Below are 112972 nucleotides of genomic sequence, written 5' to 3'. Positions count from 1 at the left end.
TGTTCAGGAGGACGATGGACTCGTATCACTGTGTCCTCTCGCGCTGTCCGCCGTATGGTGCGGATGTGAAAGAAGTTGTTAGTGTGGCATTTGTGAAACCGGCGGAAGGGGCCGCGTGAACGACAAGGACTCGACGAAGGGTGCTGCTGCGGCGGCATCCGACGACTGCGGCTGCGCGCCGACGCCTGCGGAGAGCCGTGCGTTCTGGAAGGACAGCTCGGTCACCCGTCGCGGCGCCCTCACTCTCGGCGCTCTGAGCGTCGTCGCCCTCAGCGCCTTCGGCGTCTCCAACGGTGTGACCGCCGCGTACGCGGCGACGTATCCCAGCTGGGACGACGTGCAGAACGCCATGAACAACGAGTCCTCCAAGGCTGCCGAGGTCACCCGCATCGAGGGGCTCATCCAGTCGCTCAAGCAGCGGGTGGCAGACGCGCAGGCCAAGGCCGTCCTCGCGGGCGAAGAGTACAACGCCGCTCAGCTGGCGTACTTCGACGCCATCGCCGTGGCGGACGAGCTCCAGTCGAAGGCCGATGAGCAGGCCCTCGTCGCCGACGATGCGACGAAGAAGGCCGCACAGCTCGCCGCGCAGCTGTATCGCAACGGCGGCGACGACACCGCCCTCGAACTCTTCTTCGCCGGATCGGCTGACAACGCCGACCAGCTGCTCTCTCGTCTCGGGACGATGGACAAGGTCTACCAGTACAACCAGACGGTGCACGACAACGCTGTCGCCGCACGCAACTCGGCCCAGGCGCTCACCGATCAGGCCGTCGTCGCCCGGACGGAGCGCGACCGTCTGCAGCAGGTCGCCGAGCAGAAGATGATCGAGGCCCAGGCCGCAGCCGACGCCGCTCAGGCAGCCCTCGACGAGCAGTCGGCCAACCTCGCGACGATGCAGGCACAGCTCGCAGCTCTGAAGGACGCCACGGCGACGACCGTCGCCGGCTACCAGGAGGGCGTGCGCGTCGCGGAAGAGGAGCGCAAGCGCCGCGAAGCGGCCGAGGCTGCTGCTGCTGCCGCAGGCAATGGCGGTGGAGGCGGCGGTGGCGGTGGCGGTGGAGGAGTCGGCGGATCACCCGGGTCCGGCGGCTGGGTCCGACCGCACGGCGGATACCGGAGTGCCGGATTCGGCTCTCGACCCAAGCCCTGTGCGGCCTGCTCGGGTTACCACTACGGCGTCGACCTCGCGAACGGCTGCGGTGCGGCGATCTACGCGGCGCAGTCCGGCACCGTCGACTACGCCGGACCCCGCGGCAACTACGGCAACTACATCCGCATCCAGCACGGCGGCGGAGTCGCTTCCGGTTATGCGCACATCAGGGACGGAGGGTTCGCTGTGCGCAGCGGCTCGTGGGTGAACTCCGGTCAGGTCATCGCATACGCGGGCAACACCGGAGCATCCGTCGGCTGCCACCTGCACTTCGAGGTGTACATCAACGGTGCGTACACCAACCCCATCACCTTCCTCGCAGATCGCGGCGTCTCGGTCTGAGATCCGCGTCGGCAACGACGAAGACCCCCGGCCGCAGTGCGGATCCGGGGGTCTTCGTCGTCGAGACGAGGGGTCAGTGACCCTGCTCGCCGAAGCGGACGATCGCCTCGTCGAGGATGCGCTGCGCCTCGGCGGCGTCGCCCCACGCGTCGACCTTGACCCACTTGTTGGGCTCGAGGTCCTTGTAGTGCTCGAAGAAGTGCTCGATCTCCTTCTTGGTGAACTCGGCGACATCGCCGATGTCCTGGACGTGTGCCCAACGGGGGTCCTTCGACAGCACGGCGACGAGCTTGTCGTCTCCGCCTGCCTCATCGCTCATCTTGAGCACGGCGACCGGGCGCACCTCGACGACGACGCCGGGGTAGATGGCGTGGTCGAGAAGCACGAGTACGTCGAGCGGGTCGCCGTCCTCGCCGAGGGTGTTGTCGAAGTAGCCGTAGTCGGCGGGGTACCCGAAGGTCGTGTAGAGAACGCGGTCGAGGTGCACTCGTCCGGTCTCGTGGTCGACCTCGTACTTCACGCGGCTGCCGCGCGGGATCTCGATGACGGCGTCGTGTGCGCCCATGCGTGTGCTCCTCAGAAATGACGGTTGGATGCCGCGCACTAGCCTACCCGCGGCGGGCGGACGGCCTCGGCGCCCGCCGCGACGCACGGTTCAGCAGTGTCGTCACGACCCCGGTCAGCAGCAGCACCAGGAGCCCGGCATAGCCGATCGCCGGGACGAACACCGCGAGCGCGAGGGCGATCAGGAACAGGATGATCGCGGCGAGGTCGCCGATCACTCCCGCTCGCAGGATGTCGACGGGAGTGGTGGTGAAGTCGGGATGACGCAGCAGATAGAGCCACCCAGCGAGAGTCGTGATCTGCGTGAGGATCAGCGTGCCGATGTAGACCACGGGCTGCAGCGAGTCCGTCTCCATCTGTCCGATCATCGCGGTCGGCACGGGCAGCCAGACGATGGTCGCCATCCAGGCGATGTTGATCCAGAGCAGCGGGCCGGTGATCCAATCCACGTCGCGATACTGACGGTGGTGGCCCATCCAGAACGTCGCGATGAGCACGAAGCTCAGCCCGAAGCTCAGCAGCTGACCCGAGTGTTCGATGAAGAACTCGGCGGTGCTGAGCTTGCCGGAGGCGGCTTCCGACACGGATTCCATGAGCGGCAGGATCAGCAGGGTCATCGCGATCGCGACGACGGCATCGACGAACGCCTTGAACCGCTCGGTCCTGAACCGCACTGGGTGATCCGTCACGGCGCCAGGTTAGGACGCGGAGCGCCTCGAGCGCGAGCGCGGCGCGGCGATCCGTCCTCGTGATCTACCGTTGGTCTGTGCCGTCGCTCTCACCCGCCATCGCCGAGATCCGCCTCGCCGTGCGCTCTGCGCTCGCCGATCTGCCCGAGGGGTCGACCGTCGTCGTCGCTCTCTCCGGGGGAGCGGACTCGCTCGCGCTCGCCGCGGCCACGGCGTTCGAAGCCCCCAAGCTCGGAGTCCGGGTGGGCACGCTCACGGTCGACCACGGTCTTCAGAGCGGATCGGATGCTGTCGCCACCCGCACGGCGAAGACGGCGGCGGCCCTCGGGCTCGACGCTCTCATCGTCAGGGTCGAGGTGGGCGAGGAAGGCGGCCCGGAGGCCGCGGCCCGCGACGCGCGGTACAGGGTGCTGAAAGATGCCGCAGCGGATGCCGGCGCCTCTGCCGTGCTGCTCGGACACACGCTCGACGACCAGGCCGAGACGGTGCTGCTCGGCCTCGCCCGCGGATCCGGTGCGGCGAGCCTGCAGGGGATGGCGCCGGTCCGCGAGGACGATGACGGGCTGCGCTGGGTGCGGCCGCTGCTCGCGGTGCGCCGGGAGACCACACGAGCGTTCTGCACGGCATCCGACCTCGAGGTCTGGGACGACCCGCACAATGCAGAGCAGCGATTCGCCAGGGTGCGTGTGCGCGACCGGGTGCTTCCCGTGCTCGAAGCCGAACTCGGCCCGGGCATCGCCGAGGCATTGGCGCGCACGGCCGAGCAGCTGCGGGAGGACGCCGAGGCGTTCGACGAGATGATCCACGAGACCATCGAGGACATCGTCGAGCACGCCGAGGCAGGGATATCGGTGAGCGTCGCTGCGCTCGCCGCCAACCCGGCGGCTCTGCGCAACCGGATCATCCGACTGGTCGTCGACAGCGAGTTCGGCGTGAGCCTGACGCGGCTGCAGACTCTCGAGGTCGCGCGGCTCGCCACCGACTGGTCGGGTCAGGGACCCATCGACCTGCCCGCGTGCTCGGCAGCCCGGGGGGGCGGACGCATCGTCTTCACCGCCCGCTGAGCGAGGCGAGACGCGCGTCCTACTTCTTGCCGCCGAGCAGGCCGCCGAGCAGGTCTCCGATGCTGCCGCCGCCCGAGGAGCTGCCGCCCCCGAGGATGCCGCCGAGCAGATCGCCGATGCCGCCGCCACCAGACGAGCTGCCGCCCCCGAGCAGACCGCCGATCACATCGCCGATGCCGCCACCCGACTGCGCCTCTGCAGTGCCGGGCTTCGCGGACTTGTCTTTCGTGGCGTTGGCGATCAAGCCCATCACGATCGGAGCGAGGATCGGGAGGAGCTTGCCGAAGTCGATGCCGGCGGTCTCCTTCGACTCGGTGAGCTTCTCGGTGACCTTCTTCTCGTCGTCACCGAGGATGTGCGAGACGATCTTGCCGCCGTCGGCCTGATCGATGTCGTCGACCTTCTTCGCGGCCCCGGTCTTGCCCTGGTGGCGCTTGAGCGCGTTCTCGATAGCGGCGGAGCCTTCGGCCGTTGAGGCGTTCTTGGCGAGGCCGCCCAGCAGCACGGCTCCACCCTGCTCGACCGCCTCCTTGGCGACGTCGGGGGAGACTCCGAGTTTCGCGGCGATGTCGTCGATCGGGACCTGCGTGAGGATGTCGTCGAGTGCCATGGGTGAATCCTTCCGTCTGCGGGCGCGCGCCCGTTCCAGCGCCAGAGTAGTGCCGATGCCGGACGTGCATCCAGAATTCTGGTCGCCGATCTGCGGATCCTGGGCGGGAGCATCGGTGCGCGTCGCCTAAAATCGATCCATGCGCGCCGCGGAGATCCAGGACGACCTTGCTCAGATCCTCGTCACAGAGGAGGAGATCATCGCCAAGCTCGATGAACTCGCGACTCGGGTCGCGGCCGACTACGAGGGCAAGGAGATCATCCTCGTCGGCGTGCTCAAGGGAGCGGTCATGGTGATGGCGGACTTCGCACGCGCTCTTCCGTTCCACGCCCCGATGGATTGGATGGCGGTGTCGAGCTACGGCGCGAGCACCAAATCGAGCGGCGTCGTGCAGATCCGCAAAGACCTCGACACCGACCTGAACGGCAAGCACGTGCTGATCGTCGAGGACATCATCGACTCGGGCCTCACCCTCAGCTGGCTGCTCGAGAACTTCGAGTCGCGCGGTGCGGAGTCGATCGAGGTGCTCGCACTCCTGCGCAAGCCGGAGGCCGCGAAGGTCGTCATCGACTGCAAGTACGTCGGGTTCGACATCCCCACCGACTTCGTGGTCGGCTACGGCCTCGACTACGACGAGCGCTACCGCAACCTGCGCGATGTCGCGGTGCTCGCTCCGCACGTCTACAGCTGATCACCCGTCACCCGATCGCCGAGCCTGTCGAAGGGTACGCCGTGGGTGAACGCACAGCGGCCACCTAGGGCACGCGCGATACGCTGATCCGACCATGGATGTCAAGAAGCTCACTCGGAATCCGCTGATCTACGTCGCTCTGATCGGTCTGCTGCTGTTCGGCGGCTTCCTGCTGATCTCGAACCTCGGCGCGCCCAAGCAGGTCACGACCCAGGAGGGTCTGGAGCTGCTCTCGGGCAAGACGGTCACCGAGGTCGTGAACACCGACGGAGACCAGCGCGTCGACATGACCCTGTCGAAGGCGTTCGAGGGCTCGGAGAACGTGCAGTTCTACTACGTCGATGCGCGTGCTGAAGAGGTCGTCTCGGCGATCAACGCCGCCGAGCCGAAGGACGGCTTCAACGACGCCGTGCCTCGCGCGACCTGGTTCGACGGCATCCTCTCTCTTCTTCTTCCCCTCGTGCTGCTCGGCCTGCTGTTCTGGTGGTTGCTCTCGTCGATGCAGGGCGGCGGCAGCAAGGTCATGCAGTTCGGCAAGTCCAAGGCGAAGCTCGTCAACAAGGAGACCCCGACGGTCACCTTCGCCGACGTCGCCGGCGCCGACGAGGCGATCGAGGAGCTCCACGAGATCAAGGAGTTCCTGCAGGACCCGGCCAAGTTCCAGGCCATCGGCGCCCGCATCCCGAAGGGGGTGCTGCTGTACGGCCCTCCGGGAACCGGAAAGACCCTGCTCGCCCGTGCCGTCGCCGGCGAGGCGGGAGCCCCGTTCTACTCGATCTCGGGCTCGGACTTCGTCGAGATGTTCGTCGGCGTCGGTGCATCGCGTGTCCGTGACCTGTTCAACCAGGCCAAGGAGAACGCTCCCGCGATCATCTTCATCGATGAGATCGACGCCGTCGGTCGCCACCGCGGCGCCGGTATGGGTGGCGGAAACGACGAGCGCGAGCAGACGCTCAACCAGATGCTCGTCGAGATGGACGGCTTCGACCCGAACGCGAACGTCATCGTGATCGCGGCGACCAACCGCCCCGACATCCTCGACCCGGCACTCCTGCGCCCCGGCCGCTTCGACCGTCAGATCGGTGTCGACGCCCCCGACCTGCGCGGGCGCCAGAAAATCCTCGAGGTGCACAGCAAGGGCAAGCCGCTGGCCAAGAGCGTCGACCTCGAGGTCGTCGCGCGCAAGACCCCGGGCTTCACCGGAGCAGATCTCGCGAACGTCCTCAACGAGGCCGCTCTGCTGACCGCACGCTCGAACGCGCAGCTGGTCGACAACCGTGCGCTCGACGAGGCCATCGACCGTGTCATCGCGGGCCCCCAGCGTCGCACCCGTGTGATGAAGGACAAGGAGAAGCTCATCACCGCGTACCACGAGGGCGGTCACGCTCTCGCTGCGGCGGCGATGAACTACACCGATCCTGTGACGAAGATCACGATCCTGCCCCGAGGCAAGGCTCTCGGCTACACGATGGTGCTGCCGCTCGACGACAAGTACTCCATCACCCGCAACGAGCTGCAGGACCAGCTGACCTACGCCATGGGCGGTCGCGTCGCGGAGGAGATCGTGTTCCACGACCCGACCACCGACGCCTCGAACGACATCGAGAAGGCGACCTCGATCGCCCGCAAGATGGTGCTCGAATATGGCATGACCACACAGGTCGGCCCGGTCAAGCTCGGCAGCGAGGGCGGCGAGCCCTTCGCCGGTCGCGACATGGGCAGGGGACGCGAGTACTCCGAGAGGGTTGCCGAGCGGGTGGATGCAGAGGTGCGGGCGCTCATCGAGCAGGCTCACAACGAGGCGTACGAGGTCATCAGCGCCAACCGTGACATCCTCGACCGCCTCGCCCTGTCGCTGCTCGAGGAGGAGACGCTCGATCACAACCAGATCGCCGAGATCTTCACCGAGGTGAAGAAGCTCCCCGAGCGTCCGCTGTGGCTCTCGAGCGAGGACCGCCCCGTGTCGGAGCGGCCCCCGATCGAGGTCCCGAAGAAGGACGTCTCGCTGGTGGCATCGGTCGAAGCGCCGGCCGCGGCTCCGCGCACGCAGCCCGGATCGGCAGGAGCCGGCCAGGCTCGACCTGCGACGGCCTGACCGGTGTCTGTCGACCGCGCGCGTGTCGAGCGGCTCACCAGGGAACTGCTCGAGGCGATCGGCGAGGACCCTGATCGCCCGGGTCTGAAGCAGACGCCGACGCGCATGGGCGATCTCTACGCGGAGTTCTTCGCGGGTGTCGGCGAGGATGCTGCGGCCCCTCTCGCGCACACGATCAGCGTCTCTCGAGGCCCTGCTCCCGACACGCTTCCGTCGGGTGCCGTGCTGCTGAGAGACATCCGTTTCCGGTCGGTGTGCGAGCACCATCTGCTGCCGTTCGCGGGTCACGCGCACATCGCCTATCTGCCGGGCGAGCAGGTCGTCGGACTCGGAGCGCTGGTGCGTGTGGTCGAGATCCTCGCCGGTCGCCCCCAGGTGCAGGAGCGCCTCGGTGAGCAGATCGCCGACACGATCGCCGAGAACCTCGACACACGTGGCGTGCTCGTGGTGCTCGATGCGAGCCACGGCTGCGTGACCATGCGCGGTGGACGACAGCCCGAGGCCTCGACGCTCACGATCGCGGCCCGTGGCGAATACACCGAGCCGATCGCCCGGGCCGAGCTCATCGCGCTGATCGGGTCTTCAGGCTCGGGAATGGTGCACGGATGACGGGCATCTGGGGCATCGTCAACGTCACGCCCGACTCGTTCAGCGACGGCGGTCGTTATCTCGACGTGGATCGGGCCGTCGAGCACGGCCTGCGGCTGCGTGCTGAGGGAGCCACCGTGCTCGACGTCGGCGGCGAGTCGACCAGGCCCGGCGCCGAGCGTGTGGGAGCCGAGGAAGAGCAGCGGCGTGTGCTCCCGGTGATCGAGCGTCTGGTCGCCGCGGGCGCGCCGGTCAGCATCGACACCCTCAACGCTTCGACCGCCGCCGCTGCGGTGCGAGCGGGGGCGCGGGTCGTCAACGACGTGTCCGGCGGTCTGGCCGACCCCGACATGCTCGCGGCGGTCGCCGAATCCGGCGCCGACTATGCGATCGGCCACTGGCGCGGCTTCTCATCCGACATGTACGCGCACGCCGAATACCGTCGCGCGGCACGCGAGGTCGCAGGTGAGCTGCACGAGCGCATGGGTGAGGCTGCCGCATCCGGTATCGCGCCGTCGCGATTGATCGTCGATCCGGGCATCGGGTTCTCGAAGAAGGGCGATCAGAACTGGGGCGTGCTGCGCGGACTCGATGAGATCGTCGCCCTGGGGCCCCGCGTGCTCATCGGCACGTCTCGCAAGAGGTTCCTCGCGGAGACCATCGATGCGGACCCGACGACGGTCTCCGAAGCGCGACGCGACCTCGCCACGGCCGTCACGAGCGCCCTCGCCGCTCGCGCCGGAGTCTGGGCCGTCAGAGTGCACGATGTCGGCGCCACCCGCGACGCTCTGGCCGTCGTGCACGCCTGGGAGGGATAGACCATGGATGTCCTCGACGAGATCGTCCTGACGGGGCTCACCGTCTTCGGCAGGCACGGGGTCTACGACCACGAGCGCGAGAACGGCCAGGAGTTCACCGTCGATCTGCGCCTCAGGATGCCGCTCAGCGACGCGGCGGCGTCAGATGATGTCGCCGACACCGTGCACTACGGAGAGCTCGCCGAGAAGGTCGCCGAGGTGGTCGCGGGCGAGCCGGTGAATCTCATCGAGACGCTCGCAGAGCGCATCGCAGACGTCACGCTCACCGACCCTCGGGTGCACGACGTCACCGTCACGGTGCACAAGCCGCACGCCCCGATCTCGCTCACGTTCTCGGATGTCGCGGTCACGGTGCACCGGGCACGGCAGCGATCCGCTGAGGAGGCATCGCGATGAGTCGCAATCTGGCCAATCCGCCGAGCCTCCCCGGTCCCCGACCCGGGCGGGACGAATCCGTGGCCGTCGTGGCCTTCGGCGCGAACCTCGGCGATCGCGAAGACACGATCCGTGCCGCAGCAGAGCGCATCTCGCGACTGCCGCTGGTCAGCGACGTGCGTCTGTCGTCGCTGTTCGAGACGGTGGCGCTGCGGCTCGACGGGCCGGATCCGGAGGCCCCCGGATACGTGAACGCGGTCGCGCTGGTCACCACTCGCCTGGCCCCGTCGATCCTGCTGGGCATGCTGCACGCGATCGAGGACGAGCACGGTCGCGAGCGCCATGAGCGCTGGGGTGATCGCACCCTCGACCTCGATCTGATCGCCTACGGCGAAGAATCAGCCGACGACGCTGGCCTGCAGCTGCCGCACCCTCGCGCCTTCGAGCGGCTGTTCGTGCTCGAACCGTGGCTCGAGCTCGACGGCGACGCCGTGCTGCCAGGCAGGGGCCGTGTCGCCGGGCTCGTCGCCGACCTGCGCCGCCGGGAGCACTCATGAAGCGCACCTCGCTCGGACTCCTCGCGGTCCTCGCCGTGCTCGCCGCCGCCGGGGGCTTCGTCCTCGATCATGTGCTGACCACGATGGGCCGCACGACGTTCACGCCGTCGCTGCTCCTGCCCGTGCTGCTGCTGCTCATCGCCGCGGCCTCGCTGGGGGTCGCCTGGCCGGTGCGGGCGAGCGTTCGAAACGGCATCCGCATCGATCCGTTCCGCGCGACCCGTGCCGTGACCCTCGCCCGCGCGTCGAGCCTGGTCGGGGCGATCATGGCCGGGTTCGGCGCGGGGCTTCTGGCGTTCCTTCTCTCCAGGCCGATCGATCCCCCGGTAGGGTCGACTGTGGCGATGGTGGCACTGATCGGAAGCGCGATCGTGCTCGCCATCGTCGCGCTCATCGCCGAACAGTTCTGCACCCTGCCGAAGGATCCTGATGACTCAGAACCCAGAGATCGAGCCGGGGACCCCGGCACCGCTTAGTTCGGCGGAGGTCAGCGACCTCGCGGCCCTCGACCAGGGCACGTACTCGCAGCTGCGCACCGCGCGCAACGAGGCGAGGCTGGAGCTCGACGGCACCTGGCACCAGATCTCGCCGCGCTACGTGGTCTCTCAGGTGCTCCAGAATCTGATCTTCGTCGCGGTCGTGCTGGCTGCGGCCCTCGTGCTGGCGCTGGTGCTCGACCAGACCTGGGTGTGGATCCCGGCGGGCGTCATCGTGCTCATCACTCTGATCACGCTGGTGATCCTTCCGCGGCAGGCCAAGGCCATCGGGTACATGCTCCGCGACGACGACATCGTCTTCCGCAAGGGCATCCTCTGGCAGCGTATGATCGCCGTGCCCTACGGCCGTATGCAGCTCGTGGACATCACGCAGGGCCCCCTCGACCGTGCCTTCGGCGTCTCCCAGCTCAAGATGGTCACCGCTGCCGCCACCACGGGAGTGCAGATCCCCGGACTCGCACAGGCCGCCGCCGAGGCGCTGCGCGACACCCTCATTGCCGTCGCCGAGACCCGCCGGACGGGCCTGTGAGCGAGCAGCCTTTCCCGTCGCCCCCGGCGGCGGCCGAATCCCCGGCGCGAGCCGCGACCCTCGCCGACGGCGAGTGGCACCGGATGCACCCGCTCACCCCGCTCTTCAAGGGCGGGCTGGCGCTCATCATCATCGCGGGCATCGCGATCGCCAACCTGCGCGATCGGCTCATCGCCTGGTTCGTCGAGTTCTTCACGCCCGAAGAGGTGAACTACGACGACTACTCGGGTGGCGACCCCGTCGACTGGGTCTTCGAGAACAACCTGCTCATCATCGTGCTGCTCAGCGTGCTGGCGCTCGTCGCCGTGCTCGTGCTCATCTTCTGGTTCGTGTGGCGTTTCCAGCAGTTCCGGATCACCGGCGATCACGTCGAGGTGCGCAAGGGCATCGTCTTCCGCTCGCACCGGCGCGCTCCGCTCGATCGGGTTCAGGGCGTCAACCTCACTCGCCCGTTCCCCGCGCGCATCATCGGACTCGCGAAGCTCGAGGTCGTCGGTGCGGGCACCGACTCCAACGTCGAGCTCGAGTACCTCGCGACACCGCGCGCAGAGGCGGTGCGGACCGACATCCTGCGCCTCGCCTCGGGTGCGCGCGCGGCGAGACTGACCGCCGCGGATGCCGCAGCCGGAGTGCGGCCCTCGGACGCCGCGGGTTCCGTCGCCGGCGGGCCGGGCTCGGCGCGAGCGCAGCTCGTCGGGTCGGTGAACGCCGGGGTCAACGATCTGATCAGCGGCGTCGACCTGGCCGATGTCGAGCCGGAGAGCGTGGTCAAGATCCCGACGGGTCGCCTGGTCGGCTCGCAGCTGATCTCGAGCGTGCTCTGGTTCATCTTCTTCGGCATCATCTTCGGTGTGGCGGTCGGCGGCATCGCGATCGGCTCACTGATCGACGGCGATCCGATCGGCGGGTTCCTCGGTCTCGGCATCACGCTGGGCATCGGGATCCCCATGATCATCGCGATCGTCGGAATCACCTGGGCGCAGATCTCGAAGTCGCTGCGCTACTCGATCGCTCCGACGCCCGATGGCGTGCGCATCACCTACGGTCTGCTGACGACCGTGACCGAGACACTGCCTCCGGGGCGCATCTTCGCCGTCGAGGTCACACAGTCGCTGCTGTGGCGTCCGTTCGGCTGGTGGACCATCAGGATCAACCGCATGAGCGGCAAGAGCGCCGCACAGCAGTCGTCGGGTTCTGCGCAGCAGTTCAACGTCGTGCTGCCGGTGGGCAAGCGCGCGGACGTCGAACGAGTGCTCGCGCTGATCCTGCCGGATGCTCCGGTCGCCGACATCCCGCTCGTCTGGGAGCACGGCATCCTCGGTCCGGTCGAGGGCGATCCCTATCGCACGATGCCGCGGCGCGCATGGTGGCGCAGACCGGTGTCGTGGAAGCGCCACGGCTTCGTGCTGACCGAGTTCGGACTGCTGCTCAGACGAGGAGTCGTCTGGCGCAAGCTGGCCATCTTCCCGCTCGCGCGACTGCAGGGCGTGTCGCTCTCGCAGGGACCCATCGACCGCGCGCAGCGCGTGTCCGGTGCGCAGGTGCACTCCGTGCAGGGGCTCATCACGGGGTACCTGTCCGGTCTCGAGCGCGATGACGCTCTGTATCTTCTCGACGGCGTGAGCTCGGCAGCGGTCGCCGCCGCAGCGCGCGATCACACCCACCGATGGGGCGAGTACGTGACGGATGCCGAGGGTGCACAGGTTCCCGGGTACCCGAGTGCAGGGGCGGACGCCGCTGCGATCGGGCTCGAGGGTTCTGTGCCTCCGCCTGCGCCTCCTGCCACCCCGGTCGGCTCGCCGGCTGAGCCGCCAGTGGCTCCGCCCGCGTCTCCTGTGGCTCCGCCCGCGCAGCCTGTCTCGCCGCCGCCTCCCGCGCCGCCAGTGGCTCCGCCGCCTCCCGCGCCGCCAGTGGCTCCGCCGCCTCCCGCGCCGCCCGTCTCTCCGGCACCTCCCGCGCCGCCGGCTCCGAACGGTGAGTGATCCTTCGCGCCGTGATGGGCGGCTCGGGGTCGGCATCATCGGTGCCGGGCGCGTGGGGCCGGTCATCGGCGCGGCTCTCGCCGGAGCGGGACACGCGATCACGGGGATCACGAGCGGCTCGGACGACGACCGGGCGTCAGCAGTGCTGCCGGACGTGCCGATCCTCGACGCACTCGAAGTCGTGCGCCGCAGCGAGCTCGTCGTGGTCGCCGTGCCGCACGACCAGCTTCCCGCTCTGATCACGGGCATCGCCGAGGTCGGTGGGTGGCAGCTCGGCCAGCTCGTGCTGCACACCGACCCGGGTCACGGCATCGAGGTGCTGCGCCCAGCGGCGGCGAGTGGAGCCATCCCACTCGCCGTGCATCCGGCGATCACCTTCACGGGCACGTCTGTCGATCTGCGTCAGCTGCAGGCGAGCTATGCGGCGGTCACCGCACCCGCGGCAGTGCTGCCCATCGCGCAGGCCCTGGCCGTCGAGATGGGGTGCGAGCCGGTGGTGATCTCCGAGGCGGACCGTGCGGCCTATGCCGACGCGATCCAGACAGTCACGGAGTTCTCGCGCTCGATCATCGCGCAGTCCACCTCCCGTCTGGGCGCACTCGGCATCGAGAATCCCGGCGGATACCTCTCCGCCCTGGTGCAGTCGACCGTCGAGCGGGCGCTCCGAGACGCATCCGGGCCGCCGCCGCTCCTCTGAGGTCAGCGGCCGCCCGAGAAGCCTCCGCCCCCGCCGCCACCCGAGAAGCCGCCGCCGAATGATCCGCCTGCGCTCGACGAGCTGCTGGCGCTCGGCGCCGAGTACGTCGCGGAGGCGTGCGAAGAGGCGGCGAACGCCATGAGCTGACTGTGGACGAACGGCGTGCTGGGGTCACCGATCCACGTCGCCCCACGCTGCTCGAAGGAGTACACGTGCTCAAGCACGGCGCCCCACTCGTTCTCCATGCCGAACAGCATCGCGTAGGGGAGCAGGCGCTCGTAGACGACGATCACGTTCGCGCTGCCGTCCTGCCGCCGCTCGGCACCGGAGTACGACTGCAGCATCTGCAGCCGATCGGCTTCGGCGACGCGGATGAACTCCCGCACACCCATGAGGTACTCGTACTGCCGAGCGCCCTCGGCCGAGAGGACCGTGTGCTTCGAGAAGCCGTAGAAGGATGACAGCAGCACGAGGAGCGCGCCGAAGGCGATCGCCACGAACGCGGGGATCGCCGTGACCCTCCCTGCGATGATCCCCCAAAGGCCCAGGGCGAAGCCGGCCAGCACGATGGCGATCGCGCACCACTGCAGGATCATCGCGCCCCTGCTGCGCGCCTTCGTGGTGAGCCCGCGCGAGACCGCGGCCTCGACGCCATGCTGCGACAGGGTCTTCATGCGTGCGGCGAAGTCCTCGCTCGAGCTGGGCAGCTCGGCGACACCGTCGGAGTCGGCGCCCGCGAACAGAGCGTCCAGCGCCTCGACATCGAGCTGGTCGGGAATCCGGCCACCCGGAAGGCGTCGAAGCCGCGGCCGATCGGCGTCTGTTCCCTCTTCGATGCGGAGCGTGCCGCGCACAGCCAGGTGGACGATTTCCGCGGGGATCGGGTCTTTGGCTCCGGGCACGATCGCGGCGGCCAGCAGCGGCGGCAGGGAGTCCGGCACGTCGTACTGGGCGACGATGATGCCGCTGGCCGTGCGCCGGTTCTTCTTGAAGGACGAGACGGCGAACCAGCTCGCGATGGAGAGTCCCAGCCCGCCGAGCGCCGCGATCGCGGGCACGGTGTCGGTCACGGGGTCGGGCTGCCGAGCCGAGGGCTGCGCTGCGGTGCCCGGCTCGAACCCGACCGCGATCGTGATGCCTTCGCCCGGTGACAGCTCGTTCGCTTCGACGTTGAGCTGCGAGCCGTCGGAGGATGCAGTCAGGTCGCATTCGTCTGTCGACCCCTCGTAGCCGGCATAACAGCGGGCCTCGCCGGTCATCCGATCGGTCATCGTCTCATCGAACGCGACCTCGGCGTGGAAATCCTCGATCGGCTGGGTGCTGTCGAGGGGGAGCAGATCCCAGTAGAACTCGTCGACGCCCGAGTCGGCAGCGAGGATCACGTCGCGCATCTCGTATTCGATGACGTAGGTCGTGAGTCCGCGCACGTAGTCGTCGTCGCCGGTGAGGATCAGCAGCAGTCCATCCTCGGTGTCGGTCTCGTAGGGCACATCGGCCCCGGACTGGTCGGTCACGGACAGCACCCGCGCATCGAGCCAGGCATTCTCATAGCTGGTCGGCAGCCCGCGGACGATCCCCTTGTTCTGGTCGACATCAGGGAACCGCGCAGTGAGCGTCTCCGTGACGTGCATGCGGGCGCGCCCATCGTCGTCGAGCCCCACCTCGTACCGCGCATCCCACGACGCGTAACTGAAGTCGTCGACATCCGCGCGGACCACCGTGGCACCGGTCGCGGGGGATGCGGGCGGCGCTGCGGCGGCGGCGGTCGCTGCTGACGCGAGCACCGCTGCGGCGGCGAGACCGATCGTGACGAGAGCGCGGGCGAGTCTGGTGGCTGCCATGCTTCGAGGCTACCCAGACTCGACCGCGGGGTGAGGGACGCGACCTCGGTAAACTGGACACGACTTTCAAGGAGCCCCGAATGACTGACGCGTCTGCCGCGCCCGACACGACCACCGCCGCGACCGAAGAAGACGTGCACGAGCAGAAGGCCGTGCGCCTGGCCAAGCGCGAGCGTCTGGTCGCGAACCGAGCGGATGCCGGCGGGGGAGCCTTCCCGGTGAGCGTGCCCGTGACTCACCAGATCCCCGCGCTGCGCGCCGAGTACGGCGAGCTGGAGGCCGGTACCGAGACGGGTGTCGTCGTCGGCGTCGCGGGTCGCGTGGTCTTCAGCCGCAACACCGGCAAGCTGTGCTTCGCGACGCTGCAGGCGGGCGACGGCTCGCGCATCCAGGCGATGATCTCGCTCGCCAACGTCGGCGAGGAGTCGCTCGCCGACTGGAAGGAGTACGTCGACCTCGGCGATCACGTGTTCGTGCACGGTGAGGTGATCTCGAGCCGCCGAGGCGAGCTGTCGATCATGGCCGATGCGTGGGCGATCGCCTCGAAGGCCATCCTGCCGCTGCCCAACGCCTACTCGGAGCTCAGCGAGGAGGGGCGTGTGCGCAGCCGCTACCTCGACCTGATCGTCCGTGAGCAGGCGCGCACGACCGTGCGCGCCCGTGCCGCGGTCAACGCGAGCCTCCGAGCGACGTTCGGCAGCCACGACTATCTCGAGGTCGAGACGCCCATGCTGCAGGTGCAGCACGGTGGAGCATCCGCTCGTCCGTTCATCACGCACTCCAACGCCTTCGACACCGAGCTCTACCTGCGCATCGCGCCCGAGCTGTACCTCAAGCGCGCCGTCGTCGGTGGCATCGAGCGTGTCTACGAGATCAACCGCAACTTCCGCAATGAGGGTGCCGACTCGACGCACAGCCCGGAGTTCGCGATGCTCGAGGCCTACCAGGCCTACGGCGACTACAACCAGATGGCCGCTCTGACGCAGGAGCTCGTGCAGCAGGCGGCGATCGCCGTCGCGGGTTCGACCACGGTGACCTGGGCCGACGGCACCGAGTACGATCTCGGCGGCGAGTGGGATCGCATCTCGATGTACGAGTCGCTGTCGGCGGCCTCTGGTCGCACGATCACCCCGAGCGACTCGGTCGAGGATCTGATCGCCTTCGCCGAGGCGAACGACGTCGACCTGCCCGCTCAGGCGACGCACGGCAAGCTCGTCGAAGAACTCTGGGAGCACTTCGTGAAGGGCGACCTCGTGCGCCCCACCTTCGTGATGGACTTCCCCGTCGACACCTCGCCCCTCGTGCGCGAGCACCGCTCGATCGAGGGCGTGGTGGAGAAGTGGGATCTGTACATCCGCGGCTTCGAGCTGGCGACCGGATACTCCGAGCTCGTCGACCCCGTCATCCAGCGCGAGCGGTTCGTCGAACAGGCGAAGCTCGCCGCTCGCGGCGACGTCGAGGCGATGCCCGTCGATGAGGAGTTCCTGCGGGCACTCGAGCACGGCATGCCCCCGTCCGGCGGGATGGGCATGGGGATCGATCGCCTGCTGATGGCGATCACGGGGCTCGGCATTCGCGAGACCATCCTGTTCCCGCTCGTCAAGTAGCGGGTGTCGCGCCGCGTCTGAACGCCCACTCCGGCAGCATCGCCGCGTTGATCATCGTCTCGAGCAGGGCGGCGAGGCCGTAGTCGGGATCGATCGCGCGCACGAGATCGAGGTACTGCGCGGCATGACTCGACCGGCCGAGCGCCCATGAGAGCCACGCCGCAGCAGTGAGCGGCGCGGGTCTCGTGGCCCGAGGCGCGAGCGATGCGGCGGTGCGGACGAGTGAGAGGGCGACCGCGAGCCGCTCCGGATCGGGCGTGGGCCCTCGCCCGAGGAAGACATCACCGAGGTCGTCGGGCACGGTCGACCCTGTATCGGCGAAGCTGAGCTGCGCCTCGAGCGTGCGCTCGCCGCCACGGACATCCGAGGCCCACTGCGTCAGCGCCACATCCCTGAAGAGCGGTCGCTCGAGGCACCAGAGGAGTGCGGCGGTGGCGAAGGGCGGCAGGTCGTCGGGCGATGCGAGTACGGCTTCGAAGAAGGCCGGGATGTCTTCGAGGAGGACGAGCGCAGCGATCGCCTGGGGGTTCTCGGTGCCCGTCGGCCCGGGTTCTCCGCCCCGCGCGAGGAGGTCGGTGACGTCGCGCAGCGCTCGCCCCACCCTCTCGCTGTCTGCGAAGCCGGCCGCCGGCAGGACGGCACCGGACAGCTGATCGCCCGACACATCGCCGACGCCGGGAACCTCGGGGGCCGCGCGATCGAGAGCGCGGAGCTGCGGGTCGCCGTCGAGGTAGCTCGACCAGCCGTCCGAGGTCACGCAGAGCGCGTCGACGATGCGCAGGCCGGCGTCCTCCGCCCGCCCGAGGAGTTCGTCGACCTCGACCGCGAAAGGCAGGACGAGCCCGTCCCGCGTCTGCTGCACCGCGTCATCCGTGTAGACGACGAGGGCGACGGCATCCGTCCGCTCGACTCTCGCGACCAGACCGACCGCGGCATCCGCATAGTCCTCGAGTTCGACGTCGTCACGGGGGAGATCGAGTCTCATCGCACCGTACGTGCGAGTGCCTCGGAACGGCAGCAGGACGAGGCTCTCGGTCGGGGTGAAGCCTGCGAGGGAGGGGACGATGCTGAGGAACTCAGCGGAGCCGGAAGCACGGAGCAGTGTTGTCATCCGGCGAGTCTCATCGGGCGGCCGTCGTCACGGTTCGATTCCACAGCCTGGACGATCGATCCGCGTCAGGCCCCCGAGTGTGGAGGACCAGTGGGTCGCGTACCATGGAGTCATGGAGAACTTCTGGCTCGCAGCCGCATGGTCGATCATCCCGACCATCGGGGTGAGCGTCGTGTTCTTCTTCGTTCTCCGCGGAATCCTGCGGTTCGATCGCACCGAACGCAAGGTGCACGCGCGGATCGAGGCCGAGGAGCGGGCTGCGCGCGGTCTGCCGCCGCGCTCCTGAGCAGCGTCGGCCCCATCGGATACTGTGTAGCCAGCGCACCTTCGTCGGTGCCCACTGACGCGACCGGCGTCGCAGTGCCGACCGGCCGAGAGGACGAGGGATGACGCCCGAGATCTGGGCTTGGTGGACCGCGGCGTTCCTGATCGCCCTCGACCTGACGATCCGCATCACGGCGATCATCGTGATCCCGCGCAACCGGCGACCCACCGCGGCGATGGCGTGGCTGCTCGCGGTCTTCTTCATCCCGTTCATCGGGGTCTTCCTCTTCCTGCTCATCGGAAACCCGCGTCTGCCCCGTGCTCGTCGACGCAAGCAGGATCAGATCAACGAGTACATCGCCGAGACGAGCGAGCACCTGCACTTCGGCACCCTGCGACCGGATGCACCGAGCTGGTTCCCCCCGCTCGTCGAGATGAACCACAGGCCCGGAGCCCTGCCGATCTCGGGAGACAACGGCGCGCACCTGATCGCGGACTATCAGGCTTCGCTCGACGCGATGGCCGACGAGATCCGCAAGGCCGAGGACTACGTCCACATCGAGTTCTACATCCTTCAGGCCGACGCCTCGACGGACAACTTCTTCCGCGCGATGGAAGAGGTCGCAGAGCGCGGCGTGCACGTCCGCGTGCTGCTCGACCACTGGGCGAACAGATGGAAGCCGAAGTATCGGCAGACCGTCAAGCGGCTCAACGACATGGGCGCCAACTGGCATCTGATGCTTCCGGTGCAGCCGCTGAAGGGACGCATGCAGCGGCCCGACCTGCGCAACCACCGCAAGCTCCTCGTCGTCGACGGCAAGGTCGCGTTCCTCGGCTCGCAGAACGTCACGGACTCGACCTACAACCTTCCGAAGAACATCAAGCGCGGTCTGCACTGGGTCGACCTCATGGTCCGCATCGACGGACCCGTCGTGCTGAGCGTGAACGCCATCTTCCTCAGCGACTGGTACAGCGAGACCGACGAGGTGCTGCAGGAGATCGACATCTCTCACGCCGAGACGGGGTCGGGAGACCTCGACTGCCAGGTCGTGCCGTCGGGGCCCGGGTTCGAGGTCGAGAACAACCTGCGTCTCTTCCTCGGGCTGCTCTATGCGGCCAAAGAGAAGATCATGATCGTCAGCCCGTACTTCGTTCCGGATGAAGCGCTGCTGCTCGCCGTCACCGCCGCGGTCGACCGCGGTGTCGCGGTCGAGCTGTTCGTCTCCGAGGAGGGCGACCAGGCGATGGTCTATCACGCGCAGCGCAGCTATTACGAGGCGCTGCTCAAGGCCGGGGTGCGGATCTGGATGTACCGTCGGCCGTACATCCTGCACACCAAGAGCCTCACGATCGACGACCAGGTCGCCGTGATCGGCTCGAGCAACATGGACATGCGCTCGTTCGGTCTGAACCTCGAGGTGTCGATGCTGGTGCGGGGCGAGGAGTTCGTCGCCGAGATGCGCGAGGTCGAAGACGTGTACCGCTCGCTCAGCAGAGAGCTGACGCTCGAGGAGTGGATGCAGCAGCCTCTGCGTTCGACCGTCCTCGACAACCTCGCGCGCCTCACCTCGGCGCTGCAATAGGGGGCAGGACGGGGTGCCCGTGGCGGACCGCGGCCGGTACCCTGTGTGCATGGAATCGCCATCGCGTGTCATCGCCGCACTCTCATCCCTGGCTGCCGTACTGCTGATCGCGGGGTGCACGATCGGCCCAGGGGCCACCGGGTCTCAGGCGACCTCGAACCCCTCGAGCGGACCCGGTCAGAGCACCGACGACTCGGATGACGTCGAGGGCACGCTGCTCGACGACGGCCGCATGTTCGCGGTCGTGACCTGGGGATCCTCCACCTGTGTTCCGCAGGTCGACACGGTGTCGGCCGAAGGTCAGACCGTCTCGGTGACACTCGTCGAGCCAGAGTCCGAGGGAGACGGCGAGAAGGCCTGCACGGCCGACCTGGCGTCCCGAGCGAGCATCGGTGCGCTGCCGGAAGGGGTCGATCCGACGAAGGATGTCACGCTGCAGGTGACCTATGGCGATGTCGTCGACGACGTCGATCTCGACGGCGACCCCTCGTTCACCGGCACCCCCGGCTCGTCGACCGAGTACACCCCGAGCGCCGGGTGGTTCGACGACGGCTCGCTGGTGCTGCTCACCTGGGGCTCGTCGAGCTGCGCCCCCGTGGTCGAGAACCTCGAGGGGTCGGGCGCCTCCGGCACGGCGACCTTCGCGACCGACGACGACCAGGTGTGCACCATGGACATGGCGCCGCGTGCGACGATCCTCGAGTTCGGCGAAGACGCCGTCGATGACGACGCCTTCACCCTCACACTCGTCGGCGGCGGCCTCGACGGCACGGTCGAGGTGCGCGGCTGACGCAGCGGTCGGAGGGTTCCCGAACCGCGGGGATCAGAGTGACGCGACCGGGTGGTCGGCGGGAAGAGCCAGCAGGAGCGCTCCGGGGTCCACACGGCAGGTGACGCGCACGGCCGTCCCGAACTCATCGCCGTCGAGCTCTATCGAGGTGGGTGACGTCACGGCGGCCTCGGCGGCGGCTCCGCGGAAGTAGTGCACCGAGGCATCCCTGCCCCGACGTTCGAGCACCCGGCGGCCCGCGCGCGAGCGTCGCAGCACCGAGTTGTCCCACCAGATCTTGCGCCAGACCCCGAGCCAACCCCACATGCCGGTCGGCTGGATCACCGCGACATCGAGGATGCCGTCCGTGATCGAGGCGTCGGGGATCAGGGAGATGCCCGCCGGCAGCGTGCCGCAGTTCGCGAACAGGATGCTGTGCACCTTGGTCGAATGCAGGCGTCCGTCGTCGATCTGGAACACGGAGCGGAACGGCTCGGCGCCCACGAGCGACCTCGCGGCTCCGTCGACGTAGGCGATCCACCCGACCGATCTCTTGAGGTCGGGGCGGGTGTTGGCGATCATGTCGGCATCCAACCCGACGCCCGCGAGAACGACGTACGCGTGTTCCTCGTGCTCGCCGTTCTCTCGCGTCAGGCGTGCCCAGCCGATGTCGATCGCGTGGCGGAACTCGCCGAGCGCCGCGCGGATCATCTCGTCGGGGTCGGCGAGCGGGAGCCCCAGGTTGCGCGCCAGCAGGTTTCCGGTGCCGCTCGGCAGGATCGCGAGTGGGACCCCGGTGTTCGCGATGGCTTCGGAGACCGCGCGCACCGTGCCGTCTCCGCCGGCCACGAGCACGACATCCACAGCGCGGGCGAGGGCCTGGGCCGTCGCACCCTGACCGGGGTCCTCGATCGTGGTCGGATAGAAGGCCGGGTGCTCCCACCCGGCTTCGCGCGAGAGGACTCGGACCCTGTCCCGCAGATGCTTCTCGTCGACTTTGATCGGGTTGTACACGAGCGCCGCCTGTCGCCTGGCGGGGGCGCTCTTCGTCATGGCGCTACTCTAACCCGGGCGTCGGCAGCGCCCGACCGCGGCTGACGCGCCCGGGACGCACCATAGACTTGGTGGATGATCGACCTCGCACTCCTCCGCGACAATCCGGAGATCGTCCGCCGCTCTCAGGCCGCCCGTGGCAACGACCAGGGCACCGTCGACATCGCACTCGAGGCAGACCGATCGCGTCGGGCGGCGCTCGCCGCGTTCGAAGAGCTGAGGGCCGAGCAGAACGCGTTCGGCAAGCAGGTCGCGAAGGCCCCCAAGGAGGAGAAGGCAGCGCTCGTCGCGCAGGTCAAGGACCTCGCCGAGCGCGTCAAGCAGGCTCAGCAGGCGGCGAACGAAGCCGCCGAGACTCTGGCCGCTGCTCTCGCACGCATCGAGAACGTCGTCATCGACGGCGTTCCCGCCGGTGGCGAGGCCGACTTCGTCGAGCTGCGCCGGGTCGGCGAGGTGCCCGCCTTCGACTTCGAGCCGCGCGATCACCTCGAGCTCGGCGAGATCCTCGGCGCGATCGACATGGAGCGAGGCGCGAAGGTGTCGGGCGCGCGCTTCTACTTCCTCCGAGGCATCGGCGCGCGACTCGAGATCGCGCTCATGAACCTCGCGCTCGACAAGGCGCTGCAGAACGATTTCATCCCGCTGATCACCCCCACCCTGGTGCGGCCGGAGATCATGCAGGGCACCGGATTCCTCGGCGAGCATGCAGACGAGGTCTACCACCTCGACAAGGACGACGATCTGTACCTCGTGGGCACCAGCGAGGTCGCGCTCGCCGGATACCACAAGGACGAGATCCTCGACCTGGGCGAGGGTGCGCTGCGGTACGCCGGCTGGTCGACCTGCTATCGCCGCGAGGCGGGCTCTCATGGCAAGGACACCCGCGGCATCATCCGGGTGCACCAGTTCAACAAGCTCGAGATGTTCGTCTATACGAACCCCGAGGATGCCGAGGCGGAGCACCTGCGCCTCGTCGCGCTGCAGGAGGAGATGCTGACCTCGCTCGGCCTCGCCTACCGCGTGATCGACGTCGCCGCGGGTGACCTCGGTTCGAGCGCAGCGCGCAAGTACGACATCGAGGCGTGGGTGCCCACGCAGGGCGCCTTCCGCGAGCTCACCTCCACCTCGAACTGCACGACGTATCAGGCGCGCCGCCTCGACATCCGGCACCGGCCCGAGGCCCACGAGGGGCAGACCTCGAAGACGCAGCCCGTGGCGACGCTCAACGGCACACTCGCGACGACCCGATGGATCGTCGCGCTGCTCGAGACGCATCAGCAGGCTGACGGCTCTGTGCGCGTTCCCGAGGTGCTGCGGCCGTACCTCGGCGGGCTCGAGGTTCTGGAGCCGACCGCATGACGGCTCCCTGGCTCGTCGGACTCGACGTCGACGGCACGATCATCCTGCAGGACGAGACGATGAGCCCCGGCGTGCCCGAGGCCGTCGCACGGCTGCGGGATGCCGGCCATGAGGTGACGATCGCGACCGGACGCAGCTGGATGGCGACGCGTCGCTGGGTCGAGCAGCTCGAGCTGACCCCGCAGTTCGTGGTGTGCTCGAACGGAGCGGTGACGATGCGTCGAGTGGGCGACGAGTGGGAGCGGTGGCACATCGAGACGTTCGACCCGTCTCCCGTGCTCGCCCTGCTGCGCGAGCGCCTGCCCGAGGCTCGCTACATGGTCGAGCTCGGCTCGGGGCTGCGGCTCTACACCGAGCATCTGGACGACTGGACGCTCGACGGCGGACGGCAGGTCGGTTTCGAGGAGCTGGTCGCCGAGCCGGTCTCCCGTGTCGTCGTCGTGTCGCCGGGGCACGACGAGGAGGACTTCCACCGCCTCGTCGCGGACGCAGGGCTCAACGAGGTCTCGTATGCGATCGGCTGGACGGCATGGCTCGACATCGCGCCGCAGGGCGTCGACAAGGGCACGGCGCTGGAGCGCGTGCGCACCGAGCTGGGCTTCGAGCGCGGTCAGGTCTTCGTGGCCGGCGACGGACGCAACGACATCGGCATGTTCGGCTGGGCACTGGGGCTCGATGGACGTGCCGTCGCGATGGGGCAGGCGCCCGCAGAGGTCAAGGACGCCGCGGGCGAGGTGACCGGCGACGTCGAGGACGGCGGCCTGGCGATGGCCCTCGACACGCTTCCAGCAGCCGCCCAGGTCAGCGGGAGAGAATAGAACTCGGCTAGACTCACGGCTTGTCGGCAGATTCGTCTGTCGGGAGGGTTGTCCGAGTGGCCGATGGAGCTGGTCTTGAAAACCAGTGGGCAGAGATGTCTCGTGGGTTCGAATCCCACACCCTCCGCATTCCAGGGAACGGTGTCCCCCGCACCGCACGCTGAACCGAAAGGTCCCGAGTGAGTCCTCACACCCGACGCCGTCGTACCATCGCACGACACGGGCAGCTCCACTCGCCGGGCCCCGTCAGCCAGCTTCTGACGTTTATCGCGATCGGCCTCGCCGTCGTCCTGGTGAGCGGCTTCGGCGTCGCCTCGTACATCGTCTACGACCTCTCGAGCACGGTGTCGGCCAACGCGGTCGAGCTGGACAGCACCGAGCAGCTGCCGCCTGACATCAGCGAGTACGAGGGCGGTTTCAACATGCTCCTCACCGGTGTCGACACGTGCGAAGAGGCCTACGCGCAGTATTTCGGAGAGCGCTGCACCGGCGCGGACTCCGAAGGCACGCTCAATGACGTGAACCTTCTCCTGCACGTGTCGGAGGAGCCCCGCCGTATCACCGTCGTCAGCCTGCCTCGAGACATGATGGTCCCGATTCCCGAGTGCGAGGACGCCGAGGGCGACGTGCACTCCGCGATGAGCAAGCAGCAGATCAACACCGCGTACACCGACGGCGGACTCAACTGCGTCGCGAAGACCGTGTCAGACCTCACCGGTCAGGAGATCCAGTTCGCGGCGTCGGTCACCTTCGGCGGCGTGATCGAGATCACGAACGCGATCGGCGGCGTCGAGGTCTGCCTCGCCTCTCCGATCAAGGACCGCTACACGGGGCTCGACCTCGCGGCCGGGAATCACGTGATCGAGGGGATCACGGCTCTGCAGTTCCTTCGCACCCGTCACGGTGTCGGTGATGGCAGCGACCTCGGGCGCATCGGCAACCAGCAGCAGTACATGTCGAGTCTCGCTCGCAAGCTCATCAGCGGCGAGACGCTCGGCAACGTCCCGATGATGCTGAAGCTCGCGACCACCGGTCTCGACAATGTCGAGGCGAGCACCTCGCTCGCCGACCCGATGAAGATCGTCCAGATCGCGCTCGCGGTGAAGTCGGTTCCGTTCGAGGACATCGTCTTCCTGCAGTACCCGACGTTCGCCGACCCGGCCGACCCCAACCGCGTCGTGCCGGACAAGGAGTCCGCCGAGGCCATGTGGACCGCGATCAACGAGAACGCCCAGCTGCAGGTCACGCATCAGAACACCGAGAACGACGGTGTCGTGGTGACGGATCCGGGCACGCAGGCTCCTGCGGAAGCCGGCGGTGAGGCGGCGACGCCGGACACCACGGCGACCCCGGAGAACGTGGTGGCGCTGCCCGACACGATCAAGGGCAACTCGGCCGCGCAGCAGACCTGCTCGAACGGCAACGTGCGCTGACGTTCTCGCGCTGAGCGCACGAGCGATCCCGAGGAGCCGCCCCTCCTGCCAGCCGGGGTGAGGGCGGTTCTTCGCGTTCAGCGCGGGGGTGTCTCCGGCTGATCGGTCGTCGGGTAGAGCACGTCCATGAGGGCGCCGATGATGCCCGGCATGTCGACCGAGCGGTCGATCATCCACTGCAGCTGCAACCCGTCGGCGACCGCCTGGATCACCCGCGCCATGGTGTCCGGGTCGAGCGTCGCTCGGTGGGCGGCATCCTGGGCGAAGGAGTGGGTGATGCTCTCGCGGAGTCGTTCGCTGCGCTCGAGGAAGTACTGATGAGCCGGGTGCGCGGGGTCGACGGCGTCGACCGAGAGGCGGGAGAACAACTCGACGACGCCGGGCACCTCGGTGTTGTGGCGGATGACGTCGATGAACGCGGACTTGCCGTCGGCCGGGTCCGGCGTCTGCGGCATCATGCCGTCGTGTTCGTCGCGCTTGCGCAGCACCTCGGTGAAGAGCTCCTCCTTGCTGCCGAAGTAGTGCAGGAGCGCGGCGGGGGTGACGCCGACGAGTTCGGCGATCTGCTTGAGCGAGGCGTTCTGATAGCCCTTTCGGCCGATCACGTCGAGAGCGCTCTCGAGGATCTCCTCGCGTCTGGCGACGCCCTTCGCGTATGAACCTCGTCGTGCCATCCCTCGAGAGTAATCCTGAACAACGTTTGAGATCCAATACTTACTGGCATATAGTTTTCGCAAGACACCGCCGTCGCCGCGAAAGGAACACCATGACCGATACATCGGCATCCGATCTCACCCTCGAGGAGAAGGCTTCGCTCACCAGCGGTGCCGACTTCTGGACGACGAAAGCCATCGATCGCGTCGGCCTGCCGTCGATCATGATGACCGACGGCCCGCACGGCCTGCGCAAGCAGGCAGGTGGCACCGATCACCTCGGTCTCTCGAGCAGCGTGCCGGCGACCTGCTTCCCGCCCGCTGTCGGCATCGGCTCGTCGTTCGACCCCGAGATCATCGAGCGGGTCGGCGCGGCCATCGGCGTCGAGGCGGCCATCGAAGACGTCGCGATCGTGCTGGGCCCGGGCATCAACATCAAGCGGTCGCCGCTGTGCGGGCGCAACTTCGAGTACTTCTCCGAAGACCCGATCGTCTCGGGCGTGCTCGGCGCGGCCTCGGTGCGCGGCGTGCAGTCTCAGGGCGTCGGGACCTCGCTCAAGCACTTCGCCGCCAACAACCAGGAGTTCGATCGCATGCGCGCGAGCTCCGACGTCGACCCGCGGCCGCTGCACGAGATCTACCTGCGCGGCTTCGAGCGCGTCGTCGAGGACGCCGAGCCGTGGACCGTCATGTGCTCGTACAACCGCATCAACGGGGTCTACGCCTCGGAGGACCCGTGGCTGCTCACGCAGGTGCTGCGCGACGACTGGGGCTTCGACGGACTGGTCGTGTCGGACTGGGGTGCGGTGAACGACCGCGTGGCGGGCGTCGCCGCCGGTCTCGACCTGGAGATGCCGTCGTCGGGCGGGCGGACGGATGCTCAGCTCGTCGCCGCCGTGCGCGCGGGAGAGCTCGACGAGAGCGTGCTCGACACCGCGGCCGACCGCGCGATCGACCTCGTGCGCAAGGCGCAGCAGCGCCCGGCCGTCGCAGGACCCCTCGACGTCGATGCGCACCATGCACTCGCGAGAGAAGCGGCCGGACGCTCGATCGTGCTGCTGAAGAACGACGGCGACGTGCTGCCGCTCGCCGCCGAGCAGCGGATCGCCGTGATCGGAGCCTTCGCGACCGAGCCCCGCTTCCAGGGAGCCGGATCCTCGCTGATCAACCCCACCCGCGTCGACAGGGCGCTGGACGAGCTGCGTGCCGTCGGCGGAGACAACGTCACCTACGCGGCCGGCTTCGCGGTCGAGGGCGGCGACATCGCGGCGTCTGGTCGCTCGGCCGACGACCTGCGCGCCGAGGCCGTCGCCGCCGCGTCTGCCGCGGATGTCGCCGTCGTGTTCCTCGGCCTCCCCGCCGCCGAGGAGTCCGAGGGCTTCGACCGCGAGCACATCGATCTGCCGGCCGCCCAGCTGGCGGTGCTCGATGCCGTGATCGCGGCGAACCCCGCCACGGTGGTCGTGCTCTCGAACGGCGGCGTCGTCGCGCTGCCGTTCGCCGACCGAGTGCCGGCGATCGTCGAGACCTGGCTGCTCGGGCAGGCCGGCGGCGGCGCGGTCGCCGACGTGCTCTACGGCGCGGTCAACCCGTCGGGCAAACTCACTGAGACGGTGCCGGTGCGGCTGGAGGACAACCCCTCGTTCGGCAGCTTCCCCGGCGAGTTCGGTCACGTCCGCTACGGCGAGGGCGTGTTGGTCGGCTACCGGTGGTACGACGCGAAGGGCCTCGACGTCACCTTCCCCTTCGGGCACGGCCTCTCGTACACGACGTTCGCGTACGGCGAGGCCGCGGTCGAGGCGAGCGCGAACGGCGACATCGTCGTGCGGGTCGATGTGACCAACACCGGAGCCCGCGACGGCCGCGAGATCGTGCAGGTGTACGCGGCCCCGGTCGTCTCCGTCGTGCAGCGCGCACCTCGTGAGCTCAAGGCCTTCGCCTCGGTGGCTCTCGCCGCTGGCGAGACGCGCACCGTCGAGCTCGTCGTCCGCCGAGAGGACCTCGCGTACTGGGACGTGCGCGTCGACCGCTGGATCGTCGAGAGCGGCGAGTACACGGTCGAGGTCGCGGCATCGAGCCGTGACATCCGCTCTTCCGCGACCGTCGAGGTCGAGGGCGATGTCGTCTCGCTGCCCCTGACCATGAACTCCTCGATCGGCGATGTCCTCGCCCACCCCGCGGCGGGCCCGATCGTCATGGGCGCCCTCGGCGGATTCCTGGGAGAGCTGAGCGGGGCCGACTCGTCGGCCGCCTCGATGATGCCGAACGACGAGGCGATGCAGAAGATGATGGCGTCGTTCCCGATCGGTCGGCTGGTCGGCTTCCCCGGGGTCGACGTCACGCACGAGCAGGTCGAGCAGCTGCTCGAGGGCGCGAACGCGGGAGTGCTGACGACGGCCTGATCGCAGGCCGTCTGAACGCCGAAAGCGCCCTCTCCGTCGTGCGACGGGGAGGGCGCTTCGTCTGCGGCGATCGATCGTGCCGCGTGCTGCAGGCTCTCAGGCCGGAAGCGCGAGCCCGCCGTTGCGCCGGTGGGGCAGGCCCGCGAGCGCCGCATCGCGGAGGACCTCCGGCAGCAGGGCCTCCGGGGCATCCTGGAACGTCAACGGGCGCAGGAAGCGACGGATCGCGGACGCGCCGACCGAGGTGTGCAGCGAGGTCGTCGCCGGCCACGGGCCGCCGTGCTGCTGCGACCACGTCACAGCGACGCCCGTCGGCCACCCCCCGAACAGCACTCGCCCGGCGCGTTCCTGCAGCAGCTCGAGCGTCTCGGTCGGATCCTCGCCGGGCTCGGCATGCAGGGTCGCGGTGAGGCTGCCGGGCACGGTCTCGAGCGCCGCGTGCAGATCGGCCTCCGAGTCGTACCTGACGATGAGCGTCACGGGTCCGAAGCACTCCTCGAGCAGGACTTCGGGCCGCTGGGCGACCGCGCGGGCATCCGTGACCAGCGCGACCGGTCGCACGCCGTCGACCTCGATGCCCTGGGCGATGACCGAGACGGACGGGTCGTTCTCGAGGTGGGCGAGACCCGACGGGAAGGCCGCGGTGATGCGATCGGTGAGCAGTGGTCCGCCCGATGCCGAGGGGACGGCAGCTGCCACGGCATCCTCGAAGCCGGTGCCGCCGGGCACGAAGACAACGCCCGGCTTGGTGCAGAACTGACCGACCCCGAGGGTGAAGGATCCGACCAGCCCCTGGGCGAGCGACTCGGCGCGAGCGGCGGCAGCGGCTTCGGTGATCACGACCGGGTTGATGCTGCCGAGTTCGCCGTAGAACGGAATCGGGTCGGGGCGCCCGGAGGCGAGATCGAACAGCGCACGCCCGCCCGACACCGACCCGGTGAATCCGGCGGCGCGGATGAGCGGATGCTGCACGAGCGCGTTACCGGCCTCTCTGCCCGTGACGAGCGCGAGGGATCCTGCGGGGGCGCCCGCCTCCTCGAGCGCCGCGGCGACCAGCTCGGCCGTGCGGATCGACAGACGAGGGTGCCCCGAATGCGCCTTCACGACGACGGGATTGCCGGCGGCCAGCGCCGACGCCGTGTCGCCGCCGGCGACCGAGAACGCGAACGGGAAGTTCGAGGCCGAGAAGACGGCGACGGGGCCGAGGGCGGTGAGCATGCGTCGCAGCTCGGGGCGAGGGGGAGCGGCCGTCGCGTCGGCATCGTCGATCGTGAGTTCGAGGTACGACCCCTCTTCGACGACCGTCGCGAAGAGCCGCAGCTGGCCGCTGGTGCGGGCGACCTCGCCCGTGAGGCGGGTCGCGCCCAGCCGCGTCTCCTCGTCGGCGATCGCGACGAGCTCTGTGACGTGGGAGTCGAGCACATCGGCCGCGGCGCGCAGCCAGCCCGCCCGGTCTGCGGATGAGGAGCGACGCCAGACCGGGGCTGCAGCGGCGGCGGCGCGGACGATCGCGTCGAGATCTTCGGAGGAGGTGGTCACGGGTGATCCTTTCCAGCGGGGAGAGAGGAGGCGGCCTCGAGAACGGGGGAGAAGCGGATGCCGAGACCCTGGTGCTCGTTCTCGGTGAGGAAGCCGTCGGAGACGGTCACGGGCGAGGGATCGGCCAGAGCGCCGATCGCGCCGAATCCGGCATCCTCCACATCCTCGACCAGAGGTTCGGACACGGTATCGGGCAGCGTCAGGGCGAGCTGTCCGGAGAGCTCGGGCAGCAGATGAGGATGCAGGGGCGTGCCGTGCGCGGCGGCGAGCTCGGCGATGCGGAGGAAGGGGGTGATTCCGCCGACGCGCACGATGTTGGGCTGCACGATCTGCGCGGCGCCTGCGCGGAGGAAGTCCTCGAACCGATACGCGGTGTGCAGGTTCTCGCCGACCGCGATCGGCACGGCGATGCGACGGGCGAGCTCGGTGTGGCCGGCGAGGTCGTCGGCCCGCAGCGGCTCCTCTATCCAGGCGAGGTCGAAGCGCGAGAGCGCATCGATCGACGTCGTCGCGCGGTCGAGATCCCAGCGCTGGTTCGCGTCGATCATCAGTCCGCGATCGGGCCCGAGCAGGGCGCGCACAGCGGACACGCGCTCGATGTCTTCCGTGAGATCGGGCGTGCCCACCTTGATCTTCACGGCGTCGAACCCCGCGTCGATCCAGCGCTGCACCTGGGCGAGCAGCTCATCGAGCGGGTAGTGCAGGTTCACACCCGAGCCGTAGGCGCGCACGCGCTCGCGGCGTCGGCCGATCAGGCGCGACACCGAGGTGGCGGACGCGCGCGCTTCGGCATCCCACAGGGCGAGGTCGAGTCCCGCCAGCGCGATCGTCGTGATGCCGCCGCCGCCCGCTTCGTGCAGGTGCTCCCACAGGCCCTGCCAGGCCTCGCCGGGAACGGCGGAGCGACCCACGGCGGCGAGGGCGATGTCGTGCTCGAGCAGGGCATGCACTGCGGGTGCGCCGATCTGCGGGCTCCAGGAGAATCCCCATCCCTCGGCTCCGTCGGAGCGCACGACATGGGTTGCGATCACGCCGACGGAGGTCACGTCGGCAGCCCACGGACGCGTCAGCGGCACCCGCTGCAGACGCGTCGTCAGACTCCGGATCGTGGTCACAGCAGCGCGCGTCCCGCCGCGAGGATCTCGGCGAGCCGCGCCTCCTGCGCCGGCGTCGGGTCGACGAGCGGGGCGCGGACGGACCCGACCGCGAGGCCGGAGAGTCGCAGCCCCGCCTTGATGAGGGAGACGCCGAAGCCAGGGGTCTCGTCGCGCAACTCGACGAGGGGGCGATAGAAGCCGTCGAGCAGCGCCAGACGGCGTGCGTCATCGCCGTCGGCGTAGGCGCGGTAATAGGCGTTGGCGATGTCGGGTGCCATGGCGAAGGCCGCCGAGGAGTAGAGGGGAACGCCGATGCCGCGGTAGGCGCCCTGGGTGAGTTCGGCGGTCAGCAGCCCGTTGAAGAAGGCGAAGTCCTCGCGCCCCTCCTCGGCGACCGCGCGCACGATCAGCTGCATCGTGCCGACGTCGCCGGTGCCGTCCTTGAAGCCGACGACCCGCGGATTCGCGACGAGACGACGGACGGTCTCGACGGAGTACTGCGCGCTGCCGCGATGGTAGACGATCACCGGCAGACCGGCGGCCTCGGCGATCTGCTCGACGTATGCCGCGAGGCCCGTCTGCGTGCCGCCGACGAGGTACGGGGGCAGCACGAGCAGTCCGTCGGCGCCGGCGTCCGCGGCGGCCCTCGCGACCTCGATCGCGTGCCCGAGCGGGCCGCCGGCTCCGGCGATCACCGGCACCCGACCGGCGACTGCGGCGACCGCGGTGCGGGTGACCGCTGCGGCCTCGCCCGCCGACAGCGCATGGAACTCTCCTGTGCCGCAGGCAGGGAAGACCCCGCCCGCGCCGGCCTCGACGCCGGTCGAGACGTGCGTCGCGAGCAGGGTGTGGTCGATCGTGCCGTCGGCGGTGAACGGGGTCACGGGGAAGAACAGGATTCCATCGAAGTCCATGTCGAGCCTTTCAGGAGATGGATGCTGCGGCGGATGCTGCGGCGAGTTCGGTGCGCCAGGCGCGGGTGGGTCGCCAGCCGAGCAGTCGAGCGGCTTTCGCGGAGGAGAACGCGGGCGCATCGCCCGTGAGCTCGGCCGCCGCCCGCTCGGTGCCGGGGTGGAACTGCGGCAGCAGCTCGCTCAGGGGGCGGCGGGAGAGCGTGTCGTCGGCGCCGACGAAGAACCGCTCGCCGTTCGGGATGTCGTCAAGGGCGACGAGCAGGGCGTCGGCGAAGGCTGCGACGTCGCGGGCATCGATGTAGTTGAAGAGCGCCGGGGCCGACAGTGCCGGGTCGTCGAGGCGTTCGAGCACGGTGTGCCCCTGCTGGGTGGGTGCGCCGGCCCATTCCTCGGGGGCGATCACATAGCAGGGGCGGAAGGACGCGAACCGCACGTCGTCGCCCGTCTGGCGCCTCAGCATGTCGATCGTCTGCTCGATCAAGAGCTTCGACAGGGCGTAGGCGTTCCAGGGTTCGGTGGGTGACGTCTCGTCGAGGGGGAGGCGCTCGGGAGTCCAGCCGCGTGGTGCGCCGTAGCCGATCACGGTCGGGCTCGACGCCGCGACGATGCGGTGGATGCCTGCGCGCACCGCTCCACCGAGCACCGACTGCGCGAGTGCGGCGTTCGTGCGCAGGATCACGTCTTCGGGCGCGCTGAAGGGCACAGCGATCGCCGCGAGATGGATCAGCGCATCGGCCCCCGTGCCCGTGAGTGCCGATGCCGTTGCGTCGGCATCCGTCAGATCGAGGGAGAACTGCGTGATCCCCGGACGGTCGAGGTGTGCAGTGGGCTCGCGATCGACCGAGACGAGTTCGTGCCCGGCATCCGCGAGTCCCGTCACGAGCGTGCGGCCGAGGCGCCCGGACCCGCCGGTGACGACGATCCTCATCGGCGTGCGAGCAGCGCGATGCCGAGCTCGTCGACCTTCACGGGGAGCCCGGTCTCGAGCGAGCGGTTGCCCGCGATGCCGACCGCGATGGAGCGGATGCCGTCGGTCCAGTCGGCGGGGCGCGCGAGCGGATCGTCGCCCGGGCCCTCGAACACATCGGACAGCAGCAGCGCGTCGCCGCCGCCGTGACCGCCGTCGCCGCCCTCGATCGGCACCTCGTATGCGGCTTCCCAGTGCCGCTGCACGATCAGCCGTTCGCCCTCGGGGCGCAGCGCAGTGGCGCCGTCGCCGCCCGAGAGGCTGGGGTCGATGTGCGGGTGCAGTCCCTCGCCGGCCAGCACGGCACCGCGTTCGACGACCTCGAGCTCGACCCGGCCGAGCGTGCCGTTGACCGCGACGCGGTAGCCCTCCCACGGCGAATGCGCGTTCAGCGAGTACGACATCGTCGCGCCAGACGCGTAGTCGACCACGAGGGCCAGATTGTCTTCGATCGTGATGCCCTCGCTGAACACGTCGAGGTCGCGCTGGTACCCGTCATGCTGCTCGGCGTCGAGGTAGAGCGCGGTGAGGCGCTCGTCGGTGCGGAGGTCGAGTTCGAACAGGTCGCCGTCGTCGTGCGTGCCGCGCGCCGGTCGCTCGCCGAGGCCGCGGCTCGCGGCGTTGTCCGCCCCGTAGAAGCGCAGTCCGCCCGAGGCGAAGACGCGGGTCGGCTGCGAGCGGATCCACCAGTTGACCAGATCGAAGTGGTGGCTCGACTTGTGCACGAGCAGTCCACCCGAATTCTTCTTCTCGCGGTGCCAGCGACGGAAGTAGTCGGCGCCGTGGTTCGTGTCGAGCATCCACGAGAAGTCCACCGAGGTGACCTGCCCGATCGTGCCGTCCTGGATCACCTGACGCAGCGCGCTGTTGCGGGGGGAGTAGCGGTAGTTGAACGTCAGCACGACCTGGCGGCCCGTGCGCTCGACGGCGTCTTCGATGCGGGCGGCGCTCGCCGCGTCGATCGTCAGCGGCTTCTCGACCACGACATCGGCACCGGCCTCGAGCGACCGGACGATCAGCTCGGCATGCAGGTCGTCGCGGGAGCAGATAATGACCCGGTCGACGCGCTCGTCGCGGATCACCTGTTCGAGCTCGTCGGGGGTCGCGAGGCGGGGTGCGGGGGCGCCTGCCTCGACGGCGCGTGCCGAGTGGTAGGCCGCGCGCACGGGATTCGGTTCGATGATCGCGACCAGTTCGGCGCGACTCTGGTGGGCTCCGGTGATCGCCTCGACGTACATCTGTGCACGGACTCCGGCACCGGCGAGGGCATAACGGGTCTTCGTCATCGTGATCCTTCTTTGATCTCGAACTCAGGAAACGTTTTCTCGACGATAGCACAGCGCGGATGCCGAGCAATCGGGAGGCGGCGGCTCAGTCCCCGTGCGGGGCTGAGGTGCTTCCGCGCACGACCAGAGTCGGCGTCAGCGTGAGCGCCGGGGTGGGATCGCCACCGGTGAGCTGAGCATGCATGGCGGCCCAGGCTGCTGCGCCGATCTCGACCGCGGGTACGGCGGCCGTCGTGAGTGGCGGTGAGGTGTAGGCGGCGAAGGGGATGTCGTCGAACCCCGTGATCGACAGCCGGCCGGGGACCTCGACCCGCCGCACGGTCAGCGCCGAGAGCAGCCCCATCGCGACGAGGTCGTTGTAGGCGATCACCGCCGTGGCTCCACTCGCGAGAACCCGATCGGCGACGGCTGTGCCGCTGTCGAAGTCGACCCCCGCGGTGATCTCCTCGACCTCGAGTCCGTCGCCCCTGGAGACCGCCGCGGCGATCGCATCCTGCCGCGCCTTGTGCGTGACGCTGCGGGTGGCTCCGGCGAGATAGACCAGCCGACGGTGACCGAGAGCGGTGAGATGGTCGACGAGATCGCGCATGCCGGACCCGTAGTCTGCACCGACGACCGGAGCGCTGGCCTGCGGCCCACGGTTGATCACCACGGCGGGGGAGAGCGCGGGGAGCAGCTGCCGGAGCTCGTCCTCGGGCATTCGCGGCGCGCAGAGGATCACGCCATCCGTGCGCAGCCGTGTGGCTCGGGCGAGGGCGTGCTCCTCGTCGAGATCCTCGCGGGAGTCGGCGACCAGCACGTGGTACCCGTCGGCAGTCGCCGCGCGACTGAGTCCGCGGAGGATCGCCTGGAAGGTCGGGTTCTCGAGATCCGGGATGACGACCGCGACGGTCTGCGTGCGGCCCAGAACCAGGCTCCGAGCCACCGGGTTCGCGGTGTAGCCGAGTTCTGCGGCGGCTGCCTGCACGCGCTCTGCGAGAGCGGGGTCGACCGTCGGGTTGCCGTTCATCGCCCGCGACACGGTCGACAGCGAGACGCCGGCGAGCTTCGCGACGTCGGTGATGCCAGGGCGAGTGGATTCGCGTGCCATCAGCATCCCTCCGTTCCGCGATCGGTCGCGGCTGTCGTCATACTACGAGAAAACGTTCTACAGGGAGAGTCGCATGGCCGGAGCATCCGATGACCGCATCGAGAAGCAGGATCGCCTCGCACGCGTGCGCCACGAGGTCGGCGCTGACGCCCTCGTGCTCGCGTCGCACGAGGCGGTGTCGTGGTACCTCGAGGGGGTGCGCACCCATGTGTCTCTCGCGGGTCCACCGGTGCTCGCGGTGCGGGCGGAGGCGCACGGAGATGTGCTTTTCGTCGCCGACAACGAGGCCGATCGACTGATCGCCGAGGAGCTGCTGCCGGAGGATGCCGAGCGCGTGGTGCGGGTGCCGTGGTGGATCCCCCCGGCCGTCGTCGCCGCAGAACAGCCGGGCGTGGTCGAGGCGGCGGTCGCTTCTCAGCTGCGCGCTGCCAGGGCGCCGATGATGCCGGCGGAACGCGCGAGATACCGATCGCTGGGGCACGAGACGGCGGAGACTCTGACCGATGTGCTCGGTCGAGTCGACCCGGCCCAGACCGAGAGAGCGGTCGCGGCCGTCATCGCCGCTGAGCTCATCGCGCGGGGGATCGACCCGCTCGTGGTGCTCGTCGCCGGCGCGCAGCGCGGCGGCTTCCGGCATCCGCTTCCGACCGCCGGCGTGCTCGGAGATCGGGCCATGGTCGTGGTGTGCGGTCGCCGCGACGGGCTGATCGCCAACGCCACGAGGTGGATCGGGGCGTCGGTCGACGAGGAGCCGCTGCTCGGCGTGGAGCGGGCGTTCCTCGACGCGTCGGCGCCCGGTGCGCGGCTGGACGCGGCGTTCGAGGCCGGCACCGCGGCGTACGCGCGCTTCGGCTTCGACGTCGACGAGTGGCAGCGGCACCACCAGGGTGGACCGACCGGCTACGCCGGGCGCGATCCGCGAGCGACGGCATCCACGACTGACCTGCTCGTCGAGAACCAGGCCTTCGCCTGGAACCCGACCGCGCCGGGCGTGAAGGTCGAAGACACGATGTTGCGCACTGCCGAGGGGTGGGAGGTGCTGACGATCGACGAGCGCTGGCCCTCGGTCGAGTACGAGGGCCAGCGGCGTCCGGTCGCGAGGGCCTACGGGGCGAGCTGAGGGTGGGACCTGCGCCGGGGCGAGTGTCGGACGGGTGCTGGGACGAATGGCTGAAGAAAGTACGGATGGATGCTGAGAACGGGTGTTTTCGGCATCCATCCGGGGATCGGCCAGCCATCCGTGCGGCTCGGGTCAGCGCGGCTCGAAGCGCTCGGGCTCGTGGGTCGCGGCGACCAGGGCTCGCAACTCCTCGAGCGACGCAGGGGCTGCGCCGAGGGCCCGCGCCTGCACGAGCACGTTGCCGAGGGCGGTCGCCTCGACGGGGCCCGCAAGCACCGGAAGGCCGGTGCGGTCGGCCGTCGCCTGGCACAGCAGGCGGTTCAGCGAACCACCACCGACCAGATGGATGCTGTCGAGTTCGCGCCCCGACAGGTCGGATGCCGTCTGCACCGCATCCGCGAACGCCGTCGCGATCGACTCGACGATCGACCGGGCGAACGCCGGCCGTGACGAAGGAACCTCCGAGCCGAGCAGCGCTGCGATGCGCGCAGGCATGTCGCCCGGTGGGCTGAGCGTCGGGTCGTTCGCGTCGAAGATCCGCACGTCGCCTGTGACCGCGGACGCCGCGGCCAGCAGCTCCGGCAGGTCGATCGACGAGCCGTCCTCCGCCTCCCACGCGCGCACGGTCTCGCTGAGCAGCCACAGGCCCGTCACGTTGTGCAGGAACCGGTAGCGCCGATCGACGCCGAGCTCGTGCGTGAAGTTGGCCTCGCGCGCGGCATCGGTCAGTACCGGCTCGGTCAGCTCGACGCCGACCAGGCCCCACGTGCCGCACGAGATGTAGGCGGAATGCGGGGTCGACAGAGGGGTAGCGACGACGGCGGATGCCGTGTCGTGCGACCCGACCGCAATGACGGGCAGGTCCTTGCCGATGCGCGTGGCGAGGTCAGGACGCAGCGTGCCGATGGTCTCGCCCGGGTCGACGAGCGAGGGCAGGATGCTCGAGGGGATGCCGAGACGGTCGGCCAGCTCGGTGTCCCACTCGCTTGACGTCACCCCGAGCAGTCCGGTGGTCGAGGCATTGGTGCGCTCGGCCACGGCCTCCCCGGTGAGCAGGAAGGCGATGAGGTCGGGGATCAGCAGAGCGGTGTCGGCCTCGGCGAGGCGCGCGTCGACGCGGTACTGGTACAGCGTGTTGAACGGCAGGAACTGCAGTCCGTTGCGCCCGTACAGCTCAGCGAAGGGCGCGATCGCGTGCACCTCGTCGACTCCGCGCGCCGTGCGATCGTCGCGATAGTGGAACGGCTCGGCGAGAAGCTCGCCGCCCTGCAGCAGTCCGTAGTCGACGGCCCACGAGTCGATGCCGATGCTCTCGATGCCCGGCTCTCGGCGCACGGCCTCGGCGAGACCTGCGACGACGTGCTCGTAGAGAGCGCCGAAGTCCCAGTGCAGGCCGCCCTCGCGCTCGACGGGCCCGTTCGGGAACCGCGAGACGAGCTCGAGATCGAGCCGACCGTCGCCGATCCGCCCGATCATGACGCGACCGCTGGTCGCCCCGAGGTCGACGGCGGCGACGGACCGCACCGTCATCGCAGGAACGCCGCGGCGACGCCGGAGTCGACGGGGATGTGCAAACCCGTGGTGCGGCTGAGCTCGGGTCCGGTCAGCACGTAGACGGCATCCGCCACGTTCTCGGGCACGACCTCGCGCTTGAGGATCGTGCGGTTGGCGTAGAACTGGCCGAGGTCCTCTTCGGCGACGCCGTAGGTCGCGGCACGGTTCGCACCCCAGCCCGAGGCGAAGATGCCCGAGCCGCGCACGACGCCGTCGGGGTTGATGCCGTTGACGCGGATGCCGAACTCGCCGAGTTCGACGGCCAGCAGTCGCACCTGGTGCGCCTGGTCGGCCTTGGTCGCCGAGTAGGCGATGTTGTTCGGGCCGGCGAACACGGAGTTCTTCGACGAGATGTAGATGATGTCGCCGCCGAGCTTCTGGTCGATCAGCACACGGGCCGCCGCCTTCGACACCAAGAACGAGCCCTTGGCCATGACGTCGTGCTGCAGGTCCCAGTCCTTCTCGGTGGTCTCGAGCAGCGGCTTCGACAGCGAGAGCCCGGCGTTGTTGACGACGAGGTCGACGCCACCGAACGCGAGCACGGCGTCGTTCAGAGCGGCCTGGATCGCCGCGGCATCGGCGACGTTCGCCGCGACGCCGATCGCCACGTCGGTGTTCCCGAGCTCGGCAGCGGCAGCCTGGGCCTTCTCCAGATCGAGGTCGGCGATGACGACGCACGCGCCCTCAGCCGCGAGACGGGTGGCGATGGCCTTGCCGATGCCGGATGCGGCGCCGGTGACGAACGCGATGCGTCCCTGGTGCGACTTGGGCTTCGGCATCCGCTGCAGCTTGGCCTCTTCGAGCGCCCAGTATTCGATGTTGAACTTCTCGGCGTCGGAGATGGGGGAGTACGTCGACAGCGCCTCGGCTCCGCGCATGACGTTGATCGCGTTGACATAGAACTCGCCGGCGACGCGGGCCGTCTGCTTGTTCGCGCCGTACGAGAACATGCCGATGCCGGGCACGAGCACGATGAGCGGGTCGGCACCGCGGATCGCGGGCGACTCGCTTGTCGCGTGCGCATCGTAGTAGGCCTGGTAATCGGCGCGATACTCGGTGTGCAGCTCGTGCAGCCGGGCGATCTGCTCGTCGACGGATGCCGTGACGGGCAGGTCGAGGATCAGCGGCTTGACCTTGGTGCGCAAGAAGTGGTCGGGGCAGCTGGTGCCGAGAGCAGCGAGCTCAGGGGCGCGGTCCGAGGCGAGGAAGTCGAGCACGACGTCGGAGTCGGTGAAGTGGCCGACCATCGGCTTGTCGGTCGACGCGATGCCGCGGATGGTTCCGGCGAGGGCGGCAGCGCGCTCACGGCGCTCTTGCTCGGGAAGCGCCTCGAAGCCGGCACGGACGCCGCCGAACGGGTCGGCCTTGCCGTTCGCCTCGATGTAGGCGGCGGCGGTGTCGATGATCCACAGCGAGTTCGCCTCGGCCTCCTCCGACGTGTCGCCCCAGGCCGTGATGCCGTGGCCGCCGAGGATCGTGCCGATCGCCTGCGGGTTCTTCGCCTTGATCGCGGCGATGTCGAGTCCGAGCTGGAAGCCCGGGCGACGCCACGGCACCCAGACGACCCTGTCGCCGAAGATCTTCGCGGTCAGCGCTTCGCCGTCGGCGGCGGTCGCGATCGCGATGCCGGAGTCGGGGTGCAGGTGGTCGACGTGCGCGGCGTCGACGAGTCCGTGCATCGCGGTGTCGATCGACGGGGCCGCACCGCCCTTGCCGTGCAGGCAGTAGTCGAACGCGGCGACCATCTCGTCTTCGCGCTCGAGGCCGGGGTAGACGTCGACGAGCGCGCGCATGCGGTCGAGGCGCAGCACCGCGAGGCCCTGCTCCTTCAGCGTTCCCAGATCGCCGCCCGATCCCTTGACCCACATCAGCTCGACCGGCTGCCCGGTGACGGGATCGGTCTCGGTGCCCTTCGCCGACGTGTTGCCGCCGGCGTAGTTGGTGTTCTTGGGGTCGGCGCCCAGTCGGTTCGACCGCTCGATGAGGGCGGCGGCGGTGGGGTTGGTCATGGCTGTTCCTTGTGCTCGGGAGATGTGGCGAGGATGCGGGCGGCGAAGCGGTCGATCGATGCTGTCGCTGCTGCGAGTTCCGGATGGTTGAGGTGGCCGTGGCGGGTGCCCGGCTCGGTGGAGATGTCGAGGTCGATGCCGGCGTCGCGCAGCGAGGTGCCGAAGGCCTCACCCGAGACGCGCAGCTCGTCGACCTCGCCGTTGATCATGATCGTCGCGGGGAAGTGCGAGAGCTGGGCGGGGGATGCCGTGCCGGGCACGGCGTAGACGTCCCCGCCCTCCGCGCGCCCTCCCAGATAGTTCTCGTACATGACGCGCACAGAGTCGGGGCCGAAGGTGTCGGCCTCGGGGTCGGCGTCGAGCGCGGCGCGCAGCGCGGCATCCGGCGTGCCCTGCACAGCGTGCAGGGTCGGATAGGCGAGCACGGCGAGCGAGGGGAAGGGGCCGGGCCCATGACTCAGCCGGAGAGCTGCACCTGCCGCGAGGTTTCCGCCGGCGCTGGCTCCACCGATGGCCCACGGACCCTGTGCGAGCCCGGAGTCGATCGCCCAGCGGAACGCCGCTTCGACCTCGTCGGAGGCGACGGGGTAGTGCACGCCGTCTCGCTCGGGCGCGCCGGACGCCGCAGCCCACACTCGGGGAAACGGTGCGAGCGCATAGTCGACAGACACCACGACGATGCCTCGGTCTGCGAAGCTCTGTGCGACCCAGTGGGCTTCGGGCATGTCGATCTCGCCCGCGGCGAATCCGCCGCCGTGCACCCAGACGAGTCCGGGCCCCGCGGGGCTCTCCGGCTCGTACACCCGCACGCGCAGCGGGCCATGCGGTCCGTCGAGCACCTGGTCTCTCACAGCGTCATCCGTTCTGTCGATGGGACGTCGGGGTGCGGGGATCGGCTCCCGCACCCCGACGAGTCAGGGGTGCGCGCTCAGGCGCCCCAGCCGGCCTGGACGCCGCCGACGCGCTCCGCGGCGATCTTCTGCTGGTAGCCCGACTCGGCGTAGGCAGCCATCGGGTCGGCGGCGAGACCGCGCGACTCGCGCCACTCGGCGAGGGCCGGGCGCACGTCGGTGTAGAACGCGTCCATGAAGACGGCATTCGCAGCGAGCACATCGCCGGACTTCTGCGCGGAGGTCAGCGCGTCGCGGTCGACGATCAGCGCGCGGGCCGTCATCTCCTGCACGTTGAGCACCGAGCGGATCTGGCCGGGGATCTTGTCTTCGACGTTGTGGCACTGATCGAGCATGAACGCCACATCGGGGTTGTTCAGCCCGCCGCCGCGCACGACCTCGAACAGGATGCGGAACAGCTGGAACGGGTCGGCTGCGCCCACGATCAGGTCGTCGTCGGCGTAGAAGCGCGAGTTGAAGTCGAACGAGCCGAGCTTGCCGAGGCGCAGCAACTGCATGACGATGAATTCGATGTTGGTGCCGGGGGCGTGGTGTCCTGTGTCGAGGCACACCATGGCCTTGTCTCCGAGCGAGGAGACCTGGGCGTACGAGGTGCCCCAGTCGGGAACATCGGTGTGGTAGAACGCCGGCTCGAAGAACTTGTACTCCAGCACGAGGCGCTGGTCATCGCCGAGGCGTGCGTAGATCTGCTGCAGCGATTCCTGCAGGCGGTCCTGTCGACCGCGGAGGTCGGCCTGCCCAGGATAGTTCGAGCCTTCGGCGAGCCAGATCTTCAGGTCGCGGCTGCCCGTGGCGTCCATCACGTCGATGCAGGCGAGGTGGTGGTCGATCGCCTTCTGACGGATCGTCGGATCCTCATGAGTCAGGGCGCCGAACTTGTAGTCGTCGTCCTGGAAGGTGTTCGAGTTGATGGTGCCCAGGGTCACGCCGAGGTCTTCGGCGTGCTTGCGCAGGTCGGAGAACGAGTCGACGAGGTCCCACGGGATGTGCAGGGCGACCGAGGGGGCCAGCGCGGTGTACTTGTTGACCTGCGCGGCATCCGCGATCTTCTCCCACGGGTCGCGGGGCGTGCCCGGCGTGCCGAACACCTTGAAACGGGTGCCGGAGTTGCCGAACGCCCAGCTGGGGAGCTCGATGCCCTGCTGCTCGAGAGCGGCGAGGTTGTCGGACGAGAGGATGCTCATGAGGCGCTGCCTTCGGTGTCGTTGCGGTTGTCGTTGTCGGATGCGGGGGAGCTGCCGGTATCGGCGAGCTGGTCTTCGAGGTGGAAGACCTCGGTGAGTGGCGTGGCGGCCTGGTCGGGGCGCCCGTCGAGATCGACGAAGAAGCGGCTCATCTCGGCCTCCCAGCGTGCGGCGACCGAGGATGCGGCGAGGTAGGCCTGCGCCGCGGCGTCATCATCGGTCTCGTAGTAGCCGACGAGCGTGCCGCCCTCGGCCAGGAACAGCGAGTAGTTGCGACGACCGGCGGCCGCGATCTCGGCCAGCATCTCGGGCCAGACGGGTGAGTGACGGGCGAGGTATTCGTCGAGCAGTTCAGGACGCACCTGCAGCTGGAACGCGACGCGGGTCATGGTGGTTCTCTCTCCATCGAGGTTTTGAATCGTTTCATTCAATGTCTCAACACTAGCATGGCCGGTCGCTCTGTCAAGCGACCGGCCATGCCTCGGATGGATCGGCTGATCACCGCACCGTCACGGTCACGCTCTTCGAGGCCGTGGTGCCCGCAGCGTTCGAGAACTCGGCGACATAGGCGTAGGTGCCGGGGTCGCGTCCGGTGATCGCCGTCTTCGCGCGCTGCGCCGAGGGCGAGGCGGCCACGAGGGTCTGAGTGTCGATCAGAGCCCCGTTCTCGTACAGCCGGTACTCGGTGCCGTTCGTGCCCCACCAGAGGTCGGTGGTCACGGTGTAGCTGCCGTCGCGATCCCAGTTGTCGTGACTGACCACCGGGACCCCTGGTGCGGCATCCTTCACCTTGACCGTGACGGATGTCGTGGCCGTCGTGCCCTTCGCGTTGACCAGCTCGCCCGTGTACACGTACGTGCCGTCGGTGCGGCCGCTCACCGAGACCGTGGTGAGCTGGGCTTTCGGCGAGTCGGCATCGAGGAGCTTCGTCGCGATGAGCGCGCCGTTCTCGTAGAGCCGGAACACCGCGCCGTTCACGCCGTGCCAGAGGTTCATCGACACCGTGAACTCACCGTCGTGCAGACCGGTGTCCCAGCCCGAGTCCGTCGACAGTGTGCCACGGGCGGGCTTCGCCGCCGGCCGCTCATCGTCGTAGACCAGGATCTGAGCCTCCGCACGGGTGACGAGGCCGTCGTGGTTGACGGCGTTGACCGTCACCGTGTGGCTGCCGACGAGGTCGGCCAGCTCGATGGTCTGGCCGGGGGCGACGGGTTCTCCGTCGAAGGCGATGTCGAGAGTGCGCACCCCCGACTCGGGGTCGGCAGCCGTCACGTCGACCGTGAAGCTCGACGTGCTCGGGAACAGGGCGCCGTCCGCGGGCATCCCCGACACGACAGGAGCCGTCTGGTCGACCGCACCCGACGGGTCGCCCGTCACCGCGATGCGCGGCGCCGGCGGCTGTTCCATGCCGTCGCCGAGGAAGAAGCTGGTGTGCGGCGGCTGGTTGTATCCGGTGTTCTGCCACGCGACCGAGAGCCGGTACACCGGGTCGTGCATGAGGGTCCGCAGGCGCAGGTCCGTCTCGTCGGTGGTGGAGTAGACCCGCAGTTCGGTCGAGTCGTCGGAGCGCCAGGCGATCTCCTCGCGCCAGTCGCCGAACAGATCAGCCTGCAGGTTCGGCGTTCCCTTGGTGCTGTTGTTGGAGAGCGCGCCCGCAGTCTTCAGGATCACGTCGCTGGACTCGGTCTCCCAGTTCCACTTCGACACCGTCGGCACGCCTGTGGACGTCTCGGCGTTCCAGTCATGGTCGACGATCTCCCGCAGGGGGTCTCCGTCGCACCAGGCGAGGAAGTTCGCCGCAGGAATGCGCTCGCCGATGAGCTCGCCCGTGGACGACCTCAGCTGGCCGACGGGGGAGTCCCACGCGGCGTCCCCGCCGATCGCCCATCCCTCGGCGCCCTCATGCCGGGGATCGATGTCGCCGGATGCGGCACGACCGGTGTCCCTGGCGGCGGGGATGGACCAGAGGACCGCGCCAGTGCGGGCGTCGCGCATCGTCGCGCCGACGTTGCCCGAGGCGTTCATGTCCTCGTGTGCCGCGAACACCTCGAGGCCGGGGTTCGAGGGCACGAGGTCCGAGACATGGATCGCGTCGCCATGGCCGAGCTCGGTCGAATAGAGCACCGTGCCGTCATCGTCGACCGTGGCTGAGCCGAAGACGATCTCGTCCTTCTGGTCTCCGTCGACGTCGGCCACAGACAGATTGTGGTTGCCCTCGCCGTAGAGGCCCTCGTTGCCCGCGTCGTTCGAGTCGAGCACCCACCGCTGCGTCAGCGTCGTGCCGTCGAAGTCGTACGCCGCCATCACGGCGCGGGTGTAGTACCCGCGGCTGAAGATCGCGCTGGGGTGCTCGCCGTCGAGGTACGCGGTCGCCGCCAGGAAGCGGTCGACCCGGTTGCCGTAGGCGTCGCCCCACGAGCCGACGTCGCCACGGGCCGGCACGTAGTCCACGGTGTCGACCGCGGCCCCCGTCAGTCCGTTGAAGACGCTGAGGTACTCGGGCCCGGTGAGCACGTACCCCGTGCTGTTGCGGTGGTCGGCGCTGGCGTTGCCGATGGGCTGCCCCACGCCGTCGATCGTGCCGTCGGCGGTCTTCATCATCACCTCGGCGCGTCCGTCCCCGTCGTAGTCGAACACCTGGAACTGCGTGTAGTGCGCGCCCGCCCGGATGTTGACCCCCAGGTCGATGCGCCACAGACGTGTGCCGTCGAGACGGTAGGCGTCGAGGTACACGTTGCCGGTGTATCCCGCCTGCGAGTTGTCCTTCGAGTTCGAGGGGTCCCACTTGACGAGGATCTCGTACTGTCCGTCGCCGTCGAGGTCTCCGACGCTCGCGTCGTTGGCGCGGTACGAGTACGGCTGTCCGTCTTTCGTGTACGCGTCGGCAGGCTTGTCGAGAGGGATCGAGAGGTGGTCTCCGTCCTGCACTCCGAACTCGTCGGTCACCGTGACCTCGCGATCGTCGAGGAGGCTCGTGACGAAGTACGTCGAGTCGCCCGAGCCGTCGGCGTCGAGCAGGTTGGTCGAGTCGGTGATCGGCTCGTCGGTGATGCGAGTGCCGTCACGGTAGACGTGGAAGGCGATCGCGTCGGGGTCGGTCCCGAGCATGCGCCAGCTGACCAGCACGCCGTCGTCCGTCTGCACCGCTGCGGGCGCGCGGTCCAGATACTCGGCCTGCCGCTGCAGCACGGTGGCCGCCTCGGTGCTCAGCTGTGCCGAGTCGGGCCCCGCACCGCCGGCATTCACCGCGACAGCGGTGTAGTGGTACGGGATCGTGGTCAGCACGGCCGTGTCGACGAAACGGTTCGTGGTGGCGAAGCCGGCGAGTTCACCGCGCTCCCCCTCGATCTCGGAGCGGAAGACCATCGTGTAGACGGCTGTGCTCGGCTGCGCCCACGAGATCTCGACCTCGCGCTTCTCGAGGCGGTCGACCGCGAGCGCGGTCGGTGCCGCCGGCGCATCGACAGCCGAGTCGACCAGAGACACGTCGACGGATGCCGAGGGCACCGATTCGAGTCCGGTCTGGTCGACCGCGGTCACGTGATACGCGTAATCGAGCCCCAGGCGGGCGCTCGAATCGATGAACGAGGCCGTCGCGGTCTCACCGACCAGGGTCGACGACTTCTCGAACGCCGAGGTGCGGTACACCTTCCAGGTCATCCCCGGCTCGGCGGTCCAGGCGAGGGAGACGGTCGGCGCCGCGGGATCCGCGTTCACGTCGGTCACCTCGAGGCCGGCCGGGCCGAGCAGGATCGGAGTCACCTCGATGCCGTTGAGGCGTGTTCCCGCGGCGGCGCCGTGCACACGCACGGTGAGCTGACCGTCGGTGACGAGCACAGGGCCGCGGACCGAAGCGTTCACGGCGCCGGAGCCGGCGTTGCCTGTTCCGAAAGCCTTCCCTTCGATGTCGAAGTTCGTCCGGGTGGAGCCGATCCAGTCGCCCGAGTAGGTCTTGACCGAGTAGGTGCCGTTCGGCACGTCCAGCAGGAACTCGCTCGAGTCGCCGGGCAGGACGAAATCGCGCTCGAGGTCGCTCGCGCCACCCGCAGTGCCGCGGTCGCGCCCGGCGTTCGCGGCCAAGGGGGTCGCGAAGCCGAATCCGCCGTCAACCGTGTACCCGTCGTCGGGGTTCACCTCGGTGTAGCCGGGCATCACGACCCCGCCGGTGAGCTGGAAGTCGAACTTCCATCTCGCCTGCTTGGTCGAGAAGCTCACGGTGTTCGACGCCTCCGAGACGCCTCGGCCGTTCACCGCGAACACGCGGTACCGGTATCCCGCGCCCTCGGCGAGGCCCTGCACGATGGCGCTCGTCTGGGTGGTCGTGGTCACCAGCGACCAGACCTGCTCGGGGTCGGCGGTGGCCTGGCGTTCGATGCGGTAGATGTCTGCGCCCGACGATGCGCTCCACTGCAGCACGGCACCCGCATTCGAGATGGATCCCGCCGCGAGGTTCGCCGGTGCGGCCGGCACCGCGGCGGGTGGCTCGACGTCGACGACCTTCGCGGCGAGGGGGTCGTCGAGAGCGGCGACGTCTTGGGCGATGAGGCGAGCCATCTGGATCGCGCCGTAGTCCTGGAAGTGCGTGTCGTCCTGGGTGCCGGCCGGACGCCCGGGGAAGATGCCCGGATCGACCCAGAGGAACACCGACTTCGCGGCCTCGGGACCGATCTCGTCGAGGTAGGCGCGGCTCGATGCCGAGAGGTCGACGAGCGGGACGCCCTCCTCCTGCGCGAGCTCGATCATCTTCGCCACGTACTCGGGGAAGCTCACGTTGGCCGCACCCGTGGTGGCGTCGAAGCTGCGGCGCGAGACGGGGGTGACGAGCACCGGGGTCGCGCCGCGCTGGCGGGCGCCCTGCACGTAGCTGCGCAGATACTCCTTGTAATCGGCGGGAGACGCGTAACGATCGTCGACGCCCTGAGTCGCGTCGTTGTGGCCGAACTGCACGAACAGATAGTCGCCGGGGCGGATTCCGCGGAGGATCTCGTCGAGGCGCCCCTGCGTGATGAAGTTCTTCGACGACCGACCGCCGATCGCGTGGTTCGCGAACGCGACATCATCGGCGAAGAAGCGGTCGATCATCTGACCCCAACCCGCCTGCGGTGCGAACGTGTCGGTGTAGGTCTGGACGGTCGAGTCGCCGGCGAGGTAGACCGTCGGCAGCGCTCCGGGTGCCCGGCTCGTCTGGCGCGTGATGGTGAGCGCGTCGAGTGCCGCCGCCGACCCGCCGACCTGCAGGGTCAGGCGCCCGTCGACGAGCGCGATCGGGAACGCCATCTCGAGATACTCCCCGGCGGGCTTCGCGGTCGTCTGCACCTTGGCGATGCCCTCCGCGGTGATCGCGATCTCGCTGGCGGCGGTCCGGTCGCCCGCGATCACGTTCACGATGTAGTCGCCCGAGCCGAGCTGCACCTCGAAGGTGCCGCCGTGCGCGGCGACGTGGTCTCCCCGCAGCGGGTCGTCGCCGCCGCGGTCGACGTCGGGCTCGGGGGAGGTCGGGGCGGTGCTGAAGCCGTATCCCCACTCATCGGAGAACCCGACGGTGGAGGTCACGCCGACGGCGCCGTCGGCGAGGGCGCCGGGGCCGAAGTCGAAGACGATCCGGTCGCCGGCCGGCAGGGGAGCGGGAGCCGCGTAGACCGTCGAGTCGACGGCGGCGGAGGCATCGGAGGCGCCCGCCGCGTTGCGCGCGGTCACCCGGTACGACCACTCCTGCGACGTGTCGACCGTATCGGTGAACGCGGGGGCAGTGACGGTGGTGACGGCGGAGAAGCGCCCATCGGCACCGGCCCGCTCGACGACGTACTCATCGGCGTTCGGCGTCGCGGTCCAGGCCAGTGCGACGGCATCCTTCGTCACCTGCGCGACCGCGAGCCCCTCAGGAGTCGCCGGCACGGCGAGAGCAGGGATCGCTCCGCTGCGCACCTCGGCGGTGCGGGCGGATACGAGCCCGTAAGAGTTGACGGCCTCGACCGCGTAGGCGAACGAGTCGCCTTCCGCGACGTCGGTGTCGGAGAACGTCGTCTTCTCGATCTCGGCGATCTGACTGAACTCGGCGACCGCATCGCCATCGACGTCGGCTCGCAGCACGCGGTACGCCGTGGCGCCGTCCGAGGGCCCCCAGGAGAGATCGACCGTGTTCCAGGCGACCTTGGCGACCGCGAGGTCGGCGGGCGCTGCGGGAAGAACCGGTGCGACGACGAGTCCGTTGACGTAGGCCCCGAGGCCGCTTCCCGTGAAGCTCACGGTCAGTTGTCCGTCTTCGACCTTCGTGCGGAATGTCTCAGTGGTGGAGCCGCCCTTGGTGGTCGTGAGCCGTGTCTGCGCGACGCCCTCGAGCGTCAGCGTCGCGTTGGTGCTCGACGCCGTCGTCAGCGCATCGCCGATGGTCACGGTCACGTCGTACTCGCCCGCGGGAACGCTGTCGAGCAGGAAGCCCCACGAGGTACCGGCGACGAAGTCCTCGGCGACCGGATCCGCCGGTGTGCGGTTGCCGGTGCGGTCACGGTCGAACAGCGCGACGCCGTCGGGAACCGTCACTCCCCACCCTGACGCGGCGGAGTAGAGCGAGGTCGTGAGCACCGGCTCGTACCCCTCGGCGACCGGGCTCGTCGCTGTGCCGAAGTCGAACCGCCAGGCGCCGTCTGCGGCCGGTTCGAGTGCGGCGGCGGCCGGAACGGCGGTCATGGTCGCTCCGATCACGGCCGCGATCGTGACGGCGGCGAACCCGGCGCGCAGGCGCGGGAACGGGCGGGGGCTACGTGCAGAACGGGTGGAATGCTCCACGGTTCCTCCTTGGACATCACTGGCTAAGGGGTACGGCTGAGAGACCCGCGTCGGTGCGGATATCACGTGGGGGAGCCGAGGCGAAGAGACCACCGCGTCTCGGCCGGTCGATGGATCCGGAACTGCCGGAAAACGCATTCCCGAGAGTTGGCACCGATCCTTGCACGCTGCCGCACGCGGTGGCAAGAACTTTCTTGAGACGTTTCAGCGCGCCATGCCGCGGCAGGCGGCGCGAGTCGTGGCGTGCCGCGTGTCGGGTGGTCGGGGTGCGCTAGAGAGCGCTGACCACGGCGTTGTCGAGCTCGTCGGCGTCGACGCCGGGCCGGACTGCGGCGTTGGTGAGCAGCACCCAGGCCACCCCCGCGTTCGGATGCACCCAGAACTCGGTGCCGGCCCACCCGCCGTGACCGAAGACGTCGCGGTCGACGAGTCCGGGTGCCCGGGAGCGCAGATTGAACGTGAAGCCCCAGTCCTGGCCCCGCTCGTCGGGGTATGGATCGAGGCGCGGGATGTCTCCCGTCAGTGGGCGCCGCATCATCGCGAGGCCGGCCGGAGACAGGATGCCGTCCTTTCGGCCCTGAGTGATGCGCAGCAGCTCGGTGCCGAGGTGCAGCAGATCCTCGGCGCGCCCCAGCAGCCCTGCGCCGGGTGCTCGCGTGGCATGGAACCGGTCGAGGTCGAGCCCGCCGGCCGCCGCATCCGGCACGCCGACCGACTGTGCGGTGTCGAGGGTCAGGCCGATCGCGCCGATGCTCTGCGCCCACTCGAAGGTGCCGGCATCCCACGTCGTGTCGGTCGCGTGCTCGATCAGCGCGGCGATGCCTTCGAAGGCCAGCGTGGAGTATCGAGACGCGGTGCCCGCCGCGAAGTCCCGGCCCTGGCTGAGCAGTTCGTGACGGAGCGGAAGCGGGGTGTCGAGGGCGGGCTCGGAGATCCCGGAGGTGTGCGACGCGAGATGCCAGAGCCGCACGATGTCATCGCGAGACGACCCGAAGTCGGGCAGTGCCTCTGTGAGGGGGGTGTTCGGGGTGAGCAGACCTCGCTCGATGGCCCTGGTCGCGGTGATGCCCGTGAGCACCTTCGTGATCGAGAACAGCGGGTACACGGCATCGGTCGCGGCTCCGAACCCTTCGAGGTCGACGATCCCGTCTGCGGTGGCCATGCCGACCACGGCGGTCGGCAGGCGCTCCGCCTGCACGTGACGGCGCGCCCAGTCGAATGCTGCGTCGAAGGTCATGTGTGCTCCTGCCGATTCGGGTGGTCGCGCTTCCGTGAAGGGTGCGGTGACTCTACGATAGGACCATGGCACAGAAAGCGCTTTCCCACCCGGCCGCGCTCATCGACGGTCAGCATCCGACGCGCTCTGTGCTGCGCCTCGTCGCCCGCCGCCCCTGGCGACTGACCTTCGCGATCACCGCTTTCGCGATCAAGGAGATCCCGCTCTGGTTCCTGCCGGTGATCACCGCGGCGATCATCGATGTGGTGGCGAGCGACGGCGATGTGACCGAGGTGCTGTGGTGGTTCGCGCTCGCCGCGGTGCTTCTGCTGCAGAACTATCCCAACCACATCATCTACACGCGCAACTTCATGACCGTCGTGCGCGACCTCGGCGCCGACCTGCGCAACGCCCTCACCGCGCGGCTGCAGAGTCTCTCGATCGGGTATCACACGCGGATGAGCTCGTCGATCGTGCAGACGAAGGTCGTGCGCGACGTCGAGAACGTCGAGCTGATGCTGCAGCAGGTCACGCATCCGCTGCTGTCGTCGACCATGGTGATGCTCGGAGCGCTCGGGATGACGGCGATCACCGTGCCGCAGTTCCTGCCCGTCTACGCCCTCGCCGTGCCCATCGCGATCGGCATCCGCTACGGCATGCGCAATCGTTCGCAGCGCCGCAACGAGGTCTTCCGACGCGAGATCGAGACGCTGTCGGCCCGCGTCGGGGAGATGGCGTCGCTGATTCCGGTGACGCGCGCTCACGGACTCGAGGAGACGGCGATCAGCCGTGTCGCAGGCGGTGCAGACGGAGTGCGCAGGGCCGGCCTCGACCTCGACCTGCTGAACGGCAGAGTGGCGTCGATCTCGTGGGTCGCGATGCAGCTGCTCGGTGTCGCCTGCCTCATGCTCGCCGCCGTGTGTGCCCTCACCGGCTTCCTGCCGATCACCCCCGGCGAGGTCGTGATGCTCTCGAGCTACTTCACCCTGTTGACCGGCGGGCTCACCCAGCTGCTGATGCTCATCCCGGTCGGCGCCCGCGGGCTCGAGTCGGTGCGCTCGATCGCCGAAGTCCTGCAGGAGCCCGATGTCGAGCAGAACTCCGGCAAGCGCGTCGTCTCGGCGGTCGCCGGCGAGATCGTGCTCGACTCGGCGACGCATCGCTACTCGGATGCCGACGAGGACGCCCTGTTCGAGATCGATCTGCGCATCGCGCCCGGCGAGACCGTCGCGTTCGTCGGTTCGTCGGGATCGGGCAAATCGACGCTCCTGAACCTCGTGCTGGGGTTCGTCAGGCCCACGAGCGGCCGCATCGTGCTCGACGGAGCCGACATGCAGGAGCTCGACCTGCGCACCGTGCGTCGGTCGATCTCGGTGGTGCCGCAGGAGTCCGTGCTGTTCGAGGGGTCGGTGTTCGACAACATCGCCTACGGCATGCCCGATGTCACGCCCGCACGTGTCGAACAGGCCCTGCGAGACGCCAACGCGTGGGAGTTCGTGAGCGAGCAGCCGCAGGGGTGGCACACCGTGGTCGGCGAGCGAGGCGCGCGCCTCTCGGGTGGTCAGCGTCAGCGCCTCGCCATCGCCCGCGCGCTCGTCCGCGACCCGCGGATCCTGCTGCTCGACGAGGCGACCAGTGCACTCGACCCCGAATCGGAGAGCCTCGTGAAAGAGGCGCTCGAGCGGCTGATGCGGGGGCGCACCACTCTCGTCGTCGCGCACCGGCTGTCGACGATCAGGCAGGCCGATCGCATCGTCGTGCTCGAGCGTGGACGCATCGTCGAGCAGGGATCGCACGACGATCTGCTCGCCGCAGACGGGCGATACGCTCGGTTGCACCTGGTGCAGAACGGCATGAGATGACCCCGACTCACCGTCCTGAGGAGGACCGATGACTTCTGTCAAGACACTTCGCGCTGCCCTGGTGGGCACCGGAGCCGTGGCGAACGCGCACGCGCGCGCCGTCGCTGCGTACCCGCGCGCAGAGCTCGTCGCGGTCGCCGATCTCAGCCCGGAGAAGGCCCAGGAGTTCGCCGAGAGATACGGCATCGCCGCCGCCTACGGCGACCTCGACGAGATGCTCGCAGCCGAGCATCCTGACGTCGTGCTCATCTGCACGCCGCCGGGGCCGCACCGGTCGCAGTCGCTCGCCACCTTCGCCGCCGGCGCACACGTGGTCGTCGAGAAGCCGCCGGCGCCGTCGCTCGACGAGCTCGACGACATGCGGGCCGGGGCCGAGGCCGCGGGAAGACAGCTCGCGGTCGTCTTCCAGCAGCGCACCGGAACGGCCGCGGCGCACGTGCGCTCGCTGCTGCAGAGCGGTGCGCTCGGCCGCCCGCTGGTGGCCGTGTGCCAGACGCTCTGGTTCCGCGACGCCGACTACTTCGCCGTGCCGTGGCGCGGCAAGTGGCAGACCGAGGGCGGTGGCACGACGCTCGGGCACGGCATCCATCAGATCGACCTGCTCGCGCACCTGCTGGGCGACTGGTCGTCGGTGCAGGGCAGGCTCTGGCGGCTCGACCGCGAGACCGAGACCGAGGACGTCTCGACCGCGACGATCGTCTTCGAGCAGGGCGTGGTCGCTCAGCTCATCACGAGTGCGGTGTCGCCCCGAGAGGCGAGCTCGATCCGCATCGACACGCAGAAGGCCACGATCACGGTCGATCACGTCTATGGGCACGGCCACGAGAACTGGCGGATCACCCCGGCTCCGGGCTTCGAAGCGGAGGCCGAGGGATGGCAGTTCCCGGATGCCGAGGAGCGCAGCGACCACGAGCCGCTGCTGCGTGATGTGTTCGACGCCCTGCTCGACGGCGGCCCGCTTCCGGCGACCGCGGATGCGCCGGCCCGTTCGCTCGAGATCGTGGCGGGGATCTACGCCTCGGCCGCGGCTGACGGCGCCGTGATCACTCCGGAGATCCTGGCCGCGCACCCGACCCACCGCGCCGGCTTCGCGAGCCCGGTCACCGATCTGCGCCGATGAGAGAGCTCTACCGCGACCCCGTCTACGACGGCGCGACCGATCCGAGGGTCGTGATCGACGCCGACGGACTGTGGTGGATGTTCTACACACAGCGCCGCGCGAGCGTCGCGGACCCGGGGCCGGGCGTGTCATGGATCCACGGAAGCCGGATCGGCGTCGCGACGTCTCGCGACGGAGTGGACTGGCGCTACGACGGAACGCTCGAACCCGCGGCATCCGATCTCGTCCTCGAGTCCGGCCCACCGCCCGCTGAGGTCGATCGCACCCACTGGGCCCCCGAGGTCGTGTGGGACGGCGAGAGGTGGCGCATGTATCTCACCGAGATCGACGGCATCCCCGACCGCTGGCCCGGGTTCGTGCGCTCGATCGTCGAGTACGTCTCGGACGATCTCCGCCACTGGTCGAGGCGCGGCCCGCTCGCGCTGAGCAGCGATCGCGTGATCGATGCGGCCGTGGCGCGCACACCCGACGGGCTGTGGCGTCTCTGGTACAAGGACGAGGCGGCGGACTCGGTCACCATGGTCGCCTCATCGCGTGATCTCGATGTCTGGAGTCTCGACGGCGTGGCGATCGGCGGGAGGCCGCACGAGGGGCCGACGGCGTTCGAGCTCGGCGGGTTCTGGTGGCTGATCGTCGACGAGTGGCGGGGGATGGGCGTCTATCGCTCCCGCGACGGCATCGACTGGGAGCGTCAGGGCGACGGCGATGCCGTGATCCTCGCGGATCTGCGGGCAGGGGGCCATGGCAATCACGGGGCGCACGTGCGCGACGGCGACGACCTGTGGTTCTACTTCTTCGGTGCGGCGGAGGGGGCTCCGGTGCACGCGGCCACGGGGGAGCAGAGACGGGCGGCTGTCTTTCGGGTGCGCCTCGACGTCGAGGCGGAGAACCTGGTCGTGAGAGGATCGAAGTTCCCGCGGTAATCGATGTAATTCCCGCCGCGAATTGCCGGTTGCGAAACGTTTCAATCTGGATTAGCGTGCAGGTAAGCGTTTTCCCCGCACTTCGGAGATCGCCCCCCGCACCACATGGACACAGACGTTCCGCGGCATTGCCGAACGAGGACGTTCACCAGAGAGGACAACGATGTTCAGCAAGAAGCGTCTGGCGGCCGCAGCGGCCGTCGCCACCAGCGCAGCGCTGGTACTCGCCGGCTGCGCCAGCGGCGGCAGCCCTGAGGGCGAACCCACCTACGACCCCGACGAGAAGGTCACCCTCGACCTCGCGTTCTGGGGCAACGACGTCCGCGCCGATCTCTACAACCAGGCGATCGAGGCGTTCAACGAGGAGTACCCGAACATCACGGTCAACGCGACGTTCCTCGGATTCCCGGAGTTCTGGGAGAAGCGTCAGACCGAGGCCGCCGGTGGCGGACTCCCCGATGTCATGCAGTTCGACTACTCGTACCTGCGCCAGTACTCCGAGAACGGCCTGCTGCTCGACCTCGAGCCCTATCTCGGATCCGTCATCGAGACCGACCCGCTGCCCGAGAACATCCTCAGCATCGGCGTGGTCGACGACACGACCTACGGCATCGCGACCTCCACCAACGCGTGGGGCCTCTTCACGAACCCGGCGCTGCTCGAGACGGCAGGCGTCGAGGAGTTCGCCGGCGGCGACTGGGCCGACTACTCCGACTGGGTCTCCGAGGTCACCGAAGCGAGCGGCGGCGCGTTCTGGGGCGGATCCGACTTCTCGGGCCGTATCCAGAACCTCGAGCTGCAGCTGCGCAGCGAGGGCAAGAACCTCTTCGACGAGGACGGCACCCCCGGATTCGACGAGGAGCGGCTCAAGGAGTTCTGGGAGTCCGGAGCCGACATCCGTGACGGAGCCGGCGTGCCCCAGCAGGTCGTCGAGGAGCTGACCCCCCTCGGTGCGTTCGACTCCGCGAAGACCGCCAGCGAGCTCACGTGGGACAACTTCGGTGCGGGCTACCTCGCCAACCTCGGTGAGAGCTACACCGAACTCGGCCTCGTGGCCCCGCCGGTGACGGAGGAGGGTGCGAAGGACCTCTACCTGAAGCCGTCGATGCTGCACACGATCTCGTCCAAGACCGAGCACCCCGAGGCTGCGGCGACCCTCGTCAACTTCCTGGTCAACTCGCCCGAGTCGGGCGAGATCTTCGGCACCAACCGCGGCCTGCCCGCCTCCGAGACCGCGCTCGAAGCCGCAGAGCTCGACCCGCTGAGCCAGCAGGTCAAGGACTACGAGGAGTCCATCGCCGACCGCCTCGGCGACGCACCTCCCGTGCCGATCGTCGGATACGGCACGCTCGAGGAGAAGTTTCGCGTGCTGGGCACCGAACTGAACTTCGGCACCACGACCGTCGATGACGCCGTGGAGCAGTTCTTCGCCGAGATGGACGTCGTCCTCAACCAGTGATTCCGTCGGTGGGCCGGGTGACGACCACCCGGCCCACCGCACCCCACCCACTTCGGAAGGAGCTGTCATGAGCACGACGGCGACGAGGACGATCGTCACGGACGAGAAGTCCGGACGAGGGCGAACGCTGCGCAGCGGCCGACGCCCCGAGAAGGAACTGGCACGGCCCGGTCAGCGCGCACGTCTGCGCCGCGAGACCGCGACCGGGTATGCGTTCCTCACCCCCTGGCTCATCGGCTTCTTCGGCCTGACCGCTGTGCCGATGGTCTACTCCCTGTACCTCTCCTTCACGAAGTACAACATCTTCCAGCCGCCCAAGTGGATCGGGCTCGACAACTACATCCGCCTCTTCACGAGCGACCCGAACTTCATCCAGTCGGCGCAGATCACGCTCGTCTACGTGTTCATCGGAACACCGATCACACTGGCCGCGGCGCTCGGCGTCGCGATGCTCCTCAACTACCGCGACAAGGGCGCCGGCTTCTTCCGCTCGGCGTTCTACGCCCCGTCGCTCATCGGCGGGTCGGTGTCGGTCGCGATCGTATGGCGGGCGATGTTCTCGTCCGACGGTCCGGTCGACAGCGGCCTGCAGATCTTCGGCGTCGATCTCGGCGGATGGATCGGAAACCCGAGCCTCATCCTCCCGATGATGATCCTGCTTGCGGTATGGCAGTTCGGGGCCACGATGGTGATCTTCCTCGCCGGTCTCAAGCAGATCCCCAAGGAGCTGTATGAGGCGGCCGAGATGGACGGGGCGAACGCCTACCGTCGCTTCCGCGCCGTCACCATCCCGATGCTCTCTCCGGTGATGTTCTTCAACCTGCTGCTCGGCCTGATCGGCGCCTTCCAGGTGTTCGCCTCGGCCTACATCATCTCCAACGGCACCGGCGGACCCGCCGGCATGACGAACTTCATCACCGTGTACCTGTACAAGCGCGGGTTCTCCGACGGGCAGATGGGCTATGCGGCGGCGATCGCCTGGGTCCTGCTGGTCGTCGTCGCGATCATCGCCTTCATCCTGTTCCGCACCCAGCGGTCGTGGGTGCACTACTCGGGAGACGACAAATGAGTGTCACAGAAGCCGTCGTCACGGCATCCGCCCCTTCGCCCCGTCGGCGCGTGAAGCGCAAGACGTGGCAGACCGTCATCTGGTTCATCGGCCTCTTCGCGCTCACCCTGGTGGTGCTCTACCCGCTGCTGTGGCTGTTCCTGTCGACGTTCAAGCCGAACTCCGAGTTCGGTCAGAACCCCGGCCTGTTCCCGCAGGCGCCGACGATCGACAACTACGGCAAGGTCATGGAGGGCATCGCCGGAGTGCCGATGTGGCGCTTCTTCCTGAACTCGCTGATCCTCGCGGCATCCGCCGTGGTCGGCACCGTGCTCTCGTCGGCTCTCGCCGCCTACGCGTTCGCCCGGGTGCAGTTCAAGGGCCTCGCGGTGCTGTTCGCCGCGATGATCGGCACGCTGCTGCTGCCGTTCCACGTCGTGATCATCCCGCAGTACATCATCTTCAATCAGCTCGGCTGGGTCGACACCTTCATCCCGCTGATCCTGCCGAAGTTCCTCGCCACCGAGGCGTTCTTCGTGTTCCTGCTCGTGCAGTTCATCCGCCAGATGCCGCGTGACATGGACGAGGCGGCACGCATCGACGGTGCAGGTCACTTCCGCATCTTCTGGGCGATCATCCTGCCGCTGATCAAGCCTGCGCTGATCACCTGCGCGATCTTCTCGTTCATCTGGGCGTGGAACGACTTCCTCGGGCCGCTGCTCTACCTGACGAGCCCCGAGAACTACCCGCTGCCGATCGCGCTGCGTCTCTACAACGACCAGACGTCGTCGTCGGACTACGGCGCGACGGTCACGGCCTCGTTCGTGGCCCTGGTGCCCGTGCTGCTGTTCTTCGTCGTCTTCCAGCGCTTCCTCGTCGACGGCGTGGCCACGCAGGGATTGAAGGGCTAGGAATGTCGGTCATCAGCGCAGAACGCCGGGAGCACCGGGCGGCCAAGCGTGAGGCGCGTTCTGGCGCGGGCCCAACGGTCGCCGGCGTCGAACCGGGGGTCAACCCCGGAGCGACCGCGAAGTTCGGTCTGTTCGGCGAGGTGCTCACGATCGGTCTGATGATGACCGTCGTGGCCCTCGGCGTCGTCACCCTGCCGATCGCGCTCGCCGCCGGCATCCGCCATCTGCGCCGATTCGTCGCCGCGGAGGACTCGCGGGCAGGTCTCTTCTGGGACGACGTGCGTGCCGGCATCCTGCCGTCGCTCATCGTGGGCGTTCCGGCCGTGCTGATCGCGGGCGTGCTCGCACTCGACGTCGTGCTCGCCGGGTCGGGAGCGCTGCCCGGCGGTGAGGTCATCGCGGTCGTCGGCTGGGCGGGGCTGCTCGTTCTCTCCGTCGCGATCCTCTTCACCGCAGGTGCGTGGTCGCCGTCGCTCGGGTGGAAGGCGGCGGCGCGCACGGTGCCTGCGGCCATCCGAGCGGATGTCGCGGGAGCCGCATACATCGCCGCCGCGGCCATCTTCACCGGGGTCGTGACCTGGGCGCTCGCGCCGCTGTTCATCGCGGGGATCGGCTGTGCGGCGCTCGCCGTCGTCGCCGTGCCCGCGCGTCGCAGGCGCGGAGTGCACAGCGCGGAATGAGAAGGTAGTCGTTGGCGCACGCGCGGACAGACGGAGGCATGCCATGGCGGTAGGAGTGAAGGACGTCGCGGCTGCGGCCGGCGTCTCGGTCGGCACCGTCTCGAATGTCCTCAATCAGCCGGAGCGAGTGTCGGCCAAGACGGTCGAGCGCGTGCAGCGGGTGATCCAGGAGCTCGGATTCGTGCGCAACGATGCGGCCAGGCAGCTTCGGGCCGGACGCAGTCGCAGCATCGGACTCGTTGTGCCAGACATCGGCAACCCGTTCTTCGCCGAAGTGGTCAGGGGAGCGGAAGACCGAGCAGCGGATGCCGGCATGACCGTGCTGCTGGGCAACAGCGACGAACGAGACGAGCGCCAGCTGGCGCATCTCGAGCTCTTCCAGGAGCAGCGGGTCAATGGAGTGCTGCTCACCCCGGCCACGGACGACCTCACCGCCGTGCACCGTTTCGCCGCCGGAGGGATGCCGGTGGTCCTCGTCGACCGCGAGGTGGAGGAGGGCGTGCTGCCCTCGGTCTCGGTCGATGACGTCGAGGGTGGCCGGCTCGCGGCCGAGCACCTGCTGTCTTCGGGGCGCCGCCGCCTGGCCTTCGTCGGGGGACCGCAGTCGGTGCAGCAGGTCGCCGATCGTCTTCGCGGAGTGCGGCTCGCCGTCGCGGCGCATCCCGATGCGTCGCTCGAGGTGTTCGAGCAGTCGGCGCTCACGGTTCTGCAGGGGAGGGCAGCAGGCGAAGAGATCGCGGCGCGTCCCGAGGGCTCGCGCCCGGATGCCGTCTTCGCCGCCAACGACCTGCTCGCCGTCGGACTGCTGCAGGCGTTCAGCTTCGGCTCCGGCATCCGCGTGCCCGAGGACATCGCGATGGTCGGATACGACGACATCGACTTCGCCTCCGCCACCGTCGTGCCGCTGAGCTCGGTGCGTCAGCCGGCCAGGCTGCTCGGCTGGACCGGCGTCGACCTGCTGCTGAAGGAGCTCGACGGCGTCGAACACGACCGTCGCGTGCGGTTCCAGCCCGAACTCGTCGTGCGGGAGTCGAGCTCGGTGAGCATCCCCGGTCGTTGAGCCGGACGCCGAAGCCGCCCCCGGTCGTTGAGCGAAGCCGACGAAGTAGCCCCCGGTCGTTGAGCGAAGACGACGAAGTCGACTGAGACGAAACGTCACGACCCCTTCAGCGGAACCTGCCACGTTTCGTCTCGGGCCGCTTCGCGGGCCTCGCTCAACGAGTCGGTACGGCGATTCGTGACTGCCGCGGTAACCCGTTATGCTTGCAAGGTGCATCCGGTCTTCACGGAGCGGATGCCTGGAGACGTCGCATAGTCCGGCCGAGTGCACCACCCTGCTAAGGTGGAGTCCCCTCACGGGGACCAGGGGTTCAAATCCCCTCGTCTCCGCAGTACCAACACCCGATGAGGATCGGTTTCTCGGGTCTGTGTCTATCCGCCGTACGAGCCATCGAGAACTTCGACAGTGCTCTGCGAATCGGGATACTCCACTCGGGTCGAGACCTCGTTCTGACCGAGATCGACGCAGATCGACGAGATGCTGTCGAGATGCTCATTGAACGCGGTCAGGTCCTCGGGAAGGATGACGGTCGGCGTCTCACGTTCGGGCGCGGCATCTCCGGCGGCTGCGATGGCGTTCTTCAGGTCGCCGTCGGGCAGCGAGATGCCTTCGCGGAGGTGATCGCCGGCTGTCGCCAGAGCCGTCGGATCTGCGGAGATCATGCTCGCGTTGGCCTGCTCCGCCACCGTGTCGACCCACGAGCATGCTGAGTCGTTGAGCGTCGTCGTCGTCTCATCGTCCATCTGTGGCGTGCACGCCGAGAGTGCGAGAGGCAGGAGGGCGAAAGGAACAACCGAGGTGAGTCGACGCATGGCGACGAGGCTAGCAAACGTGTGATCAGTTCTTGCCTTCTGCAGGCGGTAGCCGATGTGATCGAAGACGATGACCGCGGTGCCCGACGCCTCAGCGGCGCTGACGGTCTCACATCGGCGTTATCCGGATGTGAGCAGAACGTTCGCTCGGCGTAACAGCGACTCGTCTCTCCGCGAAACACCGCTTCTCTACGTTCGGACTACGGACAGAGGAGGGCTCGTGATCGCTCGAAGCAGCACATCGGCAGATGTCGTGGTGGTCGGTGCAGGCATGGTCGCGCATCGTTTCGTCGAGAGTCTGCTCCGGTCCGAGGGCGATACGCGCTCCGTCACCCTGATCGGTGAGGAAGCACGAGCGCCCTACGACCGCGTCGGGCTGTCCTCATACTTCGCGGGTGCCAGCGCCGATGACCTCGAGCTCGATGCCGGCGTCCTCGCCGACGACCGAGTGCGCTTCATCCGAGACGACCGGGTCATGAGCATCGATCGCAGCGCGCGGTCGGTGCGCACGCGGTCAGGCGCGATCCATGCGTACGGCACGCTCGTGCTCGCGACGGGTTCGTATGCACTGCGGCCGGCGATCGACGGGGCGAAACTCCCCGGATGCTTCGTGTATCGGACGATCGACGACCTCGCTGCGATCCGTGATTTCGTCGCACGCCGAGAGGCGCAGCTCGGGCGCCCGCTTCGCGGCACGGTCATCGGCGGTGGTCTGCTCGGGCTCGAAGCAGCGGGTGCGCTGCAGGGGCTCGACGTCGGATGCACCGTCGTACAGTCCTCCGACCGGCTCATGTCCGCGCAGCTTGACCTGGCGGGCGGAACGGTGCTCCGGCGCCTCATCGAATCGAAGGGGATCGCGGTCCGAACCGGGACGCGGACGACACGCCTGGACCCGGATGCATCCGGGGCGGTCGCGACGCTGCAGTTCCAGGACGGCACCATGCACGACACCGACATCGTGATCTTCACGGTCGGCGTTCGTCCGCAGGATTCGCTCGCGAGGCTCGCTCAGCTCGATGTGCATCCGTCCGGCGGTGTGCTGATCGATTCCCGGTGCCGCACAGCCGACGAGCACATCCTCGCGATCGGTGAGGTCGCCAACTACGACGGGCGCTCGGTCGGGCTCGTCGCCCCGGGGTACGCGATGGCAGAGGTGGCGGCGACCCGGCTGCTCGGGGGCGACGCGACGTTCCCCGGGTACGACGAATCGGCCAAGCTCAAGCTCTCGGGCGTCGACGTCGCGAGTTTCGGCGACGCGATGGCCGTCACCCCGAATGCCCTCGACGTGGTGTACACCGACCCGGTGAGCGGCGTCTACAAGAAGCTCGTCCTCTCCGACGACGCGAAGACGCTGCTCGGTGGCATTCTCGTCGGCGACGCCTCGGCCTACGGGTCCCTGCGCCCGCTGGTGGGCGCGCCGCTGGGTGCCGACCCCGCCGCCTATCTGCTGCCCGAGGCCGGTGCCGCCCTCCCCGACAACGAACTCTCAGACGACGCGGTCGTCTGCTCCTGCTCGAATGTGACCGCCGGGCGTATCCGCGACGCCGTCCATGCGGAGGGTTGCACGGACGCCGCAGCAGTGAAGGCATGTACCAAGGCGGGCGCCACGTGCGGATCGTGCATCTTCGCCGTGAAGAAGATCGTCGGGCAGGAGATGACCAAGCTCGGGCAGACGACCTCCGATGCATTGTGCGAGCACTTCGCGATGTCACGCCGGCAGCTCTTCGACGCTGTGCGAGTGTCGGAGCTCTCAACTTTCAGCGCGATCATCGGGCGCTTCGGCACCGGGCGTGGCTGCGACATCTGCAAGCCAGCGCTCGCCAGCATCCTGGCCGTGCTGGTCGGAGCGCATGTCCTCGACGGTGAGAACGCTTCGCTGCAGGACACCAACGATCACGTGATGGCCAACATGCAGAAGGACGGCACCTATTCGGTGGTGCCGAGGATGCCGGGTGGCGAGGTCACGCCGGCGGGGCTCATCGCGATCGGCAACATCGCCGAGTCGTACGGCCTCTACACCAAGATCACGGGCGGACAGCGCATCGACATGTTCGGCGCCCGTCTCGAGCAGTTGCCGCAGATCTGGCAGCGACTGGTCGACGCCGGCTTCGAGTCGGGACAGGCGTACGGCAAGGCGCTGCGAACGGTGAAGTCATGCGTCGGCTCGACCTGGTGTCGGTACGGAGTCCTGGACGCGGTGGGGATGGCGGTGCGGCTGGAGTTGCGCTACCGCGGGCTGCGGGCGCCGCACAAGCTCAAAGTGGGCGTCTCCGGGTGCGCACGAGAATGCGCGGAGGCTCGTTCGAAGGACGTCGGGGTGATCGCGACCGAGACGGGCTGGAACATGTACGTCGGCGGCAACGGCGGGTTCTCGCCGAGGCACGCAGAGCTTCTCGCGTCTGGTCTCGACGACGAAGGGCTGATCCGTGCGATCGACCGCTTCTTCATGTACTACATCCGCACGGCGGATCGTCTGCAGCGCACCGCCGGGTGGTGCGCAGAGCTCGACGGCGGGCTGGACGGACTGCGGTCGGTGATCTTCGACGACGAACTCGGCATCTGCGATGACCTCGACACGGCGATGTCCGTGCACGTCGATCGGTACGAGGACGAATGGGCCGCGACCCTGCGGGACCCGGTGAAGCTCCGGCGGTTCGAGTCGTTCGTGAACGCCACGGACACCCCCGACCCCTCCCTCGCCTATGTCCCGGAACGTGGCCAGGTGCGCCCGGCCACGGCGGAGGAGCGCAGCGACCGGTCGGTGTTGATCGCGGGCACGACGCTGGAGGTGCGGCGGTGACCACCACCGGAAGTCGGGTTCGAGTGTGCGCCGTCGGCGATCTGGAGATCGAGCGCGGCAGGGCTGCGCTCTTCGGGACGGTCCAGGTCGCACTCTTCCTGCTGGCGGACGCCTCGGTGCACGCCGTGTCGAATCTCGACCCGTACAGCGGTGCGCACGTCATGTCGCGCGGCATCGTCGGCAGCCGGGGCGAGGCGGCGACCCTTGCGTCGCCGATGCACAAGCAGGTGTTCGATCTGCGCACGGGCGAATGCCTCGAGACGCAGGGCAGGGAACCCGCTTCGCTGCGGGTGTGGAGCGTGACCGTCGTCGACGGCCACGTCGAGCTCGACATCGAGGAGATGCGATGACCGTGATGCTGGGTGTCAATCTGACGGGACGCGACGTGCTGCTCGTGGGAGGAGGTGCGGTGGCCGCGAAGCGGCTCCGTCGCTTCCTCGCCGAGGGCGCGACTGTGCGGATCGTCGCACCGGCGCTGCACGACGACACTCTGCGGCTCGTCGAGAGTCACGGAGTCGCCTGGCAGGGTCGGGAGTTCCGCGCGGCGGACCTCGCGGGCGCGTGGCTGGTGCACACCGCGACCGGCGACGCCCATGTGGATCGCGCGGTCGGCGAGCAGTGCGAGCTGCAGCGGGTCCTCTGCATCAACGCCTCGGACGGCGCACACGGATCGGCCAGGTTGACTGCCCAGGCGGAAGTCGGCGACGTGACGGTCGCGGTCACCAGCACCGTCGGCGCGGATCCTCGCCGCTCCATGGCCGTGCGCGATGCGATCATCGCTCTGGTCGGTGATGGCCGACTGCCGCTCCGGCGCCGGCGGGGCGCGCGCAGCGGCCGGGTCGACCTGGTCGGCGGCGGTCCTGGTCCCGCGGATCTGATGACCGTGCGCGCGCGGAGACTGATCGCGGAGGCCGATGTGCTCGTCACCGATCGACTCGGACCGGCAGCCGAGATCGTGCAGGGACTCGACCCCGATGTCGAGGTGATCGACGTGGGCAAGCAGCCGGGGCGACACCCGGTCCCGCAGGAGGAGATCAATCGGATCATCGTCGAGCGCGCCGCTGCCGGTCTGCGGGTGGTGCGTCTCAAGGGCGGCGACCCGTTCGTCTTCGGGCGCGGGGGCGAAGAGATGCTCGCGTGCCTCGTTGCAGGTATCCCGGTCGACGTCACCCCGGGGATCACGAGCGCGATCGCGGTGCCGCAGTCGGCCGGCATCCCGGTCACGCATCGCGGCACGGCAGCCGCCTTCCACGTCGTGAACGGGCAGGGCGGGCTCGGGCCGGGTACGTTGGGGGCCATGGCTGATGCGACGGTGACGACGGTCGTCCTGATGGGCGTCGCAGCTCTCGGACGTCTGGTGGAATCCGCGATCGCGCACGGCATTCCGAAGGACCGTCCGGTCGCATTCGTGGAGAGCGGGCACACACCGCAGCAGCGCACGACGCGCACGACCCTCGGACGTGCCGTCGACGACGCCCTCGCCGTCGGGCTCCGCAATCCCGCCGTGATCGTGATCGGCGAGGTCGCGAGCGAGCGCCTGCTGCTGCCCTCGCCGTCGACCATCGGGGCTGCTCTGGCGTGACGACCCGTGCCCCCCTCTCGCCGGCTCTGGCCGGATGCACGATCGTCGTGGCCGCAGACAGGCGCGCGGGCGACCTCGTCACCGCGCTCGAACGCCGAGGGGGGCAGGTCTACCGTGCGCCGGCGCTGAGCATCATCCCGAACGAAGACGATGAGGATCTGCTCGCCTGCACCCGTGATCTGATCGCGGATCCGCCGGACATCGTGATCGTGACGACGGGTGTCGGGTTCCGCGGCTGGATCGACGCAGCGCACGAGAACGATCTGGCAGAAGAGCTGTCGACCGCGCTCACAGATGCCCAGTTCGTCGCTCGGGGGCCGAAGGCGCACGGCGCGATCCAGCAGGCGGGGTTCGCAGCCGACTGGGTTGCGGAGTCCGAGACCTCGGCGGAGGTGGGGGAGTACCTCACGGCTGAAGGCGTCGCCGGGCGTCGCATCGCGATCCAGCACCACGGTGCGGGTGCCGACGGACTCGACGCGTTGCTCGCCGACCTCGGCGCCGATGTCGTGAGCATCACGGTCTACCGCTGGGGGCCGCCGCCCGACCCGCAGATCGTGCACCGTTCCGTGGTGCAGGCCGGCTCCGGCGAGGTCGACGCCGTGCTCTTCACCTCCGCGCCGGGTGCAGCCGAGTGGGTCCGGGCCGCGATCCGCGCTGACACGCTCGACGCGATCCGCCGACGCGCGGAGGCGGGACGTCTGCTGCTCGCAGCCGTCGGCCCTATCACGGCGACACCATTGCGCAGTGCTGGGCTGCACACCACTCTCGCCACGCGCGGAAGGCTCGGTTCGCTGGTTCGCTGCGTCGTCGACCACTACGCCTCCGGAGCAGCCCCGCAGCGGCGAACGGCTGCGGGCATCATGGAGATGCGCAGCCGCGGCGTGCTGCTCGATGGGCGCTTCGTGCCGCTCTCGCGTGCCGGCGCCAGCATCCTCAGCGAACTCTTCGATGCTGCGGGCCGGGTGGTCTCGAGGGAACAGCTCGGGCTCGTGTTGCCGCGGGGCGGCGAGAACGCGCATGCCGTCGAGATGGCGGTCGCGCGGCTCCGCGAGGCGCTCGGTGGAGCGACCGCCATCCAGACAGTCGTGAAACGCGGGTACCGGCTCACCATGGAGGACGCCGAATGACCACGCTCGTCGCCTGCTCTCACGGCACGGACTCACCGGCGGGCCGGCGCACGGTCGAGGCGCTCGTCGACCTCGTGCGGCAGCGGATACCGGACTCGCGGGTCGTGCAGGCGTTCGTCGACGTGCAGGAGCCCACTGTGCTCGATGTGATCGATCAGGAGCGGGTGCTCGACGACGTCGTCGTGGTGCCGCTGCTGCTGTCGGTCGGCTTCCACACGGCCGTCGACATCGCTGACGCCGTGCGGCCGCACGACAACGTCCGGCAGGGAGAGCCGTTGGGCACCCACCCGCTGATCGCCCAGGTGCTGGCCACCCGACTGCGTGCGGCCGTCGAGGGCATGTGGCTCCCGGGCGACCACGTCGTGCTCGCTGCCGCCGGTTCGAGCAATCCGGCAGCCGTCGCCGATGTCGCTGCGGCGTCGGAGCACCTCGCTCGCCTCATCCCCGCCCCGATCACGATCGGATACGCCTCGGCGATCGATCCGAAGATCGGGGAGGCCGTCGCCGCAGCACGGCGAGACGGGGCGACACGGGTGATCGCGGCGAGCCACGTCCTGGCTCCCGGATACTTCGCCGGACTCGTGGAGAGGTCCGGCGCGGATCGGGTATCCGCGCCGCTCGGCGCCGACGCACGGATAGCGGACGTCATCATCGATCGATTCCGCTCCGCCTGACACGTTTGCGAAGCGCCCGGCACGGCGCGCGCAGGAGAAGAGGGCGGATGCCGCAGCATCCGCCCTCTTCTCCTCGGTGTCAGACGCGCGAGGGCTCGAGCTCCGAGCCGGCCTCCTGGTGGGTCACCGAGGTGGTGTCGGCGGGTGCTTCGGCCACGACGGAGCGCGCCCGGCGCAGAGCAGCGCGTGCTTCGCGGGCCTTCCGAGCCTTCGGGCGTCCGTGCGTGAAGTAGATCGGGAGCCCGACGAACACGAGACCCCCGACGAGGTTGCCGACGACGGTGGGCAGCTCGTTCCAGACGATGTAGTCCCACACCGTGAAGTCGGCGCCCATCAGCAGGCCGGACGGGAACAGGAACATGTTGACGATGGAGTGCTCGAAGCCCATGTAGAAGAACAGCATGATCGGCAGCCACATCGCGACGATCTTGCCGATCGTGCTGTCCGAGACCATGGCCAGCACGACGCCCGTCGACACCATCCAGTTGCAGAGCACGCCACGGATGAACAGAGTCAGCATCCCGGCTGCGCCATGGTCGGCGTACCCGACCGTGCGACCGTGTCCGATCTCGCTGATCGCGTCGCCGACGGCGCTCGGCGCGGTCGAGAACCCGTAGGTGAAGTAGATCGCCATCAGGATGGCCACCAGGAAGGCGCCGCCGAAGTTGCCGAGGAAGACGAGGCCCCAGTTGCGCATGAGCGACCCGAACGTCGCTCCGGGGCGGCGGTCGAGCACCGCGAGCGGCCCGAGAGTGAAGACTCCGGTGAGCAGGTCGTACCCGAGCAGATAGAGCATCACGAACCCGACCGGGAAGAGCACTGCGCCCAAGAGCGGCTGACCGGTCTGCGTCGAGACCGTGACGGCGAAGGCCGCGGCGATCGTCAGCAGGGCGGCGCCCATGAAGGCGCGGATGAGGGTGTCGCGAGTGGACAGCTGCAGTTTGTATGCGCCGGCGTCGACCATGCGGGTGGCGAGCTCGGCGGGCTTGATGTATGACACATGACCTCCACGGGACGGGAGCACGGATGCTCAGCTGAGTCGAGCATGGACGAGCAGCGTTTCCGGCGACCACACGCGACGTTACGTCTGTGGAGCGAACGCCTCACTTCACCGATCCGACGGTGTGAGATGTGCAGCCTCAGGTGATCCGGCCCGTAGTAGATGTCCTGGTCAGAGGATTATTCTGAGTTCTGCGCGTCGAGGGCCGTCGCAAGGTACGACGCCGTCGTGCTGCCGCTTGCCGAGGCGACGGAGCGCGGGGTCCCCTGCGCCACGACCGTCCCCCCGAGGTCTCCGGCGCCGGGACCCATGTCGATCACCCAGTCGGCCTGCGCGACCACGCGCATGTCGTGCTCGACCATCACGACCGTGTTGCCGGCGTCGACCAGATGCTGCAGATGGACGAGCAGCCGATCGGTGTCGGACGGATGCAGCCCCGAGGTGGGCTCGTCGAGCAGGTAGAGGGTGTCGCCGTGCTGGGCGCGCCGGAGCTCGGAGGCCAGCTTCACGCGCTGCGCCTCGCCGCCGGAGAGCTCGGTCGCCGACTGGCCCAGCGGCAGATACCCGAGTCCCACGTCGAGGAGGGCATCGAGGTGTCGCGCGACATCGGCATCGTCGGCGAAGAGAACCCGCGCGTCGTTCACACTCAGGGCGAGCACGTCGGCGATCGTGTGCCCGTGGAGCTCGATCTCGAGGGTCTCCGGGTTGTAGCGGGTGCCGCCGCACGTGCTGCAGGGGGCGTGGACGGTGGGGAGGAAGAGCAGCTCTACCTCGACCGTCCCCTCGCCCTTGCAGGTGGGGCATCGTCCGCTCGCCAGGTTGAACGAGAACCGGCTCGCGGCATACCGTCGCCGGCGTGCTTCCGGCGTCGCGGCGAACAGAGCGCGGACGCGGTCGAAGAGCCCCGTGTATGTCGCCACGTTGGATCGCGACGTCCGGCCGATCGGCTTCTGGCTGACCTGGACGACGCGGCGCACGCGGCCGGCGGGACCGGACGCGCGCCCGGTCGTCTCAGCCATCGGCGAGGAGAACAGCGGATCCGCGGTCGTGCTGCCCTGCTCGTCTCCCGACGCGTCGAGCGTCGAGCTGTCCACCTGGCTGGAGAGGCTCCTCTGCAGCAGATCGGGCAGGGCCTGGGTGACGAGAGAGGATTTGCCCGAGCCGGAGACGCCTGTGACGGCGGTGAGGCAGCCGAGGGGGATCGACACCGAGACGCTGCGGAGGTTGTTTCTTGAGACATCGGTGAGCACGAGCTCGCCGTCACCCTCGCGAGGGGTGGGTGCAACTGGCAAGGGCCGTTCGGCGCGCACCTCGTCGGCGAACAGGTAGCGCCGGGTCTGGGAGTGCTCCGCCTCTCGGAGCCCGTCGATCGGACCGGAGTACACGATCTCGCCGCCGGTGGCTCCCGCGCCGGGGCCGATGTCGACGATCCAGTCCGCATGCCGGATCACGTCGAGGGAGTGCTCGACGAAGAAGACCGTGTTGCCCGAGTCCCTGAGCGAGCGGAGGATGCGCACGAGCGCTTCACCGTCGGCGGGATGCAGCCCGGCAGACGGCTCGTCGAGCACGAACATCACCCCGAACAGCTGCGAGAGCACCTGGGTCGCGAGCCGCATGCGCTGCAGCTCCCCCGACGAGAGTGTGGGGGTCGAACGATCGAGCGAGAGATAGCCCAGACCGAGCTCGATGATGGGCGAGACCCGATCGCGCAGCTCGTCGACCAGCCGGTGCGCCGCGAGTTGCTTCTCGGGTGAGAGTGCCTCGCGGTCGGATTCGGCGCCCGAACCGCCGTCGGACGTGTCGAGGGCGGTCTCGAGCAGAGCCTCGAGGTCGGCCAGCGGCAGCGCGGCCATCTCTGTGATGTCGAGACCGGCGAACGTCACGGCGAGCGCTTCGGGCTTCAGTCGGCGTCCGTGGCACATCGGGCAGCGCACGCTGACCATGAAGCTCGCCGCCTTCTCGCGCATCTTCGCGCTCTTCGAGTGGGCGAAGGTGTTGAGCACGTACTGCTTCACGCCGACGAACGTGCTCATGTACGACGGTTCGATGCCGGCGGCGACGGCCTTGCGCACCTGCGCCGGACCGCGGTCGGTGAACACCGGAACCTGCGGGGACTCCTCGGTGTACAGCACCCACTGCCGCTGTTCCTCGGGCACATCGCGCCACGGGATGTCTATGTCGTAGCCGAGGGAGATCAGGCTGTCGATGAGCTGCTTGCCATGCCACGCCCGCGGCCAGGCGTCGAGAGCTCGGTCGCGGATCGTCAGCGACTCGTCGGGGACCATGAGGTGCTCGGGCACGTCGTACACCTGCCCGATCCCGTGGCACTGCGGGCAGGCGCCCTGCACGGTGTTCGCGGAGAAGTCCTCGGCGAACAGCGGCTCCGCCCCGGGCGGGTAGGTGCCGACTCGCGAGAACAGCATGCGCACGACGTTGCCGATCGACGTGGCGCTCCCGACGGTAGACCGGGCGCTGCCGGCGGTGCGCTGCTGGGGGAGGGCGACAGCAGGGGGCAGCCCCTCGATGGCATCGACGTCGGGGATGTCGACCTGGCTCATCAGGCGCCGCGCATAGGGCGCCACAGATTCGAAGTACCGACGCTGGGCTTCGGCGTACAGCGTGCCGAACGCCAGCGAGCTCTTGCCTGAGCCCGAGACGCCCGTGAAGGCGACGAGGGCGTCACGAGGGATCGCGACGTCGACATCGCGAAGGTTGTGCACACGTGCGCCGGTCACGACGATGGAGTTCGACGTGCCCGAGCGCTTCGACGGTGGGGTCCTGCCCATCATGGACCTCTTCTCGTCTCCCGCGAAGAGCGGGGGTGGATGCGGCGATCGCCGTCTCTGCGCCACGCTACCCCGCCCGTCGACTTCGCGGGGGTGCTTGACAGCGGTCGGTCGATCGGGAAGGCGGGCCGATCAGCCGAGTCCCACGAAGGCATCCCGGATGGCGCCGGCGACCGCAGTCCATGCCCTCGGTCGACCGCCAGAAAACGCTATCCTGGAGACCTTCCCCCGCCTGCAGAGGAGCATCGTTCATGCCCATCGCCGCTGATGACCCCCGCCTGACGCACGCCTACGAGGCCGCGTCCACCCGCTACACCGACGTGCCGTTCCAGCGCGCGGGCGCGAGCGGCGTCCAGCTGCCGAAGGTGTCGCTGGGCCTCTGGCAGAACTTCGGACGCGATCGCTCGTTCGACGGTCAGCGCGAGATCGTGCTGCACGCGTTCGACCGCGGGGTCGTGCACATCGACCTCGCCAACAACTACGGTCCGCCGTACGGATCGGCCGAGTCGACGTTCGGCGCGGTGCTCGACAGCGGCCTGGCGCGCTACCGCGACGAGCTGTTCGTCACGACCAAGGCGGGCTACGACATGTGGCCGGGGCCGTTCGGCGACGGCGGCTCGCGCAAGTACCTCACGCGCTCGCTCGAGCAGAGCCTGCAGCGCATGAACACCGACTACGTCGACGTGTTCTATTCGCATCGCCCCGATCCTGAGACGCCGCTCGAGGAGACGGTGACGGCGCTCGTCGACATCGTGCGCAGCGGAAAGGCGCTCTACGTCGGCATCTCGAACTACCCGGCGGAGCTCGCGCGTCAGGCCTATGAGCTGCTGGCAGACCAGGGAGTGAGACTGCTGCTGCACCAGCCCCGGTACTCGCTGTTCGACCGCACTCCCGAGGCCGAGCTGTTCCCGGCGCTGCGCGGGCTGAAGGTCGGCAGCGCAGTGTTCTCTCCGCTCGCTCAAGGGCTGCTCACCGGCAAGTACATCGACGGCGACGTCCCCGCCGACTCGCGCGCGGCGAACAGCCATTTCCTCAACGGATCGGCACTCACCGACAGCTACCTCGAGCGCATTCGCGGCATCGACGGCGTGGCGAAGGAAGCGGGTCTGTCGATCCCGCAGCTCGCCGTCGCGTGGGTGCTGCGCGACCCGGTGGTGACGACCGCGATCATCGGAGCCTCGCGCACCGGCCAGATCGACGACGCCGTGGCTGCGAGCCAGGTCGAGCTGTCGGATGACGTCATCGCCGCTCTCGAGGAGTTCGCCGCCGCACCCGGCACCAGCGTGGTCTGAGCACGCTCCGCGATCGGGTTCCGCGCCGAGGTCCTGCCCTGCACGCGCTGTCGGGCGGGGCTCCTCGGACTTTTCTGAGGCCGTCGCGTAATATTCCGGGCGCCAGCGGGTCTGGTCAGTGGAAGCCCCTGCGAACGGGAGCATCCGCAACGGATCCCGAGGAGCTTCAGATGACCATCGCCCACGCCGAGCTACGGACGCACCAGTGGAGTCATCGCAGCCCCGTTCCGCTGCCCGAACTCGCCTTCCAGCACATCCTTGCCGCGATCCTGCGGGGTGAGTACGTGTCTGGCGACCGGCTCGACACTGCGCGCTTCGCTCAGGAACTGCACATGTCGCTGAACCCGATCCGCGAAGCGATCATCCGGCTCAGGGACATCGGATTGGTGGAGGTCACGCCGGCCCGGTACACCAAGGTCGCCGACTTCAGCACCGCCGATTCCTGCGCTGCCCTCAGCTATGCCGGCGTGCTCGCCGGCACGGCGCTCCGCAGGGCCCTGCCGACGACCGGCGAGGGGGTGCGCTCAGAACTCGCAGCCCATGCCGAACAGATCGGCGACGCTGACGGCGCCGTCAGCCGCAACGCCGCGGTGCTCGGGTTCCTCACTGCCGTGACCGACCTCATCGAGCATCCTCGGCAGGCGATCCACCTCGTCGAGGCCACGATCCTGGTGCAGTGCGCCCTGCAGTTCTCGGGGATCACCCGCGGTGACGGTGTGACGCAGGTGCGATCCGCCGCGACCGAAGCCGTCGCGCACGCGATACGCACAGCAGACCCGGACGCGGCTGAGTCAGCCGTTCGCGCACTCTTCGAGCACCTGGTCTAGTCCGCGGTCTCTCCTTTTCGACATCAGGTCGCTCCGACCCCGCGATTCGGAGCCCGCTGACCGACCCGTCGATAGAGTCGATGCATGGCTGCGACGAAGGTGTTGTTCATCGGTGGAACCGGAATCATCTCCTCGGCGGCGAGTGCGCTCGCCGCATCTCGAGGCATGGAGGTGACGCTGCTGAACCGCGGGCACTCGCGGCGGGAACCCGCGGAGGACGTCGAGGTGCTGACGGCCGATATCACGGATGCTGCCGCGGTCGATGCCGCGCTCGCCGGGCGCGAGTTCGACGTCGTCGCCGACATGATCGCATTCACGCCAGATCAGGTGCAGCGCGACATCGACCGCTTCGAGGGCCGCACGGGGCAGTACGTCTTCATCAGCTCAGCATCCGCGTACCAGAAGCCGGTCGCGCGCCTGCCGATCACCGAGTCGACGCCCCTGCGCAACCCGCACTGGCAGTACTCGCGAGACAAGATCGCATGTGAGGATCTGCTCACCGCTGCCTATCGCGATCGCGGATTCCCGGTCACGGTGCTGCGTCCCTCGCACACCTACGACAAGTGGACGATCCCCGCCTTCGGCGGGTGGACGGCGATCGACCGCATCCGCCGCGGCGAGGAGATCATCGTCCACGGAGACGGCACGTCGCTGTGGACCCTCACCCACTCGAGCGACTTCGCAGTCGGGTTCGCCGGCCTGCTCGGAAATCCGCTCGCCTACGGCGACACCTTCCAGATCACCAGCGACTTCGTCTACACCTGGAACGAGATCTACTCGATCCTCGGGCGTGCTGCTGGTGCGGAGCCGAAGATCCGGTACGCGACGAGCGCGGCGATCGAGGATGCTGCTCCCGACCGCGCCGGCCAGCTCACGGGCGACATGGCGCACTCGGTCGTGTTCGACAACACGAAGATCCGCCGGGTCGTGCCCGACTTCAACCCGGTGGTTCCTCTGCACACGGCGGCGCGAGAGATCATCGAGTGGCACGACGCGCACACCGACCTGCAGCGCGTGGACCCCGCCGTGAACGCCCTGTTCGACCGTCTGCTCGCCTGACGCAGGATCAGCCGGCGGCGAGCACGGCGAGCACGTTGCCTGCCGGGTCTCTGAACCAGGCGATGTCGGGCCCGCGATCGGGGCCGCCCCGAAGGATGCCTTTGTCGTCGGTGTCGAACTCCGAGTCGTCGTAGATCTTCGTCACGACTCCGCGCCCGTTGAGTTCATCGACGGCGGCGTCGACGTCGTCCACCGGGAAGTTGAGGATCGTGAAGCTCGCGGGCTCATGATTCGGCTTGGCGTAGACGAGGATCGACCCGCCGTCGGGCAGGCTGATGTCGAGAAACCCCATGGCATTCGTGGTGACATCCATGCCGAGGGTGTCGCCGTAGAAGGAGCGGGCGGCGTCGATGTCGTCGACGCTGAATCCGCTGAACGCGTGTGCTGTCTGAAAGGCGGTCATGCGTTCAGCATGCGCCGCTCCCGGCGAGGTGTCCAGACCCTATGGGCGCACCTGGTTCACGAGACCGTCGCCGGCGAGCAGGCGGGTGACGTTGTCATCGACCAGGCGCGCCGCTCCCACCGGCCGGTTGCCGGCGATGTGCGGGGTGATGAGCAGGTTCGGTGCGTCCCACAGCGGATCGGATGCCGGGAGCGGCTCGGACTTCGCGACGTCGATCGCCGCGGCGCGCAACTGCCCTGACTCGAGCGCAGCGATCAAGGCACCCTCGTCGACCGTCGCACCCCGGCCGACGTTCACGAACACGGCGCCGGGCCTGAGCGCTGCGAAAACCTCGGCGTCGAACAGGTCGGCGGTCTCGTCGGTGGCGGGCAGGATCGACACCAGCACGTCGGTGTCTGACAGCACGTCGGCCGCATCGGCATCCGCGTGCACCTCGAAGCCCGACCGCTCGCCGGCGGTGCGGGCTATGCCCTGCACCTCGGCGCCGAGAGCGGTGAGCGATGGTGCGAGCGTCGACGCGATCGACCCGAAGCCCCAGATGGTCACGTGAGCACCGGAGAGCGTGTGCAGCGCGCGGGTCTCGGCAGCGCTCTGCTCGTCGTTGAACTCCTCGTCCCAGCGGTGCTCGCGCTGGGCATCGCGCAACCGGGCGAGTCGGCGCACCGCGCTCAGGATCAGCGCCAGGGCGTGCTCGGCGACGGGAGCGTCGTGCAGCGAACGGCCCGAGCAGATGCGCACGTCCGCCGCGAACCCGGCGTTCAGCACGGCATCGGCTCCCGAGGCGAGCGCCTGCACCAGCTGCAGCCGGGGGAGTGCTCGGGCTGCGTCCTGCAGCCACGACGACGAGTTGTGCCAGACGACCAGCACCTCGGCGTCGCGGTGCTCATCGGGGATGTCCGCGTCGATGTCGTAGACGACGGTCTCGACGTCTGCTGTCAGCGGCAGCTCGATGGTGTTCGGGATCAGGATCTTCATATGCGTCTCCAGTTCACGGCGGTCAGCGGGGGGAATCGGTCGACTCGCGCCAGATCACGGTGAGCAGACCGTCGGGTTTGGTCGGCGGCTCTCCACCGCGCACGGCGGCGATGAGGCGGTGCATCGAGTAGGCCCCCAGTCTCTCGCGGTCCTGCGAGACGCTCGTGAGCGAGGGCACGAGGAACGCGCTCTGGGGGTGGTCGTCCCACCCGGTCACGGCGACGTCGTCTGGCAGCTTCCATCCGCGCCTGGTCGCCGCGCGGATGGCGCCCGTCGCGACGACGTCGTTCGCCGCGATCACCGCCAGGGGCGGTGCGTCCGAGGGGAGCCCCTCGATGGCGGCCTCACCCGAGCGACCGCTCCAGTCGCCGTCGATCACGCCGATCGACTCCAGGCCGAGTCGCGCCACGGCATCGACGTATGCCCGCCGACGAGACTGCGCGGAGGGGAAATCCTGCGGGCCGGCGATATGCAGGAACCGCCGGTGGCCCTGCGCCGCGAGGCGTTCGATCATCTCGGCGACGGGCCGCGCGTCGGTCAACGCCCCGGCCATGTGCATCGCGTCGTCGAACTCGCCGACCGAGACGACGACGGTGCCGAGCGTGGGATCGTCAGCAGTGTCGCCTGTGGCTCTGCCCGCGGTCGCGGCGCCCGGGAGCGGAGTGAACGACAGGATGCCCTCGTACTGCCCCGAGCCCCTGACTTCGGCGAAGCGCGCCTCCCGCTCGTCCGGTTCCTGCGGCAGGCTCACCACCTCGACGACGTACCCCTCGTCTCGTGCGGCCGAGATCGCCCCCGACAGCAGGGTGAGCGGGTTCATCGTCGCGACCGGCACCACGACCGCGAGTCGCCCGGTGCGGTGGGTGCGCATGGATCGGGCGGCGAGATTCGGTCGGTAGTTCAGCTCGGCCGCGGCCCGCAGCACCTTCTCGCGGGTGGCCTCCGAGATTCCGGCGCGCCCCGTGAAGACGAAGGACACGGTCGACTGCGACACCCCAGCGAGGTGTGCGACGTCATGGCTCGTGGGCCGTTTCTCCATGGCATCCGTCCTCTCGGGGCTTGACGTGACCGGTGTGCCCCTCGATAGTATCTACTACGTCTTAGTAATACGTAGTAACACCTCATCGAGGAGGCAACGAATGCTCAGGATCGGCATCATCGGCACCGGCGGGATCGCCGATGCGCACATCAGCGGATACCTCGCGTTCCCGGACGAGTGCGAGGTGGTGGCGCTCGCAGACGTGATTCCGGGCCGAGCGGCGCAGAAGGCCGAGGCCTTCGGGCTCACGGATGCGGCGGCATTCGATGATCCGCTCGAGATGATCGCCCGCGGCGGCCTCGACATCGTGAGCATCGCGACCCCTCCGTCGACGCACGCGTCGCTGGCGATCGCCGCCCTCGACGCGGGGATCCACGTGCTCGTCGAGAAGCCGATGGCACCCTCGCTCGAAGAGTGCGATGCGATGCTCGCTGCCCAGGAGCGCTCGGGCAGAGTGCTCTCAGTCGTCGCACAGAACCGATTCCGCGACGACCTCGCCGCTCTGAAGGACGTCGTCGACTCAGGTCTGCTCGGCTCGATCTCGCACGTGCGCGTCGACTCGGCCTGGTGGCGCGGACTGCCGTACTACGACCTCTGGTGGCGCGGCACGTGGGAGAAGGAGGGAGGCGGATGCACGCTGAATCACGCCATCCACCACATCGACCTGCTGCTGTGGCTGCTGGGGAGTCCGACCGAGATAGCCGCCATGCTCGCCAACGCGCAGCACGACAACGCCGAGGTCGAGGATCTCTCGGTCGCGATCTTCCGGTACGACCGCGGGCTCGCCCAGCTGACCAGCTCCGTGGTGCACCACGGCGAGGAGCAGGCGATCGTGGTCCAGGGCGCCAATGCGCGGGTGTCGCAGCCGTTCTCCGTCGTCGCAGAGCAGTCCCGGCGCGACGGATTCCCTGAAGACGGGGGAGCTCCCGACGTCGTGGCGCGCATCGAGGCTCTCGTCGCCGGCCGCACACCGCTCGCGCACCTCGGCCACGAGGGTCAGATCGGCGATCTGATCGGCGCGATCCGCGACAGCCGCCCGCCGATCGCCGGAGGTCAGGACGGCCGCAACGCGGTCGAGGTGGTCACCGCCATCTACAAGGCGGGGTTCGAGCGCCAGCTCGTATCCCTGCCGATCGCGGCGTCCGACCCGTACTACCGCGCCGGGCAGCTCGTGGCGCACGCGCCGCACTTCTTCGAGAAGACCGCGTCGCTCGTGGAGGCGGCATCGTGACCGCATCCTCGTTTCCGGGCGGCACTTCGCTGTCGCATCTCGACGTCTACACGGACGCCGCGCCCGACGGCATCTGCGGCGGCAGCCCCCACATGCACCTCGTCTCGACCGAGGCCTACGTCGTGATCTCGGGTGAGGGCGCCCTGCAGACGATCGACGCCGACGGATTCCGTGAGACGCCGCTGTCTGCCGGGTCGGTCGTGTGGTTCACCCCCGGCACCATCCACCGCGCCGTGAACCGCGGCGAGCTGCGAGTCGTCGTGCTGATGAGCAATGCCGGGCTCCCAGAGGCGGGCGACGCGGTGCTGACCTTCCCTGCCGAGGTCGTCAACGACCCTGGCTCGTATGCCGCAGCGGTGTCCCTCGGAGACGACCCCGCCGCACGTGCTGCACGAGCAAGTCGGCGACGCGACCTCGCGGTGATGGGGTTCGAGGCATTGCGGGATGCCGTGGCCGCCGGCGATCGCGCCGCGCTCGCCGATTTCCACACCGCTGCCGCAGCGCTCGTGCGTGACCGTGCCCAGACATGGCCCGACCTGGTGCGGGAGCGACCGCTGGCGCAGGCCGAGCACTCTCTCGCGCTCGCCGAAGCCGTCGCATCCGGCTCTGTGACCCACCTGGCCGAGGCCCGCGTGCACCGGGCCGTACCCTCGGAGGGAGAGCGCGGATTCGGCATGTGCGGACGCCTGCGCACCTACGACGTGAACGATGATGACGTGAACGATGAGGAGACCTCGCGATGACCCGCACCTACACCTTCGATCCGCTGCCGGAGCCGGTTGTCGGCCCCGATGAATTCGTGTTTGCCGCGGTGGGGCTCGACCATGGCCACATCTTCGGAATGGTCGAGCAGCTCATCGACGCGGGCGCCACTCTGTCGCTCGTCTACGACCCCGACCCGGCGAAGCTCGCCGACTTCGTCGAGCGGTTCCCGCAGGCGCGGGCGGCCGCCGGCGAGCAGGAGGTGCTCGACGACCCGCATGTGCGACTCGTCGCGAGCGCGTCGATCGCCAACCAGCGGGCTCGGCTCGGTGTCCGCGTGCTCGACGCAGGCAAGGACTTCTTCGCCGACAAGCCCGCGATCACGACGATGGACGACCTCGCCGCGGCCCGCGAGGCCGTCGCTCGCACGGGGCAGAAGTTCGCCGTCTACTACGGCGAGCGGGTGCACTCCGAGGCGGCGATCCTCGCCGGCCAGCTGATCGATCAGGGCGCGATCGGAACCGTGCTGCAGGTCGCATCGTTCGGCCCTCATCGCATCGGCACCGGGCGCCCCGACTGGTTCTACGACCCCGAGCAGTACGGCGGGATCATCTGCGACATCGGCAGCCATAACTTCGAGCAGATGCTCTATTACACCGGTGCGACCGCCGGGGAGGTCGTCAGCTCGACGGTCGCGAACTACGCGCACCGCGACACCCCGGGGCTGCAGGACTTCGGCGACGCCCACGTCGTGCTCGACAACGGCACGACCGGCTACGTGCGCGTGGACTGGTTCACCCCGGCAGGGCTCGACGTCTTCGGCGACGGGCGCACCGTGCTGCTCGGCACCGACGGCTACATCGAGCTGCGCAAGTACACCGACATCACGACCGACAACGGCGGCGGTCAGGTGCTGCTCGTCAACCAGCACGGGCAGTTCCGGTTCGACGCGACGGGCAAGACGGGGTTCCCGTTCTTCGGTCAGCTGATCCGCGACTGCCTCGACCGCACCGAGCACGCGATGACGCAGCAGCACGCCTTCACCGCGGCCGAGCTGAGCATCATCGCGCAGCGCGACGCCCGAGTTCTCGCCTGCTGACGGCATCCGCCTTCGGCATCCGCATCCGCCTCGCTCATCACCTCTTCGGGAGGAGGACTGCGCTTCGGGAGGACGGATGCCGTGCATCGCTCCTCCCGAAGCGCAGATCTCTTCCCGAGGGCGTGTGTGTCCGAAAGGCGCGCAGGATCAGCCGACGATCAGGGCAGCCTGGCGCGCAGCGCCCAGTGCGACGTACTCGCCGGGCTCCGGCACCTCGACGGGAAGGCCGAGGATCTCGGGCGCGATGCGGCGCACGGCCTCCGACTGCGCGCCGCCTCCGATCAGCAGGGCTCGCTCGAGAGGGATGCCGAGGTCGCGCAGCGCATCGAGACCCGCGCCGAGTCCGCGCAGCATCCCTTCGACGGCAGCGCGGGCCAGGTTCTCCCTGGTCGTGGATGCCAGTGTCATGCCCGAGAGGGATGCCGTGGCATCCGGCAGGTTGGGTGTGCGCTCTCCCTCGAAGTAGGGGAGCAGAGTGAGGCCGTCGGCGCCCGGCGATGCCTGCAGGGCGAGATCGCTGAACTCGCCGTGCGTGACTCCGAGCAGCGCCGCCGTCACATCGACGACCCGAGCTGCGTTGAGCGTCGCCACGAGGGGGAGGAAGTTGCCCGAGGCATCGGCGAACCCGGCAACGGTGCCGCTCTCATCGCTCAGCGGGGTGGTGCTGATCGCACACACCGTGCCGGACGTGCCGATCGACACGACCACGTCGCCGGGTACGGCACCGAGGCCGAGCGCCGCGGCGGCGTTGTCTCCGGCTCCGGCTCCGACGCGTCGGCCGCCGGCATCCGTCGTCCATTCGTCGTGTGCGAGCACCCGCGGCAGGATCGCATCGTGCCCGAGGGCCGCGACCAGCAGGTCACGGTCGTACTCGCCCGTCGACGGGTTCCAGTAGCCCGTGCCCGATGCATCCGACCGATCGGTCACGAGCTCGTCGAGCACCGGGTTCTCGGGGCCGAAACCGCGCAGGCGCCACGTCAGCCAGTCGTGGGGCAGGGCGACCGCAGCGACCCGTGTCGCGTGCTCGGGCTCGTGATCGCGCAGCCAGCGCAGCTTCGTGATCGTGAACGAGGCCACGGGAACGAGCCCCGTGCGCGCGGCCAGCTCGGATGCTCCGAACTCGGCGATGAGATCCTGCGCGGCGCCCGCCGAACGTGTGTCGTTCCACAGCAGCGCATCGCGGATGACCCGACCGGACTCATCGAGCGCGACGAGTCCGTGCTGCTGGCCGCCGATCGACCACGCGGCGATGTCGTCGAGCGACCCCGCCTCGGTGATCGCGGTGTTCAGGGCGCGCCACCAGGCTTCGGGGTCGACCGACGTCCCGTCGGGGTGCGACGCGCGACCGGAGCGGACGACCGCGCCGGTCGCGCTGTCGACGACGACGACCTTGCACGACTGGGTCGACGAGTCGACCCCGAGAACCAGCGGCATGTCGATCAGCGAGCGCCGAGCAGGTGCTCGGTCGCGAGCTGCTGCAGTCGGACGAAGCCGAAGCCCTTGCCGCTGAAGTAGGAGTTCGCGTCGAAGTCCTCGTAGGCCGAGCGGTCGGCGAGGAAGTCGTCGTAGCTCTCTCCGGGGTTCAGGGTCGGCGTCGAGAGCTCGTCGACGCGAGCTGCCGCGAGAGCCTCCTGCACCTCGGGGTCGGCGCGGAATGCCGCTGCGCGTTCCTTGAGCAGCAGGTACGTGCGCATGTTGGCTGCGGCCGACTCCCAGACGCCCTTCTCGTCTTCCGTGCGGCTCGGCTTGTAGTCGAAGTGACGGGGCCCGTCGTAGGCCGGAACTCCACCAGGGCCACCGTTCTCGAGCAGGTCGACGAGCGAGAAGGCGTTGTGCAGGTCGCCGTGGCCGAAGACGAGGTCCTGGTCGTACTTGATGCCGCGCTGACCGTTGAGGTCGATGTGGAAGAGCTTGCCGTGGAACAGTGCCTGCGCGATGCCCGCGGTGAAGTTGAGCCCTGCCATCTGCTCGTGACCCACCTCGGGGTTCACGCCGACGAGTTCGGGGCGCTCGAGAGAGTCGATGAACGCGATCGCGTGGCCGAGCGTCGGCAGCAGGATGTCGCCGCGCGGCTCGTTGGGCTTCGGCTCGATCGCGAAGCGGATGTCGTAGCCCTTGTCGGTCACGTAGTCGCCGAGCAGGTTGACGGCCTCGCGGTAGCGCTCGAGCGCCTGGCGGATGTCCTTCGCGGAGTCGTACTCGGCGCCCTCGCGGCCGCCCCACATGACGAAGGTCTTGGCGCCGAGTTCCGCGCCGAGGTCGAGCTGACGGAAGACCTTGCGCAGCGCGTAGCGGCGCACGTCGCGGTCGTTCGAGGTGAAGCCGCCGTCCTTGAAGATCGGCGCGCTGAAGAGGTTGGTGGTGACCATCGGCACGACCAGGCCGGTGTCGGCGAGTGCGCCCTTCAGGCGGTCGATCTGCGTCTGGCGCTCTGCGTCGGTCGAACCGAAGGCGAACAGGTCGTCGTCGTGGAAGGTCAGGCCGTAGGCACCGAGCTCGGCGAGCTTCTCGACGGCGTGCACCACGTCGAGGGCCGGTCGGGTCGGGCCGCCGAACGGGTCGGCTCCGTTGTAGCCGACGGTCCACAGGCCGAAGGAGAACTTGTCGTCACGGGTGGGAGTGGGCATGTCTGCTCCTGTGCAGGTCAGCGAATAAGTTGTGCTTCACAACATATCTCATGACAGGAGGCGCGTCCACCCCCTACAGTGAAGGGATGCCGTCGCAGTCGAGCCCCGCGTTGGGCACCCGCCCACACAATCTCTCGCTCATCCTGCGGCTCGTGCACGAGAACGGCGCGCAATCGAGAGCAGCTCTCACCGAGCAGACGGGGCTCAACCGCTCGACGATCGCCGACCTCGTCGCAGAGCTCGTCAGACGGGGTCTGGTCGACGAACGGGTGCCCGACGTCCCCGGCCGCGTGGGTCGACCCTCGCCGGTCGTGACGGCCTCGCCCCGCGTCGTCGCGATCGCGGTGAACCCCGAGGTCGATGCGATCGAGATCGCTGCGGTCGGTCTCGACCGCGGCATCCTCGTGCGCGAACGCCTGCCGAACGAGACCGTGCCGACACCTGCAGTCGTCGTGGCGACGATCGCCGAGCGCATCGCCGCGTGGCGCGAGGGCGCGCTCGCGGACGTGCGGATCGCGGCAGTCGGCGTCGCGGTGCCCGGTCTTGTGCGTACCTCCGACGGAGTCGTGCGCAACGCGCCCCATCTGGGCTGGACCGACGTGCCGCTCGCCGAACTCATCGGCACGGCCACGTCGTCTGCGGCATTCGTCGACAATGACGCGACGCTCGGTGCGATCGCGGAGCATCGCTACGGCGCCGGCCGGGGGATCGACGACATCGTCTACCTGAACGGAGGCGCGTCGGGTATCGGCGGCGGCCTGATCGTCAACGGAAAGCCGGTCGCCGGCGCGGGCGGATACGCGGGGGAGTTCGGTCAGAACAGGCCGCGGATCTCCGCAGACACCGATCGACGCACCGCGGATGGCGTGCTCGAGGCCGAGGTGAGTCGCCGCCTGCTGCTCGACGCGGTGGGCCTCGACGCGGCCGACGACGAGACGCTCGACACCGAGCTCTCGGAGTCGCAATCGGCTGTGGTGGCCGACGAGATCACGCGTCAGGCGCGTGTGCTCGCGGGGGCACTGGCCAACGCCGTCAACGTGCTCAACCCCGCACTCGTCGTGCTCGGCGGGTTCCTGGCGACGATCGCCGACCTGAGGGCGACTCAGATCGCCGACGACGTGCATGCGCTGGCGATGTCGGAGAGCGCGGAGGCCCTGGAGATCCGTCCTGCCGCTCTCGGCGCCGACCGGCTGCTGATCGGCGCGGCCGAGCTGGCCTTCGCAGATCTGCTCGCGGATCCGGGGGAGCGCAGCTGACCTCGCGGGGTGACTGATCGGATCCGACCCGCAAAGTCGGGTCGCGGGACACCCTCGGATCGCACGATGGTGAGGAAAGGAGGACCTCATGATCGGAACGCTCAACGCACTGGTCGATCTCGTCGATGCCGACGCCGCAGCCGATATCGACGTCGCCGGGTTCGCGCGCGTCCACGGGACGACGGAGTACCACCTGCGGCGGATGTTCTCGGCTCTGGCCGGAATGCCGCTGTCGGAGTACGTCCGCCGCCGCCGGATGACGCTCGCCGGTGCGGAGCTCGCCGCAGGCGCCCCGAACGTGCTCGATGTCGCGGTGCGACACGGATACGGCTCGATCGAGGCGTTCGGTCGCGCGTTCCGCGCCGTGCACGGGATCAGCCCGGTAGACGCGCGCCGAGACGGGGGTCCTCTCCGCACACAACCCACGCTCCGGTTCCGCCTGAGCGTCGAAGGGAGCACCCAGATGGACGTCACCATCACCACCACGCCCGAGCTCGTGCTCGTCGGCCACGCCGCGCGAGTGCCGCTCATCCATGAGGGGGTCAATCCGCACATCCAAGCCCACATCGCCTCGATCGCACCGCAGGAGCACGCAAGGCTGAAGGCGCTGAGCGATGCCGAGCCCGGCGGAATCCTCGCCGTCACCGGCGATGTCGCACCGGATGCGCCGGAGGGCACGGAGCTCACCTATCTGCATGGCGTCTCCGTGTCTGAGTCGACTCCTGTGCCCGACGACCTCGACGTCATGAGGGTGGAGGCGGGGGCGTGGGCGGTCTTCGCCGCGTCGGGGCCGTTCCCCGAGACCCTGCAGACCCTGTGGGCCGCGACGGCGACCGAGTGGTTCCCGTCGAACCCCTGGCAGCTGCGTCCCGGCCCGTCGATCGTGCGATACCTGGAGTTCACCGGCAGCCATGCCTCGTGCGAGCTCTGGTTGGCGGTCGAGCAGGCGTGAGGCGTCTCGGGTGGGCGGGGCGGGCACAGCCGCACCACCCACCCGATGTCCGCCACCCGTGCGACACTGTGGCGACGGTCGGATGCCGATGCCGCCGTGAGAGGACCCGCGATGGCGATCGACCCCAAGAAGTCCCTCGACGCCTACCGGGCGAAGCACGGTGAGTTCCGCATCCTCGAGGTACCCCCGATGCAGTACCTGATGGTCGACGGCGCGGGTGACCCCAACAGTGCCCAGGCCTATCAGGATGCGGTGTCGGCGCTCTTCCCGCTCGCCTACACGCTCAAGTTCGCGAGCAGGGAGCAGCTCGGGATCGACACGGTCGTGATGCCTCTCGAGGGGCAATGGCACGCGCCCGACATGGAGTCGTTCACCTCACGCCGCGACAAGTCGGCCTGGCAGTGGACACTCATGATCATGGTGCCGGAGCACGTCACCCCCGAGATGTTCGACCGCGCGGTCGACACGGTCGAGGAGAAGCTCGCGAAGAAGAAGCAAGCTGCGCCCGCGCTGCGGTCGGTGCGGCTCGAGACCCTCGACGAAGGACTGTGCGTGCAGACCCTGCACGTCGGGTCGTACGACGACGAGGCCCCGGTGCTCGACGAGCTGCACAACCGGTTCATCCCCGAGCACGATCTGGCCATGACCGGGCTTCACCATGAGGTCTACCTCAGCGATGTCCGGCGGGTCGAGCCCGCGAAACTCCGCACCATCCTGCGTCAACCGGTGGCGCGCATCGGCTGAGACCGGTGATGGAGGCCGGACCGCGCCGACGCGCGATCCGGCTGTCCACTCAGGCCTCGGCCCAGAAGGCATCCTCCGCGATCTGGTCTTCGCTGATCAGCCAGACCTCTGCAATCCGGCCGTCCACGACTCGGAACACATCGACTCCGTGCTGATCGAGATCCGTGCGCCCCTCGCGCGCCGCGCGGAAGTGCACCGTCGCCGCGACGAGATCGCCGCTCTCGGTCGCCGACTCGGTCTCCAGAGTGAACGTCCCGCCGCTCAGCTCCATGAAGCGTCCGAGATGCGCGATGATCGCGTCGGGGCCGATCTTGTCGCCCGACACCTGACTAGAACCCGGCTGGTGCCAGACGGCGTCGGTGGCGAAAGTCGCTGCCAGCGCCTGCATGTCTCCGGCGGCCATGGCCGCCCCATACTGCCCCACGATGTCGATAGCCGACATGATGTTCCTCCTCGATGGATCGGTATTCTGATGGTCCAGCGTCTCGACCCGTGCGTGGTCACTTCAACGTCACCGAAACGGAGGCCCCTCGCATGAGTCCCGAATGGACGGTGTTCTCGTCGAGCTGCCCGTCGCGCGCATCCTTGGCACGAGTGGCCAACAAGTGGACGGCGATGATCGTCGTCCTTCTCCACGAGGAGCCCCTGCGGTTCAGCGAGCTTCATCGCGGGGTCGACGGCATCACGAAGAAGGTCCTCGTCGACACGCTCCGCGCGCTCGAGCGCGACGGCATGCTCGTGCGAGCCCTGCACGATGACGGTCATGCGCGCTATCAGCTGACGCCACTCGGTCGCACGCTGCACGAGCCCCTGCAGGCACTGCAGATCTGGGCCGAGTCGCATGTCGAGGAGGTCTTGAGCGCTCAGGAGCGCTACGACGACGAGATCGACCAGCGTCTGCTCGGCGAGGATCCGGCTGCTCTGCCTGTCTCCAGGCGCTCAGGTGACACGGGTCCGGGCGATATCCTGCTCGGATGAGCTCAGCAAAGGATGCCGCGCGCACGGCGCAGCGATCCGATGCATTCCGACGCGTGGCGCGGGCGGGCTTCGTCGTGGTCGGCCTCGTGCACATCATCATCGGGGCGATCGCCGTCTCCATCGCCTCCGGCGGCGGCGGGGATGCCGACCAGGACGGTGCGATGGAGCAGATCCGCTCGACGCCCGTCGGCGGGCTGGTTCTCGGGCTGGTCGCGGTGGCGCTGGTCGCTCTTGCTGTGTGGCAGATCGCCAGCGGTCTCCTCGCCAGAGGCAAGGAGACCCGCAAGTGGGGGATGAGGATCAAGCTGATCGGCATCGCGGGCGCGTACCTCGTGATCGCAGGCCTGGCGCTGATCTTCGCTTTCGGAGGACACGTCGAGTCCGAGACGACGCTGCGCGCCCTCAGCGCGGTGATCCTCGGCGCTCCCGGCGGAATCGTGCTGCTGATCATCCTCGGTCTGACTGTGGCGGGTGTGGGGGTCGGGTTCATCGTCATCGGGTTCACCAGAGGCTTCGAGAAGACGATGGATGTTCCGGACGGGCCGTCGCGGCCTGGGATCATCGCCCTCGGCGTCGCGGGCTACATCGCCAAGGGCATCGCGATCACGGTGACTGGCCTGTTGTTCGTCGTGGCGGCGTGGACGCAAGACCCTGAGAAGGCTGCGGGCCTGGACGGGGCACTGCGGAGTCTGGTCGACCTGCCCCAGGGGCGCGCGATCCTCTGGCTCGTCGGGGTGGGACTCGCCATCTACGGCCTCTTCTCGATGGTCCGCGCGCGCTTCGCCCGGATGTGACGTTCGGCCTCAGCCGTTCGCGGGCTTCTCGCTCCACAGCATCAGGAACGCGCCGAGCCCATTCACGATCGTGACGAGCACGATCGACTGAGCCACCACCGTGCCCGCCCCCGGCGCAATGCGCGCGACGAGCAGGATCGGCCCGGGCGCTGTGACCGGGATGCTGCGGAACCCGCCGTCTGACCGAAAAGTTTTTTCACGGCCCGTCATAAAACCTCGCCGCCGAGGTCTGGGTATGTGACGGGCAGCCTCTGCTTCCTGTTCGCACTGGGAACACACACGACTTTTCGGGGACAGGCATTCGCCTCTCTCGCCGCGCCATGCCTGGCAGGCGGGAAGCGGCGCGCCGGGATTGGGACATTCATGAGCATTCGCTCACACCACCGCACGACGGAGCGTTCATCACGCTCCGGCGGCGCGCCTCGCCGACGGGCGATGACGCGGCTGCTCGGCGTGCTCGCCATCGCCGGCGTGCTCGTCGCCGGAGCGACACTGGCCCCCCACGGCGGCATCACTGCCGCGGCGACGGTGCCAGGCACTCCGGGGACACCTCAGCCGGGTACGCCGGTGTACACCGAGAACTTCTCGAACCAGAACGCGTCGCTCCTGCCGATCAGCATCCTGAACTACACGGGTGGAGCGGCCGCCGCGAACTCGACGTACACGGCGTCGACGCAGTACACACCGGCCGGCAACCAGTGCAACGGCTGGATCATGAGCAGCGTCACGCCCACCGCCCCCCTCACCGACCTGGGCTGCACCAACAACGTCACGACGACGTGGCCGACGCTGCAGCAGATGGCCGCGGCACTCGGAACCGCGCAGGGGCAGACGGCGGCTCAGGCTGCGACGAACCAGGTGCTCACCTCTTACACCAACGCGACGAACGGCACCATCGCCGCCGGCACGCAGTTCCGCACGGTCAACACGATCCCCGCGGTCGCCGGGCACTACTACGCCGTGTCGGCGTACTTCGCCGCGGTCAACTGCCCCGCGGCCGGTGGTGCGAATCAGCCGAAGGAGACCTTCAGCCTGCTCGTGAACGGCAGCCCGATCGTGCTCAGCACCGGGCTGAACCCCTGCACGAACAACACCTTCTGGGGAACTCAGACCGCGAAGCTGCAGTCGGCGGCCTACCAGGTGCCCGTCGGCACCACGGCGAACCTCGGCCTGACGCTGTACAACGCCACCGCCACGGGTTCGGGCAACGACGTCGCCTTCGACCTGCCGCAGATCGTCGACGTGACCCCTCAGCTCGACAAGGCATTCAGCCCGACGGTGATCACGAACGGATCGACGTCGACCATGACGCTCACCGTCACGAACACGAGCGACCTCATGGCCAAGAACGACTGGTTCATCACCGACGCTCTGCCGACGAACCTCAGGATCGCAGCGGCGCCGAACGTCGGCGGCACCTGCGTCCAGCGCACCGGTGCGGCCTACGTGGTCACGGCGCCCGCAGGCGGGACGTCGGTGTCGGTCACCGGCGGCGACCTCGCCCTGGGTCAGGCATCGTGCACGATCACGGTCGACGTCACCTCGACGGTCAACGGCACCTACATCAACGGGCCTGCCAACATCACGACCAACCTGAACCCGCCGGCCAATGCGTCGCTCGAGGTCATCCAGCCGTCGATCGACATCGTCAAGCGCATCACCGCGGTGAACGGGGTCGCAGTGACCAGCGACACCGACCCCGACAAGGTCTACACAGCGGTCGGCGACGTGATCACCTACAGCTTCGTGGCGACCAACACGACGCCCAAGGCGCCGACCAACACGACGCTCAACACCAACCTCACGAACGTGAACATCACCGAGGATTCGTTCTCGGGTGTCGGTGACATGAGCACCCTGTCGTGCGTCCCGCCGCAGGGCTCGACGCTCGCGAGCGGAGCCCAGATGACCTGCACGGCCACCTATGTGGTGCAGCAGGCCGACCTCGACAACGCTCCTCTCACGAACATCGCACGCGCCACCGGAACCCCGGCGGTCGGTCCGAATGTGACCGACACCGACGACGAGATCATCCCGGCCGTGTGGACACCCGAGATCGTGCTCGACAAGACGGCCTCGGTCGTCGACGTCGACCAGGACGGCGTGACCGGACTCGGCGACCACATCATGTACGAGTTCGACGTCACCAACACCGGCAACGTCACGGTCGCGAACGTGACCGTGGTCGACGATCGGCTCACCGATCGCAGCATCACCGTCACCTGCACGCCGACGACGATCGCACCGACCCAGATCGCGCACTGCGTCGCGAACGCGCCGTACGTCATCGATCAGGACGACGTCGACGCGAAGATCGTCATCAACACGGCCTACTCCACGGGTACCGACCCGGATGGCGGTCCGGTGCGCTCGAACGACGACAGCACGGAGACTCCCATCGAGCCGTTCCGCATTCCGTTGCAGATCGAGAAGGTCGGCGAAGCGGCCGCGAACACCTGGGTGCGTATGGACGGATCCTCGTTCGCGATCCTCGAGGACGCGAACGGCGAGCCCGGTGTGGCCCTGCCCTTCAGCATCGGCGGCGTCGAGACCGGACTGTTCCAGATCGACAGCATCCCTGCCGGCACCTACTGGCTGAGCGAGTTGACCGCACCCGACGGCTTCAGCCTGCTCGCTGCTCCCGTGCAGTTCACCATCAACCCCGACCGCACCGTGAGCGTGACCGCGGGCGGCGACGAGGCGGTGACCGCCGCCGGTCAGCTCATCACGGTACGCGACGTACCCGCGATGACCCTTCCGACCACCGGGGGGACGGGAGCACTGCCCTACATCCTCGCCGGTTCCCTGACCGTGCTCGGCGCGGGCGGGCTGGCCCTCTGGGTCCGCCGACGCGATGCACGTGCCGACACCACTGACCCGCAGATCTGATCTGCACTTCTCACCCACCACCACCTGTAACCCACCAGGGCGACCTGGCCACCTAGAGAGAGACACAGTGAACACTCCCACCAACGGACGCGGATCCCGCGTCGCGGCAGGTCTGCTCGTCGCAGGCGTCGCCGCGCTCACCCTCGCAGCGCCCGCAAGCGCCGCGACCCCGAACCTCGTCGACCCGGATGCTGTCGGTTCGCTGACGATCCACAAGTTCGAGGCTCCCGAGACGCCCACCGGACTGCCGAACGACGGCACCGAGCAGAACGTCGCACTGGCACCGCTGCCGGGCGTGGGCTTCACGGTCTACAAGGTCGACACGATCGACCTGACGAGCAACCAGGGATGGATCGACGCGAACGACCTCGCCGACCTCGACCCCGACAGCGTCGCCGACATCACCGCTGCCGGATACACGGCCAGCGCAGTCGGTGGCCAGACGCTGACGGACGCGAACGGCGAGATCGCCCTGGCGAACCTCGACCTCGGCCTCTACTTCGTCGTCGAGACCGCACCGCTGGCCGGTTCGACCGGTGTGGCGCCGTTCCTGGTGACCGTGCCGCTGACCGACCCCGCCGATGACAGCACCTGGCTGTACGACGTGCACGTCTACCCGAAGAACGCCCTGACCGAGGCGACGAAGACCGTCGAGGACTCGGAAGACGTCAAGCTCGGCGACGAGATCGACTTCACGATCACGGGTGACATCCCCAACGTCGCCGTCATCGACGCTTACAAGATCGTCGACACGCTCGACGACAAGCTCGACTACGTCGGCGCCGCCGTCTCGCTCGTCGACGGAACCCCGCTCGCCGCGGGCGACTACACGATCGTCCACGATGCCGCGACCAACGCGGTCACGGTCGAGTTCACCGCCTCGGGTCTCGCAGTGCTCGCGGCCAACCCCGCCACGCAGGTGCAGGTCATCGTCACGACCGAGGTCAACACGGTCGGCGAGATCGCCAACACGGCAGTGCTCTACCCGAACGCCGGGTCGTACACCGTCGAGCCGGGCGAGCCCGGCGGCCCCACCGTCACCCCCGAGGTCATCACCAAGTGGGGCGACATCACGGTCGAGAAGACCGACAAGGCCGGCGCACCGCTCACCGGTGCCGTGTTCTCGGTGTACCCGACCCAGCAGGACGCGATCGACGGCACCAACGCCATCGCACTCGCCGGTTCGACCGAGTTCGCGGTCGCCGCTGACGGCACCGTGACCATCTCGGGTCTGCGCTACTCCGACTGGGCGGACAACGCCGCCGTCGCCGTGGGCGAAGAGGGCTACCAGTCGTACTGGCTCGCCGAGATCGTCGCACCCGACGGATACGAGCTGCTCGCAGCTCCGATCGAGTTCACCGTCACCGCAGCCACCACGGCCGTCGGCGTCGACCTCGAGGTCGTCAACGTTCCCTCGAACGCCGGCTTCACCCTGCCGTTGACCGGTGGCGCAGGCACGACCCTGTTCCTCGCCGGTGGCGTGATGCTGCTCGGCGGAGCGGTCCTGCTCGCCATCCGCAGCCGCCGCAAGGCAGCCGCACAGGCATAACGCGAAGACCGGCCGTGCGGGGGAGGTGAAGAGATCCCTTCCCCCGCACGGCCCATTCTTTTCCACCTCTTCCTCACCTTGTCCGACCAGAGAGTGCAGCATGACCCTCATCGACGCGTCCACACCGGATTCTCCGGCGCGACCCCCCACGCGTGCCACTGCGCGAAGGGCGCGATGGGGATGGAACCAGTCGATCGTCATGCTCATCGCGACCGTCGGCATCGCAGTGCTCGTCTATCCGACCGCCGCGTCGTGGTTCTCGGCGTGGAGCCACGACACCGACGTCGACGGCTACGTCCAGTCCGTCGAGCAGATCCCGGATGAGGCGGTCGCCGAGATGCTCGCCACGGCCGAGGCCTATAACGAGAACCTCCCGACCGGGCCGCTGCGCGACCCGTACGCGCTCGGCGCCGACGGCCAGCAGACGGCGATCGGTGAGGGCGCCGCGGCGTACTTCGACACGCTCAGCGCCGACGGAACCGATGCCATGGCCCGGGTCCGCATCCCCCGCATCCACGTCGACCTGCCGATCTTCCACGGCACAGACGAAGAGACACTGTCTCGCGGCATAGGTCACCTCTACGGCTCGTCGCTCCCCGTGGGCGGCCCGGGGACCCACTCGGTGCTCACCGGCCACAACGGCTTCGTGCAGGCGACGCTCTTCGACGACATCGACGAGCTCGTAGCGGGCGACGTCATCGTCGTCACCGCCCTGGGCGAAGATCTCTACTACGAGGTCGATCAGACCACGACCGTTCTGCCCGACGAGGCCGACGAGCTCCGCCAGGTCGCAGGCAAGGACTATCTCACGCTCGTCACCTGCACGCCGACCGGCGTCAACACCCACCGCCTCCTGGTCCGCGCCGAGCGCGTCGATGCCCCGACCGAAGGCTCCTCCGTCACGACGATCGACGACACCACTGACCCTGCAGGGTTCCCGTGGTGGGCACTGCTCGTCGTCGGGGTGCCGGCACTCACGTTCGTCGTCGTCATGCCTCGTCGGACGAGCACGAATCGCAGCAGCAGGCGAGCGACGCACCTTCCTGCTGACTCAGGCTCATGACGATCGGGGTCGCAGTGGACCGCACCGACTCCCGCCACGAGCAATCCGCTGAGACCGCCCGGGCTCAGCGACCGCGGCGACGGGGTGGTCTGCTGTTCGCGAGCATCGTGCTCGTCGGACTCGGGCTGTCGTTCCTCTCGGCGTCCGTGGTCGCCCCCGACCTCGTCGACAAGGTGACCGGTGACGTCAAGGTCTCGGTGCTGAAGCAGTTCCATCAGGTCTTCGCGCCCGACGAGCTCCCCGTGATCAGGCTCGGGGCCGAAGGCGGGATGGTCGAGCTCGACCGGTGCGACGGCACCTTCACAGAGATGGTCAGCTATCGGATCGACGACGTGCTTCCGCTCTTCGCCGCGCACAACAACTGCGGGGGCGACGTGATTCTCGGGTGGGAGCTCGGCCAACGCGTCATGGTCGAGGGTTCCGACGTCGTCTACGAGGTCGTCGAGGAGAGACACACTCCCAAGTGGTCGAATGTCGAGAAGCTCACCGGCATGACGGGCGAGTTCATGGTGCAGACCTGCTTCTACGGCGAGAACAAGATGCGCTTCCTGTCTCTTGCGCCCGTCGACCCGGCGGCGAGCGTCGGCTGATGCGCCTCGCGGCGAAAAACTCAGGCGGGCGACGTCATGTTTTCCAGTCATATCGGTCTTGTAGGTATGGCCATCGGCCGCGCGTCTGGTTCCCGGCCGACGCCCGCACAGCAGAGATCGACCGCTCCCCGGCCGAACCCTCTCGCAGCGGAATCGACTCTCACGAGAGTCGGAGGGACGAGGCATCCCCGCTGCCTCGTCCCTCATTCATCTCCGGCGCATCGATCGCGACGTCGGTCCTGACAGCATCCGGAGCAGCATGAACCTCGGCAGTGACATCGACGGCGACGACGACGTCCCGGGTGAGCCGTCCGATGCCCAGATCATCGACGCCGTGCGGGGTGGCGACATCGGTGACTTCGCCCTCCTCTGGCGTCGGCACGTCGACTCCGCCCGACGCGCTGCCAGGGCGATCTCGCCGTCATCGGATCCCGACGATCTCGTGAGCGAGGCCTTCGCGTCGATCCTCCGGGTGACGAAGGCGGGCGGCGGTCCGAGCGACGCCTTCCGGCCCTACCTTCTCGCCACGCTGCGCAACACCGCCGCGCGGTGGGCGCGGAACGGCAGCGCGCTCTCGCTCGACATGGTGTCGGAGCGCGACCTGTCGCCGGAAGACGGCGATGCCTTCGAGCGCATCGCCGAGCGATCCAGCATCGCCGCGGTGTTCGGCACGCTGTCGGCGCGGCACCGCACCCTGCTCTGGTATCTCGAGGTCGAGGGGATGAAGCCCAGAGAGCTCGCGCCGCTCATGGGAATGACATCGAACGCGGTCTCCGCGCTGGCCGCGCGTGCACGCGACAGCTTTCGTCGAGCCTGGCTGGAGGCGCACATCCACGACCCCTCCCGGTCGGAGGACTGCCGGTGGTTCTGCGAGCGCGTGGTGGCCAGACGAGGTCGCTGGGTGGGCGGCGACGACGCCGGTCGCTTCAGCGAGCACATGAGCACGTGCGGCGGATGCCGGATCGTCGCGGCAGAGATCGACACCGTTTCGCAGCGGCTGCGTTCGATCCTGCCCGCGGCACTGCTCGGCGGCGCGGCGGCGGCGATCTACGCGGCCGACGCGTCCGCCGAGGCGCATGTCATGGGGCCTGACCTGTCGCCGGGGTCAGCCGGGGCGTTCGTGTCGCGCGACGGCGCGACGGCATCGTTCGGCGCCGGGGCGCCTGTCGCAGCGCACGGGGCGGCGTCGGCGGTTCCGGTCGGCGGCCTGACGGCGCTGGCGGCCACCGCTGTCGTCGTCGTCGGAGCTGTCATCTTCACGGGCAGCGCGCTGAGTCTGTCAGCCGCGGACTCCGATCGCGCCGAGATCGCTCGGTCCTTCCCTGAGGCGTCGATCTCCGGTGAGGCCGGCCCGGTTGTCGAAGGTCTGCCCGGGCTTCCGATCCGGACTCCCGCGTCCGAGCCGACTCCCGAGCCGCAGCCGGCACCTGAGCCGGCACCTGAGCCGGCACCTGAGCCGGCACCTGAGCCTGATCCGGCCCAGGCGCCGGATCAGGCGCCTGCGCCGGACTCGACCGAGAGCATCCCACGAGTGACCCCGGCACCCGTCGCCGACGGTGAACATCAGCAGGCTCCGAGCAGCGACGACAGTCCTGCTCCCTCTGCGGTCGTGCCGGGAACGACGCCGACGATCGACGACTCAGCCAAGACGCCTCCTCCCATGGGCGCATCGGAGTTCCGCATCACGCAGTCGATCGCGCAGAACTCTCTCGTCCCGGATCCGCTGGCGGGCACTGGCGCTCCGGGAGCGCTCGTCACCGTGGTCGACGAGAACGGCGTCGTGCTCGACTCGGCTCTCGTCGATGACGACGGGGTGTTCGTGGTCGACGTCTCGGGCGAATCGACGCACCAGGGCATGACGCTCAGTGTGAGTCATCACGACGACGCCGGAGTCACCGAATGGGCGCCGGACATCGGACCGCTCACCTTCGCGACCCCGACCATCGCGCGCGCCGATCAGGACGCCTGCCCCGATGCATCGCTCGTCGCGGTGAGCTGCCTGCATCTGCGCGCCGAGCCGGATGCCTGGGTCGCCCTGCTCGACGAGCAGGGCAGATCGCGCGCTGTCCGGCTTCCGGCCAGTGGTGTCGACGGGCTCGTCATCCGTTCCGGAGCGGATGAGCCGTTCGACGCGGCTCGGTACATCGACCCGACGACGAAGCGCGCCGGCGTCACCGTCCTCCTGCCGGCGGCTATCGGATGAGTGCTCAGACCGCGTTGTTCGACGCGACCGACAGCCGAAGCCAGAGCCAGAGTCGGGTGTCGGGCGCATCGAGATCGATCCCCAGCTCGGTGCGCACGACGTCGAGCCGATATCGGACGGTGTTCTGGTGAACGTGCAGCGCATTCGCCGTCTCGCGCACGCTGCCGAGCTGGTCGAGATAGACCCGCACGGTGCGCATCAGTTCGGTGCCCTGAGCGGCGTCGTGTGCGGCGAGGATGCTCGCGGAGTCGCCGACGACGGCGTCGAGGCCCTCGATCAGATCGCCGACCTGCAGGATCGCGAGGCGATCGCGCATCTCGTCGAACGTCGCGACGTGGATGCGCCGGTCGCCGTCATGGCGCGACGAACCCACGAGCACGCCGGCGACGGCTCCGGCCTCGCGGTACGAGCGGGTGATGCCGTTGATGTCATGCGCGCGCGTGCCGATGCCTGCGATCAACGCGTTGTCGATGCGGACCATCGCCTGCGTGAAGGTCTCGACCGCTGCCGCGTGAGGGCCCGGGATGAGCGTCACGACCTGGGAGCCGACGATCGCGCTGTGCGAGCCCGGAAATGCGGCGCTCGACACACTGATCGCCAGATGGAGCACGCGGTGCAATCCGCGTACGGCCTCGACCTCGTCGAACGTGTCGACTCGGAAGCACACGATGGTGCAACCGGCTTCGGGCCGGATGAGCAGCTGCGAGGCCGCGCCGCGGGCATGTCGACGGTCCTCGAGAAGCGTGCGCAGAAGCCCCGAGGTGCGCTGGTCGCGGTCGCCCGCGTCCTCTCGGGCACGAAGCAGATGCTGGGCCACGATCGGCTCCATCTCCTGCAGCAGCGATCGAGTGCGAGCAGCCTGCGAGGGGTCGATCTGGATCACCCAGAGCGACCCGAGCAGTTCTCCGGACGCTCTGACGGCGATCCCCACGCGTCCGAACTGGTCGGTGTCCGAGGGGAAGTGCCGCGCCTCGGTGGCTCGGAGCAGCGATCGGTAGCGGGAGTCGGACGTGATCGAGAGGTCCTCCTGCAGCAGGAGAGTGGTGCGTCGTCGGGCGTCGTCGATCGGCTGCTCGCTGTGCGTGGAATACCCCACGACCTGGCCCGTGGAGTCGACGATGCTGGCCGCTCCGTCTGCCAGTGTGGCGATGGCATTGGCGAGTACGAAGAGATCTCCCATCCGCACGCCAGTGACCTGCCCGATCGAGTGAGCACCGAGCAGCGATCGCAGGACGTCCGCGACCTGTGCCCAGTCTCCGTCGCCGAGGCGGAGCACGGCGAGGGTGGGGTGCTGATCGGTCGACGTCCACTCGCGAGGACTGCTGTCTTCGGGGGCGCGCAGCACGAGCGCGGCCGCCCCGGCATCGATCAGCTCGGCCATGAGCCCCGCGACGTGCATCGGTGCGAGGCCGGCACCGAGCACGATGCGGTCGACGTATTCGGAGGACGGCGTCAACGGATCGTAGAACTCCACTCCGGTGAACGTCCTCGAATCGAAGCGGGTGCTTCGGGCGGCGGCAAAGAGTCGCCCGTCGCTGACCCGAACCGCGTCTCGCAGGGTCGGCGCTTCGGGATGGATCTCGGGGACCGTCATGGAACCTTCTCTATTCAGTACGGAGAACTCTCATACGAATCTACATACCGGTCAGATCGCTTGGTCGCAAGGCTGGTAGTGAGAAATCGAAAGGGAACCCAGTGAACAACCCGCCCGTGGCTTCTGACTCGATGCGCGCTACCCGGGTCACGCCGTGAGCGCCGCGGCTGTGCGCGAGCTGCGCACCCGGACCGACTCCGAGGTGAGCGACGATGAGCTCGTGCTCGCCACCCGCGCGGGGGACAGCAAGGCCTTCGGTGTGCTCTGGGATCGACATTCGCCGGCCGCACTTCGCGCCGCGCGTTCGATCACGAGCTCGATCGATCCGGAGGACCTCGTCAGCGAGGCCTTTGCCAAGACCTTCAGTGCGATCCGCAACGGCGGCGGTCCGACCGACGCCTTCCGGCCCTACATCTTCGCTGCCGTGCGCAGTGCCGCGGCCACCTGGGGCGGCAAGCAGAAGGACGTCGTCGCCCTCGAGTACATCGATGAGCTGCCGGTCGAGCACACCGACGATTCGCTCGATCTGCTGTCAGACAAAGCGCTGCTGACGACAGCGTTCAAGGATCTTCCCGAGCGGTGGCGCACCCTGCTCTGGTACCTCGAGGTCGAGGGCATGAAGCCGCGAGAGATCGCGCCGCTCATGGGCATGACCCCGAACGCCGTCTCGGTGCTGGCAGCGCGGGCCAGGGAAGGGTTCAAGCTCGCGTGGCTGCAGGCGCACATCAAAGAACCGGGACGCGACCCCGAATGCCGGTGGACCTGTGAGCGCATCGTGGCGCAGGGCCGCAAGCGCCATGTGGCGCGCGCCGACCGCGCGCGCTTCGATGCGCACCTCGAACGCTGCACCCGATGCACGATGGCGAGTGCCGAGATCGAGCGGGCGTCGTCGAAGCTGCGAGCCGTGCTGTTGCCCGTGATCTTCGGCGGGCCTGCGGCGGCAGCCTATTCGGCCGGATCTCCGGCGCCCGCCGCAGCCGCCGCTGTGAGCTGGCTGCCTCGGGGCAGGTCGCAGTGGCTCGTCGCGGGTGGGTCTGTCGCGGCGGCGACGGCGGTCGTCGCGGTCGCGGCGGTCGCCGCGCAGCTGGCGCCGGTGGGAACCCCGGATGCCGACGACTCGTCGGCGCTCGTCGTCGCATCGCCCGCTCCGATCGAATCGCCCGGATCCGCAGGGTTGCCGACGCTGACCGAACCCCCGGCGCCGACAGAGCCCCCGGCTGAATCTCCGGTGGAGTCAGAGACACCTGTCGAACCGCAACCGCCTGCGACCGTCCGTGAGACTCAGCCCGATCTCGAGGTCGTGGACGCCCCGATCATCGTGCCCAGGGCGCCCACCGATGTCACCGAGCCTGCACCACCGGGCGATGCGCGGACACAACCGCCGGTGCGCCCGCCGTCGGCCCCGGCGCAGCAGCCGCCGGTGGTGGACCCTCCGCCGAAGGTTCCCCCGGTGGAGGTTCCCCCGGTCGTCGACCCTCCCGTCGATGTGCCGGTGACGATCTCCTGGACCATCCTGCCGACCGAGGCCGCACTGCCGACGATCACCGGCACCGGGACTCCGGGCGCAGCAGTCGAGATCGTCGACGAGACAGGCCGCGTCGTCGCCGCGGCGATCGTCGGCGCGGACGGCACCTTCTCGGTGCGCCCCGACGCCGACACACTCCACCAGGGAATCTCGATCTCGATGCGACACACCTCGCCCACCACGGGCGAGCAGACGGTGAGTGAGCCGACCGGGCGCACCTACTTCCCCGTGCCGGGGCTCGCCGAAGACTCGGACGGCATCATCTCCTGCACGGATGCCGATGGCGACGGCAGGCGCGACGACCTCACGCTCGATGTGCGGGGCGTCGCCGGCTCCACAGCATCCGTGTCCGTCGACGGAGATCCCGCGTCGACCGTGCTGCTCACGGGCGACTCGACGTTCGTGTCGTTCGTCGACATCCGCCCCGGACTCCATCGGGTCACCCTGCGCTATGTCGACCCGGCGACGGGAGCCCTCGGGATTGCAGACACGGATCACATCCTCGTCGTGCCCTGACCGTCTCAGGCCGAGCTGAGGGCGCCCCGCGGGGTGCGCCAGATGAGAAGCTAGAAGGATGAGCATCTCTCGCGAATCCGACGTGATCGCCCGACCAGGGGGTGGCGCTCTGACCGATGCCGAGGTGCGACGCCTCCGTGAGGACTTCCCGATCCTGCGCGCCGAGGTCAACGGGCATCCCCTGATGTATCTGGACTCGGGTGCCACCTCGCAGCGTCCGTTCGCCGTGCTCGATGCCGAACGCGAGTTCGCTTCGACTCTGAATGCCGCCGTGCACCGCGGAGCGCACACTCTCGCCGCCGAGGCCACCGAGGTGTTCGAGGACGCCCGCGCCACTGTCGCCCGATTCGTGGGAGCCGACGAGGGCGAGATCGTCTGGACGTCGAACGCCACCGAGGCCCTCAACCTCATCGCGTATTCGCTCTCGAACGCGTCGCTCGGACGCGGGGGAGCGGCCGCCGAGCGTCTTCGTCTGCGCGAGGGCGACGAGATCGTCACCACCGAGATGGAGCACCACGCGAACCTCATCCCGTGGCAGGAGCTCGCGGCTCGCACGGGCGCGACCCTGCGGGTGATACCGCTCGACGACGACGGCGCCCTCCGACTCGATGCCGCCGCCGACCTCATCACCGAGCGCACGAAGCTCGTCGCATTCACCCATGTGTCCAACGTGCTCGGAGTGATCAACCCCGTCGAGCAGCTCGTCGCGCTGGCCCGCGCGGTCGACGCGATGGTCGTGCTCGACGCCTGCCAGTCGGCACCTCACCTTCCGCTCGACGTGCGCGCGCTCGACGTCGACTTCGCCGTGCTGTCGGGGCACAAGATGCTCGGCCCCACCGGCATCGGCGCTCTCTACGGGCGACGTGAACTGCTCGAGGCCATGCCGCCGTTCCTCACGGGCGGTTCGATGATCACGACGGTCACCACGACGGAGGCCGCCTACCTGCCGCCGCCGCAGCGGTTCGAGGCCGGCACTCAGCGGGTCTCCCAGGCGATCGCGCTCGCCGCGGCGATCGACTATCTGACCGCGGTGGGCATGCCGCGCATCGCCGCGCATGAGGCCGCCTTCGGCAGGCGTCTCGTCGAGGGGCTCACGGCCATCGACGGGGTGCGCGTGCTCGGTGCCGGCATCGACCTGCCGCGCGTCGGGCTCGCGAGCTTCGACGTCGACGGCATCCACTCGCACGACGTGGGGCAGTTCCTCGACGACAGGGGCATTGCGGTGCGCGTGGGACACCACTGCGCGCAGCCGCTCCATCGTCGTCTCGGCATCACCTCGTCGACCAGGGCGAGCACGTATCTGTACACGACCGACGCCGAGGTGGATGCCGTGATCGACGGCGTCCAGGGTGCGATCGAATTCTTCCGGAGGGGCGCATGAGCGACCTGCAGAACCTTTATCAGGAACTCATCCTCGACCACTCCCGCACCCCGCACGGGTTCGGGCTGCGCGGCGAGATCGCGGCGCAGTCGCATCAGGTGAACCCGACGTGCGGCGACGAGGTCACGCTGCAGGTGCACCGCGACGCCGACGGCGGCATCGAGGCGATCGCGTGGGAGGGTCACGGATGCGCCATCTCGCAGGCATCCGCGTCGCTGCTCGCCGAACTCGCCGAGGGGCTGACGGTCGATGAGCTCGAGATCCGCATCGCCGCGTTCCGTGAGGCGATGCGCTCGCGCGGCAAGATCGAGCCGGATGAAGAGCTGCTCGGCGACGCAGCCGCGCTCGGGGGCGTCTCGCGCTACGTGGCTCGCGTGAAGTGCGCCATGCTGGCGTGGGTCGCGGCGGAGGACGCACTCCACAAGGCATGAGCGTCGGCGCCATGCGGTGCAGGATGGAATCATGCCTCTTGATCTGAAGCCGCTCAGCGCCGACAACTTCGACGACTGGCGCGAAGCCACCCGGGCACGCCTGGTGACCCTGCGACAGCAGTCGGGGATGCACATCGGCGAGGACGCCGTCTCGGATGTCGACGCGGTTCTTGACGACCTGCTCCCCGCCGGCCACGAGACCCAGACCTCGCTCATTCTCACGATCGATGACGGCGGCACCCGCGTCGGCACGGTCTGGCTCGCAGCGAACAACGGGGTGCTGATCATCGTCGATCTTGCGTTCGCGATCGAGCCGACCGAGCGACAGCTCGACGACCTGCTCGACGAGCTCCGGTCGTTGGCACGCAGGCAGCAGGTCGGTCGCCTCAGCATCGCGCTGCATTCCTCCGACACCGCGGGCAGAGCCTTCGTCGAGGGGCGAGGGTTCGATGTCGCGTCGATCCGGATGCTTCTCGAACCGCCGCCGTCTCGCGAGTCTCGCGTTTCCGGTGGCCTCGTCGTGACGCCGATGACTCCCGAGCGCTTCACGAGCTTCGCCTCGGCATCCGAAGCGGCGTTCGCCGAGGACCTCGTGGCATCCGGCCGGTATTCGGCGGAGGATGCGGCGGTCGAGTCGCACCGGCAGATGGAGCTCGAGCTCCCCGACGGCATCGATTCGGAGGGGCAGGAGCTGTTCACCGCCCATGTCGACGGCGCTGAGGTCGGGGTGCTGTGGATCGGCATCCGCAACCGAGGCGGACGCCCGCACGCGTTCATCCTCGACATCGAGATCGCGGCTGATCAGCGCCGCAAGGGCTATGGTCGCGACCTCATGCTCGCGGCCGAGCGCGAGGCGGCGCGGCTCGGTGCCGACTCGATGGGGCTGCATGTCTTCGGCTTCAACACCTCGGCGATCAACCTCTACGAGAGCCTCGGCTACGACCGGATCGAAGAGCGCTTCCTGCTCACGGTGTGAGCGCGACACGCGGAGTCATGCGGGAATAGCAGCGACCGGCACACGTTGGTCCGAGCATGACTACTCTCGGAATCATCGGTGCAGGACACATCGGCAGCCAGGTCGCACGGGTCGCCGTGGCCAACGGCTATGACGTCGTGATCGCGAACTCGCGCGGACCGGAGACCCTCGCAGGCCTCGTCGCGGAGCTCGGAGATCGCGCGTCGGCCGCGACTGCCGCCGACGCCGCTGCCGCGGGCGACGTCGTGGTCGTCACGGTGCCGCTCGGCAAGATCGACCAGCTGCCCGTCGAACAGCTCGCGGGCAAGATCGTGCTCGACACGAACAACTACTACTTCGAGCGTGACGGACACATCGACGCCCTCGACCGCGGTGAGACCACCACGTCGGAGCTTCTGCAGGAGCAGCTGCCGACCTCGCGCATCGCGAAGGCGTTCAACCACATCTTCGCGGCCGACATCACGACCGACGGTTCGCCGGCGGGCACGCCTGATCGACGCGCGCTCGCCACGGCCGGCGACGACGCAGAGGCCGTCGCCTTCGTCACCCGCTTCTACGACGAGGCCGGCTTCGACACGGTCAACGTCGGCCCGCTCAGCGAGTCCTGGCGGGTCGAGCGTGACCGGCCGGCGTATGTCGTGCGCCAGAACGCCGACGAGCTGAAGGCGAACCTCGCGATCGCGAACCGGCTGCCCTGACGCAGACGAGGGAGGAGCGGATGCCGACGCATCCGCTCCTTCCTCATCTCCGCCGTTCGACGAAGCGCCGGAGCCGTGACATGTGCGCTCGGTTGGGATACCAAACTTGTCGGACAGGCCACCGAGTGACATAATTCCGGCATGGCGGGGGCGGGGACTACCGGCGAACTCGAGTCGGTGCGAGTGACGCGCGTTCTTCGAGATGACATCGTGCTCGGTCGGCGCGCCCCGGGATCACGTCTCATCGAACGGGACATCGCGGCCGAGCTCAACGTGTCGCGGCTGCCCGTGCGCGAGGCGATCCGCACTCTCGTCAGTGAGGGAGTGGTCGTCGCCCGCCCGCGGACCTGGGCCGTGGTGCGGGAGTTCACGCATCGTGACATCCGAGATTTCGGAGAGGTCCGCGAGGCGATCGAGACTCTGATCTTCGTCTTCGCCGCCGAACGCCACACCGAAGCGGGCATCGCGCGTCTTCGCGCTGCCTACGAGCGCGAGCTCGCCGCAGCATCGGCAGGCCAGGCCGAAGCCGCCCGTATCGCGGCGGGCGAGTTCCACGAGATCTCCGCCGAGCTGGCTGGCAACGACATGCTCAGTGAACTCATCGGGGTGTTCGTCACGCGCCTGCGCTGGCTCTTCGGGCAGCACGACGATCTGCTCGCGATGGCCGAGGAGCATCGCCTGATTCTCGAAGCGGTCGAGGCTCGCGACACCGACACCCTCCGCTGGATGATTCCCCGCCACCTCGCCAGCGGCCAGCAAGCAGCGGAACGTCGCCTCAGCGATCAGGCCTACTCGATCTGAGCATCCGGCCTGTCCCGCCCTGCCGCGGACGCGCACCGGTCTGGAGAGTGATCTCCAGCGAGGATATATTGGCCCTACGGAATCGTTCCGGAAGTCGTCGTGTCCTGGGGAGCGATATGAGAGCCGTCGCCGTGGTCGCCGGGGGTCTGCTGCTGCTCGGTGGAACGGTGCTCATCGCCGTTGCCGATCAGCAACGCGTGGAGGCGCTTGACGAGGCGAAGGCGGCCGTGGTCGAGGCCGAAGAGCGGCTCGACGCCGCGCGAGACGCGAACCTCCGACTCGCTGAGAAGCTGACCGCCCTGCGCACGGTCATCGCCGACCAGGAGACGCTGCTCTCCGACACGACAGGGCTCCTGCCATGAGGCGGTCCCGGTGATCCGGCGGGTCCTCTCCGTCGCCATGGTCGCCGCACTGATGCTGGCTGCGGGCGTGGTCGCTCGTGCTGTCGCTCTCGACGAGGACAGGGCGGCTGCGATCGCCGAACTGCGGTCGCTCGCGCAGTCGACCCGCACGGCGGAGATGCGCACAGATCACCTAGAAGGGTCGATCGCGATCGCCGAGAGGGACACCGCTGCACGCGCGGCTGTCCTCGAGGTGCGCCCCGCGTTCGTCGTGGAGATCACCGCGCTGCGCGAGGCGATGGAGGGAGCCGACGGCAAGATCGACACGTCGGCGCACCGGGCAGCGGCGATGTCGGCTCAGGCGTCCGTGCTCGCCGAGCGGAAGGACCCGGCCACGGTCATCGCCGCCACCGCCACGGTGCACTCGCTCATCGACAGGGTCGGGCAAGACGTCGGCAGCTGGGAGGCGGCGCAGTACGCGGCGCCGTCGGGCCCTGCCTGGTCGTCGAGCGGGCCGGATGGATTCGCGCGGGTGCGCGCCGCCCTCGACCGGGTCGGCGGCGGGGGAGTGGGCCTCTACGAATCGGCCTCGTGTGCGGGAGGGACCGCGCCGGCGTGCGCGAACAGCAGCGGCTACATCAAGTACCGTGCCGACATCGTCGACTGGAGCGTAGAGCAGCTGAACTGGGCGATGGCGCACGAGCTGGCCCACATCTACCAGTTCCGGGTCTGGGGTGCGCTGACTTCGTCGGACGTCTACCGCTCGTCTTTCGGGGGAGATCCCGAGTTCCTCGCGAACTGCATGGCGGTCGTGCGCGGCTACCCGGGGTCGATCGGGTGCGACAGCGAGCAGCAGGCGTGGGCGTCGGGGATCTGGGTCGGCGCGGTCCGCTGATTCAGACGATCGGGGTGGTCGTGTCGATGGCCTCGCGCAGGGGGCGGCGCATGACCCGCCAGTAGCCCGTCGGTGCGAGGCGAGCGAGCACATCGATCAGACGCGCCTCCTGCCCGACCATGGTGCGCGCGCGGCGACGCTCCGTCGCCCGCACGATCAGCGCCGCGGCATCCGCTGGCTCGGTGTGGTACATCGCTGCCTGCGCCGTTGCGGCGCGTGCGGCGACCGCCGGGTCGATCGCCGCGGCATAGCGTCCGTGCAGGATGATCCCCGTGCGCACTCCGGCGGGGTACACCGCGCCGACCGTCACTGACGTGCCCTCGAGCTCGTGCCGCAGTGCCTCGGAGAACCCGCGCACCGCGAACTTGCTCAGGGAGTAGGGGATGCGTCCTGCGGGCGCGGCCAGCGCGTACACGCTTGCGAGGTGGGTGATGTGCGCGGCGTGAGCCGAACGCAGGGCGGGCAGCAGCGCCTTCGTGATCGACACGGTTCCCCAGAGGTTGACGTCGGTCAGCCAGCGCATCTCCTCCATGGTCAGCTGATCGAGATCGCCGAGCATCGACGACCCCGCGCACGTGATCAGGGCGTTCACGCGCCGGTGCGCTGCAGTGATCTCGTCGGCCGCAGCGAAGACGGCGTCGTCGTCGCGCAGGTCGACGACGTGCGTGGTGACGGTGGTGCCCTCGAGTTCGGCCGCCAGGGCTGCGAGTCCGTCGGCGTTGTGGTCGATGAGCGCCAGATGCACGCGTCGGCGGGCGAGCAGCCGGGCGATGTCGGCGCCCATCCCGCTCGCAGCGCCGGTGATGACCGTCGTGCTTCCGGTGAGCGTGAGACGCTTCATCGCATCCCTCCTGGCGGCGATCGGGAGTGCAGCCGGTCGTGGAGCAGGTCTCGCGACCCGATTCCGATCCATTCTGGCCCACTGCAACCGAGAGCGATACCGGTACGCTCGAAGCAAGGAGGTAGCGGTGGGACGAACTGCAGATGCCATCGCAGAAGGCGTCGCGATCGCGACCGCTGCCGCGCGCCTCGCCGTGAAGAACCACATCCTCATCGGCACGATCGCCGAGAACGGGGTCTTCGACACGGACAAGTACATCGCCGACGCGCGCGAAGCGCTGCGGGCGATGGCCGAGGAGTCCGAAGAAGTCGAGCGCAACCTGACCGAGCTGCGCAAGCGCGCTCGCGGGCGTCACTCCGACCCCTCGGGCACCCACGACTACCGCGACCGCGACGTGCGCAACCTGCGTCGGCGGGCCAAGCAGTCGCACGGGGTCGCGACCAAGCTGCGCGACATGATGGAGGACGAGGCCGCGCTGCGTGTCATCGTCGAAGAGGCCCGTGAGGGCGCTTGGGCCGACGTGCGGCACAACCTCGATCGCCGGCTGCGCGTCGAAGGCATGCGGCCCGATCAGGACCCCGATTACGAGCGCATGCGCGAGGCGCGGATGCAGGCGCTGCGGCTCGTCGATCTGCAGGCTCTGTCGTCTCTGCAGCGCGCGAAAGCCAAGCGCAAGAAGAAGCAGAACACGCCCGACGGTGACGAGTGAGCCCTCGTTTCGCTTTCGCGTCGCGTCTGTTGTAGGCTGTTCTACGGCCCGCTGAGCGGTCCAGGAGCGCCCGTAGCTCAATGGATAGAGCATCTGACTACGGATCAGAAGGTTAGGGGTTCGAGTCCCTTCGGGCGCACATCAGCTGAAACCCCCGTCGCGAAAGCGGCGGGGGTTTTGCGTTGTCCTACTCGGTAGGCTCGTGCGCATGACGCTTCCCGAGCAGGCCCAGAACAACCGCGTGTGGCACGTGATCGGGCTCGTGTGCGGCGTGCTGGCGATCGCGTCGCTCTTCGTGGTGCCGAGCGGCATCGTCGGGTATCTCGTCGCGATCGCGATCGCCTCCGTGGCTGTGATGGTCGGTCACCTGGCCGTGCGGCGTCACGGTGCATTCCGAGCCGCCGCCATCGTCGGGCTCATCCTCGCCTATCTGGGGTTGATCGCGCCTGTCGGACTGTTGGTGGTCCGGCTCACCCGCATGTTCGCCGGTTGAGAGGCCTCAGTCGAGCAGGCTCGTGATGGCCGGGTCGCGGCGGGCTACCTCTGCCGCTGTGCCGACGATCACGTGCCGCATCGCGGCGACCGCGACGGCGGGCGTGACGTCGGCGCGGTGCGCCAGGCTCACGGTGCGCCTCATCATCGGGTGCGAGATCCTGACCGATCGCAGCGCCGGCTGATCGAGCAGCACCATCGCCGGAACCACGGCCACGCCGACCCCGCGTTCGACGAAGCGGAGCAGCGCATCCATCTCTGCGCCCTCGAGGACTACGGTCGGGGTCAGCCCTGACGAGCGGAACGCCGCGTCGGTGGTCGCCCGCAGCTCATAGGTCTCGTCGAGGGCGATCAACGGAAGAGTGGCGAGGTGATGGAGGGTCATCGACGACGAGCTCGACACCGGAGGCTCGGACGCCGCAGACACCACCACGAGTTCCTCGGTCAGCAACGGCATCCGGGTCAGACTGAAACCCGAAGGCGGGGGTCCCTCCGACTCCGTGATGAGCGCGATGTCGACGGCCCCGACGGCCATCTGGTCGACGAGCAGCCTCGACCCGCTCTCGGTCAGGTGCAGGTCGACGCCGGGATGCGCCGCATGGAAGGTGCTGATGGCTTCGGCGACGAGGCTGATGCAGAGGGTGGGCGGTGCTCCGAGGCGCACGCGTCCGCGGCGGAGCCCTGCGAGCTCGGCCATCTCCTCACGGATCGCGTCGGACTCCGCGAGCATCCGCTGAGCGTGGGGGAGCAGAGCCTCTCCGGCCGCGGTGAGGCCGATGTGCCCGCGAGCCCGGTGGAAGAGCTCGGCGCCGAGTTCGCGCTCGAGGGTCGAGATCTGTCGGCTCAGCGAGGGCTGGGCCAGGTGCAGATGCTCGGAGGCGCGGGTGAAGTGACCGAGGCGGGCGACCTCGACGAACCCGCGGAGCTGCTCGAGGTTCATGTCTTCAGTGTATCGATACCAGTAGAACAATGCATTGGAGTTATTAGGACACCCTACCTAGCGTGGAGACCATGAGTACTCGCGAACGTCAGATCTCCACCACGGTCCTCGTCATCGGCACCGGCGGCTCCGGGCTGCGGGCGGCGATCGAGGTCGCCGAGCACGGCATCGACGTCCTCGCCGTCGGCAAGCGCCCCCGACAGGATGCCCATACATCCCTCGCCGCCGGCGGCATCAACGCCGCACTCGGCACCATGGACGAGGACGACAGCTGGCAGCAGCACGCTGCCGACACCATCAAGGAGAGCTACCTGCTCGCCAACCCCCACACGGTCGAGATCGTGACGCAGGGCGCCGAACGCGGCATCCGCGACCTCGAGCGCTGGGGTATGGACTTCGCTCGCGAGGACGACGGGCGCATCTCGCAGCGGTTCTTCGGAGCCCACACCTTCCGTCGCACCGCGTTCGCCGGCGACTACACCGGGCTCGAGATCCAGCGAACGCTCGTCGCCAAGGCCGAGCAGCTCGAGGTACCGATCCTCGACCACGTCTACATCACGCGTCTGCTCGTGCGCGACAACGTCGTGTTCGGCGCCTACGGCTTCGACCAGTCCGACGGCACGCGCTACCTGATCCACGCGGATGCCGTGATCCTCGCCGCCGGCGGCCACAACCGAATCTGGCGCCGCACCTCGTCGCGTCGCGACGAGAACACGGGTGACTCGTTCCGGCTCGCGGTCGACGCCGGCGCCCGGCTGCGCGACCCGGAGCTCGTGCAGTTCCACCCGTCCGGAATCATCGAACCCGAGAACGCGGCCGGCACGCTGATCTCCGAGGCCGCCCGTGGCGAGGGCGGCATCCTGCGCAACGCGCTCGGCGAGCGGTTCATGTCGAAGTACGACCCAGAGCGCATGGAGCTCTCTACCCGCGATCGTGTCGCGCTCGCCGCGTACACCGAGATCGCCGAGGGGCGCGGAACCGAGAACGGCGGCGTCTGGCTCGATGTGTCGCACCTGCCGCGCGAGACGATCATGACCCGTCTGCCGCGCGTGTACCAGACGATGATGGAGCTGCAGATGCTCGACATCACCACCGAGCCGATCGAGATCGCGCCCACCGCGCACTACTCGATGGGCGGCGTGTGGGTGCGTCCTGACGACCACCAGACCGACGTCGACGGACTCTATGCGATCGGCGAGGCGTCGAGCGGGCTGCACGGAGCGAACCGCCTCGGCGGCAACTCCCTCATCGAGTTGCTCGTCTACGGCCGCATCGTCGGTCAGGCGGCCATGGCACACGCGGCAGGGCTCGACGCCCAGCGTCGATCAGCGGATGCGGTGGCGCAGGCCCGTGCCGAGATCGACGACCTCCTCGTCGCCGACGGCCGCGAGAACGTGCGGGCGCTGCAGCGCGCGATCCGCAACACCATGACGCAGCACGCAGGTGTCGTCCGCTCGGAGGAGGGGCTGCGGGCAGGCCTCGCCGAACTCGACATGATCGAGGGGCGCATGGAGGACATCGGCATACACCCCGACATCGCCGGGTTCCAGGACCTCGCGCACGCGTTCGATCTGAAGGCGTCGGCGCTCGCCGCACGGGCCACGCTCGAGGCGGCGCTGGAGCGCCGGGAGACCCGCGGATGCCACAACCGCAGCGACTACCCCGACACCGACCCGACGCTGCAGGTCAACCTCGTCTGGTCGCCCACGGGCGGTGTGACGCACGAGTCGATCCCCGAGATCCCCGCCGAGATCGCCGAGCTCATGCGCGAGGTCGACACCGAGGGCAAGCTCGTCGAATAGCCCCTCCCGAACTCGCTCCCGTCGCAGGGTGCATCGAGACGGGAGCGGCCGGGTGGCCGAGCGAGGTAGGAGTCGCTCAGTCGCCCTCGTCGGTCTCCGGACCGTCGATGACCCCGATCCCGACCGCTTCATGGTCGGGCTCGGGGTCGTTGCGCGTCGGGGCCTTGGGCTCTTCGGAGGGCTCCTTCTCGGTGCTCGGCTCTTCGAGCTCGTCGTTGCTCGGAACCTCGGAGGGGTCCGCGTCTTCGGGGGAGTCGGCCTCTGCCGGCTTCTCGGCGGTGCTCCCCGTGTCCTTGAACTCGCCGGCGTCGCCGGAGGACGGCGTCGGGGTCGGCGTCTGCGCCTCAGGGGTGAGGTCGGAGGTCGCGTCCTGCTCAGGCGTGCTGTTCGTCATGGTCGTCCTTTTCACATCGGATGCACGACCAGGATCGATCTCCGATTCCGCGGCGAGAAGGGCCTTGACGGCGATGCCCCGACCCGTCTTCCTGACCACGACGTAGGCTGAGGAGGTGACAGCGTACGTCTCGGCCTTCGATCTCTTCTCCATCGGAGTGGGCCCCTCGAGTTCCCACACGGTCGGGCCGATGCGGGCGGCGCTCGAGTTCGCGCACCGGCTCCGCGCGACAGGAGCGCTCGATCGCGTCGCGCGCATCGGATGCACCCTCTACGGCTCTCTCGGTGCCACCGGAATCGGACACGGCACACCCGATGCGGTCGTCGCCGGGCTGCGCGGTCTGGCACCGGAGACCTGTGATCCGGCCGATGTGCGGGCGGCGTGGACAGATCTCCGCGACGGTGCGACGGTGCGGATCGACGGAGTGCATGAGATCGCGTTCTCCAAGACCGACATCGTGTTCGAGCCCCGCACGCGTCTGCCCGGTCACCCGAACGCCATGACGATCACCGCGTGGGATGCCGACGGACAGGTCGTGGCAGAGGAGACGTACTACTCGGTCGGCGGCGGGTTCATCCGTCGGGACGGCGAGGAGGCGAAGATCTCCACTGCTCCGCTTCCGTACTCGTATGCCGATGCCGCGTCACTGCTCGCGCTCTGCGACGAGCACGGACTCTCCATCGCCGAGGTCGCGCGACTGAACGAGACCGCGCAGCGCTCGGAGGAGGACGTCGCCGCAGGGCTCGACGCGATCTGGGATGCCATGGGCGCGTGCGTCGACAACGGACTGCACTCTGACGGCGTGCTGCCCGGCATGCTCAAGGTCAAGCGTCGCGCGAGTGCGATCCGTGGGCAGCTCGAAGAGGCCGAGGCCGACGGGCATCGGGAGCTGCCGGGCGAGTGGTTGGGTGCTTTCGCGCTCGCTGTCAACGAGGAGAACGCGGCGGGCGGTCGGGTCGTCACCGCTCCGACGAACGGTGCCGCCGGCATCCTCCCCGCCGTCGCCATGTACTGGTGGCGGTTCCTCGCCGACTCGGGTCTCGGCGTCGGCAACGCGGTGACGCCGTATGGCGAGCTCGTCGGCAGCGCATTGCTCGGCTTCGGTGCGGAGGCGTCGCTCGTCGCGGTCGGAGCGATCGACGACCCCGACGCGGTCGCCGAGGCGAACCGCCGCCGCGGCATCCGACGCTTCCTGCTCACTGCTACTGCTCTCGGATCGTTGTTCAAGGCGAACGCGTCGATCTCGGGGGCCGAGGGCGGATGCCAGGCCGAGGTCGGCTCCGCGTGCGCGATGGCCGCAGGCGGCCTCACTGCCGTGATGGGTGGCACGAACCGACAGATCGAGAACGCCGCCGAGATCGCCATGGAGCATCACCTCGGGCTCACCTGCGATCCGATCGGCGGCCTCGTGCAGATCCCGTGCATCGAGCGCAACGCGATCGCCGCCTCGACCGCGGTCACGGCAGCCCGGCTCGCGTTGCGCGGCGACGGGAGCCATTACGTCTCGCTCGATGCGGTCGTCGAGACGATGCGGCAGACCGGCATCGACATGTCGACGAAGTACAAGGAGACCAGCGAGGGCGGCCTCGCGGTCAACGTCATCGAGTGCTGATGCGCGCCCGTCGCCGTGTCGGTGGCGGCCGGTAGTCTCGCGGAGATGGAATCGATCTGGACACCCGGCAGTCGCCGTCGGCGCGAGCAGCCGGTGGTGGCGGTGCGAGCGCACGATGACGCACCCGAGCCCGGACACGACTGGCCCACCAGCATCCCCGCGGTCGCCCAGGTGCTCAGGGAGGGGATCGACCTCGCGCCCGGGGTGACCTTTCTCGTCGGCGAGAACGGCAGCGGCAAGTCGACGGTCGTCGAGGGCATTGCGATCGCCTACGGCCTCTCGCCCGAGGGAGGCTCGAAGTTCGCCACGCACAGCACCCGCCCGACGGAGTCGCCGCTGTCGGAATGGCTGGAACTGCAGCGCGGTGTCGGTGCGAACCGCTGGGGGTTCTTCTTGCGGGCAGAGACGATGCACTCGTTCTACACGTACCTCGAACAGAACCCCTCGCCGCGGGGCGACGTGCCTTTCCACGAGATGAGTCACGGCGAATCGTTCCTCGCCCTGCTCGAGAGCAGGTTCGACGAGCCGGGGTTCTACTGTCTCGACGAACCGGAGGCGGCGCTGTCTTTCCAGTCGACACTCACCCTCATCGCGGTGCTGCAGCGCATCGTCGACGAGGGTGGTCAGGTGCTCTGCGCCACGCACTCGCCGGTGCTCGCCGCGCTGCCGGGGGCGCGGATCCTCGAGGTCGGTGACTGGGGCATCCGGCCCGCCGAGTGGGGCGATCTCGAGATCGTGAACCACTGGCGCTCGTTCCTGCAGAACCCGCCGCGATACCTCCGACACCTGCTCGACTAGCGCGCCGAGCGGTTCTTGGTGTGCTTCGTGGGCACGGCAGCCCAGGGATCCTCCGGCCAGGGATGCCGGGGGTATCGTCCCCGCATCTCGGCGCGCACCTGGCCATACGGACCTGACCAGAACGAGGCGAGGTCATCGGTGACCGCGAGCGGACGCCCCGCGGGTGACAGCAGATGGAACAGCACCGGCACGCGCCCGTCGACCAGCCGAGGGGTCTCCGCCCAGCCGAAGCACTCCTGCAGCTTCACTGCGACGACCGGGCGTGCGGTGGCGTCGTCGGGGTCGGGATAGTCGATGCGGACGCGGGATCCGCTGGGTACCTCGAGGCGCTCCGGGGTCAGCTCGTCGAGGCGCGCCGCCTCGGGCCACGGCAGCAGTCGGCGAAGTGCCGACGACAGAGAGATCCGCCCCGCCGGCGTGCCACCGGCCAGCGCGTCGAGCTCGGGCGCCAGCCACTCATCGAGAGCCTCGAGCAGCCCGGCATCCGACACATCGGGCCAGGGTGCGCCCAGCTCGCGTCGCAGCAGTCCCAACCGACGGCGCAGCGCGGCGGCCGTGTCAGACCAGGTGAACATGCCGAGTCCCTCACGCCGGATCGCGCGGCGCACGGCATCGCGCCCCTCCTGCGCCGGCGCCCGCACCGGCGAGGAGGAACGCAGGATCGCACCGACGCGGCGCTCGCGTCGTGCCTGGAGGCGGCCCGATGTGAACTCCGCCTCGACACGGTCGGTCATCAGGTGATTCGCCGCGCGTTCCACCTGCGCCTCGGTGAGCACGGCCGCCGACCGGATGATCGCGCCGGAGCCTGCAGCCGCCCGTGCCGAGGCGCGGGCGACGTCGGCGACGGCGAGCCATTCGACGGCCGAGAGCGGACCACGGACCCCCGCCCGGGTGCCGGATGCCAGCAGGAACGTCGCTCCCTCGGCGGTGCGCTCGACGCGATGGGCGATCCGCTCGGGAAACGCCAGCGCGATCACGAGGCCGACGCCGTCGAGGCCCGATCTCGCGTCCGGTGCCCGTCGGACCATGCGCTCGAGGCGGTTCGCATCGTCGCGCCACCGACGCGCATCCGGTGTGCGTCCGCCCCGCAGGGCGATGAGGGCCTGGGCGACGTCGGCCTCGGCGATACGCAGGTCGCCGCCGAGCACCGCGACGACCTCGGCCGCAAGACGGCTGCCGACGATCGGGCTGCCGTCGCGGAGAGCGCGGGCGAGCCGAGGATCGACAGGAACCTGAGCGAGAGCGCGACCCTCAGCAGTGGCGCGTCCTTCGTCGTCGATCGCGCCGAGACCGCGAAGCACCGAGACGGCATCGGCCAGGTTGTCTGCGGGCAGCGGATCGATCATGCGCAGACCCGCGCCGCCCGGAGCACCCCAGCAGGCGAGCAGCAGAGCGGCATCCGCGAGGTCGGTCACCGCGATCTCGGGAGCCGGGCGTGCGGGAGCCGCCGCATAGGAGCGCTCGTCGACGCAGCGGATGACGGTGCCGGGGCCCTGTCGTGTCGCTCGACCAGCGCGCTGCACGCACGACGAACGCGACGCGGCGGTCGTGACCAGGCCCGTCATGCCGCGGGTGGCATCGCGCTGCGGATGCCGCGACAGACAGCTGTCGACCACCAGACGCACACCCGGCACCGTGAGAGAGGACTCTGCGAGCGATGTCGTGACGATGATGCGCGGGCGGTCGTTCGGGGCGCGGCCGCGGATCACGGCATCCTGTTCCGCCGCGGGGATCTGGCCATGCAGCTCCCGCACGTCGAATGCGCCGCTCTCATCGCGGATGCGGCGGGCGATCTCCGACACCTCGCGCGCGCCCGGTGCGAAGACCAGCACGTCTGCGTCGGGGTTCTCGCGGACCATGTCCAGAGCCGCTGCGGCGGTTGTGCCGGCGACGTGGTCGAGGAACCCCCAGGTGACCCCGCGCTCATCGAGGCGCGGCGTCGGGCTCGGAGCCCAGCGCTCGACGAGCGGGAAAGCCGGGACGTCGTGGTCGACGACCGGAGCCGGAAGGTCATCCGTGCCGAGCACTGCGGAGATACGCGCGGCGTCGAGCGTCGCCGACATGGCGACGACCACGAGGTCGTCCCGCAGCTCGCGCACCTCCGAGAGCAGGCCGATCAGCAGATCGGTCTCGAGCGCGCGCTCGTGCACCTCGTCGATGATCACGGCATCGACGCCGTCGAGTCCTGGATCGTCGAGCATGCGTCGCAGCAGCACCCCGGCGGTCACGAACTCGACCCGGGTTTGCGGTCCCGCTGAGCGCTCGCCGCGCACGGTGAAGCCGACGCGGGTGCCCA

Annotated in this window: 98 protein-coding genes and 3 tRNA genes (1 of these 101 running past the window's edge); 66 read left to right on the top strand and 35 right to left on the bottom strand. The window is 68.8% G+C overall.

The genetic code is table 11. The features are described from left to right. The first annotated feature begins 115 nt into the window (after positions 1-115). The gene (locus ACLKOY_RS08560) at positions 116-1492 is read left to right on the top strand and encodes a peptidoglycan DD-metalloendopeptidase family protein (protein WP_436453246.1); all 1377 of its coding nucleotides are present in this window, start codon (positions 116-118) and stop codon (positions 1490-1492) included. A 73-nt stretch (positions 1493-1565) separates the two neighbouring features. Here the strand turns inward: ACLKOY_RS08560 and ACLKOY_RS08555 are convergent, their stop codons facing one another. Beyond that, positions 1566-2057 (bottom strand): inorganic diphosphatase, encoded by a 492-nt coding sequence (locus ACLKOY_RS08555; protein ID WP_436453245.1) that lies wholly within the window; start codon positions 2055-2057, stop codon positions 1566-1568. A 43-nt stretch (positions 2058-2100) separates the two neighbouring features. Next, positions 2101-2745, bottom strand: a complete 645-nt coding sequence (locus ACLKOY_RS08550) for a TMEM175 family protein (protein ID WP_436453244.1) — start codon at positions 2743-2745, stop codon at positions 2101-2103. 77 nt (positions 2746-2822) lie between these two features. Between ACLKOY_RS08550 and tilS the strand changes: the two genes are divergently transcribed. Continuing rightward, positions 2823-3809: a tRNA lysidine(34) synthetase TilS gene (tilS, locus tag ACLKOY_RS08545; RefSeq protein ID WP_436453243.1), complete on the top strand. Its 987-nt coding sequence runs from the start codon at positions 2823-2825 to the stop codon at positions 3807-3809. 19 nt (positions 3810-3828) lie between these two features. Here the strand turns inward: tilS and ACLKOY_RS08540 are convergent, their stop codons facing one another. Then, positions 3829-4419 carry a DUF937 domain-containing protein gene (locus ACLKOY_RS08540; RefSeq protein ID WP_436453242.1) on the bottom strand — a complete coding sequence of 197 codons (591 nt, stop codon included), beginning with the start codon at positions 4417-4419 and terminating at the stop codon, positions 3829-3831. Positions 4420-4558: 139 nt separating this feature from the next. On the opposite strand from ACLKOY_RS08540, the gene hpt reads away from it, so the two are divergent. The 10 genes from hpt to ACLKOY_RS08490 all read left to right on the top strand — a co-directional run bounded on the left by hpt (position 4559) and on the right by ACLKOY_RS08490 (position 13248). Continuing rightward, on the top strand, positions 4559-5110 hold the full coding sequence (gene hpt / locus ACLKOY_RS08535) for a hypoxanthine phosphoribosyltransferase (RefSeq protein WP_042536974.1): 552 nt from the start codon (positions 4559-4561) through the stop codon (positions 5108-5110). Positions 5111-5204: 94 nt separating this feature from the next. Further along, a complete protein-coding gene (gene ftsH, locus ACLKOY_RS08530) occupies positions 5205-7205 on the top strand; it encodes an ATP-dependent zinc metalloprotease FtsH (protein ID WP_436453241.1) in 2001 nt (666 codons plus the stop codon). A gap of 3 nt (positions 7206-7208) precedes the next feature. Beyond that, entirely contained in the window at positions 7209-7814 is a 606-nt protein-coding gene (folE, locus tag ACLKOY_RS08525) for a GTP cyclohydrolase I (protein ID WP_436453240.1), read from the top strand. Then, positions 7811-8611, top strand: coding sequence for a dihydropteroate synthase (gene folP, locus ACLKOY_RS08520; protein ID WP_436453239.1), 801 nt, complete (start codon positions 7811-7813; stop codon positions 8609-8611). Before folE ends, folP begins: the two co-directional genes overlap by 4 nt. 3 nt (positions 8612-8614) lie before the next feature. After that, a complete protein-coding gene (gene folB, locus ACLKOY_RS08515; protein WP_436453238.1) occupies positions 8615-9007 on the top strand; it encodes a dihydroneopterin aldolase in 393 nt (130 codons plus the stop codon). Beyond that, positions 9004-9543 (top strand): 2-amino-4-hydroxy-6-hydroxymethyldihydropteridine diphosphokinase, encoded by a 540-nt coding sequence (gene folK, locus ACLKOY_RS08510; RefSeq protein WP_436453237.1) that lies wholly within the window; start codon positions 9004-9006, stop codon positions 9541-9543. Before folB ends, folK begins: the two co-directional genes overlap by 4 nt. Next, on the top strand, positions 9540-10019 hold the full coding sequence (locus tag ACLKOY_RS08505) for a DUF3180 domain-containing protein (RefSeq protein ID WP_436453236.1): 480 nt from the start codon (positions 9540-9542) through the stop codon (positions 10017-10019). The genes folK and ACLKOY_RS08505 overlap by 4 nt, the downstream gene beginning before the upstream one ends. After that, positions 9973-10569 carry a PH domain-containing protein gene (locus tag ACLKOY_RS08500; protein WP_363572291.1) on the top strand — a complete coding sequence of 199 codons (597 nt, stop codon included), beginning with the start codon at positions 9973-9975 and terminating at the stop codon, positions 10567-10569. Before ACLKOY_RS08505 ends, ACLKOY_RS08500 begins: the two co-directional genes overlap by 47 nt. Beyond that, positions 10566-12551, top strand: a complete 1986-nt coding sequence (locus tag ACLKOY_RS08495) for a PH domain-containing protein (protein WP_436453235.1) — start codon at positions 10566-10568, stop codon at positions 12549-12551. Before ACLKOY_RS08500 ends, ACLKOY_RS08495 begins: the two co-directional genes overlap by 4 nt. Next, positions 12544-13248 (top strand): DUF2520 domain-containing protein, encoded by a 705-nt coding sequence (locus tag ACLKOY_RS08490; RefSeq protein ID WP_436453234.1) that lies wholly within the window; start codon positions 12544-12546, stop codon positions 13246-13248. The genes ACLKOY_RS08495 and ACLKOY_RS08490 overlap by 8 nt, the downstream gene beginning before the upstream one ends. A gap of 2 nt (positions 13249-13250) precedes the next feature. On the opposite strand, the gene ACLKOY_RS08485 is transcribed toward ACLKOY_RS08490, so the two are convergent. Beyond that, positions 13251-15089 (bottom strand): DUF2207 domain-containing protein, encoded by a 1839-nt coding sequence (locus ACLKOY_RS08485; protein WP_436453233.1) that lies wholly within the window; start codon positions 15087-15089, stop codon positions 13251-13253. Positions 15090-15169: 80 nt separating this feature from the next. Between ACLKOY_RS08485 and lysS the strand changes: the two genes are divergently transcribed. Further along, entirely contained in the window at positions 15170-16696 is a 1527-nt protein-coding gene (gene lysS, locus ACLKOY_RS08480; RefSeq protein WP_436453232.1) for a lysine--tRNA ligase, read from the top strand. Here lysS and ACLKOY_RS08475 read toward each other — a convergent pair. Further along, positions 16689-17807 (bottom strand): DUF4192 family protein, encoded by a 1119-nt coding sequence (locus ACLKOY_RS08475; RefSeq protein WP_436453231.1) that lies wholly within the window; start codon positions 17805-17807, stop codon positions 16689-16691. The two genes, lysS and ACLKOY_RS08475, sit on opposite strands and share 8 nt — an antisense overlap. Positions 17808-17919: 112 nt before the next feature. Here ACLKOY_RS08475 and ACLKOY_RS08470 point away from each other — a divergent pair, with 112 nt between their 5' ends. From ACLKOY_RS08470 to ACLKOY_RS08460, 3 genes are all read left to right on the top strand, one after another. After that, entirely contained in the window at positions 17920-18093 is a 174-nt protein-coding gene (locus tag ACLKOY_RS08470) for a hypothetical protein (RefSeq protein ID WP_164481682.1), read from the top strand. 100 nt (positions 18094-18193) lie between these two features. Next, complete coding sequence (cls, locus tag ACLKOY_RS08465; protein ID WP_436453230.1) at positions 18194-19654, top strand: cardiolipin synthase; 1461 nt, start codon at positions 18194-18196, stop codon at positions 19652-19654. Positions 19655-19703: 49 nt separating this feature from the next. Further along, positions 19704-20444 carry a hypothetical protein gene (locus tag ACLKOY_RS08460; protein ID WP_436453229.1) on the top strand — a complete coding sequence of 247 codons (741 nt, stop codon included), beginning with the start codon at positions 19704-19706 and terminating at the stop codon, positions 20442-20444. 33 nt (positions 20445-20477) lie between these two features. Here the strand turns inward: ACLKOY_RS08460 and ACLKOY_RS08455 are convergent, their stop codons facing one another. After that, on the bottom strand, positions 20478-21476 hold the full coding sequence (locus ACLKOY_RS08455) for a diacylglycerol/lipid kinase family protein (RefSeq protein ID WP_140036110.1): 999 nt from the start codon (positions 21474-21476) through the stop codon (positions 20478-20480). A gap of 75 nt (positions 21477-21551) precedes the next feature. On the opposite strand from ACLKOY_RS08455, the gene serS reads away from it, so the two are divergent. The 4 genes from serS (at position 21552) to ACLKOY_RS08435 (ending at position 25086) form a co-directional block, all read left to right on the top strand. Beyond that, positions 21552-22835, top strand: coding sequence for a serine--tRNA ligase (serS, locus tag ACLKOY_RS08450; RefSeq protein WP_140036111.1), 1284 nt, complete (start codon positions 21552-21554; stop codon positions 22833-22835). Further along, entirely contained in the window at positions 22832-23653 is an 822-nt protein-coding gene (locus ACLKOY_RS08445; protein ID WP_436453228.1) for an HAD family hydrolase, read from the top strand. Before serS ends, ACLKOY_RS08445 begins: the two co-directional genes overlap by 4 nt. Positions 23654-23695: 42 nt before the next feature. Then, positions 23696-23780, top strand: a tRNA-Ser gene (locus tag ACLKOY_RS08440). A gap of 52 nt (positions 23781-23832) precedes the next feature. Beyond that, complete coding sequence (locus ACLKOY_RS08435) at positions 23833-25086, top strand: LCP family protein (protein ID WP_436453227.1); 1254 nt, start codon at positions 23833-23835, stop codon at positions 25084-25086. A gap of 77 nt (positions 25087-25163) precedes the next feature. Here ACLKOY_RS08435 and ACLKOY_RS08430 read toward each other — a convergent pair whose 3' ends face one another. Next, positions 25164-25760, bottom strand: a complete 597-nt coding sequence (locus ACLKOY_RS08430; protein ID WP_436453226.1) for a TetR/AcrR family transcriptional regulator — start codon at positions 25758-25760, stop codon at positions 25164-25166. A 92-nt stretch (positions 25761-25852) separates the two neighbouring features. Here ACLKOY_RS08430 and ACLKOY_RS08425 point away from each other — a divergent pair, with 92 nt between their 5' ends. Beyond that, on the top strand, positions 25853-28141 hold the full coding sequence (locus ACLKOY_RS08425) for a glycoside hydrolase family 3 C-terminal domain-containing protein (RefSeq protein WP_436453225.1): 2289 nt from the start codon (positions 25853-25855) through the stop codon (positions 28139-28141). A gap of 96 nt (positions 28142-28237) precedes the next feature. Here ACLKOY_RS08425 and ACLKOY_RS08420 read toward each other — a convergent pair whose 3' ends face one another. From ACLKOY_RS08420 to ACLKOY_RS08395, 6 genes are all read right to left on the bottom strand, one after another. Further along, positions 28238-29680: an aldehyde dehydrogenase (NADP(+)) gene (locus ACLKOY_RS08420; RefSeq protein ID WP_436453224.1), complete on the bottom strand. Its 1443-nt coding sequence runs from the start codon at positions 29678-29680 to the stop codon at positions 28238-28240. After that, on the bottom strand, positions 29677-30795 hold the full coding sequence (locus ACLKOY_RS08415; RefSeq protein ID WP_436453223.1) for a mandelate racemase/muconate lactonizing enzyme family protein: 1119 nt from the start codon (positions 30793-30795) through the stop codon (positions 29677-29679). Before ACLKOY_RS08415 ends, ACLKOY_RS08420 begins: the two co-directional genes overlap by 4 nt. Then, positions 30792-31691 (bottom strand): 5-dehydro-4-deoxyglucarate dehydratase, encoded by a 900-nt coding sequence (locus ACLKOY_RS08410; RefSeq protein WP_436453222.1) that lies wholly within the window; start codon positions 31689-31691, stop codon positions 30792-30794. The genes ACLKOY_RS08415 and ACLKOY_RS08410 overlap by 4 nt, the downstream gene beginning before the upstream one ends. A 10-nt stretch (positions 31692-31701) precedes the next feature. Further along, entirely contained in the window at positions 31702-32619 is a 918-nt protein-coding gene (locus ACLKOY_RS08405; RefSeq protein ID WP_436453221.1) for an NAD-dependent epimerase/dehydratase family protein, read from the bottom strand. Next, positions 32616-33944 (bottom strand): Gfo/Idh/MocA family protein, encoded by a 1329-nt coding sequence (locus ACLKOY_RS08400; protein WP_436453220.1) that lies wholly within the window; start codon positions 33942-33944, stop codon positions 32616-32618. The genes ACLKOY_RS08405 and ACLKOY_RS08400 overlap by 4 nt, the downstream gene beginning before the upstream one ends. Positions 33945-34029: 85 nt before the next feature. Next, the gene (locus ACLKOY_RS08395) at positions 34030-35034 is read right to left on the bottom strand and encodes a LacI family DNA-binding transcriptional regulator (protein ID WP_436453219.1); all 1005 of its coding nucleotides are present in this window, start codon (positions 35032-35034) and stop codon (positions 34030-34032) included. A gap of 73 nt (positions 35035-35107) precedes the next feature. Here ACLKOY_RS08395 and ACLKOY_RS08390 point away from each other — a divergent pair, with 73 nt between their 5' ends. Continuing rightward, positions 35108-36154: a M24 family metallopeptidase gene (locus ACLKOY_RS08390; RefSeq protein WP_436453218.1), complete on the top strand. Its 1047-nt coding sequence runs from the start codon at positions 35108-35110 to the stop codon at positions 36152-36154. Between the two features lie 132 nt (positions 36155-36286). Here ACLKOY_RS08390 and ACLKOY_RS08385 read toward each other — a convergent pair whose 3' ends face one another. The 7 genes from ACLKOY_RS08385 to ACLKOY_RS08355 all read right to left on the bottom strand — a co-directional run bounded on the left by ACLKOY_RS08385 (position 36287) and on the right by ACLKOY_RS08355 (position 49835). Further along, the gene (locus ACLKOY_RS08385; RefSeq protein WP_436453217.1) at positions 36287-37684 is read right to left on the bottom strand and encodes a rhamnulokinase; all 1398 of its coding nucleotides are present in this window, start codon (positions 37682-37684) and stop codon (positions 36287-36289) included. After that, positions 37681-39717 (bottom strand): bifunctional aldolase/short-chain dehydrogenase, encoded by a 2037-nt coding sequence (locus ACLKOY_RS08380; protein ID WP_436453216.1) that lies wholly within the window; start codon positions 39715-39717, stop codon positions 37681-37683. The genes ACLKOY_RS08385 and ACLKOY_RS08380 overlap by 4 nt, the downstream gene beginning before the upstream one ends. Continuing rightward, the gene (locus ACLKOY_RS08375) at positions 39714-40568 is read right to left on the bottom strand and encodes an alpha/beta hydrolase (protein ID WP_436453215.1); all 855 of its coding nucleotides are present in this window, start codon (positions 40566-40568) and stop codon (positions 39714-39716) included. The genes ACLKOY_RS08380 and ACLKOY_RS08375 overlap by 4 nt, the downstream gene beginning before the upstream one ends. A gap of 77 nt (positions 40569-40645) precedes the next feature. Further along, positions 40646-41812, bottom strand: coding sequence for an L-rhamnose isomerase (rhaI, locus tag ACLKOY_RS08370; protein ID WP_436453214.1), 1167 nt, complete (start codon positions 41810-41812; stop codon positions 40646-40648). Then, positions 41809-42201, bottom strand: coding sequence for an L-rhamnose mutarotase (locus ACLKOY_RS08365; RefSeq protein WP_436453213.1), 393 nt, complete (start codon positions 42199-42201; stop codon positions 41809-41811). The genes rhaI and ACLKOY_RS08365 overlap by 4 nt, the downstream gene beginning before the upstream one ends. A gap of 109 nt (positions 42202-42310) precedes the next feature. Further along, positions 42311-48598 (bottom strand): fibronectin type III domain-containing protein, encoded by a 6288-nt coding sequence (locus ACLKOY_RS08360; RefSeq protein WP_436453212.1) that lies wholly within the window; start codon positions 48596-48598, stop codon positions 42311-42313. A gap of 271 nt (positions 48599-48869) precedes the next feature. Continuing rightward, positions 48870-49835 (bottom strand): serine hydrolase domain-containing protein, encoded by a 966-nt coding sequence (locus tag ACLKOY_RS08355; protein ID WP_436453211.1) that lies wholly within the window; start codon positions 49833-49835, stop codon positions 48870-48872. Positions 49836-49900: 65 nt separating this feature from the next. Between ACLKOY_RS08355 and ACLKOY_RS08350 the strand changes: the two genes are divergently transcribed. The 9 genes from ACLKOY_RS08350 (at position 49901) to ACLKOY_RS08310 (ending at position 59206) form a co-directional block, all read left to right on the top strand. Beyond that, positions 49901-51676: an ABC transporter ATP-binding protein gene (locus tag ACLKOY_RS08350; protein ID WP_436453210.1), complete on the top strand. Its 1776-nt coding sequence runs from the start codon at positions 49901-49903 to the stop codon at positions 51674-51676. 28 nt (positions 51677-51704) lie between these two features. Further along, the gene (locus ACLKOY_RS08345; protein ID WP_436453209.1) at positions 51705-52796 is read left to right on the top strand and encodes a Gfo/Idh/MocA family protein; all 1092 of its coding nucleotides are present in this window, start codon (positions 51705-51707) and stop codon (positions 52794-52796) included. Beyond that, positions 52793-53719: a family 43 glycosylhydrolase gene (locus ACLKOY_RS08340; protein WP_436453208.1), complete on the top strand. Its 927-nt coding sequence runs from the start codon at positions 52793-52795 to the stop codon at positions 53717-53719. Before ACLKOY_RS08345 ends, ACLKOY_RS08340 begins: the two co-directional genes overlap by 4 nt. 163 nt (positions 53720-53882) lie before the next feature. Next, positions 53883-55178 (top strand): ABC transporter substrate-binding protein, encoded by a 1296-nt coding sequence (locus ACLKOY_RS08335; protein ID WP_436453207.1) that lies wholly within the window; start codon positions 53883-53885, stop codon positions 55176-55178. A gap of 67 nt (positions 55179-55245) precedes the next feature. Then, on the top strand, positions 55246-56247 hold the full coding sequence (locus ACLKOY_RS08330; protein ID WP_436453206.1) for a carbohydrate ABC transporter permease: 1002 nt from the start codon (positions 55246-55248) through the stop codon (positions 56245-56247). Then, on the top strand, positions 56244-57137 hold the full coding sequence (locus ACLKOY_RS08325) for a carbohydrate ABC transporter permease (protein ID WP_436453205.1): 894 nt from the start codon (positions 56244-56246) through the stop codon (positions 57135-57137). The genes ACLKOY_RS08330 and ACLKOY_RS08325 overlap by 4 nt, the downstream gene beginning before the upstream one ends. A gap of 2 nt (positions 57138-57139) precedes the next feature. After that, entirely contained in the window at positions 57140-57817 is a 678-nt protein-coding gene (locus ACLKOY_RS08320; RefSeq protein WP_436453204.1) for a hypothetical protein, read from the top strand. A gap of 43 nt (positions 57818-57860) precedes the next feature. Further along, positions 57861-58877 carry a LacI family DNA-binding transcriptional regulator gene (locus tag ACLKOY_RS08315; protein ID WP_436453203.1) on the top strand — a complete coding sequence of 339 codons (1017 nt, stop codon included), beginning with the start codon at positions 57861-57863 and terminating at the stop codon, positions 58875-58877. A gap of 240 nt (positions 58878-59117) precedes the next feature. Then, a tRNA-Ser gene (locus ACLKOY_RS08310) sits at positions 59118-59206 on the top strand. A gap of 42 nt (positions 59207-59248) precedes the next feature. On the opposite strand, the gene ACLKOY_RS08305 is transcribed toward ACLKOY_RS08310, so the two are convergent. After that, positions 59249-59689 carry a hypothetical protein gene (locus ACLKOY_RS08305; RefSeq protein WP_436453202.1) on the bottom strand — a complete coding sequence of 147 codons (441 nt, stop codon included), beginning with the start codon at positions 59687-59689 and terminating at the stop codon, positions 59249-59251. Between the two features lie 220 nt (positions 59690-59909). Here ACLKOY_RS08305 and nirB point away from each other — a divergent pair, with 220 nt between their 5' ends. From nirB to ACLKOY_RS08280, 5 genes are read left to right on the top strand one after another with little or no spacing between them, the layout of a single operon-like run. Next, positions 59910-62489, top strand: a complete 2580-nt coding sequence (gene nirB, locus ACLKOY_RS08300; protein WP_436453201.1) for a nitrite reductase large subunit NirB — start codon at positions 59910-59912, stop codon at positions 62487-62489. Further along, positions 62486-62839, top strand: coding sequence for a nitrite reductase small subunit NirD (nirD, locus tag ACLKOY_RS08295; protein WP_436453200.1), 354 nt, complete (start codon positions 62486-62488; stop codon positions 62837-62839). Before nirB ends, nirD begins: the two co-directional genes overlap by 4 nt. Then, entirely contained in the window at positions 62836-64071 is a 1236-nt protein-coding gene (gene cobA, locus ACLKOY_RS08290; protein ID WP_436453199.1) for a uroporphyrinogen-III C-methyltransferase, read from the top strand. Before nirD ends, cobA begins: the two co-directional genes overlap by 4 nt. Next, entirely contained in the window at positions 64068-65198 is a 1131-nt protein-coding gene (locus ACLKOY_RS08285) for a uroporphyrinogen-III synthase (protein WP_436453198.1), read from the top strand. Before cobA ends, ACLKOY_RS08285 begins: the two co-directional genes overlap by 4 nt. Continuing rightward, entirely contained in the window at positions 65195-65872 is a 678-nt protein-coding gene (locus ACLKOY_RS08280) for a sirohydrochlorin chelatase (protein ID WP_436453197.1), read from the top strand. Before ACLKOY_RS08285 ends, ACLKOY_RS08280 begins: the two co-directional genes overlap by 4 nt. Before the next feature lie 79 nt (positions 65873-65951). Here ACLKOY_RS08280 and ACLKOY_RS08275 read toward each other — a convergent pair whose 3' ends face one another. Together ACLKOY_RS08275 and ACLKOY_RS08270 are read right to left on the bottom strand one after the other, a co-directional pair. Next, on the bottom strand, positions 65952-66872 hold the full coding sequence (locus ACLKOY_RS08275) for a formate/nitrite transporter family protein (protein WP_436453196.1): 921 nt from the start codon (positions 66870-66872) through the stop codon (positions 65952-65954). Between the two features lie 179 nt (positions 66873-67051). Continuing rightward, on the bottom strand, positions 67052-69661 hold the full coding sequence (locus ACLKOY_RS08270; RefSeq protein WP_436453195.1) for an excinuclease ABC subunit A: 2610 nt from the start codon (positions 69659-69661) through the stop codon (positions 67052-67054). 248 nt (positions 69662-69909) lie between these two features. On the opposite strand from ACLKOY_RS08270, the gene ACLKOY_RS08265 reads away from it, so the two are divergent. The 3 genes from ACLKOY_RS08265 to ACLKOY_RS08255 all read left to right on the top strand — a co-directional run bounded on the left by ACLKOY_RS08265 (position 69910) and on the right by ACLKOY_RS08255 (position 72836). Further along, complete coding sequence (locus ACLKOY_RS08265) at positions 69910-70950, top strand: aldo/keto reductase (protein ID WP_436453194.1); 1041 nt, start codon at positions 69910-69912, stop codon at positions 70948-70950. A gap of 170 nt (positions 70951-71120) precedes the next feature. Beyond that, entirely contained in the window at positions 71121-71777 is a 657-nt protein-coding gene (locus tag ACLKOY_RS08260) for a GntR family transcriptional regulator (RefSeq protein WP_436453193.1), read from the top strand. A gap of 84 nt (positions 71778-71861) precedes the next feature. After that, positions 71862-72836, top strand: coding sequence for an NAD-dependent epimerase/dehydratase family protein (locus ACLKOY_RS08255; RefSeq protein ID WP_436453192.1), 975 nt, complete (start codon positions 71862-71864; stop codon positions 72834-72836). A 7-nt stretch (positions 72837-72843) separates the two neighbouring features. Here the strand turns inward: ACLKOY_RS08255 and ACLKOY_RS08250 are convergent, their stop codons facing one another. Genes ACLKOY_RS08250 through ACLKOY_RS08240 form a run of 3 tightly spaced genes read right to left on the bottom strand, consistent with a single transcriptional unit; the run spans position 72844 to position 75253 of the window. Next, the gene (locus ACLKOY_RS08250) at positions 72844-73239 is read right to left on the bottom strand and encodes a VOC family protein (protein WP_363572214.1); all 396 of its coding nucleotides are present in this window, start codon (positions 73237-73239) and stop codon (positions 72844-72846) included. A 39-nt stretch (positions 73240-73278) separates the two neighbouring features. Continuing rightward, complete coding sequence (locus tag ACLKOY_RS08245; RefSeq protein WP_436453191.1) at positions 73279-74214, bottom strand: NAD(P)-dependent oxidoreductase; 936 nt, start codon at positions 74212-74214, stop codon at positions 73279-73281. A 22-nt stretch (positions 74215-74236) separates the two neighbouring features. Further along, a complete protein-coding gene (locus ACLKOY_RS08240) occupies positions 74237-75253 on the bottom strand; it encodes a LacI family DNA-binding transcriptional regulator (protein ID WP_436453190.1) in 1017 nt (338 codons plus the stop codon). Positions 75254-75353: 100 nt separating this feature from the next. Between ACLKOY_RS08240 and ACLKOY_RS08235 the strand changes: the two genes are divergently transcribed. The 3 genes from ACLKOY_RS08235 to ACLKOY_RS08225 are packed head-to-tail and all read left to right on the top strand — an operon-like array spanning position 75354 to position 78285. After that, positions 75354-76484, top strand: a complete 1131-nt coding sequence (locus ACLKOY_RS08235; protein WP_436453189.1) for a Gfo/Idh/MocA family protein — start codon at positions 75354-75356, stop codon at positions 76482-76484. Beyond that, positions 76481-77227, top strand: a complete 747-nt coding sequence (locus tag ACLKOY_RS08230) for a cupin domain-containing protein (RefSeq protein WP_436453188.1) — start codon at positions 76481-76483, stop codon at positions 77225-77227. The genes ACLKOY_RS08235 and ACLKOY_RS08230 overlap by 4 nt, the downstream gene beginning before the upstream one ends. Continuing rightward, a complete protein-coding gene (locus ACLKOY_RS08225; RefSeq protein ID WP_436453187.1) occupies positions 77224-78285 on the top strand; it encodes a Gfo/Idh/MocA family protein in 1062 nt (353 codons plus the stop codon). The genes ACLKOY_RS08230 and ACLKOY_RS08225 overlap by 4 nt, the downstream gene beginning before the upstream one ends. Positions 78286-78432: 147 nt before the next feature. Here the strand turns inward: ACLKOY_RS08225 and xylB are convergent, their stop codons facing one another. After that, the gene (gene xylB / locus ACLKOY_RS08220; RefSeq protein ID WP_436453186.1) at positions 78433-79719 is read right to left on the bottom strand and encodes a xylulokinase; all 1287 of its coding nucleotides are present in this window, start codon (positions 79717-79719) and stop codon (positions 78433-78435) included. Between the two features lie 5 nt (positions 79720-79724). Next, on the bottom strand, positions 79725-80912 hold the full coding sequence (gene xylA, locus ACLKOY_RS08215; RefSeq protein ID WP_436453185.1) for a xylose isomerase: 1188 nt from the start codon (positions 80910-80912) through the stop codon (positions 79725-79727). Between the two features lie 86 nt (positions 80913-80998). Here xylA and ACLKOY_RS08210 point away from each other — a divergent pair, with 86 nt between their 5' ends. The 3 genes from ACLKOY_RS08210 to ACLKOY_RS08200 all read left to right on the top strand — a co-directional run bounded on the left by ACLKOY_RS08210 (position 80999) and on the right by ACLKOY_RS08200 (position 83864). Next, complete coding sequence (locus ACLKOY_RS08210) at positions 80999-82168, top strand: ROK family protein (RefSeq protein WP_436453184.1); 1170 nt, start codon at positions 80999-81001, stop codon at positions 82166-82168. A gap of 88 nt (positions 82169-82256) precedes the next feature. After that, the gene (locus ACLKOY_RS08205; RefSeq protein WP_436453183.1) at positions 82257-83120 is read left to right on the top strand and encodes an AraC family transcriptional regulator; all 864 of its coding nucleotides are present in this window, start codon (positions 82257-82259) and stop codon (positions 83118-83120) included. 111 nt (positions 83121-83231) lie between these two features. After that, positions 83232-83864, top strand: a complete 633-nt coding sequence (locus ACLKOY_RS08200; protein ID WP_436454108.1) for a GyrI-like domain-containing protein — start codon at positions 83232-83234, stop codon at positions 83862-83864. A gap of 49 nt (positions 83865-83913) precedes the next feature. On the opposite strand, the gene ACLKOY_RS08195 is transcribed toward ACLKOY_RS08200, so the two are convergent. After that, the gene (locus tag ACLKOY_RS08195) at positions 83914-84306 is read right to left on the bottom strand and encodes a nuclear transport factor 2 family protein (RefSeq protein WP_436453182.1); all 393 of its coding nucleotides are present in this window, start codon (positions 84304-84306) and stop codon (positions 83914-83916) included. A 92-nt stretch (positions 84307-84398) separates the two neighbouring features. Between ACLKOY_RS08195 and ACLKOY_RS08190 the strand changes: the two genes are divergently transcribed. Continuing rightward, positions 84399-84842 (top strand): helix-turn-helix domain-containing protein, encoded by a 444-nt coding sequence (locus ACLKOY_RS08190; protein ID WP_363572194.1) that lies wholly within the window; start codon positions 84399-84401, stop codon positions 84840-84842. Continuing rightward, positions 84839-85636 (top strand): DUF1206 domain-containing protein, encoded by a 798-nt coding sequence (locus ACLKOY_RS08185; protein WP_436453181.1) that lies wholly within the window; start codon positions 84839-84841, stop codon positions 85634-85636. Before ACLKOY_RS08190 ends, ACLKOY_RS08185 begins: the two co-directional genes overlap by 4 nt. A gap of 9 nt (positions 85637-85645) precedes the next feature. Here ACLKOY_RS08185 and ACLKOY_RS08180 read toward each other — a convergent pair whose 3' ends face one another. After that, a complete protein-coding gene (locus ACLKOY_RS08180) occupies positions 85646-85846 on the bottom strand; it encodes a hypothetical protein (protein WP_436453180.1) in 201 nt (66 codons plus the stop codon). 153 nt (positions 85847-85999) lie between these two features. Between ACLKOY_RS08180 and ACLKOY_RS08175 the strand changes: the two genes are divergently transcribed. From ACLKOY_RS08175 to ACLKOY_RS08155, 5 genes are all read left to right on the top strand, one after another. After that, positions 86000-88525, top strand: coding sequence for a DUF7507 domain-containing protein (locus ACLKOY_RS08175; protein ID WP_436453179.1), 2526 nt, complete (start codon positions 86000-86002; stop codon positions 88523-88525). Positions 88526-88592: 67 nt separating this feature from the next. Next, on the top strand, positions 88593-90074 hold the full coding sequence (locus ACLKOY_RS08170) for a SpaH/EbpB family LPXTG-anchored major pilin (protein ID WP_436453178.1): 1482 nt from the start codon (positions 88593-88595) through the stop codon (positions 90072-90074). Positions 90075-90174: 100 nt separating this feature from the next. Further along, entirely contained in the window at positions 90175-91137 is a 963-nt protein-coding gene (locus ACLKOY_RS08165; protein WP_436453177.1) for a class C sortase, read from the top strand. After that, a complete protein-coding gene (locus ACLKOY_RS08160) occupies positions 91134-91727 on the top strand; it encodes a hypothetical protein (protein WP_436453176.1) in 594 nt (197 codons plus the stop codon). The genes ACLKOY_RS08165 and ACLKOY_RS08160 overlap by 4 nt, the downstream gene beginning before the upstream one ends. A 259-nt stretch (positions 91728-91986) precedes the next feature. Then, complete coding sequence (locus ACLKOY_RS08155; RefSeq protein ID WP_436453175.1) at positions 91987-93930, top strand: sigma-70 family RNA polymerase sigma factor; 1944 nt, start codon at positions 91987-91989, stop codon at positions 93928-93930. A gap of 4 nt (positions 93931-93934) precedes the next feature. Here the strand turns inward: ACLKOY_RS08155 and ACLKOY_RS08150 are convergent, their stop codons facing one another. Beyond that, positions 93935-95524, bottom strand: coding sequence for a PucR family transcriptional regulator (locus tag ACLKOY_RS08150; protein ID WP_436453174.1), 1590 nt, complete (start codon positions 95522-95524; stop codon positions 93935-93937). A gap of 154 nt (positions 95525-95678) precedes the next feature. On the opposite strand from ACLKOY_RS08150, the gene ACLKOY_RS08145 reads away from it, so the two are divergent. The 8 genes from ACLKOY_RS08145 (at position 95679) to ACLKOY_RS08110 (ending at position 103088) form a co-directional block, all read left to right on the top strand. Then, positions 95679-97565 carry a sigma-70 family RNA polymerase sigma factor gene (locus ACLKOY_RS08145; RefSeq protein ID WP_436453173.1) on the top strand — a complete coding sequence of 629 codons (1887 nt, stop codon included), beginning with the start codon at positions 95679-95681 and terminating at the stop codon, positions 97563-97565. A 58-nt stretch (positions 97566-97623) separates the two neighbouring features. Continuing rightward, entirely contained in the window at positions 97624-98946 is a 1323-nt protein-coding gene (locus ACLKOY_RS08140; protein WP_436453172.1) for a cysteine desulfurase, read from the top strand. Beyond that, positions 98943-99377, top strand: a complete 435-nt coding sequence (sufU, locus tag ACLKOY_RS08135) for a Fe-S cluster assembly sulfur transfer protein SufU (RefSeq protein ID WP_436453171.1) — start codon at positions 98943-98945, stop codon at positions 99375-99377. The genes ACLKOY_RS08140 and sufU overlap by 4 nt, the downstream gene beginning before the upstream one ends. Positions 99378-99408: 31 nt before the next feature. Then, positions 99409-100353, top strand: a complete 945-nt coding sequence (locus tag ACLKOY_RS08130; RefSeq protein ID WP_436453170.1) for a GNAT family N-acetyltransferase — start codon at positions 99409-99411, stop codon at positions 100351-100353. A gap of 56 nt (positions 100354-100409) precedes the next feature. After that, on the top strand, positions 100410-101051 hold the full coding sequence (locus ACLKOY_RS08125) for an NADPH-dependent F420 reductase (RefSeq protein ID WP_436453169.1): 642 nt from the start codon (positions 100410-100412) through the stop codon (positions 101049-101051). A 141-nt stretch (positions 101052-101192) separates the two neighbouring features. Continuing rightward, positions 101193-101852 carry a GntR family transcriptional regulator gene (locus ACLKOY_RS08120; RefSeq protein ID WP_436453168.1) on the top strand — a complete coding sequence of 220 codons (660 nt, stop codon included), beginning with the start codon at positions 101193-101195 and terminating at the stop codon, positions 101850-101852. 116 nt (positions 101853-101968) lie between these two features. Continuing rightward, the gene (locus ACLKOY_RS08115) at positions 101969-102214 is read left to right on the top strand and encodes a hypothetical protein (protein WP_436453167.1); all 246 of its coding nucleotides are present in this window, start codon (positions 101969-101971) and stop codon (positions 102212-102214) included. Positions 102215-102224: 10 nt separating this feature from the next. Next, complete coding sequence (locus tag ACLKOY_RS08110; RefSeq protein WP_436453166.1) at positions 102225-103088, top strand: hypothetical protein; 864 nt, start codon at positions 102225-102227, stop codon at positions 103086-103088. A gap of 1 nt (position 103089) precedes the next feature. On the opposite strand, the gene ACLKOY_RS08105 is transcribed toward ACLKOY_RS08110, so the two are convergent. Next, positions 103090-103929 carry an SDR family NAD(P)-dependent oxidoreductase gene (locus tag ACLKOY_RS08105; RefSeq protein WP_436453165.1) on the bottom strand — a complete coding sequence of 280 codons (840 nt, stop codon included), beginning with the start codon at positions 103927-103929 and terminating at the stop codon, positions 103090-103092. A gap of 127 nt (positions 103930-104056) precedes the next feature. Here ACLKOY_RS08105 and ACLKOY_RS08100 point away from each other — a divergent pair, with 127 nt between their 5' ends. The 3 genes from ACLKOY_RS08100 (at position 104057) to ACLKOY_RS08090 (ending at position 105131) form a co-directional block, all read left to right on the top strand. Further along, positions 104057-104638 (top strand): asparagine synthase, encoded by a 582-nt coding sequence (locus tag ACLKOY_RS08100; protein WP_140036186.1) that lies wholly within the window; start codon positions 104057-104059, stop codon positions 104636-104638. A 66-nt stretch (positions 104639-104704) separates the two neighbouring features. Next, a tRNA-Arg gene (locus ACLKOY_RS08095) sits at positions 104705-104777 on the top strand. A gap of 69 nt (positions 104778-104846) precedes the next feature. After that, complete coding sequence (locus ACLKOY_RS08090; protein ID WP_436453164.1) at positions 104847-105131, top strand: hypothetical protein; 285 nt, start codon at positions 104847-104849, stop codon at positions 105129-105131. Between the two features lie 6 nt (positions 105132-105137). On the opposite strand, the gene ACLKOY_RS08085 is transcribed toward ACLKOY_RS08090, so the two are convergent. Beyond that, positions 105138-106070 carry a LysR family transcriptional regulator gene (locus tag ACLKOY_RS08085; protein ID WP_436453163.1) on the bottom strand — a complete coding sequence of 311 codons (933 nt, stop codon included), beginning with the start codon at positions 106068-106070 and terminating at the stop codon, positions 105138-105140. Positions 106071-106141: 71 nt separating this feature from the next. On the opposite strand from ACLKOY_RS08085, the gene ACLKOY_RS08080 reads away from it, so the two are divergent. Next, a complete protein-coding gene (locus ACLKOY_RS08080) occupies positions 106142-107872 on the top strand; it encodes an L-aspartate oxidase (RefSeq protein WP_436453162.1) in 1731 nt (576 codons plus the stop codon). A gap of 76 nt (positions 107873-107948) precedes the next feature. On the opposite strand, the gene ACLKOY_RS08075 is transcribed toward ACLKOY_RS08080, so the two are convergent. Next, entirely contained in the window at positions 107949-108266 is a 318-nt protein-coding gene (locus ACLKOY_RS08075; protein WP_436453161.1) for a hypothetical protein, read from the bottom strand. Between the two features lie 115 nt (positions 108267-108381). On the opposite strand from ACLKOY_RS08075, the gene ACLKOY_RS08070 reads away from it, so the two are divergent. Beyond that, positions 108382-109878: an L-serine ammonia-lyase, iron-sulfur-dependent, subunit alpha gene (locus ACLKOY_RS08070; protein WP_436453160.1), complete on the top strand. Its 1497-nt coding sequence runs from the start codon at positions 108382-108384 to the stop codon at positions 109876-109878. A 45-nt stretch (positions 109879-109923) separates the two neighbouring features. Next, the gene (locus tag ACLKOY_RS08065; protein WP_436453159.1) at positions 109924-110676 is read left to right on the top strand and encodes an AAA family ATPase; all 753 of its coding nucleotides are present in this window, start codon (positions 109924-109926) and stop codon (positions 110674-110676) included. On the opposite strand, the gene hrpB is transcribed toward ACLKOY_RS08065, so the two are convergent. Beyond that, positions 110673-112972, bottom strand: partial view of an ATP-dependent helicase HrpB gene (hrpB, locus tag ACLKOY_RS08060; RefSeq protein ID WP_436453158.1) — the 3' portion only. It continues 253 nt past the right edge of the window; only the last 2300 of its 2553 coding nucleotides appear in the window; the start codon falls outside the window, past its right edge; the stop codon is at positions 110673-110675. The genes ACLKOY_RS08065 and hrpB overlap by 4 nt on opposite strands.

Source organism: Microbacterium sp. K2, assembly GCF_051365005.1.
GTDB lineage: Bacteria > Actinomycetota > Actinomycetes > Actinomycetales > Microbacteriaceae > Microbacterium > Microbacterium foliorum_B.
This window is presented reverse-complemented; position numbering and strand designations above follow the sequence as displayed.

Excerpts from the sequence above, each read along its gene's own strand:
- ACLKOY_RS08555 (WP_436453245.1), bottom strand. The coding sequence starts at position 2,057 with ATGGGCGCACACGACGCCGTCATCGAGATCCCGCGCGGCAGCCGCGTG.
- ACLKOY_RS08540 (WP_436453242.1), bottom strand. The coding sequence starts at position 4,419 with ATGGCACTCGACGACATCCTCACGCAGGTCCCGATCGACGACATCGCC.
- hpt (WP_042536974.1), top strand. The coding sequence starts at position 4,559 with ATGCGCGCCGCGGAGATCCAGGACGACCTTGCTCAGATCCTCGTCACA.
- ftsH (WP_436453241.1), top strand. The coding sequence starts at position 5,205 with ATGGATGTCAAGAAGCTCACTCGGAATCCGCTGATCTACGTCGCTCTG.
- folP (WP_436453239.1), top strand. The coding sequence starts at position 7,811 with ATGACGGGCATCTGGGGCATCGTCAACGTCACGCCCGACTCGTTCAGC.
- folB (WP_436453238.1), top strand. The coding sequence starts at position 8,615 with ATGGATGTCCTCGACGAGATCGTCCTGACGGGGCTCACCGTCTTCGGC.
- folK (WP_436453237.1), top strand. The coding sequence starts at position 9,004 with ATGAGTCGCAATCTGGCCAATCCGCCGAGCCTCCCCGGTCCCCGACCC.
- ACLKOY_RS08505 (WP_436453236.1), top strand. The coding sequence starts at position 9,540 with ATGAAGCGCACCTCGCTCGGACTCCTCGCGGTCCTCGCCGTGCTCGCC.
- ACLKOY_RS08500 (WP_363572291.1), top strand. The coding sequence starts at position 9,973 with ATGACTCAGAACCCAGAGATCGAGCCGGGGACCCCGGCACCGCTTAGT.
- ACLKOY_RS08485 (WP_436453233.1), bottom strand. The coding sequence starts at position 15,089 with ATGGCAGCCACCAGACTCGCCCGCGCTCTCGTCACGATCGGTCTCGCC.
- lysS (WP_436453232.1), top strand. The coding sequence starts at position 15,170 with ATGACTGACGCGTCTGCCGCGCCCGACACGACCACCGCCGCGACCGAA.
- ACLKOY_RS08475 (WP_436453231.1), bottom strand. The coding sequence starts at position 17,807 with ATGACAACACTGCTCCGTGCTTCCGGCTCCGCTGAGTTCCTCAGCATC.
- ACLKOY_RS08470 (WP_164481682.1), top strand. The coding sequence starts at position 17,920 with ATGGAGAACTTCTGGCTCGCAGCCGCATGGTCGATCATCCCGACCATC.
- cls (WP_436453230.1), top strand. The coding sequence starts at position 18,194 with ATGACGCCCGAGATCTGGGCTTGGTGGACCGCGGCGTTCCTGATCGCC.
- ACLKOY_RS08460 (WP_436453229.1), top strand. The coding sequence starts at position 19,704 with ATGGAATCGCCATCGCGTGTCATCGCCGCACTCTCATCCCTGGCTGCC.
- ACLKOY_RS08455 (WP_140036110.1), bottom strand. The coding sequence starts at position 21,476 with ATGACGAAGAGCGCCCCCGCCAGGCGACAGGCGGCGCTCGTGTACAAC.
- serS (WP_140036111.1), top strand. The coding sequence starts at position 21,552 with ATGATCGACCTCGCACTCCTCCGCGACAATCCGGAGATCGTCCGCCGC.
- ACLKOY_RS08445 (WP_436453228.1), top strand. The coding sequence starts at position 22,832 with ATGACGGCTCCCTGGCTCGTCGGACTCGACGTCGACGGCACGATCATC.
- ACLKOY_RS08430 (WP_436453226.1), bottom strand. The coding sequence starts at position 25,760 with ATGGCACGACGAGGTTCATACGCGAAGGGCGTCGCCAGACGCGAGGAG.
- ACLKOY_RS08425 (WP_436453225.1), top strand. The coding sequence starts at position 25,853 with ATGACCGATACATCGGCATCCGATCTCACCCTCGAGGAGAAGGCTTCG.
- ACLKOY_RS08410 (WP_436453222.1), bottom strand. The coding sequence starts at position 31,691 with ATGGACTTCGATGGAATCCTGTTCTTCCCCGTGACCCCGTTCACCGCC.
- ACLKOY_RS08405 (WP_436453221.1), bottom strand. The coding sequence starts at position 32,619 with ATGAGGATCGTCGTCACCGGCGGGTCCGGGCGCCTCGGCCGCACGCTC.
- ACLKOY_RS08400 (WP_436453220.1), bottom strand. The coding sequence starts at position 33,944 with ATGACGAAGACCCGTTATGCCCTCGCCGGTGCCGGAGTCCGTGCACAG.
- ACLKOY_RS08395 (WP_436453219.1), bottom strand. The coding sequence starts at position 35,034 with ATGGCACGCGAATCCACTCGCCCTGGCATCACCGACGTCGCGAAGCTC.
- ACLKOY_RS08390 (WP_436453218.1), top strand. The coding sequence starts at position 35,108 with ATGGCCGGAGCATCCGATGACCGCATCGAGAAGCAGGATCGCCTCGCA.
- ACLKOY_RS08385 (WP_436453217.1), bottom strand. The coding sequence starts at position 37,684 with ATGACGGTGCGGTCCGTCGCCGCCGTCGACCTCGGGGCGACCAGCGGT.
- ACLKOY_RS08380 (WP_436453216.1), bottom strand. The coding sequence starts at position 39,717 with ATGACCAACCCCACCGCCGCCGCCCTCATCGAGCGGTCGAACCGACTG.
- rhaI (WP_436453214.1), bottom strand. The coding sequence starts at position 41,812 with ATGAGCATCCTCTCGTCCGACAACCTCGCCGCTCTCGAGCAGCAGGGC.
- ACLKOY_RS08365 (WP_436453213.1), bottom strand. The coding sequence starts at position 42,201 with ATGACCCGCGTCGCGTTCCAGCTGCAGGTGCGTCCTGAACTGCTCGAC.
- ACLKOY_RS08355 (WP_436453211.1), bottom strand. The coding sequence starts at position 49,835 with ATGACCTTCGACGCAGCATTCGACTGGGCGCGCCGTCACGTGCAGGCG.
- ACLKOY_RS08350 (WP_436453210.1), top strand. The coding sequence starts at position 49,901 with ATGGCACAGAAAGCGCTTTCCCACCCGGCCGCGCTCATCGACGGTCAG.
- ACLKOY_RS08345 (WP_436453209.1), top strand. The coding sequence starts at position 51,705 with ATGACTTCTGTCAAGACACTTCGCGCTGCCCTGGTGGGCACCGGAGCC.
- ACLKOY_RS08340 (WP_436453208.1), top strand. The coding sequence starts at position 52,793 with ATGAGAGAGCTCTACCGCGACCCCGTCTACGACGGCGCGACCGATCCG.
- ACLKOY_RS08335 (WP_436453207.1), top strand. The coding sequence starts at position 53,883 with ATGTTCAGCAAGAAGCGTCTGGCGGCCGCAGCGGCCGTCGCCACCAGC.
- ACLKOY_RS08330 (WP_436453206.1), top strand. The coding sequence starts at position 55,246 with ATGAGCACGACGGCGACGAGGACGATCGTCACGGACGAGAAGTCCGGA.
- ACLKOY_RS08325 (WP_436453205.1), top strand. The coding sequence starts at position 56,244 with ATGAGTGTCACAGAAGCCGTCGTCACGGCATCCGCCCCTTCGCCCCGT.
- ACLKOY_RS08320 (WP_436453204.1), top strand. The coding sequence starts at position 57,140 with ATGTCGGTCATCAGCGCAGAACGCCGGGAGCACCGGGCGGCCAAGCGT.
- ACLKOY_RS08315 (WP_436453203.1), top strand. The coding sequence starts at position 57,861 with ATGGCGGTAGGAGTGAAGGACGTCGCGGCTGCGGCCGGCGTCTCGGTC.
- ACLKOY_RS08305 (WP_436453202.1), bottom strand. The coding sequence starts at position 59,689 with ATGCGTCGACTCACCTCGGTTGTTCCTTTCGCCCTCCTGCCTCTCGCA.
- cobA (WP_436453199.1), top strand. The coding sequence starts at position 62,836 with ATGACCGTGATGCTGGGTGTCAATCTGACGGGACGCGACGTGCTGCTC.
- ACLKOY_RS08280 (WP_436453197.1), top strand. The coding sequence starts at position 65,195 with ATGACCACGCTCGTCGCCTGCTCTCACGGCACGGACTCACCGGCGGGC.
- ACLKOY_RS08270 (WP_436453195.1), bottom strand. The coding sequence starts at position 69,661 with ATGATGGGCAGGACCCCACCGTCGAAGCGCTCGGGCACGTCGAACTCC.
- ACLKOY_RS08265 (WP_436453194.1), top strand. The coding sequence starts at position 69,910 with ATGCCCATCGCCGCTGATGACCCCCGCCTGACGCACGCCTACGAGGCC.
- ACLKOY_RS08260 (WP_436453193.1), top strand. The coding sequence starts at position 71,121 with ATGACCATCGCCCACGCCGAGCTACGGACGCACCAGTGGAGTCATCGC.
- ACLKOY_RS08255 (WP_436453192.1), top strand. The coding sequence starts at position 71,862 with ATGGCTGCGACGAAGGTGTTGTTCATCGGTGGAACCGGAATCATCTCC.
- ACLKOY_RS08250 (WP_363572214.1), bottom strand. The coding sequence starts at position 73,239 with ATGACCGCCTTTCAGACAGCACACGCGTTCAGCGGATTCAGCGTCGAC.
- ACLKOY_RS08245 (WP_436453191.1), bottom strand. The coding sequence starts at position 74,214 with ATGAAGATCCTGATCCCGAACACCATCGAGCTGCCGCTGACAGCAGAC.
- ACLKOY_RS08240 (WP_436453190.1), bottom strand. The coding sequence starts at position 75,253 with ATGGAGAAACGGCCCACGAGCCATGACGTCGCACACCTCGCTGGGGTG.
- ACLKOY_RS08235 (WP_436453189.1), top strand. The coding sequence starts at position 75,354 with ATGCTCAGGATCGGCATCATCGGCACCGGCGGGATCGCCGATGCGCAC.
- ACLKOY_RS08225 (WP_436453187.1), top strand. The coding sequence starts at position 77,224 with ATGACCCGCACCTACACCTTCGATCCGCTGCCGGAGCCGGTTGTCGGC.
- xylB (WP_436453186.1), bottom strand. The coding sequence starts at position 79,719 with ATGCCGCTGGTTCTCGGGGTCGACTCGTCGACCCAGTCGTGCAAGGTC.
- xylA (WP_436453185.1), bottom strand. The coding sequence starts at position 80,912 with ATGCCCACTCCCACCCGTGACGACAAGTTCTCCTTCGGCCTGTGGACC.
- ACLKOY_RS08210 (WP_436453184.1), top strand. The coding sequence starts at position 80,999 with ATGCCGTCGCAGTCGAGCCCCGCGTTGGGCACCCGCCCACACAATCTC.
- ACLKOY_RS08205 (WP_436453183.1), top strand. The coding sequence starts at position 82,257 with ATGATCGGAACGCTCAACGCACTGGTCGATCTCGTCGATGCCGACGCC.
- ACLKOY_RS08200 (WP_436454108.1), top strand. The coding sequence starts at position 83,232 with ATGGCGATCGACCCCAAGAAGTCCCTCGACGCCTACCGGGCGAAGCAC.
- ACLKOY_RS08195 (WP_436453182.1), bottom strand. The coding sequence starts at position 84,306 with ATGTCGGCTATCGACATCGTGGGGCAGTATGGGGCGGCCATGGCCGCC.
- ACLKOY_RS08190 (WP_363572194.1), top strand. The coding sequence starts at position 84,399 with ATGAGTCCCGAATGGACGGTGTTCTCGTCGAGCTGCCCGTCGCGCGCA.
- ACLKOY_RS08185 (WP_436453181.1), top strand. The coding sequence starts at position 84,839 with ATGAGCTCAGCAAAGGATGCCGCGCGCACGGCGCAGCGATCCGATGCA.
- ACLKOY_RS08180 (WP_436453180.1), bottom strand. The coding sequence starts at position 85,846 with ATGACGGGCCGTGAAAAAACTTTTCGGTCAGACGGCGGGTTCCGCAGC.
- ACLKOY_RS08175 (WP_436453179.1), top strand. The coding sequence starts at position 86,000 with ATGAGCATTCGCTCACACCACCGCACGACGGAGCGTTCATCACGCTCC.
- ACLKOY_RS08165 (WP_436453177.1), top strand. The coding sequence starts at position 90,175 with ATGACCCTCATCGACGCGTCCACACCGGATTCTCCGGCGCGACCCCCC.
- ACLKOY_RS08160 (WP_436453176.1), top strand. The coding sequence starts at position 91,134 with ATGACGATCGGGGTCGCAGTGGACCGCACCGACTCCCGCCACGAGCAA.
- ACLKOY_RS08155 (WP_436453175.1), top strand. The coding sequence starts at position 91,987 with ATGAACCTCGGCAGTGACATCGACGGCGACGACGACGTCCCGGGTGAG.
- ACLKOY_RS08150 (WP_436453174.1), bottom strand. The coding sequence starts at position 95,524 with ATGACGGTCCCCGAGATCCATCCCGAAGCGCCGACCCTGCGAGACGCG.
- ACLKOY_RS08140 (WP_436453172.1), top strand. The coding sequence starts at position 97,624 with ATGAGCATCTCTCGCGAATCCGACGTGATCGCCCGACCAGGGGGTGGC.
- sufU (WP_436453171.1), top strand. The coding sequence starts at position 98,943 with ATGAGCGACCTGCAGAACCTTTATCAGGAACTCATCCTCGACCACTCC.
- ACLKOY_RS08130 (WP_436453170.1), top strand. The coding sequence starts at position 99,409 with ATGCCTCTTGATCTGAAGCCGCTCAGCGCCGACAACTTCGACGACTGG.
- ACLKOY_RS08125 (WP_436453169.1), top strand. The coding sequence starts at position 100,410 with ATGACTACTCTCGGAATCATCGGTGCAGGACACATCGGCAGCCAGGTC.
- ACLKOY_RS08120 (WP_436453168.1), top strand. The coding sequence starts at position 101,193 with ATGGCGGGGGCGGGGACTACCGGCGAACTCGAGTCGGTGCGAGTGACG.
- ACLKOY_RS08115 (WP_436453167.1), top strand. The coding sequence starts at position 101,969 with ATGAGAGCCGTCGCCGTGGTCGCCGGGGGTCTGCTGCTGCTCGGTGGA.
- ACLKOY_RS08105 (WP_436453165.1), bottom strand. The coding sequence starts at position 103,929 with ATGAAGCGTCTCACGCTCACCGGAAGCACGACGGTCATCACCGGCGCT.
- ACLKOY_RS08090 (WP_436453164.1), top strand. The coding sequence starts at position 104,847 with ATGACGCTTCCCGAGCAGGCCCAGAACAACCGCGTGTGGCACGTGATC.
- ACLKOY_RS08085 (WP_436453163.1), bottom strand. The coding sequence starts at position 106,070 with ATGAACCTCGAGCAGCTCCGCGGGTTCGTCGAGGTCGCCCGCCTCGGT.
- ACLKOY_RS08080 (WP_436453162.1), top strand. The coding sequence starts at position 106,142 with ATGAGTACTCGCGAACGTCAGATCTCCACCACGGTCCTCGTCATCGGC.
- ACLKOY_RS08075 (WP_436453161.1), bottom strand. The coding sequence starts at position 108,266 with ATGACGAACAGCACGCCTGAGCAGGACGCGACCTCCGACCTCACCCCT.
- ACLKOY_RS08065 (WP_436453159.1), top strand. The coding sequence starts at position 109,924 with ATGGAATCGATCTGGACACCCGGCAGTCGCCGTCGGCGCGAGCAGCCG.